The organism is Luteibacter jiangsuensis (assembly GCF_011742555.1).
GTDB classification, from domain to species: Bacteria; Pseudomonadota; Gammaproteobacteria; order Xanthomonadales; family Rhodanobacteraceae; genus Luteibacter; species Luteibacter jiangsuensis.
In genome coordinates this window covers 112,695-224,070 of record NZ_JAAQQR010000002.1, presented here as the reverse complement: position 1 = coordinate 224,070, position 111,376 = coordinate 112,695, and the positions used below count along the sequence as shown (strand labels likewise).

Genomic DNA, 111,376 nt, shown 5'->3' with positions numbered 1-111,376 from the left:
CCTTGAGGCCGATGCCGTAGGTCTGCGGATCGCTGTTCGCGTCGAGGTCGAACTTCTTGACGAGCGCCTTGCTGATATGGCCGCGGCAGCCTTCGGAGAGCACGGTGACCTTCGCCCGGATGTCGATGCCTTCCGTGTAGCCGGGCTTGTGCGAGCCGTCGCGAGCGATGCCCATGTCGCCGATGCGCACGCCGGCCACCGCGCCGTTGTCGTCGATCAGCGCCTCGGCGGCGGCGTAGCCCGGGAACACGTCCACGCCCAGCGCCTCGGCCTGGGGTGCCAGCCAGGCGCACAGGGCACCGAGGCTCACGATGAAGTTGCCGTGGTTGTTCATCTGCGGCGGGGTGACGGGACTCTTCGTGCCCGCCTCGGGGCCCGACAGGAACCAGAATTCGTCCTTGGTCACCGGCACGCACACCGGGGGCGGCGCCTTGCGCCATTCGGGCAGCAGACGGTCCAGCGGGCCCGGTTCGATCACCGCGCCGGAAAGGATCTGCGCACCGATCGTGGAGGCCTTCTCGATCACGCAGACCGACACGTCCGGGTTGAGCTGCTTCGTGCGGATGGCGAACGCGAGGCCGGCGGGGCCTGCCCCGACGACGACGAGGTCGTATTCCATGGTTTCGCGTTCGCTCATGGCTGGCTCACTCGGTTGGCTGGCTGCGGAATCAACCCGGTATTGTCCGGTTTCGCCGGTATTCGGGCAAATAAGCCGTTTCAAACGGCTGGGGTTGCATGATCTTCACATCTCGCGTTCATAATCCTCCCAAGCGCAAGGAGAGTTCATGAATACGATGCCGCCGGTCGCCGATAACGACATGCGCCGCGCCACCCTGTTGCAGATACTGCACTGGCTTGCCATAGGACGGGTCCAGCCCCAGGCTCTTTCCGACGTGTACCAGGACGCCATCGAGCGCCTGAACCCCCGCCTCAACGCGTATGTCGACTTCAGCGTCTCGCTGATCCAGGAGCAGGCCCTGGCGGCGGATCGTCGTCGGCGCGACGGGGTGATCGGTCGCCTGGATGGCCTGCCGCTCGCCATCAAGGACAATTTCGACGTGGCCGGTGTGCCGACGCGCGCGGGTATGCGCCGCCGCACGGTCGTGCCAGGCGAGGATGCGCACGCGGTGGCCCGCCTGCGGGCATCCGGCGCCGTGCTGCTGGGCAAGACGAACATGGACGAGGGCGCGCTCGGTCTCACGACCAACAACCCCTTCCATGGCGCAACGCACAATCCGCACCGTCTCGGCTATACAGCGGGCGGTTCGTCGGGCGGCGCGGCCGCAGCCGTGGCCGCCGGCATGGCAGTGGCCGCGATCGGGTCGGACACGCTGGGCTCGATCCGCGTCCCCGCCAGCTACTGCGGCGTTTACGCACTGAAGCCGACGCATGGCGAGATCTCCGCGCGTGGCCTCGTTCCCGCGGCGCGCCGGCTCGACGCCGTGGGCCTCCTCGCGCGTGGCGTCGACGATCTCACGGTGCTCTTGCAAACCCTGGCAGGCTATGACGCCGACGACGCGCGCTCGCGCCGCCGGCGTGTCGCCTTCTCGCCGCCCGATTGGGAGCCCGGCAACCTGCGCGCGGGGTTCCTGCCCGATCTCGCGGCGGTCGGTGTGGAGAAAGACGTCATCGACGTGTTCGAGGCCGCGCTGGCGAAGTTGCAGGGCGAACTGGGCGAACGGCGTACCGTGGACTTCTCCGACTGGGATTTCGCACGCACCCGCCGTGCCGGCCTTCTGCTCATGGAAGCGGAGATGCTCAACACCTTCGCCACCGAGCTTGCGGACGAGGCCTATCCCGTATCGGCGGGCTTCCGCGACATGGTGGACTTCGCGGCGAAGAAATCCGCGGCCGACTATGCCGCCGCCGACCTCGTGCTGGACGCGGCGACCCTGAAGATGCGGCGCCTCTTCGCGCAGGTGGATGTCCTGGTGCTGCCGACCACGCCGCAAGGGGCCTTTCCTCTGGACGGGCCCGTGCCGTCGTCGCAGGCGGACCTTTGCGGATTCGCCAGTCTCGCCGGATGCCCGGCGGTCAGTATTCCGATGGGCACGTTGCCCAACGGCATGCCGATCGGCTTGCAACTGGTCGGTGCGCGTGGCTCCGACCTTCGCCTGCTCGAACTTGCCGGGGTGTGCGCTTCGTCGCTGGACGCCGAACCGGCCTATCCCGTGGAGCCCGCCTGAACCTCGACGCGCGCCGGATCGACCTGCCCGGCGCCGACGTGACGTTCGCGCCGCATTGGCTGGCTCCCGTCGAGGCCGACCGCCTGTTGCTGGCGCTACAGGAGTCGCTGCCCTGGGAAGTGCATCGGATAAGGATGTTCGGCCGCGTGGTGGACTCGCCACGGTTGAGCGCCTGGATCGGCGACGCCGACGCCACTTACCGCTATTCCGGCACGCGTTTCGCTCCCCATACGTGGCCGCCGGTGTTGCAGGCGCTGCGTGAGCGCGCCTCGGACGCTTGCGGCGTCGCGTTCAACAGTGTGCTCGCCAACCTGTACAGGGACGGTAGCGACCGCATGGGCTGGCATAGCGACGACGAGCCGGAACTCGGCCCGGCGCCCGTGATCGCGTCGGTGAGCCTCGGTGCGGAGAGAACCTTCCGTTTCCGTGCGAAGTCGGGCGGCGAGCCGGTCGCCATCGAGCTGACGCACGGTAGCCTGCTGCGCATGGCCGGCGCCACGCAGCGTCTCTACAAGCATGAGTTGCCGGCGCGGAAGCGCGTCGTTGGCCCGCGCATCAACCTCACGTTTCGCTCGATAAAGAGCTGAAGGTCCGGCGCTGGCGCTTCTGTGGGAGCCGCTTCAGCGGCGATTGGGTGCTCGCGCCAGCGTGCCCGCTGCCGCGGGATCGCCGCTGAAGCGGCTCCCACAGGGTCGCGGTTTCATCACTTCGCCGGCGCAGTCTGCAAGGTCCAGTCCACAACCTCATGGGTCACCTTGTCCATGGCGCGTCCGAACGCTTCTACCACCTGCGGCACTTCCTTGCCGTCCACGGGTTCCCGAACCTCGAAGCGGCGACTGCCCAGGATGCGATGCTTGTGCGTGTCGGCCAGCACCGCGTCGAAGCGCACGACCACGTCGGGTTTACCGCCCGTGTACTCGGTCTGGAATGCGCCCAGCGACCCGCCGAGTTCGACATCGGCGGCGAGGTCGCTGTCGTCGGTGCTGAGCGCCGGCACCTTTCCGGTGTCGCGGAATCCGTCGGTCAGCCGATTGCGGAAGAGTTTCGGTACCGTGTCCGACCAGCGCGCCCCGGCATAGACGGTCACCGTATTGGCTTCCGGCACCACCGCGATGCGCGAGTTCTCCAGGACGCGGGGCGCGTTCGGCGAGGCGACGCGCAGCGCCCAGCTCACCGGCTGCGCCGCGGCCGGCCTGGCGCCCGGCGCCGACGGCAGCGTATAGATGCGCGGGGTCTCGGCCTTAGGCAGGATGGAGCACGCCGTGAGCCATGCGAATAGAAGCGGAACGGCGAGACGGGCACGGCTCATGGGGTGAACTCCTTGGTGTTCTCGCGACCGAACAGATAGCCGCTCGGATTCTCGTCGAGGCGCCGGGTGATGGAACGCAGCGAACCCAGCGTGTCGCGCAGTTCGTGCAGGGCGGGGCCGAGTTGTCCCAGGCTGGCGGCGCCGCCGTTGAGCGCATCGTTGTTGTCGTTGAGCAGGCGGTCGATCGTGGCCATCGAATGTTCCAGGGATGCCATGGCGCGCTGGGCGCTTTCCAGTGTGGCCTTGCCCTGGCCTTCCACGAGGCCGTTGGCGTTCTGCACCAGGGCGCGACTTTCGGCCAGCGTCGCATTGGCCTCTTTCGTCGCCGTGGCCAGCTGGCCGATCAGGGCCCGGATGTCCTCCCGCTCGTCGGCAATGACGCCCGTGGTCTTGTCGAGGTGGTCGAGCGTTCGTTCGATGGCGTGCACGTTCTCGTTGGACAGCAACTGGCTCGCTCGCGCCGCCGCCTGATTGATGTTGGTGATGAGGTCTTCGCCGTTCGAGAGAATGCGCGAGAGCGGGGAGGGGTCCGCCACGATGATCGGCACCTCGCCGTTGTGCCCCACGAGCAGCGGACTGCCCGGCGAGCCACCCGACAACTGGATGATCGCGACGCCGGTCACGCCCGTGAGGGCAAGCTTCGCATGCGTGTCCCGCCGCAGTGGCGTGTCGCCGGCGACACGGATGCGGGCCAGCACACGCCGTGGGTCTTCCGGGTCGAGGCGAAGCTGCATCACGTCGCCGAGATGAATGCCGTTGTACTGCACGGCACCGCCTCGCGAGAGGCCGGTCACGGCCTCGTTGAAGACTACGTCGTAGTAGTTCCATTCCTGGTCGGAATGCGCCTTGGCCAGCCATACGCCGAAGCCGAGACCGAAGAGCACGACGAGTACCGTGAACAGCCCGATCAGGATGTGGTGCGCGCGGGTTTCCATGTGAGAGTCCCTAGCCACCGCCCCGATGGGCGGCGAATGTGGCCGCGCGGCCGCGCGGTCCGTTGAAATACGCCTGCACCCATGCATCGTCGGTTTTCGCCACCTCGTCGATGGGGGCGGCGGCGAGCACGCGTCGCTGCGAAAGTACCGCGACGCGATCGCAGGTGGAGTACAGGGTGTCGAGGTCGTGGGTGACGAGGAAAACCGTAAGCCCCAGGGCGTCGCGCAAAGTGACGATGAGGCTGTCGAAGGCCGCGGCGCTGATCGGGTCCAGCCCCGCGGTCGGCTCGTCCAGGAACAGGATTTCCGGGTCAAGGGCGAGCGCCCGGGCGAGGGCCGCGCGTTTGATCATGCCCCCCGACAGCTGCGAGGGGTACTTGCGTCCGGCATCCACGGGAAGTCCCGCAAGCGCCAGTTTCACTCCGGCGAGGCGCTGTGCGTCCATGCGTGGAAGGCCCGCGTGCTCCACCAGAGGGAGCGCCACGTTCTCCGCCACCGTCAGCGAAGAGAACAATGCACCGCTCTGGAACAGCACGCCGAAGCGACGTTCCACCTGAGAGCGGCGGTCCTCGGGCAAGGCGAGCAGGTTCTCCCCGAACACGCGGACCTCGCCCGCGGTGGGGCGCACGAGTCCGACGATGGTTCGCAGCAACACCGACTTGCCGGTGCCCGACCCGCCCACGATGCCGATGATCTCGCCGCGGTAGACGTCGAGGTTCAGATCCTCGTGCACCGTCTGGGTACCGAAGCGGTTCACCAGCCCGCGCACCTCGATGACGGTTTCGGCGGTCACCAGTCCATCTCCATATAGAAGAGTGCCGCCACCGCGTCCAGGAGGATTACCACGAAGATCGACTGCACCACGGCGGACGTGGTGTGCTCGCCCACCGACTGCGCGCTACCGGCGACCTTGAAACCTTCCATGCAGCCGATCACGGCGATCATGAACGCGAACACCGGCGCCTTCGCCATGCCGACGAGGAACTGCGTGAGCGACATGTCCGCCTGGAACATGGTGAGGAACATCGACGGGGACATCTTCAGCACCGCCATGCAGACCACGGCGCCGCCGACGACACCGGACATCATCGCGATGAAGGTGAGCAGGGGCAGGGAGATCAGCAGGGCCAGCACCCGCGGAAGCACCAGCAGTTCCACCGGGTCGAGGCCGAGCGTTCGTATGGCATCGATTTCCTCCCGCGCTTTCATCGAGCCGATCTGCGCGGTGAAGGCGCTGGCCGTGCGGCCGGCGAGCAGAATGGCCGTGAGCAGCACCCCGAACTCGCGCAGGAAGGCGAACCCGATGAGGTCCACGGTGAAGACGGTGGCGCCGTAGCTGGCCAGGGCGGTGGACCCGAGGAAGGCCACCACGCAGCCCACCATGAACGAGAGCAGTGCGAGGATCGGCACGGCGTCGAGGCCGGTCTGTTCGATGTGCGACACCAGCGAGGTCACCCGCCAGCGATGCGGGCGCCAGACCGTGGTGAGAAAACCCTGCAGCGTCATGCCAATGAAGGCAAGGAGCTTGGCGGTCTGTCGCCAGAAGCCGTGCATGGCCCGGCCGATGCGCTCCAGCGTTACCACGAAACCGGCGTCGCGGCGGCGCTTCACTCCGGTGCAATAGGTGTCGATGGCGTCGCCGACGGTCTTCAGCAGCGCACGGCGCGCCGGAGGCAGCGCCTCGTCTTGTGCCAGCGCCTGGGTTCGAGCGCTGCCCAGCAACTCGGCGATGACGAGGGCCCCGGCGGTATCCAGGGCGCCCAGGCGAGAGATATCGAGCGCTACTGCCGCATCGATCGAGCCGGCCAGTTCGGTGGCGCGTTGCTGCAGCGCCGGGTAGTGGGGGAGGGTCCAGTCGCCCGCCAGGGCCAGCCGCGCGCCGCCCGCGTCGCGGGAAAGGGTTGCCGAGCCGGGTAAGGTTGCCGTCGCCATGGATGGCAAGGCTAGCAGGAGTCGGTGGCCCCCTGTCTTGGTCGCCATTGGCCTTTGGCGGGCCGCGGCCCGATAATGGGAGGCTGTTCCCGCCGTCCATTCCCTGCAAGGTACGCCGATGACCCAGAAGACCGAACTCAACGCCACCCATCGCGAGCTGGGCGCCCGCATGGTCGACTTCGGCGGCTGGGACATGCCCATCGCCTATGGCTCGCAGATCGAGGAGCACCATGCCGTGCGCAAGGACGCCGGCATGTTCGACGTGTCGCACATGACCGTGGTCGATCTCGGCGGCGACCGTACGCGCGAATTCCTCCGCAAGCTGGTGGCGAACAACGTCGACAAGCTGGCGAAGACGGGCAAGGCGCTCTACACGTGCATGCTCGACGAAAACGGCGGCGTCGTGGACGACCTGATCGTGTATTTCCTCCGCGAGGACTTCTTCCGCCTGGTGGTCAACGCAGCCACCCGGGACAAGGACCTCGCGTGGATCGAGAAACAGGCGGCCCCCTTCGGCGTCACGGTACGCGAGCGCCCCGAGTTCGGCATGATCGCCGTGCAGGGCCCGAACGCGCGCGAGAAGCTTATCGGCCTCCTGCCGGAGGAAGTGCGCGAGAAGGCGCGCAAGCTGGGCAAGTTCGCCGCCATCGAGGTCGAGGGGCCGAACGGCATGCCGCTGTTCCTCGCGCGCACCGGCTACACGGGTGAAGACGGCTTCGAAGTCGTCGTGCCCAATGCTCGGGTGGTCGAACTGTGGAACCTTCTGCGCGAAGCCGGCGTTGCGCCGGCCGGTCTCGGCGCGCGCGACACGTTGCGCCTCGAGGCCGGCATGAATCTCTACGGCCAGGACATGGACGAGTCGGTCACCCCGTGGGAAGCCGCGCTCGCGTGGACGATCTCCCTCGACGAGGGCCGCGACTTCATCGGGCGCGCCGCGCTCGAGAAGCAGAAGGCCGACGGCGTGCAGCGCACGATGGTCGGGCTGGTCATGGACGACAAGGGCGTGCTGCGCCACGGGCAGAAGGTGCTCACGGCGGCCGGCGAAGGCGAGATCCTGTCCGGCGGGTTCGCACCCACCCTGGGCAAGTCGGTGGCCTTCGCGCGCGTGCCGGTCGGCGAACTCGGTTCGGTCCGCGTGGACATCCGTGGCCGCGAAATACCGGTTCGGGTGGTGAAGTTCCCCTTCGTCCGCGACGGCCAGCCCATGCCGGGTATCGCCGGCTGAAAGAACCGGGTGGCGGAAAGGAAAGGGCGGCGCGGGCCGCCCTTTCGCGTTTCGATCAGAGGTCGTTCTTGCCCGGCTTTTCGGTTTCCGTGGATTTGTCCACGTATGCCTTCACTCCCGGCCCGACGATCACTCGCGGTGCCAACCCGATCTTTGCCCAACCACGTGCGCCGACTCTCGGACTGTTTCGGGTGTAGTGACTGCCACGCTCGAGCATATAGAAGGAGTCGATGTAATCCACCGAGTTCTCGAACCATTGGCCCGGCATCACATCGATGATCGTATTGGCGATCTTGGCCAGGCCGGCGGAAATGAGTGCATACGGTGCTCCCGGGGAGACCAGGAGCGACACGTCGCCGACCGCGGAGACCACCGCTTTGGTCAACTCCTTATAGTTGAAGTCGCCGTCGTCTTCGAAGAGCTGCACGTTCACGTAATTGGCGCCGAAATTCCGCCAGGTGATGAAATCCTGACCCGGCCTGTACCACTGCTTGTCGTGGTCCAGCCATGGCATGTCCACATTGATGATTTCCGCTTTGCCCTCGGGACTGACCCCGGAGATGATGGCGAAAACTTCAGCGTCGCCTGCCGCGTTGGGCTCCCGGTCATCGGTCAGGTAGATGTCGGTGAGCACGGAAACATCTTCCTGGGACGCGGCCAGGCTCCCTGTCCGCGAGGTGGCCCGTGGCGTTTCGGATTGCAGGTCACCTCGGCGCAGCGACTCGTTCATGATTCGCATGCCCGCGCTAAGGGCCGTCGCGTTGGTCGATTCGACGACGAGCATCGGCACGTCGGGCGCCGCGTCGACCGGATAGCGGCGCTCCGTGCCGCGGTCGTCGTAGGCGACCAGTTCCTTCTGCCGGGTGGCGGGGTTCTTCACGATGGTCGCGGTCCAGACACCACGGGTGTTCGCGAGTGGCTGACCGCCCGTGCCGGACACGTGCAAATCGAGCAGGCCTTGAACCGCCCCTTCCAGGCCGCGGTAACGAATAGCCTGTCGGTCCAGGTCGCGAAGCTCTTCCTTCGCAGCGTCGCCGCGGGTCACGTCCCTGGGCTCGTAGTCGCGCAGTACATCGGCAAGCATCGCCTGGTTCTTGTGCAACTGGCCCTGCAAGGCATCGTTGAAGGCGGCGTCGTTGATGAGCGTCGCGAGATGACGGGCCGCCTCCTGGCGGGCTTCACCAACGCTGGCGACCTCGGCCGCCATCAGCGGGGAGGAGAGAGACAGCGCCATGGCGGTGGCGATCAGGGTGGTCTTGAGGATCCGTTTCATGGGGAGCTCCGTGGTGGATGCTGCGATGGGTTCGCAGGGAGTGGATCGCCGCGGGAGGGGGAGGCGATCGGGATGCGGCATCAGGACCGAGCCGCGGCTACAAGGTAGCCCCGCGCGCCCACGGCATTCTGTCGGTGCATTCGCCGCTGGCTGTGAGGAAACATCCTTCAGGTCGGTAAGCCCGGGGCTGGGTGTGCGCCAGAAGCATGTCGGGTACGGCTTTCTCGCGGGCCACTTACCGGTACAATCGAGCGTCCCATTCCCGCACCCGTACCGAGACGAACGAGGCCCTATCCCATGAGCGAAATCCCCGGCGATCTGAAGTTTGCGAAGTCCCACGAGTGGGTCCGCGTCGAAAGCGACGGCAGCGTGACCGTCGGCATCTCCGACCATGCGCAGGAGTCGCTTGGCGACCTGGTCTACGTCGAACTCCCGGAAGTGGGCAGCTCGGTCGAGGCTGGCGCAGGCACGGCCGTGGTCGAATCCGTGAAGGCAGCTTCCGACATCTATGCGCCTGTGTCGGGCGAAGTCATCGCGGTGAATACGGCTCTCAGCGACAAGCCGGAAACGATCAACGAGGACGCCTACGGCGAGGGCTGGATCTTCAAACTGAAGATGAGCGACAAGTCGCAACTCGACGATCTGCTCACGCCGGACGAGTACGCCGAGGTCGCCGAAAGCGACGATCACTGATCCCCTTCGGTAACCCCGAATCGATGCCGGTCGTCCTCGACCGGCATTTTTTTTGTCCCGGAGGGGGTGCCGGGGAAATTTTTTTTTGCCCCCGATTTGCACTTCGTTCATCCCCGGAACGACGTCGGTTCGGAGTTGTTCGGGCGTCGCTCGTAATGGACACAAGCCGCTGCCGGAAACGCACGTCGTTTCTCACGACGAACGAAATATGCCTTTATTTATGATGTTTGCTGAACCGAATAAGCGCTCGCGTGTGTTTAGTGTTCTGCGTTCCGACAGCACGAAAGCCATCCTCGAAGCGACCGAACGAGCCTTCCCAGGTCACTCGATGTCGCTGCTATCCCGCCGCAAGGTCTTCAATTTAGTGCCAAAATTTATTGACAGCGGAAATGTTCAGGAATAGCTTTTGCGTCAATCGACGGGGAACCCGGAATGGAAACAGGAAAATTCATCAGGCCGTATGTGGAGCATGGTTCGAAAGCGGGGTCGGTTCGCAAGATCACAGTCTCGATTCCGCTGCATGTGCTCCGCCTGCTTTCCGATGAACGTACTCGCCGCCAGGTGAACAATTTGAGGCACGCTACGAACAGCGACCTGCTGGTCGAAGCGTTCCTCCACGCTTTTACTGGGCAACCACTGCCAACTGATGAGGAGCTGAGACGAACCATGGCCACTGCCAAGAAATCCACTGCCAAGAAATCGGCCGCCAAGAAGGCGACCAAGAAGTCGACCGTGAAGAAGACCGCCGCCCGCAAGTCGCCGGCGAAGAAGGCCTCGACCCGCAAGGTCGCGACCCGTAAGGCTGCTACCCGCAAGTCGCCGGCGAAGAAGGCCGCTGCGAAGAAGGGCGCTCGCAAGACGTCCACCCGTAAGGTCGCCGCCAAGAAGGCGGTGAAGAAGGCCGTACGTAAGGCCACCGCCAAGAAGGCCACGCGCAAGGCTTCGCCGCGCAAGGCTGCTTCGAAGAAGGTCGCCGCCGCCAAGGTGGTCCGCGCGACCAAGGCCGCCAAGGCCAAGTAAGCGTCACCTCCAATAAGAAAGTACGTTAGCGAATTAGCTCCCCGCGGTGCCCAGCGCGGGGAGTCACTTCGAAGACTTGACCCCGGCCCCGCCGGGGTCGTTCGTTTTCAGGCCCCGAAAAGCTCCTAGTCCGGCGAACTGGATTCACGCGGCCATTACGGTTACCTTGTCGCCACATCGCGCTGCGGAGGACGGGGGGTCTTCCGCGTCAAGCCATAGAGGGGCGCGCGTTAAGCGGAGTCCGTTCAGAACCGCCATGGATACCCGTCATCGCCTTTCCTCGCGCCGCCATGTACGCGGTGCCGTCAATCCTGTCACGCTCGCGGTCGTCGCCATCGTCGTGGCTCTCGCCATCGCAGCGTGGTTCCTGATCATCAAACCGTACCGCGACGCATCGGCCGGTGTGTCACCCGGGCCCACCGCGTCGCAGAAGACGACCGCGGCGCGCGAAGCCCCACCCGCCAACGTGGATGCGCTCAGCGTCGATCAGCTGCTGGCCGAAGCCCGCACCGCCATGAACGAGCAGCGGCTCGTCGCCCCGGCGGGTAACAACGCTTTCGAGTTCTATATGAAAGTGCTGCAAAAGCAGCCGGGTAATCCGGTGGCCGCCGACGCGTTGCGCGAGACCTTTTCCTACGGCGCCGCAGCGACCGAGCAGACGATCAACCAGCGCGACTTCACCGAAGCGCAGCGCGAGATCGATCTGCTCGCCAAGGCGGACCCCGAGAACTACACGCTGACGATCCTGCGGTCCAAGCTCGATGCCCAGCGCAAGACGCTCGACCGCGAACAGCAGCAGGCGCTGGATGCTCAGAAGGCTCAGCAGCTTGCCCAGCAGAACGCGGCGGCGGCAGCAAAGCAGCAGGCCGAACAGGCAGCGGAAGCTCAGCGCCTGGCTGCGGCACGCGAACAGGCGGCCCGTACCGCCCAGCAGCAGACCGCCGCACCCGCCAGTCGCCCTGCCGCCACGCCGACGCCGCGCCCGGCAGCGCCCGAAGCCGACGCGATCAGCGACGCGGTACTCGTGCGCCAGGTCACCCCGCGCTACCCGACCGCGGCGATGCGCGCGAACCAGGAGGGCTGGGTCGACGTCGAACTGACCGTGGGCACCGACGGTACGGTGGGTAACGTCACGGTGGTGGACTCGCAGCCCAAGCACGTGTTCGATCGCTCGGCGATCGACGCGGTCAGCCGTTGGGAATACAAGCCGGCCACACGCAACGGCGAACCGATGGCGGTAACACTCCGGCGACGGTTGCAGTTCAACCTCGGCCGGTAAGACGAAAGGCCCTCGCGACAAGCGGGGGCCTTTTTTTGCGTGAGTCAGGGCGGGGTGCCGCCAAAGGGAATCAGGGCTTCTTTTTTGCCGTCTTCTTCGCCGCGCTCTTTTTCGGGGATGTCTTCGCCTTGGCGTTGGCTTTCGCAGGGGTGGACTTCGCGGCCTTGGCGACCGGTGCGTCGCGTACCGGGCCGTCGACGCCCGCCCAATCGACATGCGGCAAGCCCAACAGGCTGTCGAACACCATGGGCATGAGCCCGCCCGGCACCGGGCCGGCGGCGTTCCACATCGTGACGACGCCTGCGTGGTACTTCGGGAAGAAGCCTATCATCGTGCGATAGCCCGATACCGCGCCTGCGTGGTACACGAGGTCTTCATTGGCGTACTTGAAGACGCGCCAGCCCAGTGCGTAATGCGCGTCGGTGACACGGGCGCGGCGCCACGGCTGCGAGCGCTCCTCGGAAGGCGTGGCGACCTCCGGTGCATGCAGCACGTCGAGCAACGGCGTGGGCAGGACGTCGGGCCGTGCGCCCATCTGGGCCATCAGCCATTGCTCCATGTCGCGCAGGCTGGCGTTCACGCCGGCGGCGGGAGCCACGCGGTAGTAGCTGTCGTTGGGTTCGTAAGGCGTCCAGTGGTGCGGCGTGCCGCGATGCGGACGGGCCCAGCTCTTGCTGGATTCCAGGGCGTCGCGGCCGTAGCTTGCGGTGGTCATGCCCAGCGGCGAGAAGATGCGCCGCTCCACCTGGCGGAAGAAATAGTCGCCGGTCTGGGCGAAGATCACGTCGCCGATCATGCTGAAGGCCACGTTCTGGTAGCCGTAACATGCGCCCACCTTGCAGGAGAGATCGACCTCGTCCAGCTTGCGCACCAGTTCCTCGTAGGGCGCGTCGGCTTCCAGCATCGCATCGTAGGTGTTGCGCGGCAGGCCCAGGCGCTGCCCAAGGATGTCGCGTACGGTCGCCTGCTGGGCCTCCTGCATGTCCTTGAGCTTGAAATAGGGAATCGTGTCGATCAGCCTGGTATCCCAGCTGAGGAACCCCGCGCGCACCAGTACGGCGGTGACGCCCGTCGCAAAAGCCTTCGAGAGCGAGGCCAGGCGGAACACGGTCTCCGGAGTGGCCGGTTCCCTCGTCTTCGCGTTGGCATAGCCCATGGCGCGCTCGTAGACGACCTTGTCGTCGACGATGACGGCCGTCACGACCGCGGGTGCCACGTCGCGCGCTTCCAGCGCATCGAGCCACCGTTTGTAATTCTCCACGGTTTCCTTGACCCTCTCCGGCGGCAGTTTCGCCGAGGCGGGATCCACGTGAACGACGGGTGGTTTTTGCGGAGTCGCGGCAAACGCGATGGACGCGGAGGCGGCGCAGGCGAGCGCGCAGGCGAGCAGGGACGCGGAACGAAACGACATGCTTTTCTCGCGGATCGAGGCACCGGCGGTGCCGCGGAATGGGAACACCGGATACCCCCGGCTCCTGGCATTGTCTTTTACTTCCCGCTCCGCGACAACGGATGGCCTCTTGACGACCCTGAACGAGCCACGTGGGCATGGTAGGCTTCCGACGCCGCTTTCACCGGACCGTGGGCCATCGTGAACCAGAGACCGAATGCCGCCCGCGGCGAGGCCAAGTCCCTCGCGCTATCGGTCATCTCCTTTTTCCTGATACTGACCTCCTACTACATCCTGCGCCCTGTGCGCGATCAGCTGGTGGGCGCGACGGGATCGTCGTCGTTACCCATGTTCTACGCCATCGTCTTCGTGGTGATGCTGGCGCTGACGCCGGTCTTCGGCTGGCTGGTGTCGCGCTTTCCGCGCCGGCGGGTGGTTCTGGGCAGTTACCTTTTCTTCGTCGCGTGTCTGATCGCCTTCGTGCCGGCCTTCGTGGCGCAGGACCGCATCGGGGCCGAGGCGTTGGGCCGGGTGTTCTTCGTCTGGCTTAGCGTCTTCAACCTTTTCGTGGTGTCGCTGTTCTGGAGCTTCATGGCGGACGTGTACCGGAGTCGGCAGGCGCGTCTCGTGTTCCCGTTCATCGCCTTTGGTGGCATGGCCGGTGCATTGGCCGGTCCGTTGCTCACCCGCCTCCTCGTCATGCGCCTGAATGTCCCCGCGATGCTCGTCGTGTCGGCTGTCGCGCTCCTGGCGGCTCTCGGTGCATTGCTTGCCCTCTCCACGCGAAACGGAGAGGACGATGCCGGCGACGGTACGCCGCTCGGAGGTTCATTCGTCGAAGGGGCGAAGGCGGCCGTGTCGCAGCCGTTCCTTCGCTACATGGCCCTGCTCATGTTGCTGAGCGACGGCATCGCCACCATGGCCTATGCCCTGATGGCCGACTACACGAAGGCTCATTTCACGGACAATGCCGTCCGCACCGCGTTTTACGCCGAACTGGATCTGTGGATCAACGGCCTTGGCGCGCTCCTTCAACTCACCCTTACGCCGCTGCTGATGCGCGGCCTCGGCACGGCATGGGCACTGGTGCTGCCGTCGGTCGTCAACTTCGGACTGCTCGCCTGGCTGGCCATGCACGGGGCGGGCAATGCGCTCCTGTTCGGTGTCGCCGTGCCCTTGATCGCCATCGTGCAGGTGGGAACGCGTGGCCTGACGTACGGGATGGCCAAACCCGCGGCGGACGCGCTCTACACGCGTGTGCCGCCCGAACTGCGCTACAAGGGCAAGAATTTCATCGAGACCACGGTATGGCGCCTTGGCGACCTGCTGGTCACCGGCGGCCTCCAGGGCCTTCACGCCATCGGCGTGGGTATCGCGGGCATCGGTGTCATCTGCGCCGGGCTTGCCGCCGTGGCGACGGAAGTGGCGAGGCGCGCCGCCACCTCGCCCGATCTCGAGCCGGAGTCGAGCGAGGCCACGAAGGCGGATCAGCCGACGATGTAGCTTTCCAGCTGGTTGATGGTTTCCCTCTGCTCGGAGATCGTCGCCTTCACCAGGTCGCCGATCGACACCATGCCCACGACACGGCCGCCGTCCAGCACCGGCAGGTGGCGCAGCCGGTTGTCGGTGCACAGCCGCATGCAGTCGTCCACGGAGGCATCGGGGCCGATGGTGACCACGCCCGGCGTCATGATTTCCGAGACCGGCGTTTCCCGCGACGAGCGATCCTTGAGAACGACCTTGCGTGCGTAATCGCGCTCGGAAATGATGCCCACCAGTTCGTCCCCCCGGATGACGGCGAGGGCGCCGACATTCTTGTCGGCCATCTGCTGGAGGGCGTCGTATACCGCGGCATCGGGTGCCACCGCGTAAACGGCGTTCCCCTTGGCTGCAAGAAGATGCTTGACCTGCTGCATGCTCGACTCCCGGGTTGGGCGCGGCCGCCGCCGCGGTACCCGCAGTTTACTCCCGACCCGCCTTGCCGGAGTCACCGCCACATGAAAGGCCGCCACGGCGCGATTCGATGTAGTAAAGCGGGCGGCGTTTAGCTTCGGCGTAGGTCCGTCCGATGTATTCGCCTATCACCCCCAGGGCGAGAAGCTGCGCCCCGCCGAGGAAGAGGATCACCACCATCAGTGTGGGATAGCCCCGCACAGGGTCGCCCCAGAGGAGCACCTTGAACATCACCCAGAGCCCGTACAGGAAGGCGAAGCCTGCGGCGGACACACCCAGCCAGGTGGCCATCCGCAGCGGCGCGGTGGAGAACGAGGTGATGCCCTCGATGGCCAGATTGGTCAGGCGCCAGTAGTTCCACTTGGTGTTGCCCGCGTGGCGGGCATCGCGATGGTAGGTGACCGACGTCTGCGGATAGCCGATCCAGGCGAACAGCCCCTTCATGAAGCGCTGCCGCTCGCGCAGACCTCGCATGGCCTCCACGGCGCGCCGCGAAAGCAGGCGGAAGTCGCCCGTGTCGCGGGGAAGGGGGGTGTCGGACAGCTTTTCCATCACCCGGTAGAACGCCGCGGACGTGAATTTTTTCGTGCGCGTCTCGCCGTCTCGTTCTCCGCGTGTGGCATACACCACGTCGTATCCGTCCAGCCACTGCGCGATCAGTTCGGGAATGAGCTCGGGAGGGTCCTGGAGGTCGGCGTCGATGACCACGACGGCATCGGCGTCGGCGGTATCCAGGCCCGCCGTCATGGCGGCCTCCTTGCCGAAATTGCGCGAGAGCCGCAGCGCCGCCACGCGCGGGTCTTCTTCGGCCAGCGCCACGACCATGGGCCAGGTTTCGTCGCTGCTGCCGTCATCCACGTAGATGACGCGGCATGCGGCATCGATGCCGTCGAGCACGCCAGCGAGCCGGGCGTGGAAAGTCCCGATGACCTGGGCTTCGTTGTAAGCGGGAACGACGACGGCGAGGGAAAACGACATAAGGGGTCTTCTCACCGGACACGCCCGGACACGGGCGCCGGTCGCGTGAGGTAAGCCGGGCCGCCAAGCTGCGCCGCCTGTCGCGCGATCCACTCCGCGCGGCGCTGCACGTAGGCACTGGGCGCATCGGCGTGGAAGCGGCGTGGATTGGGCAGCACCGCGGCAAGCCTTGCCGCCTGGGCCATGCCGAGCCGGTCGGGCGTGGTGTGGAAGAACGCTTCGCTGGCGGCGCCCACGCCGTAAACGCCGTCGCCGAGTTCCACGATGTTCATGTACACCTCGAGGATGCGTTGCTTCGGCCAGAAGGCCTCGATGAGCACGGTGAACCAGGCTTCCAGCCCCTTGCGCACGAAGCTGCGTCCGTTCCACAGGAACAGGTTCTTCGCCACCTGCTGGCTGATGGTGCTTGCCCCACGCAGGCGCTTGCCTTCGTCGGCGGCATCGATGGCGTCCTGGATCGCATCCACGTCGAACCCATGGTGGTAGGGGAATTTCTGATCCTCGCCAGCCACCATGGCAATGCCTACGTTTGGCGAGATGCGGTCCCACGGCACCCAGCGGTGGCGGAAGTGGAAATCCTCCTCGCCGTGCACGAGCGCCTCCGTTCGGCGTTCCATCATCATGGCGCTGGTCCAGGGAGGCACGAAGCGCAGCACGATGACGGCCAGGCAGGAGAGCACCACCCACGCGAGCAGCAGCAGGGCCAGCAGGCGGAGAATCCGGCGTATCGGCGAACGAGGCGTGGGACTCATAGCGGCGCTGTGACGAAGGATGGCGCAGTATAAGGGGCAAGTCCGCCGCAGGCTTGTCGGTGCCCGTGGGCGTCCCCATCTTCCGTCGGATCACCAGGAGACCGCCGTGACCGATTCCATCGTCGAAAACCTTGCCTCGGAAGACGTGCTGCACCGCTTCATGCTCGAGAAGGCGGGAGTGCGCGGCGTGCTGGTGCGACTGGGCGCCAGCTGGCACGAGATCGCCTCGCGCGCGGACTATCCCAGCGCGCTGCGCGACACGCTCGGCCAGGCGGTGGCCGCCAGCGCCCTGCTGACGGGAAATATCAAATTCGAGGGCGCGCTCTCGCTCGAATTCAAGAGCCAGGGCGCGTTGCGCCTGCTGTTCACCGAATGCACCGACAAGGGCCGCGTTCGCGGTCTGGCGCGATACGACGCCCAGGCACTGCCGCCGCAGGTCGAACTGGCCAGCCTGCCCGACGCCATGCTGGCCATCACCATCGGCCATGCGGAACGCGGCCGTTACCAGGGCGTGGTCAACCTCGAAGACACCGGCACGATCGGCGAGGCGCTCGAAAACTACTTCGAACGCTCCGAGCAGTTGCCGGCCCGTATCCTGCTGGCGGCCGACGGAAAGCACGCGGTCGGGCTCATGCTCCAGCCCGTGCCGGGCGAGGGCGGCCATGCGGCGGCGGAACAGGACGACGACGCCTGGGCCCGGGTCGGTCACCTCACCGCCACGTTGAGTGCCACCGAAATGCTTGCCACGCGTCCGGAGGAGCTGCTCTATCGCCTCTACCACGAAGAGACCGTGCGGCTGTACGAACCGAAGCCGCTGGCCTTCGGTTGCACCTGCTCGCAGGAGCGCGTGGAGGGCATGCTGCGTGCGCTCGGACGCGAGGAGGTGGAGGCCACGCTTCATGACAGGCAGGGCGAGATCGAAGTGATCTGCGAGTTCTGCGCCACTCGCTACATCTTCGATCGCGTGGACGCGGAGCGCCTGCTCACGCAGGTGGAAACCCCGCCCTCGCCCTCAACGCTCCAATAAGCGACATGTGGGAGCCGCTTCAGCGGCGAAAAGCCAACGAAGCGGCGTAGCGATAAGCCTCGTGCGCCTCCCCCTCGCCGCTGCAGCGACTCCTCAGGGACGGGATCACGCATCCAGCGACAGCGGCGAGCCGAGCCACTTGCTGGCCGGGGCCGGCTGGGCAAACAGGAAGCCCTGGCCGAATCGGCAACCGATGCGGCGCAGGACGCGCATCTGCGATTCGGTTTCGATGCCCTCGGCGATCACCTGCATGCGCAGCGAATCGGCCAGCGCCTGAATGGCGCGCACCACAGCCGTGCTGTGGGCCTCGTTGTCTTCGGACGGAAGCTCGGTCACGAAGGAGCGGTCGATCTTCAGTGTTTCAATCGGGTACTGGTGCAGGTAGCTGAGTGAGGAGTAGCCCGTGCCGAAGTCGTCCAGCGCGATGCCCACGCCATGGTTGCGCAGGTTTTCCAGGATGCGTTTGACCTGGGCGGGGTTCTCGAGCAGCGCGCGCTCCGTGACTTCCACGCGGATGGAGCGGGCCGGTACGTTGTGCTCCGCCAACAGGTCGAGCAGGCGCTGATCGAGGTCCGGGGAGCGGAAATGGCTGCCCGATACGTTGATGCTGAGGAAACCCTCGTCGCCCACCAGCGCACGCGCCTGCCGCGCCACCTGTTCGAAGATCTGCCAGTCGATGGCTTCGGAACAGCCCGTGTCTTCGGCCACGGCGAGGAATTCCCCCGGCGGCAGCAGGCCGCGCTCGGGATGGCGCCAGCGCAGCAGTGCCTCGTAACCGACGACGCGGCCGCTCTCCAGTTCCACGATGGGCTGGTAGAAGGGCACGAACTCGTTACGCGTGAGCGCCCGGCGCAGGTCGCCTTCCAGTTCGAGGAGGGAAAGCGCTTCGCGGCGCAGGCGATCGTCGAAGATGGCGGCGCGGTGGCGCCCCTCGTCCTTCGCGCGGTACATGGCCGAATCGGCGTCGCGGAGCAGTTCTTCCGGCCGTGTGTAATCGGGCGAGGGCAGCGCGATGCCGATGGATGCCGAGGTGAAGATTTCCTTCGCACCCAGCCGGAAGGGTGTCTGCAACTGGGCGATGATGCGTTCCGCGATGTGCGTGGCGGCCTGCGGGTCGACGATGCCCTCGACCAGTACGGCGAACTCGTCGCCGCCCAGGCGGGCGACCACGTCGCGCGTCTTCAGGCAGGCTCGGATACGGCCGCCGACCTGGAAGAGCAGGTCGTCTCCCACGAGGTGCCCCACGGAGTCGTTGATCACCTTGAAGCGGTCGAGATCGATGAAGAGCACGGCGAAGAGTTCGCCGGGATTCTCGCGGTAGTGGTTCAACGCCTGTTCGAGGCGCTGCAGCAGAAGGGTGCGATTCGGCAGGCCGGTGAGGGAATCGTGCAGGGTTTCGTACTTGAGGCGGCGCTCGACGCGCTCGCGCTCCGCAATCTGCTCGCGCAGGTCGCGATTGGCGAGTGCGAGTGCTCGCGTGCGCTCCGTGACGCGGCGCTCCAGGCTCGCGTAGGCCTGCTTCAGGGACTCGGTCGTGTACTTGCGCTGCAGCGCGTTCGCGATGTGATAACTGACGAAGGTCAGCAGTTCCTGATCGCGGGCGCTGTAGGTGTGTTCGGGCGTGTAGCTCTGCACCGCCAGCACGCCCATCGACTTCTCGTTCCAGATGAGCGGCACGCCAAGCCAGTGCAGCGAGCGGGCGCCGCTGGTGGAAAGCACCTGGTCGCGGTTGAGGCGGTCGATCTCGTCGCGGTCGGCCAGCAGGGCCTTGCCGTTGCGCAGCACGTACTCGGTGAGCCCGCGGCCGAGTTCGCGCGGCTCCCGCACGCCGTCGAGTTCGTCCACCGAATAGGGGAACGTGAGCTTGTTCTGGTCTTCCGACAACAGGGCGATATAGAAATTGCGCGCGTAGAGAAGACCGCCGATGACCCGGTGCACCGCTGCGTAGAAGTTCTCGATGCTGTCCGATGTGTTGGCCAGCTCCGCGATGCGGAAGAGCGCCGCCTGCAGGCGTTCGCCGCGCTGGCGCTGCAGAACCTGCTGGCGGAGCACGCGATTGGCCTCGCGCAGCGCGGCTGTGCGCGTGGTGACCCGGCGTTCCAGTTCCTCATGAGCCTGGCGCCGTTCCAGCGCCGTTTGCACGTGCTGCGCGACATAGGTGAGAAGATCGCGGTCGTTCTCCGTGTAGCGCGTATCGTCGCGGTAGCTCTGCACCACGAGCGCGCCCACGACGTCCTCGCCGCGCTTCATGGGCACGCCGAGCCAGTCGTCGCTGGGCGGGCCGATGTTCACCCGCGGACCCGGCAGGTTCTTTTCCAGATCGCTGCTGGCGCCCATCATGGAACGGCCACTGAGCAGCACGTGCCAGGTCAGCGTGTTCTCGATGGCCTCGATGGGACGTATGCCTTCCGGATCGGGAATGTCCTGATCCTCGGTGTCCACGAAATACGGGAAACGGACGGTGCGGTTCTGCGCGTCGTACAGAACGATGAAGAAGTTCTCAGCATACATGAGGCTGCCCACGATGCCGTGGAGCGCACTCATCATGTCCTTCATGTTGTGCTCGGCGCCCGCCTGCTCGGCAATGGCGTAGAGCGCGCGCTGCAGCCGCTCGGCGAGGGCGAGCCGGGAGATGGCCTCGTAGAGGTTCGCGGTTTCGGCGAGCTGTCGCAGGCGGGCGGACGAAAGGCGGCCGAGCCAGGACAGCATGTCGGCCCAGGCGGCCAGGTCCGCTTCCGGTGCCGCGATCTCCAGACTTCGCTCGTTCTGCGGATCGACCGCCAGTTCCAGCAGCCCCGGGCGGGTGGGAATCGCGTCGGCGTCCGCGCGCCAGTCCACTTGCGCCCCGGCAATGAGGCAGTGCACGAAGGCCTCGCATTCGGTGCGTACCGCTTCGGCGTCCGCGGCACGGAGCAGCCGCTCCAGGGCGTGCTGCAACGGCTCCATCTCGCCGAAACCAGGCGCCTGCATAGTCGGGCTTTGGGATGAAACGGAGGTCATCGCCTGGCGGGGTTCCGGTCGTGTTTCATTCAGTCTATATGCGTTGTCGCAACCGCGCGATGGGGCGGTCGTGGCCCTGTCGCCCGACCCTTGCCCCTAATCGGCGGACGGTTCCTTAATCGTGGTCAACGGCAGCCGATACGTTTCCTGAAGCCGGCCTCCCAGGGGTGTTAGTAAAAAGTAAAATGGGATACACTCGATCCCGTCCCCGGCCTGGCTGAAGCCGGGGCCTCGGGGAATTTCAGCCGCTGCCGACAGACTATCCATGCGCAGATCCTTACTCACCATGCTCCTGTTGATGCCGTTCGCCACGGCAGGACAGGCTGCGCCGGTGATTTCGGACGCGGCGCCGCCCCTCCTGGGCGCCAGCGCGGACGACCAGCAGGACGCTTCCGGCCTCGTGCCTGGGAGCGACGAGCAGGGGCGCGGGCTCAGCCTTTCGGCCAGCGACCGGCCGGATCAGGCCCGGCCGCTGGCGCTCAACCCGGTCGGGGCGGGCCCGTTTCTTTCCAGCGGCCTCCAGTACGACCTCGGCCCCCGCGTGCAGGCCCATGCCAACGTCAGTGGCCAGGGCTGGATCAATTCGTCCGAGTCGTGTGGCGCTTCGGCAGCAAAGACCGATCGCTGCAGCTCCCCCGGCGCGCCGCCCCGCATCGTCGGAAGTGAAGTCGGCGCCACCTACCGCGGCACAGGCTACAGCGTCGGCGTCGGTGTCGGTTCCAGCCGGCCGACCGGTACGGGCGCCGGGTTGCCTCGCGTGCTACCCGGTCTTGCCACGGCTTCCGGCCTTCCTTTCGGGGCGTTGTCGTCCAGTACCGAACTCAATGCGCATGGCCGTGTCGACCTCGGCGCGCGCAGCGGCATCGATCTCGGCGCGAGCATCGGTCGCATCCGGCTCCTGCCGGGTAATCTTCTCGGCATCGGTTCCGTGGACCAGAAGGCGCTGAGCTTCGGTGTCGATCGTGGCCCGCTTTCCGGCTCGATCACAGGCCGCACCATGCAGCCCGAAGCCACCGCTGTGAACGGCCTGAACCCGGATCGCCGTTGGAGCGCCATCGATCTCGGCGTCACCTGGCGCCTGCCGTGGCGGGGTGAGCTCTCGGTGGGCGCGCAGAACGTATGGTCGTCGGGCAATGCGCCCAGCAGCCCGGCCGGCCCCGAGCCCGACCAGTCGCGCACGCCGTACGTGCAGTATCACCAGGATTTGTAGCCCCCGGTGTGGGAGCCGGCTATGCCGGCGATCCCGCGGCAGCGGGCAAGCTAGCTGCGAGCACCATCGCCGCTGAAGCGGCTCCCACAGAGAAGCGCCCGCGCAGCCTCAGCGGCTCGTGTTGCGCACGCGCACGTCGCCGCTGAACGACTCGACGTGGATGTTGCCGGCGCCGCCGCCGATCGTCGTCTTCAGTTCCTTGCCCGGACCGTCTTCGCCTTTCGAGGGGCTGCCCCAGTCGCTGCGCAGATCGCCGCTGAAGGTGGAGGCTTCGAGGTGGGCGGACGTGCTTGGGGGCAACTGGATCTGCACGTCGCCGCTCATCGAGTCGACGTCGATCTTGCCGCCCTCGACCACGCTGCCGTTGATCTGCGTGTCGCCCGACACCGTGCTGAAGTTCGCCTCCTTCCAGGGGCCGCCGCCGATGGTCATGCGGCCGGACACCGTCTGTGCGTCGATCTTGTCGCTCACGTTCGGGGCCGTGATGTCACCGGAGACCGTCTGCAGGTCGGCGCGTCCCGCGCGGCCCGCGAGGTCGATCGTGCCGCTGACGGTCTGCATGCTGACCTCGGGAGAACGCAGGTTGGCGCGAATGCGTCCACTGACGGATTCCACGTCGATCTTGCCGCCGTCGAGGCCGTCGATGCTGACCGGCGCGCTGACCACGTTGATGTCCACTGCCACAGACCGGGGCACCCGCACATTGAGGATGGTGGGCTGCATGCTGGAGTCGTTGCCCCAACTGAACCACCGGCCCTTCTTCTCGTCGCCTTCGACACGGATGTCGACGTTGCGCTCGTCGCCTTCGATCTCCAGCGGCCGCGCACCGTCGCCCAGCGTGCCGGACACCTGCACCTGGTTCTTGTCCCAGGCGGTGACGGTGACCTCGCCCTTGACGTTTTCGATGCTGACGCGGGCGTTGGGGCGAATGTCTTTCGAGAGGTTGATCGGCGTCGAGGCAAAGACCTCGCCGATCGACAGCGCCAGCAGCAGGGGAGTGAAATAGAGCGTTTTCATGGGGAGTGTCCTGGCTGTTCGCGTTAGCTGGCTTGCTTGTCGAGATTACGAAGACGATTGCGCTGGCGCTCGGTGCGCAGCAACAGGCGTTGCAATGCGGCCGAATCCGGGGAGTCCTGCATGGCCTGGGTGAGTTCCATGCGTGCGGCGTCGAGTTCCACTGCCGCGCCGGTGAGACGCGGATCGGAAGGCTTCCATGGCGCCGCGCTGGCCACGGTATGCGACTCGGGCGCGACCAGGTGCAGGCCAAGCCCGCCGCCGAGTACCGCCACGCCGGCGATGGCCGCGGCCATCAACCAGGGCCGCGCACGATACTGGCGGCGAGGCGCCGCCCCGGCGTCGTCGAGCCGCGCCTCGATACCCGCCCACAGGTCGCGGTGCGGGACAACAGGGCGATTGATGGAGCGCATCTGGCGCAGGTAGTCGAGTTCGTTCATGGCTTGTCTCCCAGCGCGCGCCGAAGCAGGCCGCGCGCGCGATGCAACTGTGCTTTCGAGGAACCCACCGCCATCGACAGTTCGACGGCGATTTCCTCGTGTTTCCATCCTTCCACGTCGTGCAGCACGAGGACGGCCCGGGCGCGCGGCGGCAATGCCGCGATCGCCTGTTCCAGTTCCTCGCGCTCGAAGGCGCGAACGGGATTGTCGGTGTCCGTGATGTCCGGAAGCTGGTCGTCGGCCACAATGTTGACCGGGTCGGCGTTGCGGGCGCGTATGGACATGAGCGCCACGTTCACCGCGAGCCGGTACACCCAGGTGCCGAAGGCGCTTTCGAAGCGAAACCCCTCGAGCTTCTGCCAGGCGCGCACGAAGGCTTCCTGGGTGAGATCTTCGGCGCGGGCATGGTCGAACGCCGCGAGGCGCAGCACGGCGCCGTAAACGCGGTCGGCGTGCCGGCGATAGAGGGTTTCGAAGGCCTTGCGGTCGCCGGCCACGGCCGCGCGCACGATGTCGTCGTCCGACGATGCGGCGGGCAGCTCAGGCTGCATGAAGGACGTGGCGGCGAGGCATAGGGCGTTCATCTTGCCAGCTTGGATGCCGGCAGGGGACAAACGGTTTAAGCAAGGATTGCGCCCTCATCGCCGCTGGAGCGGCTCCCGCACAAAGCTGCAGGCCTGTGAAGAAACCTTTTTGCTTGGTGAGGACTCCTGTGGGAGCCGGCTAGGCCGGCGATCCCGCGGCAGCGGGCAAGCTTGCCGCGAGCACCCATCGCCGCTGAAGCGGCTCCCACAGTAGTTCGACGATCAGGCCACGCTGGCCTTTGGGCGGATCACGGCGGCGTCCAGGGCCTTGCTGACCTTCAGGCGTTCGGCTTTCAGCTTCTCCGGCATGCGCGTCCCGAAGCCGTCCAGGTACAGGGCGATGGCGCTCAGTTCTTCCTGCCAGCCTTCCACGTCCACGCGCAGCAACTCGTCCACGACGCCCGGCGAGATATCCAGGCCATCCAGGTTCAGTTCGTGCTTCGCGGGCAGGATGCCGATCGGCGTGTCGACGCCCTTGGCCGAACCCGTCACGCGCTGGATCATCCAGTCGAGGACGCGCAGGTTGTCGCCATAGCCCGGCCACATGAACTGACCGTCGCGGTCCTTGCGGAACCAGTTGACGTGGAAGATGCGGGGCAGCCTGGCGCCCGGCTTGTCGAACGACAGCCAGTGGGCGAAGTAGTCGGCGAAGTTGTAGCCGCAGAACGGCTTCATCGCCATTGAATCGCGACGGAGCACGCCCACGGCACCCGTGGCGGCGGCCGTCGTTTCCGAACCCATCGCGGCGCCGACGAGGACGCCGTGCGCCCAGTCCTTGGCCTCGAACACCAGCGGCACCAGCGACGGGCGGCGACCGCCGAAGACGATCGCGGAGATCGGCACACCGGTGGGCGCTTCGGACTCGGGAGCCCAGCTCGGGCACTGCTTCGCACTGACCGTGAAGCGCGCGTTCGGATGTGCGGCCGGGCCGTTGGCGGGATCGTACGGGCGGCCCTGCCAGTCGATGACCGGCTCGCCTTCGCCCAGGCCTTCCCACCATGCGGCGTTGTCGGCCGTCACGGCCACGTTGGTGAAGATCGCATCCTGGCCGAGCGTGGTGAGGGCCGAGGGATTGGTCTTGGCGCTGGTGCCCGGGGCGACGCCGAAATAACCGGCCTCCGGGTTGATCGCCCACAGGCGGCCGTCTTCGCCGGGTGTCATCCAGCAGATGTCGTCACCGACGGTCCAGACCTTCCATCCCGCCTTGCGATAGCCCTCGGTCGGAATGAGCATGGCGAGGTTGGTCTTGCCGCAGGCGGACGGGAAGGCGGCGGCGATGTAGTGCTTTTCGCCCTGCCGATTTTCGATGCCCACGATGAGCATGTGTTCCGCGAGCCAGCCTTCGCGACGGGCCTGGTGGCTTGCGATGCGCAGCGCATGGCACTTCTTGCCCAGGAGGGCGTTGCCGCCGTAGCCCGAACCGATCGACTTGATCGACAGTTCCTCGGGGAAATGCATGATGAAGCGGCGCTCCGGATCGAGGTCGCCTGTGGAATGCAGCCCCTTCACAAAGCTGCCGTCGCGTTCGATGCGGGCCAGGGCCGGCTGACCCATGCGGGTCATGATGCGCATGTTGGCCACCACATAGGGGCTGTCGGTGATCTCCACGCCGCACCGCGCGATCGGCGAGTCGATCGGGCCCATGCAGTAGGGAATGACATACATCGTGCGGCCGCGCATGGCGCCGGCGAACAGCGCGTCGATTTTCGCGTGGGCTTCCGCGGGCGCCATCCAGTGATTGTTGGGGCCGGCGTCTTCTTCTTCCGGCGTGCACACGAACGTGAGGTGTTCCACGCGCGCCACGTCGGAAGGATGCGAACGATGCAGGTAGCTACGCGGATGCTTCTCGGCATTCAGCGGAAGCAGGTCCCCGCTGGCCAGCATCGTGGTGACGAGTTCGGCGTACTCCGCGTCGGAGCCGTCGCACCAGTGGATGGCCGCGGGTTCCGTGAGCCGGGCGACGTCGTCGACCCATCGATTCAATGCTTCCAGTGAACTGCCGTGCGAACGCATCCTTGGTGGTCTCCAGTTAAACGCAAGCGGAGACAGTAGTTTGCGATTCCTGGTATTGGCAAGGTACGGCGCAGCAAAACGCCGTTGCCGTTCAGGATCAGTCGTTCGATTTCGCGGGCGTGAGCGTGGCGATCATGTGCTCGACGTAGGCGTCGAACTCGTCGTGCGAAATCCGCGGAAGGCCGAGCGTGAAGTTCAGCTGCAGGAAACCGACGTACGCGGCATAGGTGAGCCGGGCCCGATGAAGGGCCACCACCGGTTCCAGTCCGGCTTCCGTGTACATGCGGGTGAGGAAGTCGATACGCCGCTGGGACACGCGCGACATCACCGGAATGACCTGCGGATGATCGAGTGCCTTGAGCAGCGCGGCGTAGACGCGGTGGGGCTGCATCTCGTGGGCTACGCGGCGGAACAGTTCCGGCAGGCGCTTGCGCGGATCCGGGATGCGTTCGATCTCCGCCAGCACTTCGCGTTCGCCGTACTCTTCCCAGCGTTCCAGTGCGGCCTGTAGCAGCGCCTCGCGGGTTCGGAAGTGCCAGTAGAAGCTGCCCTTGGTGACGCCCAGACGCCGGGCCAGGGCCTCGACCGCGACCGCGCCGACGCCTTGCTCGGCGATGAGGGCCAGGGCACCGTCTTCCCAGTCTTCGGCGGAAAGGCGGACTCGTTCGTTCTTCGCACCATCGTTCATCGACGCATGGTAGCCGAGACTGCCGCGTTTGCAATCGGTCGCCGCCGGGCGATGTTGCATAAGACCTTGACTTGGCTGCCCTTACCTGACCGTACGCGGGCGTATTGACGCACCCTTTCGGTCGTTACATACTCGGCCGTATGGTTGTCGACTCCATTCATGTCTCCAGAGCCCGTGCGAGCCTCGTCTCGTTCGACGGCCTCGCCATCGCTACCGAACGCTGGCGCGGCGAACGCTCGCCGTCCCTGGTATTTGCGCACGGCTTCGGCCAGACCCGCCATGCATGGCAGGGCGCCGCCCGGGCACTGGCGGCCGATGGGTTCGATGCCACGACATTCGACGCGCGTGGCCACGGGGAAAGCGAGCGCATGCCGCGCGGCGATTACCACATGGAACAGTTCGTCGGCGACCTGCTGGCCGTGGCGCGCGAAGCGGCCTCGGCGGACGGCAGCCCTCCGGTACTCGTAGGCGCCTCCATGGGCGGTCTGCTTGGCCTGGTAGCCGCCGGCGAGACGGCCGAAGATGCCGTGCCGCCTTTTTCCGCATTGGTCCTGGTGGACATCACTCCCCGCTGGGAAACGGCGGGAGTGGAACGTATCCTCGGATTCATGCGCGCCCATCCGCGAGGCTTCGCAAGCTACGACGAGGCCGCCTCGGCCATCGAGGCGTACCTCCCGCATCGCCGTGAGCGCAAGACGGAATCCCAACTGAAGCCGCTGCTCCGCCAGGATGGCGACGGGCGGCTCCGCTGGCACTGGGACCCGGCCTTGCTCGACGGCGTGGTGCAGGAAAGCGAGCGCTACCAGCCGCGTCTGTTCGAGGCGGCCGCCCGGGTGAAGGTGCCGGTGCTGCTTCTCTCCGGTGCCCGTAGCGATGTGGTGTCCAGCCATACCGTCGAAGAATTCCTTCGCCTCGTGCCGCATGCGCGTCACGTGGTGCTGCCCGACGCCACCCACATGGTGGCCGGCGACGCGAACGACGCGTTCACGCGCGAAGTCGCGAGTTTCATGCATACCCTTAGCCATCCGACTGTGACGAGGTGATACCGATGTCTGCGATCCTGGTTGTACTGGCGGCGCTCATCGCCTCCGGTGCCTGTGCCTACCACCGCACGTCCCTGAAGACGTGGGCCATCGCGACGGCGGTGACGATCCTCGTCGTCGGCTTCCTCGCCGGTGCGCCGGTGACCACCGTCGTGCTCCTCGTTCTGCTGGGGCTCGTCGCGGTGCCCCTGCTGATGGTGGATTTCCGCCGCAAGAAGATCAGCGCCCCGCTGCTCTCGATGTTCGCGAAGGTCACGCCGAAGCTGTCCGATACCGAGCAGACCGCTCTCGAGGCGGGCACCGTCGGTTTCGAAGGCCAGCTTTTCTCGGGCAAGCCCGATTGGTCGCAGCTGCTTCGTCAGCCGAAGCCGGAGCTCTCGACCGAAGAGCAGGCCTTCCTCGACGGCCCCGTCGAAGAGCTCTGCGCCATGATCGACGACTGGCAGATCACGCACGAGCTGGCCGACCTGCCGCCGAACGTCTGGGAGTTCATCAAGAAGAACAAGTTCTTCGGCATGATTATTCCGAAGAGCTACGGCGGCCTCGGCTTTTCGGCGCTGGCGCATTCGGCGGTGCTGCAGAAGCTGTCCAGCATGTCGCAGACGCTGGCCTCCACCGTCGCCGTGCCGAACTCGCTTGGCCCAGGCGAGTTGCTGATGCACTACGGCAGCGAGGAACAGAAGAACCATTACCTGCCGCGGCTCGCCGACGGTCGCGAGATCCCGTGTTTCGCGTTGACGGGCCCGTATGCCGGTTCCGACGCCACGTCGATCCCGGATTTCGGCATCGTCACGAAGGGCATGTGGAACGGCGAGGAAACCGTCGGCATCCGCCTCACCTTCGACAAGCGCTACATCACCCTGGCGCCGGTGGCGACCATCGTCGGCCTCGCCTTCCGCATGTACGACCCGGACAAGCTGCTGGGCGACAAGGAAGACCTCGGCATCACGCTGGCGCTGCTGCCGCGCGAAACCCCGGGGATGGAGATCGGCCGCCGCCACTTCCCGCTGAACACGCCGTTCCAGAACGGCCCCGTCCACGCGAAGGACATGTTCGTTCCCCTGTCCGTGCTGATCGGCGGCCCGCACATGGCCGGCCAGGGCTGGCGCATGCTGGTCGAATGCCTCTCCGTGGGCCGTGCCATTTCGCTGCCGTCGAACGCCACCGGCGCCTCGCGCATGGCGGTGGCCGCCACCGGTGCGTATGCACGCATGCGCAAGCAGTTCGGCCTCGCCATCGGCCGCTTCGAGGGTGTGGAGGAAGCGCTGGCCCGCATCGGCGGACTCACCTATGCAACGCAGGCACTCTCGCGCGCCACGGCAGCCGCCGTGGATCGCGGCGAAAAGCCCGCGGTTCCCTCGGCGATCGCGAAGTACCACGCCACCGAATGGTGCCGCCAGATCGCGTCGGACGCCATGGACGTCCACGGCGGCAAGGGCGTGATCCTCGGCCCGAAGAACTACATGGGCCGCGGCTGGCAGAGCGTGCCCATCGCCATCACGGTGGAGGGCGCGAACATCATGACGCGCAGCCTCATGATCTTCGGGCAGGGCGCCATCCGTTGCCATCCTTATGTGCTGAAGGAAATGCAGGCGCTGAACATCGCGGACTATCGCGAGCGCCTGAAGACCTTCGACGACGCACTGTTCGGTCACATCGGTTTCGGTTTCTCCAACGCGGTGCGCAGCTTCGTGCTGGGCATCACCGCGGCGAAGATCGGCGACACGGCTGGCGATGCGTACACCCGCCGCTACTACCGCAAGCTCAACCGCTACTCGGCCGCGCTGGCGCTTTGCGCCGACGTGTCGATGGGTGTGCTCGGCGGCAAGCTGAAGTTCAAGGAGAAACTGTCGGCCCGTCTCGGCGACACGCTGTCGTATCTGTACATCGCCAGCGCCATGCTGAAGCGCTACGAAGACACCGGCCGTCCGGAAGCGGATCGTCCGCTGCTGGCCTGGGCGTTCCACGAATGCGTGTGGAAGATGCAGATGGCGCTGGACGGCGTCATCCGCAACTTCCCGGTGCGTCCGGTGGCCTGGCTGCTGCGCGCCCTGGTCTTCCCGTTCGGCCGCCGCGAGGTTCCGCCGTCGGATCGCCTGGGTCGTCGCGTCGCCGCGCTCATCACGGCACCGAGCGAAGCCCGCGATCGCCTCATCTCCTGGACTTACATGGCGCCCACCGCGAACAACACCGTGGGCCGCATGAACAAGATCCTCCCCGACGTGATCGCGGCGGAGCCCGTGGAGCGCAAGTTCCTCAAGGCGTTCAAGGGCGGCCAGCTGCGCTCGCACACGTACAACGAGCAGCTGGCGGAAGCCGAGAAGCTCGGTGCCATCACGGCCGCGGAGCGAGAGCTCCTGCAGCGCGTGCGCGACGGCGTGGCCGAGTTCATCTCGGTGGACGATTTCGACAGCGAGGAATTGCGGGCGAATGTCGTGCGCAACGCCGAAACGATGAAGTCGATCCGCGCAGCGTAATCAGCGGGGAAGTGAGAGAAAGGGCCGCGAGCAATCGCGGCCCTTTTTTTGTTCTTTGTGGGAGCCGGCTATGCCGGCGATCCCGCGGCAGCGGGCACTCTCGCGAGCACGTATCGCCGCTGAAGCGGCTCCCACAGCAGCCGTCGTCCTTGTCGGTATCGCTTGGGCAAACGACCTCGATATTCGGAAGACGTCAGGAACAGCCGTCCTGCTTCGCCACGACATCGAGCAGGCGTGCTTCCACTTCGTCCCGCGTGTGCGCGCGGAACAGGCGCGGCGCTGCGCGGCGGAGCGCCCCGCAGTCGAGCGAGGTGAGGCGGTCGCGCACCTGGAGCAACTGGCCGGGGTGCATGCTGAATTCCTCCAGGCCCATGGCAAGGAGGAGGGCGGTGAACTGGGTGTCGCCGGCGATTTCGCCGCAGAGGCTTACCGGCTTCTTCGCGCGGCGGGCGCTGGCGATCACGTGTGCGATGAGGCGCAGGAACGCGGGTTGCAGCGGATCGTAAATGCCGTCAAGCGCGTCGTTGTTGCGGTCCGCAGCCAGCACGTACTGCGCGAGATCGTTCGTGCCGATGGCGAGGAAGTCGGCCTTCGCGAGGATCGACGTGACGCCGATCGCCGCCGCCGGCACTTCGATCATGGCACCGATGTCCAGGCGCTCCGGGAGCTCTTGCCCCTGCCGTGAAAGATCCTCGCGAGCCCTCTTGATGAGAGTGCGCACGGCGGCGAGTTCGCCGAGGTGCGTGACCATCGGTACCAGGATGCGCACCGGGCCGTAGCAGGCCGCGCGCAGGATGGCGCGCAACTGCACGCTGAAGATGTCGGGGTAGCGAAGCGACAGGCGGATGCCCCGCACGCCCAGCGCGGGATTGTCTTCGCCGCGCAGCGCCAGCCCTGCGGCGTCCGCCTTGTCGGCGCCGAGGTCCAGGGTGCGGATGGTGACCGGCAGGCCGCCCATGCCCAGCACGACGTCGCGGTAGGCCGCGAATTGCTCGTCTTCGGAAGGCAGGCCGCGTTGGCGCAGGAACAGGAACTCGGAACGATAGAGACCGATGCCGTCGGCGCCTCGCGACCGGGCGAGGGTGACGTCGCCGGCCAGTTCCGCGTTCGCGTACAGGCGCACGTGCGCGCCGTCGCGCGTGAGCGTGGGCGCCGTGGCGAGCGCGGCCAGGCGCCGACCTTCCGCGGCGGCCTGTCGCTGCCATTGCCGGTAGCGCGCGAGGTCCTGCGCCGTGGGATGCACGATGACCTCGCCGTGCTCCGCGTCGATCAGTACGAGGTCGTCGTCGTTGATGGTGGCGAGCGCATCGCGCGTGCCCACGAGCATGGGGATGTTGAAACTGCGCGCGAGAATGGCGCTGTGCGAATAGATGCTGCCGGCGCTCGCAATGACGCCGAGCATGCCCTGGCCCGCCATGCCCGCCATGTCGGCCGGTGCGATGGTGTCGCTCACGACGATCTCGCCCACGCGGGCGGCAAGCTTGCGCTCCTCACGGCTGGACTGCTGGTTCAACGCCGACATGACGCGCCCGATGACCTGGTCGATGTCCTCGCCCCGGCTCTTCAGGTAGGGGTCGTTCATGGTGTCGAACACGGCCGCAAGGCGATCGCGCTGCATCTTCAGCGCGGCGCTGGCGGTGTAATGGCCCACGGAGACAAGATCGTCCAGGCCGCGCAGGAGTTCTTCGTCGTCGAGGAGGAGGCTGTGCGCGTCGATGAAGTCGCCCACTTCCCGGGCGAGCGCCCCGTGCAACTTGCCGCGCAGTTCGCGCAACTCGGTGCGTGCGGTATCGATGGCCTTGTGCAGGCGCTCGATTTCCGGGCCGACCTCGGCGTCTTCGAGCATCCGCATGTCGACCATGAGCAGGCTCGGCTGGACCAGACGGGCCCGTCCGAGGGCCATGCCCCTGGCGGCGGGTGTACCGGTCAGCACCAATCTCATAGAGGCTCCCTACACGGCAGGCGAGTCGGCATGGTCAGGCGCCTTCGTCGAACTTGCGGTCGAACAGATCGACGACGGCGGCGACGGCCTGCTCGGCGTCCTCACCTTCGGCGCGCACGGTGAGGGAGGTGCCCATGCCGGCAGCCAGCATCATGACGCCCATGATGCTCTGCGCATTGACCTCGCGTCCCTTGCTGACGAGCCAGACCGTCGACTTGAACCCCGCGACCAGCTGCACGAGCTTGGCCGATGCGCGTGCATGCAGGCCGAGCCGGTTCGATACCACGATGTCACGTTCAAGCATGGTCGATGAAGATCCCTCCGCGACCGCCGCTGGCCGCGATTTCGGCCAGTTCGGGAAGCGATTTTTCCGAATAGTTGAGTACGCGAAGCAGCATCGGCAGGTTGAGGCCGGACACGCAACGCAGGTGCACGCCGAGTTCGCTCAGCGAGAGGCCGATATTGCAGGGTGTGGCGCCGTAGAGGTCGGCGAGCACCAGCACGCCGTCGCCGTGGTCGAGTTCACGGGCATGCCGTGCGGTGAGCGTGCGCATGACGTCGGGATCCGCGCTGGGCGGCACCTCGACGGCGTCGACGTCCAGCGGCAGCTTCGGCATCACGTGGCGCGCGGCGGAAATCAGCGCCTTGCCCACGGCCTCGTGGGTCATGAGGAGCACCCCGACGGTCATGGCCCGGTGTCTCGCTGCGGCTGGTGGGATCCGTGGGTCATGTCACTCGAGTTCGCGATGGAAGGTAAGGACGTTGCCGCGTTCCGAGCGGAAATGCTGGGCCAGCTTCTCGACCAGGTAGACCGAGCGATGGCGTCCGCCGGTGCAGCCGATCGAGACGGTGACGTAGCTCCGGTCTTCACCGTCGAAGCGCGGCAGCCAGGTATCGAGCCACCGTGCGACGTCGTCATAGTACTCGCCCACGAGCGGGTTCGCGTCGAGGAACTCCCGCACCGGGAGGTCCTTGCCGGAGAACGGCCGCAGGCGGGGATCCCAGTGCGGATTGGGGAGGCAGCGCGCGTCGAAGACGAAGTCGGCGTCCGAGGGCAGGCCGCGGCGGTAGGCGAACGACTCGAACAGAAGTGTGGTGCCGTCGGACGCCGCGGCGTAACCGGTGGCGAAAAGACGGCGCAACTGGTGCACGTTCAGGTCGCTGGAATCGATGACCTTTTCCGCGATGGAAACCAGGGGCCGCAGCAGCTTCCGTTCCTGCGCGATCGAATCGGCCAGCGACAGCTTCTCGGCCGCGAGCGGGTGGCGGCGGCGCGTTTCCGAATAGCGCTTGATCAGCACGTCGTCGCGGCTGTCGAGGAAGATGAGGTGCACGTGCACGCCGGCCGTGGACAGCTCGGACAGCACATGCGGCATACGCGCCAGATCGATCCGGCGGTTGCGCACGTCCACGCCCACGGCGATGCGTCGGCGCGGACCGTGTTCGCCCTGGCTCACCGCAGCGACCAGTTGCGGGATGAGTTCCGCGGGCATGTTGTCCACGCAATAGAACTCGAGGTCTTCCAGGGCACGCAGGGCCACGGTCTTGCCGCCGCCGGACATGCCGGTAAGCACGACCAGGTGGATGGCGTCGGGCTCGACGATGGGGCTCATGACTTCGTCGATCACGGGGAGGTCACCATGGGGAGAAGCGGCGCATCTGGTGCGCCTGGCGGTCGATGAAGGTTTGCGCGGGGTCGATGCCCTTGCTCTTCAGCACATGGTTGCGCACGGCGGCCTCGACCAGCACGGCCAGGTTGCGGCCCGGCGCGACGGGAATGGTGATCTTGGGCACGTCCACGTCGAGCACGTTGCGCCGGCTGACATCGCCGGTAAGGCGGGTCATGGCGTCGCCTTCCTCGCCGATCTGCAGCGGCTTCAGGTGGACCACGAGGCGCAGGTACTTCGAAGGCTTCACCGCCGTGTGGCCGAACATCTCGCGGATGTTCAGCACGCCCAGGCCGCGCACTTCCAGCAGGTCCTGGAGGAGTTCCGGACAGGCACCGTCGATGACGTCCGGAGCGATGAGCGTGAATTCGGTGGCGTCGTCGGCCACCAGCCGATGGCCGCGGCTGATGAGTTCGAGGGCGAGTTCGCTCTTGCCCGAGCCCGGTTCGCCGGTAATCAGCACGCCGATGGAAAAAACCTCGAGGAACACCCCGTGCAGCGTGACCTGGGGCGCCAGCGTGCGGGCCAGGTGGTATTGCAGGTAGGTGAGAAGCTCGTGGCCGCGCTTCGTGCTCTGCCACAGCGGCGTATCGGTTTCCTCGGCCACCTCGCGCAGGTCGGGCGGGATGGACTGGTCCTTGGTGACGATCAGCGCGGCGGGCTGGTAGGCGGCAATCTTGTGGATGGCCTCCCAGCGCTGGCGCGAATCCAGGCCGTCGAGGTAGTTCAGCTCCTCGGTACCGATGATCTGCACCTTGTTCGGGTAGATCACGTTGAGGTAGCCGACGAGCGAAGGGCGCCGGCTCTGCTTCGCGTTGGGTTCGAGCACACGGGATTCCCCACGCATGCCCGCGGCCCAACGCAAGGCCATGCGCTCGTGTACTCCGTCGAAGAGTTGTCTGGCGGTCAGCCGTTCCATGAACAGGCTCTTGGTCCCTTGGGAAGGAAAGGCCGGCACGCGGGGCGTGCCGGCCTGGGTCCTATTGTGCCATCAAGGGCGGCTGGACTGCCTGGGTCAGCCGGGGACGCGGGACTCCCGGACCTCGCTGTTGTGGTGATCCTTGAGCTTTTCCTTGTGCTTCTTGAGCTGGCCGGCCAGCTTCTCGATCATTTCGTCGATCGCGGAATACATGGTGTCCTTCTTGTCGTCGTCCTCCAGCCGGGCAATGCCGTCCGCATGCAGCCGGGTGCCGGCGCAGTGCAGGGTGCCGCCCGCCTTGTGCTCCGCCTTGTCGACGGAGAGCACGACGTCGAGGCCCTTGATGTTGTCGAAAAGGCGTTCGAAGCGACCGATCTGTTGTTCCACACGCTCGCGCAGGGCGGGAGTGATCTGGATGTGCTGGCCGCTGATCTGGATTTGCATGACGCCTCCTTCTTGCTGAGGGTGCCGCCGTGGGGCGGCGAGATCGGAGCGACGGAGCGTCGCTCCCTTGTCTTGAACCGTTCGGACCGCGTGCCTCCGGTAGGGTTCCTTCGCGTCGTCAGTTCGCGCGAACGCGTTCGCTGGAACTCGGGATACGCATCGCTTCGCGGTACTTTGCCACGGTACGTCGGGCCACCTGAATGCCGCGTCGATGCAGTTCCTCCGCCAGGGCCTGGTCGGACAGGGGGCGCCGTGCGTCCTCGGACGTGATGAGCTTGCGAATCATGGCCTGGATGGCCGTGGCGGATGCACTGCCGCCGTCCTCCGTGGCCACGCCGCTGGAGAAGAAGTGCTTGAGCTCGAAGGTGCCGCGGGGCGTGTGCATGTACTTGCGCGTGGTGACGCGCGAAATGGTGGATTCGTGCATGCCCACTTCCTCCGCCACTTCACGCAGGACCAACGGATGCATCGCCTCCGGGCCGTAGTCGAGGAAGGCGCTCTGCCGCCGCACGATGACGTCGGCCACCTTCTGCAGGGTTTCCGCACGGGACTGCAGGCTCTTCAGAAGCCACCGGGCTTCCTGCAACTGGCCTTTCATCCAGGTGGCGTCTTCGCCGCGCGCGCGGGCGATCAGGTTGCAGTAATGCTGGTTAAGACCGAGCCGCGGCTGTGCGTCGGGGTTGAGACTGACCTGCCAGCGGCCGTTCTCGCGGCGCGCGTAGACGTCGGGCGCCACGTACTCCACGGGGGTGGCGTCGAGCGCCGCGCCCGGGCGCGGGTCGAGGCTGCGGATGAGCGCGGCGGCGGCCGTCACGTGTTCCTCCGCTGCCTTCAGGCGGCGGGCGATTTTCGCGATGTCGTTCCGGGCAAGCAGTTCGAGTTCCTCGTTCACGACGCGGATGGCGAGTTCGCGGTGCGGTGTGTCGAGGGAGAACTGGGAAAGCTGGCAGAACAGGCAGTCGCGGAGGTCGAGGCTGGCGACGCCGGTGGGATCGAAGCGCTGCACGCGCTGACGCACGGCGTCGATCTCGTCCGCGCTGGCCGCCATTTCGGCCGGAAGGGCCGCTTCCACGGCGGCGACGCCGTCGCGGAGGTAACCGTCTTCGTCCAGCGCGTGGATGATGGCCGTGGCGATGGCATGTTCGCGCGGAGAGAACTGGGACAGGTTGAGCTGCCATTCCAGATGCTGCTGGAGGCTTTCCGGAGCCGCGTTCTGCGGCTCGAAACCATCCTCGTCCGTGCCCCCCGTGCGGGAGGCGCTGCCACCGTATTCGCTCGGGTCGCCCTGGAAACGGTCGTCGTCCCACTCGGGCGCCAGTTCCTCGGACGGGGCGGCGGTGGATTCGTCGTCTTCCTTGGAAGACTTGGCGGGCGATTCCTCACGCGAAGGGAATTCGGGAGCCTCGAAGTCGTTTTCTTCGCTGACGTCGGTTTCGGCGTCCGATTCGGCATCTTCGGCGAACTCGAGCAACGGATTGCTTTCCGCGATCTGGCGGAGTTCGGCCTCGAGCTCGAGCTGCGACAGCTGCAACAGGCGGATGGCCTGCTGCAATTGCGGCGTCAGCGTGAGCTGCTGATGGAGGCGAAACTGGAGTCCGGGTTTCATGCCTTCGACGCTTGTGGTTCCCGAGCCATCCTACCCCCTGGGACTGGCCCAGGCCAGCGGTCGGTCGGCTATCCCGGCCGGCCGGAGGTCATATCCTGAATTCGCGACCCAGGTACACCTCGCGCACCTTTTCGTCCGCTAGGATGTGTTGCGGCGTGCCGCGCGAAAGCACCTCGCCGTCGTTCAGGATATAGGCGCGGTCGCAGATGCCGAGCGTCTCGCGAACGTTATGGTCGGTGATGAGCACGCCGATGCCGCGTTCCTTCAGGTGGCGGACGATGCGCTGGATCTCGCCGACGGAAATCGGATCGACGCCGGCGAACGGTTCGTCCAGCAGCATGTAGCGGGGGCGCGCGGCCAGGGCGCGGGCGATTTCGACGCGGCGTCGCTCGCCGCCGGAAAGGCTGATGCCTTTCTGCTCGGCGATGTGCGCGATCTTCAGTTCGTCCAGCAGGCTTTCCAGTTCGTCCTCGCGCTGCTTCTGCGTCATTCCGTCGCGCAGTTCCAGCACCGCGAGGATGTTGTCGGCCACGCTGAGACGGCGGAACACCGATGCTTCCTGTGGCAGGTAGCCGATGCCGAGCTTCGCACGCGCATGCATCGGCAGGCCTGTGATGTCCTGCTGGTCGAGCTTGATCGACCCGGCGTCGGCCTGGATGAGGCCCACCACCATGTAGAAGCAGGTGGTCTTGCCGGCGCCGTTGGGGCCGAGCAGGCCGACCACTTCTCCCTCGCGGATGGAGAAGGCGAAGTCGCGAACTACCTGGCGTGCGCGAAAGCGCTTTTGCAGGCCTTGGGCTGAAAGCATCGGATCAGGGCTTCTTGGTGTCGGTGGCCGGGGCGGCGTCCTTCGCCGGTGTCTCAGGGGACGCGGCGGGCGTGCCCGGGGCCTTGTTCTTCGGCTGGAAGGTCATGTGCACGGGGGCTCCGCCACTGCTCTCGCCGGTCATCGTGCTGTCGCTCGTGTTGTAGGTGAGCTTGTCGCCCTGAGCGCTACCCTTGGCCGGCTGGTTCACATAGGCGTTGCCGGTGAGAACCGCGAAGTCCTTGTCGATCTTGTAATCGATGTTGCTGGCCCGGCCGTCCATCGGCTGGTTCTGGTCGTCCAACTGGTGGATGGTGGCGGGAGAACCTTCCACGACCACGCGGGTCAGCGTGTTGTCGGCGTCCAGATAACCGGTGGCCTTGCTGCCGGTGATCTTCAGGGTGCCCTGGGTCAGAACGACGTTGGTGGTCCAGATGACCTTGCCCGGCTGCCCGTTCTGGGGCGCCTGGGTGCCGTCGAAGGACTTCGAGACGACGTCCGCGGGCTGATCGCGGTCGGCCTTCTTCGCGAACGCGGATGTGCTCGCCAGGAGCGCCATACCGAGCGTCGCCATGACGACCTTAGCGTTTGCGCGGCTGGTAGACAGTGTGAACTGCATCGAGGAGCTCCAGGTGCTTGGTATCGAGATTGGCGCGCATGCCAACGCCCTGCATTGTAGATGTTCCCTGCACGATCCGGGCCGCCTCTGCCGTTTCCAGGCGGTTTTCCTTGGGCCAGGCGGTGACTTCCGAGGTGTCGATGCTGGCCGGCTGGTTGTTCTGGAAAGCCACCCGGTCCATGTGGACCTTCCCCTGCAACTTGAGCAGGCTGCCGTCCTTGTTCACCCAGCCGTACTGCGAATGGCCGGTCCATGGCGGAACATTGGTTTCCTTGGTGGAGGGGAGCACAAAATCCGGCGCGTTGATGTACAGCGACTCGTCGCCCTCGCGACGCTCCAGGTGCGGCGCCACCAGCTTGAAGGCCGGTTTGCCCTCCTCGTTGTAGGAATCGAGGTCGAAGTTGGTGAGGACATACCCGGAGCGGGGCGGACCGACGAAGTCCTGCACTTTTTTCTCGGGCGCGGTCCAGTAATAGAGCAGCACGCTGGCACCAAGGACGGCCGCGAGGATGCCGGTCGTGCCGGCCACCCCGCGATCCCTGATGAGGTTGAACACGCTCATAGCCAGCGGTCCCTTTCGGCTTCCGCCTTGCCCTGGGCCGCCAGGATCATGTCGGCCACCTCGCGCGCCGCGCCGTAACCGCCGATGAGCCGGGTGCGCCAGTGGGCGCGCTCCGCGACCCAGGGGTGGGCATTCGCCGTGGCGACCGCCAGGCCGACGATGCCCATGGCGGGCAGGTCCGGCAGGTCGTCGCCCACGAACGCCGCTTCCTCCGGTGCGAGCCTGAGCGCGTCGAGCAGGCCGGTCAGGCATGCCCGCTTGTCTTTCTGGCCCTGGTACACGTGGGCGATGCCGAGTTCCTCGGCCCGCAGGGACACCGGGTGGCTGATGCGTGCGGTGATGATCCCGACCTTTACCCCGTTCCGTTGCAGGGCCTTGAGGCCCAGCCCGTCGTGCACGTGGAAAACCTTGGTCTCGCGGCCGTCCTCGCCGTACCACAGGCGGCCGTCGGTCAGCGTGCCGTCGACGTCGAAGACGACGAGGCGCACGCGTGCCGCGCGCTCGGCGACGTCGGCGGGGATCTCGGTGTAATGCGTGTAGGCCATGGTTTCGCTATATATGGGGATGGATCGGCGCCGGGGGAGGGCGCCGCAGTGCTCTCGTTCAGACGACGCGGGCACGGAGCAGGTCGTGGATGTTCAGCGCACCGACCACGCGGCCTTCCCCGTCCACGACGAGGAGGGCGTTGATCTGGTGCTTCTCCATGAGCTGCGCCGCCTCGACCGCCAGCTTGTCGGAGCCGATGGTCTTGGGGCCGCGCGTCATGAGCTGGGCGACGGAGGCGCTGCGGAGGTCCACGCCGTCGTCGTCGAGGGCACGGCGAAGGTCGCCGTCGGTGAACACGCCAAGGAGGCGGTCGTCGCCGTCGACGACCGCGGTCATGCCGAGGCGCTTGCGCGACATTTCCACCAGTGCCTCGCTGAGCGAGGCCTCCAGACGGACGCGGGGCACGTCGTCGCCGGCGTGCATGACGTCGGAAATATGCAGGAGCAGCCGGCGCCCGAGGCTGCCGGCGGGATGGGAGCGGGCGAAATCGTCCGAGGTGAAGCCACGCGCTTCCAGGAGCGCCACCGCCAGGGCGTCGCCCATGACCAGGGCGGCCGTGGTGCTGGCGGTGGGGGCCAGGCCATGCGGGCAGGCCTCGCAGGCCACGTTGGCGTCGAGATTGACGTCGGCCTGGGTGGCCAGCGACGAGGCCGGATTGCCCGTGATCGAGATGAGCGAAATGCCCTGGCGCTTGATCGCCGGGAGGATGTACAGCAATTCGTCCGTTTCGCCCGAATAGGAGATGCCCAGCACGATGTCGTCCGGCTGGATCATGCCGAGGTCGCCGTGGCTGGCCTCGCCCGGGTGCACGAAGAAGGAAGGCGTGCCGGTGGAAGCCAGGGTGGCGGCGACCTTTCGGCCGATATGGCCCGATTTGCCCATGCCGGAGACCACGACGCGGCCCTTGCAGTCGAGGATCATCTGGCAGGCCTGGACGAATGCCGCGTCGATCCTCGCCTCGAGGGCGCGGATGCCGGCCGCCTCGGTCTTGATGACGTTGCGCGCGCTGCGCACGACGGCGTCGGCGTCCACGAGTCGGTTGGCGGCTGGCGGTGCGGTGCGGGCGTTCATGCGACCTCGAGGTCCGGGTGGGCTCCCTGGTTACCCGGGATGTCCATTTCTGCGACACCGGATTTCCATTACCATTACATATTCTCATTTTATGGTTGCTGCCATCGACGGGTGGTTCAGGGTCCGTTTCGGAACCCTTGCTCACGCTGCGACCCCCTTTTACGGAGATTCCATGGACGCTGCGCGCATCCAGGCACTGATTGAAGCCGGACTGCCCGGCGCCCGGGTGGACGTCCAGGGCGACGACGGCGTTCATTTCGAGGCCGAAGTGATCTCGGAACAGTTCGCCGGCAAGCTGCCGCTGGCCCGCCACCGCCTCGTCTACGCCACGCTCGGCGACCTCATGGGCGGTGCCATCCACGCCCTCGGCCTCAAGACCCTCACTCCCGACGAAGCCGCCGGCCGCCGTTGACGCGCGCGCCGCGGCTTACGTCGCCAGATTTTTCTTTCAAGGCATCCCCTCCATGGCCAAGATCCTGATCAGCGGCGGCCAGCCGCTCCAAGGCGAGGTCGGCATTTCCGGCGCCAAGAACGCCGTGCTGCCCATCCTCGCTTCCTGCCTGCTCGCCGACGAGCCGGTCAGCATCGGCAACGTGCCGCACCTGCACGACGTCACCACGTTCATCGAGCTGCTGGGCCGCATGGGCGTGCGGGTCGTCCTCGACGACCGCATGAAGATGCATATCGACCCGCGTCCCGAGAACTCCTGCGTGGCCCCGTACGACCTGGTGCGGACCATGCGCGCGTCGATCCTCGTCCTGGGCCCGCTCGTCGCGCGGTACGGCAAGGCGGAGGTTTCGCTGCCCGGCGGCTGCGCCATCGGCTCCCGCCCGGTCGACCAGCACATCCGCGGCCTGCAGGCGCTGGGCGCCGATGTCAGCGTGGAGAACGGCTACATCAAGGCGCGCTCCGGCCGCCTGAAGGGCGCCCGCATCGTCATGGACATGGTGACCGTCACCGGCACCGAAAACATCCTGATGGCGGCCACCCTCGCCGAAGGCACCACCGTCATCGAGAACGCGGCGCAGGAGCCCGAGGTGGTCGACCTCGCGCACTGCCTTATCGCGATGGGCGCAAAGATCGACGGCATCGGTACGTCCACGCTCATCGTGCACGGCGTGGAACGCCTGCACGGCGCGCATTACGAAGTCCTGCCCGACCGTATCGAAACCGGCACCTTCCTGGTCGGTGCGGCGATGACCGGCGGCAAGGTGCGCGCGCGCGGCGCCCGTGCCGACACCATGGACGCCGTGCTGCAGAAGCTCGAGGAAGCCGGTGCGCATATCAACACCGGCAAGGATTGGATCGAACTCGACATGCAGGGCCGCCGTCCGAAGGCGGTGAACCTCACCACCGCACCATACCCTGCGTTCCCCACCGACATGCAGGCGCAGTTCACCGCGCTCAATTGCGTCGCCGAGGGCGTGGGCGTGATCACCGAGACGGTGTTCGAGAACCGCTTCATGCATGCGCTGGAATTGCAGCGTCTGGGCGCGGACATTCGCCTGGAAGGCAATACGGCCATCATCACCGGTGTGCCGAAGATGAGTGGCGCGCCGATCATGGCGACCGACCTGCGTGCGTCGGCGTGCCTCGTGCTGGCCGGCCTGGTCGCCGAAGGCGACACCACGGTCGACCGCGTGTACCACATCGACCGCGGCTACGAGAACATCGAGGAAAAGCTCGGCGTGCTGGGCGCGAAGATCCGGCGTCTGCCGGGTTGACTTCGGATATGCGGCTTCATGTGGAAGCCGCTTCAGCGGCGATGGATACTGCGACAAGCTTGCTCGCTGCCGCGAGATCGCCGGCCTAGCCGGCTCCCACATCAAGGCAGGTAGGCTCCCGCATCAAGGCAGGTGGGCTTTGTGTGGGAGCCGCTTAAGCGGCGATGGGTGCTCGCGCGATGCGTGCCTGCCCCCGCCGGGGACAGTCGGCCCCCACAGTGATTAGCGGCCTTCGAACTTCACCAGTTCCATCGTCATGTCGCCGCCGTCTTTCTGGGCCAGCTTCACGGGCACCGGATACTTCCCTGGCACGTACCATGCGTTGAACCCGCGGTCGGCGTCGGTGCGGTCGACGCGAACGGCCTCGAAGGAGCCGGCGGGAACGGTAACCTTCTCGGTGGCCGACACCTTGAACTTCTGGTTTTCCACTTCCTGTTTCACCGCCACCGGCAACGCCAGGTCCTTCTGGCCGGAGCGCAGTGCGACGCCCAGCGCGAGCGGCAGGGTGTTGCGTTCCACCATGCCCGGCACGGCAGAGTAGGTGTAGCTCTTCTTGTTGTCCTGCACCTGGACGGTGCCGTCCTGCACGGCGAGGTCACGGGTCTTCGACTTGATCGCCGCGTCGAGCTGGTAGTGATAGCTCACCGCCTGCGGGACCTGTCCGGCCCAGGTGAAGCGAGAGGTTTCCGACACATTCGCGCCGAGCATGGCAGCCAGGCCCGAGGTGCCCTTGGTCTGGTTCGAGTATTCGAACTGGCCACCGCCGGCGGGCTTCAGCGTGACCGTGGCTTCGCCGAGCGGATCGCCGCCCTTGGAAACCTGGTAGGTAGCGGTGAAAGACTGCGGCACGTCCGCGGCGAACGCGGCGGCAGGCAGGGCGAGGGCCAGCGCGAGGCCGGCGCGGAGGAGGGTGCGGGTCGTCATGTAGCGGATTGTAAGCCGCGAGGCTGAATGCCGGGCCACGCCCGAGCCGGGATCCCTATGTGGAAGCCGCAGCCTGGCTTTGTGTGGGAGCCGCTTCAGCGGCGATGGGTGCTCGCGGCAAGGTTGCCCGCTGCCGCGGGATCGCCGGCATAGCCGGCTCCCACAATCGCCGGTGTCTTACAGGTCGGCGAGGCTCAGGGGGCGCGTCAGCGGCGCGCCGTCGAACAGCGGGCCGCCTTGCCAGCGCAGCCGGCCACTGGCGATGGCGCCGACAACCGCCGGCAAGAGCTTGTGCTCCTCGACGAGCAGGCGCGCGGCGAGGTCGTCTTCCGTGTCGCCCGGATGGACGGGAATGCGTGCCTGGGCGACCACGGGGCCGCCATCCAGTTCCGCCGTGACGAAGTGCACGCTGGCGCCGTGTTCGCGGTCGCCGGCCTCCAGGCAGCGGCGGTGGGTGTGCAGGCCGCGGTACTTCGGCAGCAGGGAGGGGTGCACGTTGATCGCGCGGCCCTCCCATGGCGCCACCACTGCGGCGTCCACGATGCGCATGTAGCCGGCCAGCACGAGCAGATCGGCCCCGCTGTCGGCCACCCGGCCGAACAGGGCGCTGTCGAATTCGGCGCGCGTGGCGTAGTCCTTCGGGTTCAGTGCCACCGTCGGAATGCCTGCCGCGGCAGCGACCGCGAGGGCCCCGGCCAGCTTCTTGTCGCTGCCCACGAGGGTGAATTCGACGGGCAGGCGCCCGGCGTCACGCGCTGCGACGAGCGCGGCAAGATTGCTGCCACGCCCGGATGCGAGCGCGGCGACGCGAAGGGGGCGATCCATCGGCTCAGGCGATGTGGACGCGTTCGCCGCCTTCATGGGCGACCACCACGCCGATCGGCTGGCTGTCGAGGCCATGGCCGGCGAGCACGGCCTGCGCAGCCTCGACCTGGCTCTCGGCGAGCAGCACGGTAAAGCCGATGCCGCAGTTGAAGGTGCGCCACATTTCCTCGTCGGCGACGTTGCCTTCGCGCTGCAGCCACTGGAACACGGGCGGCAATTCCCACGCCGAGGCGTCGATGGACAGGGCCAGGCCGTCGGGAACCACGCGGATGATGTTTTCCTTCAGGCCGCCACCGGTGACGTGCGCCATGCCGTGCACGTCCACCTTGCCGATCAGGTCCAGCATGGGCTTCACGTATATGGTGGTGGGTGCCATCAGCGCGTCCACCAGCTTCACGCCGCCGACATCGGTCTCCAGCGGGGAGCCCGCGCGTTCGAGGATGCGGCGGATCAGCGAATAGCCGTTCGAGTGCGGGCCGGAGGAGGCCACGCCGAGGATGACGTCGCCCGCGACGATGGAGGAGCCGTCGTTCATGGCGGACTTTTCCACGGCGCCGACGGTAAAGCCGGCCAGGTCGTATTCGCCCGGCGGGTACATGTCGGGCATTTCGGCCGTCTCGCCGCCGATCAGCGCACAGCCGGCGAGCTCGCAGCCGCGGGCGATGCCGCCGACCACCGAGGCGGCCGTGTCGACATCGAGCTTGCCGGTGGCAAAGTAGTCGAGGAAGAACAGTGGTTCGGCACCCTGCACGAGCACGTCGTTGACGCACATGCCCACCAGGTCGATGCCGATGGTGTCGTGGCGGCCCAGCTGCTGGGCAAGCTTCAGCTTCGTGCCGACGCCGTCGGTGCCCGAAACGAGCACGGGCTCCTTGTAGCGGCCGGAAAGGTCGAACAGCCCGCCGAAACCGCCCAGTCCGCCCATCACCTCGGGGCGGAAGGTGCGCTTGACCATCGGCTTGATGCGCTCGACGAGGGCATTACCGGCGTCGATGTCCACGCCTGCGTCGCGGTAGGTGAGGGAGCCCTGGTCGGAGGACATAAGCGGTTCCGGCACTATTGGAAACCGCGCATTCTAACAGCAAGCGGGCCCGTGACCGGGCCCTGCACGGCTCCTGGATGGACGCCATGGCATGGTTTGGGCAGACTTCCTGCCTTCACAGAGCGATGCCCACACCATGCGCCTACTCCGGATCCTCGCGACATCGATGCTCTTCGCGGTCGCCTTTCTTGGCACGGCCGCGGGACAGACGTCCATCTACACGGTGACGGTGCCGGTGGCCGACACCAGCGCCGCGGTGCGTGACCAGGCCTTCGCGACGGGCCTTACCCAGGTGCTGGCCCGGGCCTCGAACGGGGCGGACCCTCGCGGCAAGGCCGGCTACGCCGACGCCATGAAGCAACCGGGCGGCCTCGTCCAGCAATACCAGTACGCCCGCACCGGCGGCGCCAACGGGGCCCCCCTCAGCCTGGAGATCGTGTTCGATCCGGGTGCGGTCCGGCGTGTGCTGGCCGTCGGCGACGCCGCAGCCGCGGCACCCAAGGCCCCCGTGCTCGTGATCGCGCGGGACGCCAGCGGCAGGCTCCTTGGCCAAGATGAGCTCGCCCCGCTGGCCCAGATGGCCGATACCCGCGGATATCAGATCGTCGTGCCGAAGGACGGTGCCATTCGCGACCCGGCCGCCCTCGCGGCGGGCGATCCCGCGGCCGTGGCCGGCGTGGCCCGGCAGTACAACACGGCGGTGGTGCTCGTCGGCAAGATCGGCGCCGACCAGACCGACTGGACCCTCGTTTCGGCCGGCCGCACGTCCAGTTGGAAAGACAGTGGCGAGGCCCGCGCGGCGTTGCTGACCAATGGCGCCAACGCCATGGCGGACAAGCTCGATCGCCAGTTCGCCGCCACCCAGGGCGGCAGCACCAGCGGCAAGGTCTGGGTGGCCGGGCTCCGTTCCGCCGCCGATTACGCCGGCCTTCTGTCCACGTTCCAGAACGACCCTGCGGTGAAATCCATCGTACCGGTGGCGGCCACGGCCGACGGCGTGCTCTTCGACGTATCGGCCAACGCACCGCTCGCGCGGCTGGTCGCGGGTTACTCCGCCGGGGGCCACGTGCTGGCCGGCGACGGGCATGACGGCGCCGACCTCGCCTTGCGCTGGGTCCCCTGACGGATGTCGATGAATCACGAAACGTCCCGCCGCTGGCAGCTGCTGGCGATCACCGCCGTCATCGTCTTCCTCATCTGGTTGCTGGCCCCGGTGCTCATGCCCTTCGCGCTCGCGGCGATGCTGGCTTACCTCGGCGACCCGCTGGCCGACCGCCTGCAACGCCTCGGCATGGGGCGCACCTGGGCGGTGAGCATCGTGTTCACGGTGATCTCGGTGGTCGTGGTGGGTGTGCTCCTGCTGCTGATCCCGCTGATCCAGCGCCAGTTCCAGAACCTCGCCGAGAACCTGCCGCACTACGTGGACTGGGTTCGCACGACGGCGTTGCCGTGGGTCCAGGCAAAGCTGCGGCTGGATCCGAATGTCTTCGATACGGACCGCCTGCTGGCCACCGTTCGCGAACACATCGGCTCGGTGGGGACCATTGCCGCCAAGGCCGTGGCGAAGGTCACACAATCCGGCATGGGCGTGGTCATGTGGCTGACCAACGCCGTGCTGATTCCCGTCGTGGCGTTCTACCTGCTGCGCGACTGGGACGCGATGATGGCGCAGATCCAGCGCATGCTTCCGCGCTCGATCGAGCCGACCGTGGTGCGTCTCGCCCGCGAATCCGACGAGGTGCTGGGTGCCTTCGTTCGCGGCCAGTTGCTCGTGATGCTGGCCCTCGGCGTCTTCTACGGCCTGGGGCTCACGCTGGTCGGCATTTCCATCGGTCCCCTGATCGGCATGGTCGCGGGCCTGCTCAGTTTCGTCCCGTACCTCGGCTTCATGATCGGCTTCGTTGCGGCGCTGATCGCGGCCCTGGTCCAGTATGGCGACTGGACGCACGTGATCCTCGTCGGCGTGGTGTTCACCGTCGGCCAGCTGCTCGAGGGCTACGTGCTGGTGCCGCGCCTCGTGGGCGGAAAGATCGGTCTGCATCCCGTGGCGGTCATCTTTGCCGTGTTGGCTGGCGGACACCTCTTCGGGTTTCTGGGCGTGCTGCTCGCGCTTCCCGCTGCGTCGGTAGTGGTCGTCCTGATGCGCTATGCGATCAGCCGCTACCGCGAAAGCGACCTCTACATGGAGCCGGCGACGGACGCTTCCGCGCAGTCGATCGAGGTCGAGGTCGAGGTCGACGTGGAAACGCGCAGGCCGCAACCCCCGGTGCCCGGCGACGGCGGGCCATGACCAGCCAGCTTCCCCTCGCATTGCGCTGGCCGCGGCGGCAGCGCTTCGAGCACTTCCATCCGGGCGAGAACGCGGCGGCCGTCGAAGCCTTGCGCGCGGCGGCCGTGAGCCCCGCGGCACCATGGGTGTTCGTCGCCGGTTCCATGGGCAGTGGCCGCACACACCTGCTTATTGCGTCCTGCCAGGCGGCGATCGACGCCGGCCGCAGCGCGCAGTACCTGCCGCTCGCCGCCCTGCGCGGATCGCGGGCGGCAGCCATCCGCGGCATGGCGGGCAGCGACCTGCTGGCCATCGACGACATCGATTCCGTCGCGGGTGAAAGCGAGGCGGAGCATGCGCTGTTCGATACCTTCAACCGCTACCGGGCCGAAGGATGCACGTTGCTGTTTTCCGCCAGTGGGGCGCCGGGCTCCATCGGCATCGCCTTGCCCGACCTGCGCTCGCGGCTGGGCTCGCTGACCCAGGCGGTGCTCAGGCCGCTGGGCGACGCCGAGCGCAGGGACGTGCTGCGCGAGCAGGCCGGCGCGCGCGGCATCGAACTGGACGACACCGTGCTCGACTGGCTGTTCGCGCACCATGCGCGCGACCTTGGCACCTTGCTCGACCTGCTCGACACCCTTGACCGGGCGTCACTCGCCGCGAAACGGCGAGTGACGGTGCCCTTCCTGCGAGACCTTCTGAGGGCGCCACCCCTCTAGCCGACTTTCGATAGTCCAGGCCGTCGCTAGGACTGCGGGATGTGCACCCGGCCAGCCAGGGTCTTCCGGTCGGGATCGTTATCGCTCACGCGGTAGACCCGCAGTTCGGATGCATCCGTGTCGTGTTCCACGATCAGGTAGGTGCGCCGCGATGCCGATCCGCTGAGGAATACGGGGACACCGCCAATGTCGCCGTACTGTCCTGCCCATGCGTGCAGGTGTCCCGCGAATATGGCCGCCACGTCGTTGCTTGCCACCATGCTGGCGAATTCGAAGTTGGCCCCGTCGGCGTCCGCGTTGTGCATGTGCACGATGGCGAAGTCGAAGGGCCGGTCCGACGGCTTTCCGTACGGCGGTACGGTGAGGTTCGTCTTGAGAAGGTTTTCCAGCCAGGGCACCGACGAGGTGATCCGGTAACGAGACTTCCGCAGGGCGGCGTAGCTGTCGAACGTCACCTCGTAGCTCGGGTAATTGTTGAGTTGCACGTTCAACACGCGATCCATGCCCGGTGCGCGCACGGCGTAGGCGAGGCTGCCTTCGTAATCGTCCCCGAACACGCCGGGCTGGGTGGCGAAATCGAACGCCACTTTCTCGCGCTTGCGGGTTACGTGCTGCACCAGGCCGTCGATGCTGTCGCGTGCGCATCCGTTGTTGTAGCAGCCGCCGCCGTCGGACGCCCTGATGTTGTTGGCGTAGTCGTGATTGCCGAGGCCGATGTGCACATTGTCGCCGAGGATCTGCAGCAGCTCGGCCATGACACTCCTTTGCCAGCCGTGGCCGTAGGCGGTGATGTCGCCATTGATGAATACGGGGATGTCCTGACCAGGGCGGGCAGCGCGGTAGGCGGCGATGCTTCGGTATTGTTCCTCGATGAGCGCGCGAGATCGCTCATCGCGGTCCGCCTCGCTTTCCGCTTCATCCGTGTCGGACGAGGGCGTCCACGGGTATTGCGGATCGGAGGTGACGATCATGGTGCGGATGTCGGCCTGGCTGGCCGGAGCGAATGCGGCGGTGGCGAAGGCCAGCGCGAGTGCGGCCGCGACGCGGCCGGGAACGATGTGGGGAGCCATGGATTTCCTTGTCCGTCGGGGATACGGTTCCGCGGACTTTCCGTCCGCGGATGGAAAGGTAATGGCCGAGCCCTGGACGGTATGTAGGAAAACCGGAAGTGCCGCCCGGGCGCTTTCCCCGGGCGACGTAGGATTACACCCCTAGCAGGCGGGGCGTGGCGTTGGCGCCGATGATTTCCGTCATGGCGGCGGCCACCTTGTGGTTGCCCGCGACAATGTTGCCGCTCTCGGGCAGGCCCTCGCGCCCGGCGAAATCGCCATAGACACCACCGGCCTCGCGCACGAGGAGCGCGCCCGCGGCCATGTCCCATACGCTGAGCCCGGGTTCGAAGTAGCCGTCCACGCGACCGGCGGCGACGTAGGCGAGGTCGAGCGCGGCGGAGCCCATGCGGCGGACGTCCTCGGCTTCCTTGAGCAGCGCGGCGGTAATGGCCAGCTGCGAGTCGAGGTGATTGCGCACGCGGTACGGGAAGCCCGTGGCGATCAGCGCGCCGGACAGGCCTTCGCGCTTTCCGACGCGGATGCGGCGATCGTTGAGGTAGGCGCCGTCGCCCTTGCTGGCAGTGAACAGTTCGTCGCGCAGCGGATCGAACACCACGCCGTAGACGGGCTCGCCCTTTTCCACGAGCGCGATGGACACGCTGAAGTGGGGAATGCCGCGCAGATAATTGTGCGTTCCGTCGAGCGGATCGATCACCCAGGTGAGCGGGCCCTTGCCCGTCTGGCCGGATTCCTCGCCCAGGATGGCGTGCGTGGGATACGCGCGGCGCAGTTCCTTGACGATTTCCGCCTCGGCGAGGCGGTCGACCTCGGAGGCGAAGTCCATCCGCTGCTTCTCGACGACCGCGAGGCCCTCGATGCGGTTCATGTAGCGCAGGATGATGTTTCCTGCGGAGCGCGCTGCGCGCGCCGCGACGTTGACGGCGGGTCTTGGCATGGGGATCGACTTGGCAAAAGAACGGGAGAGCGGTCGAAAGCCGCATCAGCCCGGAAGTTTACCACTGTGCCCCGCCTCGCCCAAGTCGTTGCCGTTGTAGACTTTCCGGTCCTCCCCAGCCGAAGCGCCAGCCATGGCCCTGCACGAACTCCACGATCTCTTCCGATTCGTCCTCGTTCGCACCTCGCACTCGGGGAACATCGGTTCGGCCGCGCGGGCCATCCGCACCATGGGATTCGACCGCCTGACGCTGGTGGCCCCGCACCGCTTCCCCGACCCTGAAGCGACGGCCCTCGCTGCGGGGGCGGACGACGTGCTGGGACAGGCCGCCATCCACGACGACCTGGTCGCCGGACTCGCGGGCACCACCTTCGCGCTGGGCCTGTCGGCCCGGCGCCGGGGCGTGAACCTGCCCGAACTCGACCCGCGCGAAGGTGCGGCCCAGGCCTTGGCAGCCGTGCGCCGGGGCGAGCACGTGGCGCTGGTGTTCGGCAACGAACGAACGGGCCTGGAGAACGACGAACTGTCGCGATGCCACGCGATGGTGCGCATTCCCAGCGTGGACGATTTCAGCTCGCTCAACCTTTCGCAGGCCGTGCAGGTGGTGGCGTACGAACTGCGCATGGCGATGCTCGCCGAGGAAGGGCGCGCGCCAGTGGCGGATATCGATCCGGACGAAGCGCCTGCCGATGCCGAACAGGTGGAGCGCTTCTTCACCCACCTCGCGGAAACGCTCGACGACATCGAATTCCACAAGGGCCGCTCGCCCACCACCATCATGCTCAAGCTGCGCAAGCTGTTCCTTCGCGCACGGCCGGAATTGCGCGAACTGCGCATCCTGCATGGCATCCTCGCCGATGCCCAGCGCATGGCGGAGCTGGCGCACAAGGGCAATCCTTGAGCGCGGGGGCTTCGCGCCCCTGCAGGTTCAGAAGAGGTCGCGGAAGAATCCCGCCAGCGCCTGGCTGAAGGTCGCGGATGCCACGACGATGGCGGCGGTCGTGGCCCAGACGGCCATGAGCAGCGCGCCGTCGCGTTCCACCAGCGCGAAGGCGAAGGCGATCAGCAGGCCGCCGAACACGTAGTTCGTGAACGGGATGGGCAGCGCAAGCAGGATGCCCACGAGGATCATGACCGCGCCCGACACGAAGGTGAAGGGCCGCCGCGTGAGGCGTTGCAGCCTCGGCTTGCAGATCCTCTCCAGGCGGCGCGTCATGGGCTCGATGCGGTCGAGGAACCGTAGCAACCCCTCGCGTGACATCGTGCGCCGGCGCAGGAATCCGGGGATCCACGGGTGCTCCAGGCCGATCAGCATTTCCAGGCCCAGCGCGATCACGAGCACGCCCATGATCCCGCCGATGCCGATCGGCACGGGGAGGAAATTGGGAATCGCCAGCAGCAGGAGAAGGAAGCCGAAGGCGCGCCGGCGCAGGGGTTCGAGAAGTTGCTCCACGGACACGCGCTCGCCGGGCGCGGACATGAGTGCCGCCCTCAGCAGGGCGGCGGTTTTGTCTTCGCGGGGTTCGCGTTCCCTGGTCATGGCACGACTGTCGCCGCCGGGCCTTGAACCCCCATTGAACCGGAGCGGCTATTCCTCGACGGGAGCGTCGTCGGTTTGCACGGTGCTCACCAACACCTTGTCGATGCGGGCGCCATCCATGTCCACGACTTCGAAACGGTGGCCCTGCCAGGTGAAGGATTCGCCCGCGCGGGGAATATGCCCGAACTGTGTCGTGACCATGCCGGCCACGGTGCGGAAGTCGTGCTCCTCCTCGTTCGGCAGGCGGTCCAGCAGGAGCAGCTCGCGAAGATCGTCGGCGGACAACGCGCCGTCCACGAGCCAGCTGCCGTCGTCGCGGCGGACGATGGGCCCGTCCCGGTCGATATCGTCGGAGGCCGGAGCAGTGGCGCCCACCACTGCCGTGAGCAGGTCGTTCAGCGTCACCAGGCCTTCGATGTCGCCGTATTCGTCCACGGCCAGCGCCAGCTGGGTGTCCGCGTCGCGGAAGGCCTCCAGGAGGTCCAGCGCGCGCGCCGTTGCGGGCACGAAGAGCGGGCGGGACACGTGCTCGAAGAGGTCGACATGCCCGCGTTCGAGCGACACGATGAGGGACTTCACCTCGACGGTACCGACCACCTCGCTTTCGTCGCGCCGGTAGACGGGGTAGCGCGAAAACTGGGTCTCGCGGAGCACGGCGAGGTTGTCCTCCTGCGTGGCCGCCACGTCGAGCCAGGCGATCTTCATGCGCGGGGTCATCACCGAGCCCACGCTGCGATCGCCCAGGCGGAGCACGCGGTTCACCATGTTGCGTTCGTCGCTGTCGAGGATGCCCTGCTCGGCACTTTCGGCCACGAGCAGGCGGATCTCTTCCTCGGTGGCCGCGTTCGCGCCCACCCGATGGAGGCGCAGCACCCGGAGGATGCCCGTCGAGAGGTGGTTGAGCAGCCACACCATCGGCAACGTGATGCGGGAGATCACGAGCATCGGCACCGCGATCTGGCATGCGATGCGCTCGGGGGCGGTGAGAGCGGCGCGCTTCGGCACCAGCTCGCCGATGACGATCTGGACCAGGGACATGAGAAGGAAGCCCAGCAGCCAGCCGACGATGCGGGCATACGGTTCCAGCCAGGCGGCGCCACCGCCATGGATAAGGGCGGTGAAGTGCTCGCCCAGCCGGTCGCCGGCCAATGCGCCGGTGACCAGGATGATCAGGGTCATGCCCACCTGTACGGTGGAGAGGAACCTCTCCGGCGCCTCGGCCAGTTGCAGGGCCACCCGCGCCCGGCGGCTGTCGCGGGCCATCTGCTTCAGGCGGCTCTTCCGTGACGCGACCACGGACATCTCGGACAGGGCGAAGAACCCGTTGCCGAGCGATAGGAGGAGGACCAGCAGGATTTCGGTGAGCATCGGGCGCTTATATAGCAGATGGTCCCGGCAAGAAGGCGTCCGGTGGGGCCGGGCGAGGTCGCGGCCACCTGTCCGGAGCACGCCCCGGGGCGCAAGCCACGGGCCAGTCCGGTAACATTGCGGTCACAAATCCCCCAGGTTCCCAGGCGACCCCATGTTTTCACTCCAGACGATGTTCGGTAAGGGCGACAAGTTCTACGGTTTGCTCGAGGCCAGCGCCGAAGCGGCCCGCGAGAGCGCCCGTGCCATGCACGAACTCGTGACCCAGACCGACCGCACCCCGGTCATGGCGGCCTTCAGCACGGCGCGCGCCCGCGAGAAAGCCCTGCACGGGCAGATCGGCGAGGAACTGGTGAATACCTTCGTCACCGCCCTGGACCGCGAGGACATCGAGGCGCTGAACTCGGCGCTGTACAAGATTCCGAAGACCATCGAGAAGTTCGCCGAGCGCTACGTGATCGTGGCCGAGCGTCTGCAGGGCATCGACTTCAGCCAGCGCGCGGCCCTGCTCGAACGCTCCGCGGACGTCGTCGTGGCCATGATCGGGCAGCTTCGCCACGGCCTGAAGATCGACCCGGTGAAAAAGCTGCGCGACCAGCTCCAGGCCTTGGAGTCCGAGGCTGACCGCCTGCTCCTCGATCCGTATCGCACCCTGTATGCGGAGGCCTCCGACCCGCTCCGCGCCATTCTCGCCAAGGACCTCTTCGAGCTGATCGAGAAGGCCGTCGACAAATGCCGCGACGTCGGCAACGTCGTCTACTCCATCGTGCTCAAGAACTCCTGACGGCCCGCACTCCATGAGCATGGTCATCGCGGTCGTCCTGATCGCCCTCGCTTTCACCTATATCAACGGCTTCCACGACACGGCGAATTCCATCGCGACCGTTGTCGCCACCAAGGTGCTCACGCCCGGGCAGGCGGTGCTCCTGGCGGCCGTCACCAATCTCGCCGGTGCCCTGTGGGGCACGGCGGTAGCCGCCACCATCGCCTCGGGGTTGATCGACACCGGCGTGGTCGAAGTCGGCTCGCAGCTCCTGATCAGTGCGCTGCTGGGCGCCACCATCTGGAACCTCATCACGTGGTGGCTGGGTCTGCCGTCCAGTTCCAGCCATGCCCTCGTCGGCGGCCTTTGCGGTGCCGCACTCGCCGCGGCGCACGACAATTTCCACTCGATCATCTGGTGGCAGGGCGGTGCGCACTGGTGGCTGGGCAAGGGCGTGATCCCCAAGGTGATCGTGCCGATGATCGTCTCGCCGTTCCTCGGCTTCGTGATCGGCTTCGCCATCATGGGCGGGCTTTACGCGCTGCTGGGTTTCTTCTCCAGCCGCAGGGGCACCCTGCGCCGGTTCGGCCGCACGCCCTTTGTGAACAGCTTTTTCGGCAAGGCGCAGATCGTCTCCGCCAGCGCCATGGGTCTGTCGCACGGCATGAACGACGCCCAGAAGAGCATGGGCATCATCGCCCTCGCGCTTGCCGGTGCCACGGCAGCGGGGCAGTTCGACCACCTGCCGGCGTTCCTGGAATTCCTGCGCATTCCGCACGATCCCGCTGCCGCGGGCGGCTTCCCGATTCCGGTGTGGGTCAAGGTCGTGTGCGCGCTGACCATGGCCGGCGGCACCGCGGGCGGTGGCTGGCGCATCATCAAGACGCTGGGCCACAAGATGGTGAAGCTGCATCCCATCAACGGCTTCGCCGCCGAAGGCAGTTCGGCCGCCGTCATTCTTACCGCGTCGATGCTCGGCGTGCCGGTGTCCACCACGCACAACGTGTCCGCGTCGATCATGGGTGTGGGCGCGGCCAAGCGCTTCAACGCCATCCGCTGGTCGGTGGTCGAGCGCATGGTGTGGGCGTGGATCCTCACCTTGCCCATCACCGCGGGTATCGGTTACGGGCTGGTGAAGCTGGGCAACCTGCTGTTCTGATGGAACCTACAAGGCGTCGGCTTCGCCGTTCACCACCTGCTCCAGCTGGTCGCCCGTGGCGCCCAGTTCCTCGATGATCCGGGCAAGTTCGCGCTCGTCCAGGTAGTCGTACGGGCGGTTCTCGCAAAGGTGCAGGTAGGGCGACCCGTCCAGGTCCGCTTCGGCGAGGTAGCCGGTGCGCTGTTCCCAGTTGAAGCGAAGGCAACGCCGGGCGTCCACGCCGGCCAGGGGGCCGATGGGCGTCGACAGCCGGAGATAGCGTTGCCCCTCGCCATCTTCCAGTTCGGCGAGGTAAATGCCCTGGTGGCGGCCGTCGGGCAGTTCCAAGTCGAAGCTGATGACGTAGGGCTCGTTCTGGCGGAGCTTGTGAATGCCGCCGACATGGGAGCGGATCGCTTCGAAGTGTCGCATGGCCGTGATCCACGGGTCCGTCGTGAGGAGATTCGGATGGTACCCTTAACGACGTCTCGGAACATGCAGGAAACGAGCATGCGCGATGAAATCGCCGGTGAAGACGCCAGACGCTTGCGGGCACGATGCATCATCGAGGCGGTCGCCGCCATTCCGAAGGGGCGCGTGGCCAGTTACGGCGCCATTGCGGCGCGCGCCGGTTACCCCGGGCGCGCCCGTCTCATCGGCAAGGTGTTGGGCGAGGCCCCCGACCGTGCCGAACTTCCCTGGCATCGCGTGCTGCGTGCCGACGGGCGCATCGGCATTCCCGCCGGCACGCGCGGGTTTCGCGAACAGTGCCGGCGGCTTAAGGCCGAGGGCGTCACCGTGAAAGACGGCCGCGTACCGATGAGCGCCTTCGGGCTCGATCACGACCTCGATCGGGCGATCTGGGGCCTGCCCGGCTGAGCTTCAGCGGTAGGTCACCTCCACCAGTTTCCAGGACCGCGACGGGTCTCGCCGCACGGCGTAATCGAGCAAGCGGGCATGGGCGGCCATGTCCAGTAACTGCCCGGTATCGGCGCGGCGGATGACGGCGTCCGCCGGGTGCCCTGCCGGGCAATCGAGCCGGTCCTGTCGCAACGGGCAGGAGGCCTCGACGATGTTCCCGGTAAAGACGATGCGGCCACTGGTGAAGCTCGATGCGGGGCCGGCAAGAAGGCTGCCGGCGAGTACGCTGGCGGTAACGAGCGCTCTGAGCATACACATCCCCCTTGAGGATGAAACGCCATGGGGCCGGGGTTCCGGTCCCGGCTTCATTAGCCGTCATCGCGCGTCGAAAGAAAACGAAGCCCGTCGCAAATCCGTGTGAGTAAACGTTCGTGCGAATGTCATCCGGCGGGGGAGTGCCGCGCCGGTTTGCTAGCATGGGCGGATGCAGTCCCAGGCACTCGACCTCCTTCACTCCGTTTTCGGTTATCCCGGTTTCCGCGGCCAGCAACAAGACATCGTCGAGACGGTGGCGGCGGGCCAGGATGCCCTCGTGCTCATGCCCACCGGCGGCGGCAAGTCGCTGTGCTTCCAGATACCCGCCCTCATGCGAGCGGGTACGGGCATCGTGGTGTCGCCGCTCATCGCCCTCATGCAAGACCAGGTGGACGCACTCGGCGAAGCGGGCGTACGGGCGCGCTACCTCAATTCCAGTCTGGATGCCGCGACCCAGCGCGAGGTCGAAGACCAACTTCTCTCGGGCGAACTGGACATGCTGTACGTTGCGCCCGAGCGCTTGCTGACGGGGCGTTGCCTCGGGCTCCTCGACCGCATCCCCATCGCCCTGTTCGCCATCGACGAAGCCCATTGCGTGTCGCAGTGGGGACACGACTTCCGCCCGGAATACCGCGAGCTCGCGATCCTGCACGAACGCTTTCCCGAGGTGCCGCGCATCGCGCTCACCGCCACCGCGGACGAGCGCACGCGCGAGGAAATCATCGAGCGGCTGAATCTGCACGACGCACGTCGCTTCGTATCGAGCTTCGACCGCCCCAACATCCGTTACCGCGTGGCTCCCCGGCAGAATGCACGCAGGCAGCTGCTCGACTTCCTCGACGCCCATCGCGGTGAGGCCGGCATCGTCTATTGCCTCAGCCGGCGCAAGGTGGACGAAACAGCGGCATGGTTGTCGGAAGCCGGCGTGGAAGCCCTGCCATACCACGCGGGGCTGGATGCGGAAACACGCATGCGGCACCAGCAGCGCTTCCTGCGCGAGGACGGCATCGTCATGGTGGCCACCGTCGCCTTCGGCATGGGCATCGACAAACCCGACGTCCGCTTCGTGGCGCACCTCGACCTTCCACGCAGCATGGAAGGCTATTACCAGGAGACCGGCCGCGCCGGCCGCGATGGTCTGCCCGCCGAGGCATGGATGGTCTACGGCCTCGGCGACGTGGTCACCATGAGCCAGATGATTTCCCAGTCGGAGGCCGGCGACGACCGCAAGCGCATCGAGCGGCTGAAACTCGATTCGTTGCTCGGTTACGCGGAAGCCACCCGTTGTCGCAGACAACTTTTGCTCGAGGCGTTCGCCGAAACCTATCCTGAGCCATGCGGCAACTGCGACAACTGCCTGCAGCCGCCGAAGACATGGGACGCCACCATCGCCGCCCAGAAGGCCATGTCGTGCATCTATCGCAGCGGGCAGCGCTACGGCGCCGGGCACCTCATCGACGTTCTTCGCGGCGAAGCGTCCGAGCGCGTGCGCGATCTGGGCCACGACAAGCTCACCGTGTTCGGCATCGGAGCCGACATGGACGCCACGCAGTGGCGTTCGGTGTTCCGCCAGTTGCTGGCAGCGGGCCTGATCGAGGCCGACCCCGAAGGCTTCGGCACGCTGCGCCTTTCCGGCCAGAGCGGTCCGGTGCTGAAGGGCGAGCGTAAAGTGTGGCTGCGCGAGGACGCCCGCCCGGCCCGGGGGCGCCGCGGCACGCGCTCGTCTCCCGCGGCGGCCGGTACGTCGCTCGGCATCGAGGAGATCGAGCAGCCGCTCTGGAACGAACTGCGCCGGGTTCGGGCGGAACTCGCGAGGCAGCACGGCGTGCCCGCCTATGTCATCTTCCACGACGCCACGTTGCTGGCGATGTTGCGCGCGCTGCCATCCAACGAGGACGAACTGGCCTCCATCAGCGGCGTTGGTGAGAATAAACTCAAGCGCTATGGCAAGGACTTTCTCGCGGTGCTGACTGCCGCCGGGTGATAGCATCCCCACGGATGCCGCCGCGGATTCCGCGGCATCCGAACAGGAGAACCCGTGCACGACGCCACGCCACTTATCGCCACCGTCGTCGGTGGCCTCGTCCTCGCCTTCTTCTTCGGCGCGCTGGCACTCCGGCTGCGCCTTCCCGTCCTGGCGGGATATCTCGTCGCCGGCGTTGTCGCCGGGCCATTCACTCCCGGCTATGTCGCCGACGCTCACATCGCGCAGGAGTTGGCCGATCTCGGCGTCATCCTGTTGATGTTCGGTGTGGGCCTGCACTTCTCGTTGAAGGACCTCCTGGCGGTCAAGGCGATATCGATCCCGGGTGCCGCGGGGCAGATGGGCGTGGCCACGGGCCTCGGCATGTTGCTGGGCTGGGCCCTTGGATGGCCGCTGGCGCAGGGTTTCGTATTCGGTCTCGCGCTTTCGGTGGCGAGCACGGTGGTGCTCCTTCGCGCGATGGAGGAACGACGCCTCCTCGACAGCGATCGCGGGCGCATCGCGGTCGGCTGGCTGATCGTGGAAGACCTGGCGATGGTGCTGGCGCTCGTGCTACTGCCGGCGATCGGCGGTTTCCTCGGTGCGGGACACGACGGTCCTGCCCCAAGCGTGGGCGCGCTGATCGAAACCGTGGCATGGACGATCGGCAAGGTGGTGGTGTTTGTCGCGCTGATGCTCATCGTGGGCAAGCGGGCCATCCCGTGGATACTCCAGACGGTCTCGGCCAGTGGCTCGCGCGAACTGTTCCGCCTCGCGGTGCTGGCCATCGCGCTCGGCGTGGCGTTCGGTGCGGCCCACCTGTTCGACGTGTCGTTCGAACTCGGTGCCTTCTTCGCCGGCATGATGATGGGCGAGTCGAAGCTGTCGCAGCGCGCGGCGGAAGAAACCTTGCCGCTGCGCGACGCGTTCGCCGTGCTCTTCTTCGTCTCCATCGGCATGCTGTTCAATCCGCAGATCCTGCTCGCGCGACCGTGGATCGTGCTGGCCGCGTGCCTCATCATCGTGGTGGGCAAGTCGCTGGCCGCCTTCCTCATCGTGCGGGCCTTCGGGCGGCCGCCGAAGACGGCGTTGACCATCGCCACCAGCCTGGCGCAGATCGGCGAGTTCTCCTTCATCCTCGCGGGGCTCGGTGTCTCCCTCGGTCTGCTCAGCACCGAAGCGCGCGACATCCTGCTGGCCGCGGCCATCGTTTCCATCCTGATCAACCCGCTCCTGTTCGTGGCGCTCGATCGCTGGGTTGCGCGGCACGACGCCGATACGCCGGACGATCATCCCGACATGGCGGGGCATACCGTGCTGGTCGGCTATGGCCGCGTCGGGCGACGCGTGCTCGCGGAACTCCAGGCGAGCGGTGCACGCACGCTCCTGATCGAGTCCGACGAGGATGCCGTGCGCGACCTGCGCGAGCAGCGGGAGGCAGGCAGCGTGGAAGTGGTGATCGGCAACGCCGCGGCCGCACCCGTCCTCGCCGAAGCCAACCTTTTGGGCGCCCGCGCACTGATCGTTGCCGTATCGGATCCGTTCGAAGGCGGGCAGATCGTGCGTGCCGCGCGGGCACTGCGGCCCGACCTGCCGATCGTTGCGAGGGCGCATACGCCGGAATGCGTGGGGCACCTTGGCGGCCTCGGCGCCAGCGAGGTCGTGTACGGGGAGCAGGAACTTGCGCGAAGCATGTTCGAGGCGGCGCAGCCCCGGAGGGCCGCCGGCCACTGAAGCCAGGCGCGCGCCAGCGTGCCCGTACAATCTTTCCCGGATACGCAGCGATAACAATCGGCCCGCTACGGTAAGAGAAATCGCGGCTATCAAGAGGACAGCATGGCTTCCCGCATCGAGGATTACGCGATGCTCGGCAATTGCCGGAGCGCGGCGTTGGTGGCGAAGGACGGTTCGGTGGACTGGTTGTGCCTGCCACGCTTCGATTCCGCCTCTTGTTTCGCGGCACTTGTCGGCACGCCCGATAACGGACGCTGGCGCATCGCGCCGTCCGATCCGGATGCCACCTGCGAGCGCGCCTATATCGACGGCAGTCTGGTGCTGCAAACCGAGTGGCGTACGGCGACGGGCCGCGCGCGCGTCATCGATTTCATGCCTTTCGACGGCGATCACTCGGGGGTAACCCGGATCGTCGAGGGCCTGGAAGGGCGCGTGGACTTCGAAGCGGTCCTCACCATCCGCTTCGACTACGGCACCGCCATTCCGTGGGTAACACGCATCGACGACACCACCCTGACGGCCGTGGCAGGGCCGGACCTGCTCGTGGTGCGCAGCCCCGTCGCGGTGGAAGGCGAGGGCATGCACAGCGTGGCCCGCTTCAAGGTGGGCGCGGGCGATTCCATTCCGTTCGTGCTGGCCTGGGGGCCATCGCACCTGCCGGCCCCCGAGGCGATCGATCCCCATGCCGCCCTGCGCGATGCGCTTGCCTTCTGGGAGGGGTGGTCCGACCGTTGCAACGGTGCCGGCGAGTGGTCGGAAATCGTCCGCCGCTCGTTGGTGGTGTTGAAGGGCCTGAGTTATCTGCCTACCGGCGGCATCGTCGCGGCACCCACCACGTCGCTGCCGGAGCAACTGGGCGGCGAACGCAACTGGGACTATCGCTTCTGCTGGGCGCGGGACGCCACGTTCGTGCTTTCCGCGCTGGTCAACGCCGGATATCACGACGAAGCGAGTGCCTGGCGCGACTGGGTGCGCCGTGCCGTCGCCGGGTCGCCGGAACAGCTGCAGGTGCTCTATGGACTGGCCGGCGAGCGCCGCCTGGAAGAATTCGAGGTGCCCGAGCTGGCCGGATACGAAGGGTCCCGGCCGGTCCGGATCGGCAACGCCGCGTCCACCCAGTTCCAGCTCGACATCTACGGCGAACTGGTGGGCGCGTTCGCCCACGCCGTTCGTCACGGCGTGGTATGGCAACCCACCGCGGACAGCGTGCAGTCGGTATTCCTGGAACATCTGGCCAGCATCTGGCGTCATCCGGACAACGGGATATGGGAGATCCGCGGTGAGCCGCGGCACTTCGTTCATTCGAAGGTGATGGCATGGCTGGCCTTCCAGCGCGCCTCCGAGCAGGAGCGCGAGGGGGCCGATGTGGCGTTCACCCGCCGCTGGCGCGACATGGCTGACGAGATCAAGGCGGACATCCTCGCCAAGGGCGTGGACCCGGAGCGGGGCTGCCTCACCCAGTCCTATGGCTCGAAGGAAATCGACGCCAGCCTGTTGCTGGTGACGCTCACGGACTTCCTGCCGCCGGACGACCCCCGCATCGAGGCGACGGTGAGGGCCGTGGAGGAAGACCTGCTCGTGGAGGGCTTCGTGCTCCGTTATCACACGAGTACAGGTGTCGATGGCCTGCCGCCGGGCGAAGGCCAGTTCCTGCCCTGCAGCTTCTGGCTGGTGGAGAATTATGTGCTGCTCGGGCGGCTCGACGAAGCCCGTGAGTTGTTCGCGCGCCTGATCGGGCTCACGAACGACCTCGGATTGATCTCGGAGGAGTACGATCCACGCTCGAAGCGGCTGCTCGGCAATTTCCCCCAGGCCTTCTCGCACGTCGCCCTGATCAACGCCGCGTTCAGCCTCGCCAGGGGCTACAGCGCCACGGCCGATGTCCACGCCACACCTGACGCACTCGATACCGAAGGAGCCCATGCATGAGTCCAGCCCAACCGAAGCGCGCGACCTCGCGGGCTCATCCTGCCGATCCTTGCACCGTCGTGATCTTCGGCGCCGCCGGTGACCTTACCAGCCGGCTCGTCGTGCCGTCGCTCTACAACATGCGGCGCACGGGGCTGCTCTCCGACAACTTCTCGGTCATCGGTTTCAATCACGGAAAGATGACCGACAACGCGTGGAAGAAGAGCCTGCGCACCGCGCTCGAGCGGTTCGTCGGCAACTCCGGCGGCAAACTCGACGAGGACGACTGGGAATGGCTGAGCGCGCAGATGAGCTACCACGCCGGCGACTTCGACGACCTGGCGGCCTTCCATAGCCTCGCCGTGCGTCTGCGAGAGATCGAGCGCAAGCGAGGCACGAAGGGCAACGTGCTCTTCTATCTCGCCACGCCCGAGCGTTTCTTCGGCGACGTGATCGAGAAACTGCGCGATGCCGGGCTGGTGGACGACGGCGGCCCCAACGGCGAATTCTGGCGCAGGGTGATTATCGAGAAGCCGTTCGGCCACGATCTCGCCTCGGCGCGTGCGCTCAACGAGCGCATCCTGAAAGTGCTGCGCGAGGATCAGATCTTCCGCATCGATCACTTCCTCGGGAAGGAAACGGTGCAGAACATCATGGCCTTCCGTTTCGCGAACGGCCTGTTCGAGCCGATCTGGAACCGCGATCGCATCGACCACGTGCAGATCACCGTGGCCGAGACGGTCGGCGTCGAGCGTCGCGGCTCGTTTTACGAGCAGACCGGCGCGCTGCGCGACATGGTGCCCAACCACCTGTTCCAGCTGCTGGCCATGGTGGCCATGGAGCCTCCGAGTTCGTTCGATGCGGAAGCGGTGCGCACGCGCAAGGCGGAAACCATCGAAGCCATCCGTCCGGTGCAGCCGGAGGACGCGGTGCGCGGCCAATACGGCCCCGGTGCGGTGAACGGACAGCTTGCCAGTTCGTACCGCGACGAACCCGATGTCGCCCCCGATTCGGTGACCGAGACCTTCGTCGCCATGAAGCTGTCGATCGACACGTGGCGCTGGTCGGGCGTGCCTTTCTACCTGCGCACGGGCAAGCACATGGGCCGGCGCACCACCGAGATCGCCATCCGCTTCAAGTCGGCACCGTTCGCGCCCTTCCGCGGCACGGGCATGGACGCGTTCGGGCCCGACTGGCTGGTGTTGCAGATCCAGCCGGACGAAGGCATCTCGCTCCAGTTCGACGTGAAACGGCCGGGGCCGCGCGTGGAACTCGCTCCGGTGCGCATGGACTTCAAGTACGCGGACTGGTTCCGTTCCGAACCCAACGTGGGCTATGAAACCCTTCTGTACGACTGCATGACGGGCGACGCCACGTTGTTCCAGCGCGCGGACATGGTCGAGGCGTGCTGGCGCGCCGTGCAGCCCATCCTCGACGACTGGGCGCAGCGTACGCCCGCCGACTTCCCCAATTACGCGTCCGGAAGCGCCGGTCCTGCGTCGGCGGACACGCTCCTGGCCATGGGTGGCCGGTCGTGGCGTCCGCTGAACACGGCGGCGGAACTCAACACGAGGCGCACCGCAAGGCCCAAGGCCGAGGCACCCGCTGCCGAAAAATCGCCCGAGTCGCGTGCCACGAAGAAACGCGCGACGGCCAAGAAGGCGCCACGCGCCGCTTCGCCTGGGAAGACGGTGGCGGCGCGCAAGTCGGCGCCGGCGAAGCGGACGTCATCGCCCGCTAAACGTCCGCGCAAGAGATAAGGCTCCTCGGACGCCGCGCCGTGCTTATAGCGCGGTCCCCCGAGCCGTCATCCCTGCGAAAGCAGGGACCCAGAGCGTCGGTCTGCGATCGAGCGACGAGACCCTGGGTTCCTGCTTTCGCGGGAACGACGTGAGTGCGGGCAGTCAGTCGTCTACTGCGGCGAGCAGGGTGCCGACCACGGCGGCGAGAGCGGCATACAGCTCCGGCGGCACGTCGTCGCGCAGGCGCACTGCCGCCAGCAGGGCCGCGATCTGCGGATCCAGCTGGGGCGCCAGCCCGAGGGCTTGTGCACGTTCCAGCATGGCCTTGACGCCTTCGGCGTCGATTCGCTGGGGGCTGCCGCTGCTGGTAGGCGAAGCGAGGCGGAGCGTGACGCTCCGCCGGGGCGAGGGAAGCGACGGATTCATGCGCGCGCTTCCAGGAGCACGGCGCTATACGCGGTGGTGGGCACGGGCAGCCCATGCACGCAAACGAACTGATCGAGCACCAGACCGCTCTTCTCGAGCAGGCGGCGCAAGGAAACGAACTCCGTTTCCAGGCGCGTGACGGTGGCCGCGTGCTGGGCCCAGAGGCGCACGGACACGCGCGGCACGCGAAGTTGGATCTCGCCCTGCACCGCGCCCAGCGAGGGCGGATCGATGGCGAAGCCGACCGTCCACGGGCCGTCCTGTTCGCCGGGGCCAGGCTTGCCTTCCTCGATGCGCAACTGAAGCACGTCGTAACCGCCGGTGCCTGCCAGCGGAATTTCCACCATCCACAGGCCAGCCTGCGGTTGCGATTCGAGTTGCGCGATCTCCACCCTCGACAAGGCCGCGCGGGTGTCGGCCCGCAACTGGCCGACGAGGCCATCGACGTCGTCTTCCGTCGCTACCACTTCAGGCGCGCGTGCCTGGGCCACCAGGGGCCGCTGGGCAAGGGGCGGCGGGGTGTCGAACGTGGGGCGGGGAACGGTCGCGGCGCCGGGACGCGTTGCCGGCAGGTCGGCGAGCGTGCGGCGCAGGGCCAGCAGTGCCGCCTTGAAGTCGTCCGCCGCCGGGGCGGCCTGTTTCGGTTCCGCGAGGTGCGCTTCGAGGAAGGTGCCGCTGCGGGCGATCGCTTCCTTCATGCCCATGGGCGAACTGACTTCGGCGGGCTTGTTGATCGATGCCTCGAGCGTCGCCAGGGCGGCACGCAGGGGCGCGGGCAGCAGGCGGGCGACGGGCCGTCGTCCGAGCGCCGCGAGCACGCCGAGGAGCGGGGCATAGCCGTTCTGTTGAGGCAGGCGTTCGCGCAGCCCTTGCATGGCCACGCGCTCGTCGACACTGCCCGGCAGCACTTCCAGCTGCGGCTGCGCGCCCTGAGTGAGCACGCGTACCTGGAACTGCGGAGGCAGCTGGGTACCGGACGCGTCGGCTTCGACCGTGAGGCCGCCGATCTCCAGCAAGAGCTTGCCGAGGTCGTTCTGGCCCATGACCCGGGCCGTGAGCAGGGTGCCGACCCGCCAGCTCTCCGCCGCGGCCGTGGTGCCCGCGGCCGCGCCGGCCCACAACTGGGCAGCGAGACTGGTCGGCTGGATGATCAAGGGGGATGCCCTCCCACGGCGCCGCGGGCCCGCGAATGGGCACGCTCCTGTGAGTTAGGGAATCGGCGGAAACTTGCGAAACTTTAGTTCCGTCAGTCGGCCCGTTGGGCCTGTAAGTCGCCGCCTGCAGCGGCTGTGAACCGTGAGCTGCCGCCCGCGACTGGCAACTTACGGTTCACAGGCCGCGCAGCGGCCGACTCGCAGGCCCAACGGGCCGACTCACGCCGGTAGAATACCGGTATGACCCAGCTTCCCTTCGACCTCCTCGCCACCGACGGCGCGGCGCGGCGCGGCCGCCTTCGTTTTGGCCGCGGTACCGTGGAAACGCCCGCTTTCATGCCCGTGGGCACCTATGGCTCGGTGAAGGCCATGACCCCGCGCGACGTGCTCGACATCGGCGCGGAAATCATCCTCGGCAACACCTTCCACCTGTTCCTGCGGCCCGGTCTCGACATTATCGGCGAGTTCGGCGGCCTGCACCGGTTCATCGGCTGGGACAAGCCGATCCTTACCGATTCGGGCGGGTTCCAGGTGTTCTCGCTCGCCCACAAGCGGAAGATCACCGAGGAAGGAGTCACGTTCGCCTCCCCGGTGGACGGCTCGAAGGTGTTCCTGTCGCCCGAGGAATCGATGCGAATCCAGAAAGTGCTGGATTCGGACATCGCGATGATCTTCGACGAATGCACGCCCTATCCGGCTACCGACAAGGTGGCTTCCGACTCCATGGAGTTGAGCCTGCGCTGGGCCGAGCGCTCCCGCAGGGCGTTCGACGACCTGCGCGACCCGAACGCGCTTTTCGGCATCGTCCAGGGCAGCACCTTCGAACACCTGCGCCGCCGCTCCGCCGAGCGGCTGGTCGACATCGGATTCGACGGGTATGCGGTGGGCGGGCTGGCGGTCGGCGAGCCGGAGGCCGAGCGGAACCACACGCTGGACTTCACCCTGCCGATGCTGCCGAAGGACCGGCCGCGCTACCTCATGGGCGTCGGGCGGCCCGAAGACATCGTGGAGGCCGTGCGCCGCGGCGTCGACATGTTCGACTGCGTCATGCCCACCCGGAACGCCAGGAACGGCTTCCTGTTCACCGCCGAGGGCACCCTGCGCATCCGCAACGCGAAATTCGCCATGGATACCCGGGTGATCGAAGAGGGCTGCGACTGCTACGCCTGCGCCAACGGGTTCTCCCGTGCCTACCTGCGCCACCTCGACCGCTGCAACGAGATCCTCGGCAGCCAACTGGCCACGATGCACAACCTGCGCCACTACCAGCGCCTGATGGCCGGCCTGCGCGGGGCGATCGAGGCGGGCGGGCTGGAGGATTTCGTGGCCGCTTTCTACGCGGCGCGTCGCAAGGCGGAAGTCGACGGTTGAGGGACGAAAACCCCGTGTGGGAGCCGCTTCAGCGGCGATGGGTGCCTGCGGCAAGTTTGCCCGCTGCCGCGGGATCGCCGGCATAGCCGGCTCCCACAGGGGGCTCCCCACATGGATGAGTGCCGGGACGCGTGGCATAATCCACGATCTTTTTCCGTGAACGGTCGCTTTTCCTTGCCGTTCCATGACTTGCGAGAACTCCGATGAGCCTTACGACATTCGCCGCCGTTGCACAGGCCGCCGCCCCCGCCGCTGGTGCCGCCCCGCAGGGCGCTTTCGGCTTTTCGCCGCTGATCATGATGGTTGTGCTGTTCGGCATCTTCTATTTCATGATGATCCGCCCGCAGATGAAGCGGCAGAAGGAGCACCGCGCCCTGCTGGCCGCTCTCGCCAAGGGCGACGAAGTGGTCATGAGCGGCGGCATGGCCGGCCGCATCGAGGACGTCGGCGAGTCGTTCGTTCGCGTCGAGATCGCCCCGGGCACGGTCGTACAGGTGCAGAAGGGCTCGATCACCCAGGTGCTGCCCAAGGGCACCCTCAAGAAGTCGTAAGGCTTCTACCCGACAATGCGTCAGCCGCGGCCGGCGCACGGCCGCTCCCATGGAATGTAAGGCATGAGTGATTTTCCACGCTGGAAGTACGCGCTGGTCGTGATCGTGTTGCTGTTCGGCATCGTGTATGCGCTGCCGAACGTCTTCCCGCCGCAGCCGGCGGTGCAGATCTCGGGCAACCGCGGTGCCGCGGTCGACACGGCCCTCAAGAGCCGGGTCGAAGGCCTGCTGGCGTCGGCCAAGGTTCCCGCTTCGTCGATCGAACTCGACGAGAAGGGCACGCGGCTGCTCGCCCGCTTCGGTAACGTCGATGCACAGGCCAAGGCCTCCGACGTGCTGCGCGCCGACCTTGGCGACAACTACACGGTGGCCCTGAACCTGGCGACCACCGTGCCGTCCTGGCTGCGGGCCATCCACGCGAACTCGATGCCGCTGGGCCTCGACCTGCAGGGCGGTGTGCACTTCCTGATGGAAGTGGATCAGAACGCCGTCATCGACGCGCAGGAAACCCGCTACGCCGACGACATCCGCGCGCTCCTGCGCGACAAGAACGTGTCGTACGACGCCGTCAATCGCAACGCCCGCGGCAAGGGCGTCAGCGTGGTGCTTCGCTCGGATGCCGACCGCCAGCAGGCGGCGACACTCATCGGCACGGACTACCCCGACCTCGTCGTCAGCGACGGTCCCAGCACGGGCAACCGCTTCGTGCTGAACGCCACGGTGAAGCCCGACAAGCTGCGCGAACTGGCCCAGAGCACGATCAGCCAGAACGTCACCACGCTGCGCCAGCGCGTGAACGCCCTGGGTGTGTCCGAGCCGCTGATCCAGCAGCAGGGCCCGAACCAGATCATCGTCGAACTGGCGGGCGTGCAGGACACGGCCGAGGCGAAGAAGATCATCGGCGCCACCGCCACCCTCGAATACCGCGCGGGCCTCTACACGCCGCAGCAGGCGGTCGACGCCGCCCGTTCAGGCAGCGTGCCGCCCGATGCGAAGCTCTACTACGGCCGCGACGGCCGGCCTTACCTGCTCAGCAAGAAGGTCATCGCCAAGGGCGACGAGCTCACCAGCGCCATTTCCGGCCGCGACCAGCAGAACGGCACGCCGAACGTCAGCGTCACGCTGAACAGCGCGGGTGCCCGCAAGATGCAGGAGTTCACCAACGACAACGTCGGCAAGCCGATGGCGGTGCTCTACATCACGCGCACCGTCGAAACCAAGATGGTCGACGGCAAGGAAGTGAAGACGCCGAAGATCACGGAAGAAGTCATCAACTACGCCAACATCAGTTCGCCCTTCGGCAAGCAGTTCTCCACGAACGGCCTGCCCAGCGATGCGGAAGCATCGGAACTGGCCCTGCTGCTGCGCGGCGGTTCGCTGGCTGCGCCGGTGGATATCGTGGGCGAAAGCGTGATCGGTCCCAGCCTCGGCGCGGACAACATCGACAAGGGCTTCAAGGCGGTGATGCTCGGCCTCGGGCTCGTGCTGGTGGCCGCGGCCATCTACTACAAGCTCTTCGGGCTCGTGGCGGACGTCGCGCTCTTCTTCAACCTGGTGCTCCTCGTCGCCGTCATGTCGATGATCGGCGTGACCCTCACCATGCCGGGTATCGCGGGTATCGTGCTCACCCTGGGCATGGCGATCGACGCCAACGTGCTGATCTGCGAACGCATCCGCGAGGAACTGCGCAACGGCTCCTCGCCGCTCGCTGCCATCCGCACCGGCTACGACAAGGCGTGGGCCACCATTCTCGACGCCAACGTGACCCACCTGCTCGCGGCGCTCGGCCTCATGACCATGGGCTCGGGTCCAATCAAGGGCTTCGGCGTCACGCTGTTCATCGGTATCCTCACGTCGATGTTCACGTCGGTGACGGTCACCCATGCCATCACGGCGCTGATCCACGGCGGCCGCAAGCTCAAGACCCTGTCGGTCTGACGGGAGGGACGCCATGGAAATCTTCAACCACAATTCGAACTTCAACTTCCTCGGCCTGCGCAAGTTCAGCATCGGCCTTGCCGTTCTGCTGATGATCGGCTCCATCGCGCTGATCATGACCCGTGGCTTCAACTACGGGCAGGACTTCCTCGGCGGCGTGGCCGTGCAGGTGGAATACAAGACGCCCGTCGATCCGAGCGAGGTGCGCGGTGCCCTTGAGAAGGCGCACCTGGAGAACCCGCTGGTGCAGGCGGTCGGCGGCACCCGCGAGTTCACCATTCGCCTGCAGCCGAAGGGCGACGTCGCCGCGGCCGGCAACATGACGAACGACGAGGCGGCCACCAAGGTGTCGAACGACATCATGGCGGCGCTGAAGGCGTCACGCCCCGACGTGGCGATGAAGAGCAAGTCCTTCGTCGGCCCGCAGGTGGGCGAGGAACTGCGCAGCGACGGTATCGTCGCGGTCATCTTCGTCATCGTCGGCATCATGGGTTACCTGTGGATCCGCTTCGAGAAGCGCTTCGCCATCGCGGCCCTGGCCACGGAAATCCACGACGTGCTGGTCACGCTCGGTATCTTCGCCATCACCCAGCGCGAGTTCGACCTGACCGTGCTGGCCTCGGTGCTGGCGGTGGTCGGCTACTCGATCAACGACAAAGTGGTGGTGTTCGACCGCGTGCGCGAACTTTTCCGCTCCAGCCGTAACGCCACGCCGGAAGAAGTGCTGAACCGCTCGATCAACAGCACGCTGTCGCGAACGATCATCACCTCGCTGTTCACCGGCATCACCATGGCCGCGCTGTACTTCATCGGCGGCCCCGTGGTGCACGGCTTCTCGATCACGATGCTCATCGGCATCCTGGTCGGCACGCTGTCCTCGATCTTCGTCGCCAGCCCGATCCTCCTGTGGCTGGGCGTATCGAAGCAGGACCTCATGCCGAAGTCGAAGGAAGACCCGGAGCTGGCCCGCAGGCCTTAAGCTGCCGGTATCGCCGACCAAAAAACCGCCGTTCTTCGGCGGTTTTTTTTGGGGTTCTTCACGGATTACCGGGGGCAGCAGAGTTTCGAGTCGACACCTGTGGTCTCTGCGGGCTCGTCCCGGCGTCCACGAGCATCGAGTCGCCAAAGCGCTATGCACCGTAGCGCTTCGCATGGGCCCTTGGTGCCCACCCTCGCTGCTCAGACAGGTCCTCCGCGTTCGTACCGGAAGGCCGCTGCCGCGGCCCATGTACCTATCGGCCTGCGGCCGCTCACTTGTGCGGAACTCGCCTCGAGGGTGGACACCAAGGACCCTCCCGGGCGGTGCTATTGCGTGATGGGAGAGCGGCGGGCGTTCGAGACGGTGGCCTGCACGCGCAATGCTTCAGGCGAAAGATGCCCGACAAGAGGCAGCCCGGCGTCACGAAAGGCCTTACCGGCGCTACCGGATCGAGGCGATGCGATGCTGTCACATGACCAGCGGCTGCCGGCTTGTGCGGTGCTGCTCTCCCGACACGCCACCTCATGTATCGGGAGAGTCTTCGGTGTCCCCCCTCGAGGCGAGTTCCGCACAAGAGAGCGGCCGAAGGCCAGATAGATAAAAGGGCTGCGCCAGCGGCCCCACCTTTCCGAACGCGGAGGACCTGTCTGAGCAGCGAGGGGGGGCACCGAAGGCTCTGGCCCTACCGTCCGAGCAACGGCGGCGCCAGCCGCTGGCTACATGCATTCGCCTTGGCGAATGAACCTTTGCATGCGGCGTGCGTCCCTGGACTTCGGCGAAGAACCCAAAAAAAACCCGCCGGTTTCCCCGCGGGTTTTTCTTCGTCTACATCCCATCCCTGGACGTCAGAAATCCTCGCTGTCCTCGCTGGCGCCTTCGGCGTCGTTGGCCAGAGTGACCACAACGTAGGCGGAGCCGACGAGAGAAGCGCATAGCCAGGCATAGACCATCTGGATCGCCGTCTTCGGAATGGCGGCGGCCACACGGGGTGCGAGTGCCAGGCCGACGATGCCGGCGAGCGCGAGCACGGTGGCGACGGTCCACGCGAGGCGCCGTGACGGCGACGCGGTGGTGATGAGATTCATGTTGCTGCTGCCCCTGTTTCCCCTGGATTGCGACCTTCGTGAAGGGAGTGTGAGGTCGCTTGCGTGTAGGAAATACCCTACAAAGCGGGGGCAAGCAAGTGCCGACCGGTTCACATTTTTCAACGATCATAAGGGCTTTTCTGCAACAGCCTCGGCAAGCCCCCGGCTGGGTTAGACTTTCCCCTTCCTTCGAGATCCGGTCCATGGCAGAGCGCGAATTCCCCGGCTTCACCTTGCGCAGCAGCGCCACCCGCGAGGGCTCGCGGTATACCGCGCTGCTGTCGGCGCACCCCGCCGACGGAAGCTACCCCAGCTACTTCGCCGTCTACGAGAATCGCAGCTTCCGCGACGAGGCCAGCGCGGCCGCAGCGGCGGAAAAGGCGCTGGGGCTGGTTCTGGGGGTGGAAGAAGACGGTGCGCCCGTCTTTGCCGAAGACGAAAACGGTTTCGACGACGAAGACTGACCTTGCTCAACGCCCCTGCATGAAGACGGCTTGACAGCACGCCTTGCCACGGCGCGTCATAGCGTCACATCGGGCGTGACAAAGGGATGGCGGCGGCCATGAGCGAGGGGGATGGGAGGTACCGGCAGTTCGTCGAGGCTTCCTCCGACTGCATGAAGGAACTCGATCGCGACGGCACCATCCGCTTCGTCGCGGGCCTGGGCTGCGTTGCGTTGGCGCCGGAAGGGGTGGACTGTCTGATCGGAACGCCATGGCTGGATCTCTGGCCGCCGGAGGCGCAGGCCATGGTGAAGCGTGTCCTGGAGCGTGCCGCCCTGGGAGAGCGCGTCGACTTCGTGGGTCCCAGGCGTCTGGGCCATGGCCTGACGCGCTGGTGGGAGGTGACGGTCGCCCCTGTTGTGGCGGACGACGCCCTCGACCACTTCGTCGTCATCAGCCGCGACGTCACAGAGCGCGTCGAACTGCAGGCCTCCCTGGAGGCCATCATCGAGCTCCTGCAGGATCGCCTGAACGAGACGGTCGCACGCTCCGCGTCGGCCAGCACACGCTACGGCACGCTGATGGAGCGCCTCGAATCGGAGCACGGCGCCCGGTGCGACGCGGAAAATCGCCTCGCCGGTGTCAGCGAGCAACTGGACATGGCGAACCGGGCTCGCGAACTGGCGGAGGCCGCAGCGCGCCAGGCCCAGAAACAACAGGCGATCGGCCAGCTCGTGAGCGGCATCGCCCACGATTTCAACAACATGCTCCAGACCGTGATCGTCAGTCTTTCGGGGCTGCAGGACGATGCGGAGGAACTGTCACCGCGCCATCGGCGGATGATCGATTACGCCGTCGAGGGGGCCCGCCACGCCACCGCGCTGACGCGCCGGCTCCTGGCCTTCGCACGCAACCAGTATGCCCAGCCCGAAGCGGTCGACCTTGGCGACGTCGTCGTCGCGTTTTCCGACTTCGCGCGGCATGCGCTCGGCGGACGAATCGGGCTGGAAGTGGTGCGCCAGCCCGTGTCGCTGCCGGTGTGGCTCGACCGGCACGGCGTGGAGCAGGCGCTGATGAACGTGTGCCTCAATGCGCGCGACGCCATGGACGGCGGTGGCAGCATCGTCGTGGAGGTGGCCGAGAGGACCGGGGGTGGTACCCATCCCGGTTTCTCCCACGACGCCGGCGGCTACCGCCAGGTGGTCGTCAGCGTGACGGACTCCGGGGGCGGCATGTCCGAGGAAGTGCGCCAGCGGCTGTTCGAACCCTACTTCACCACGAAGGAGGGTGGTTCCGGGCTGGGTCTGGCGCAGGTATACGGCATGGTCGCGCAGGCGGGCGGTGCCATCGAGATCGAGAGCGAGGCCGGCATCGGAACACGCTTCCGGCTGGTTTTCCCGCGGTACCACGGACCACACGAACAAGTGGCGTAAACGTTCAGAAAGCGTGACGAAGTTCCTCAATTTTCCTCCTGTCGCGCCGATAAGGAGGTGGACTGGAGGAAGTACGGCATGTTGGTCATCATCGGTTCGATCGTCGTCCTGGTATCCGTACTGGGCGGCTACATCCTTTCCCACGGCGAACTCGGTGCGCTCTGGCAACCTTACGAGCTGCTCATCATCTTCGGTGCGGCGCTGGGCGCGTTCGTCAGCAGCAATTCCATGGAGGTCGTGAAGGGGGCCGGGCGCGACGTGGTGGCCCTGTTCAAGGGCCCCAAGTACCGCAAGCAAGACTACGTGGACCTGCTGTCGCTGCTTTACGACATCTTCGTGAAGATGCGCAAGGAAGGTCAGCTCGGCATGGAGGCGCACATCGAGGACCCGGCGAACAGCACGCTGTTCTCGGCCTACCCCCGGCTGGTCGCCGAACACCACCTCATCGACTTCATCACGGATTGCCTGCGCCTCATCGTGGGCGGAGCCATGGATCCCCACGAACTCGAGCAACTGCTCGACGTGGAACTGGAGACGCACCACCACGAGGCCATGGTGCCCGCACTGGCCGTTCAGAAAATGGCGGACGCGCTGCCCGGTTTCGGCATCGTCGCGGCCGTGCTCGGCATCGTCATCACCATGAAGTCGATCGACGGCGACGCCGCGGTGATCGGCGAGCACATCGCGGGGGCGCTGGTCGGCACGTTCCTCGGCATCCTCCTTTCCTATGGTTTCGTCGGTCCGCTGGCGGCGGCGATGGAAGCGCGCGTCGGCACCGACGGCAAGGCCTTCGAATGCGTGAAGGTGGCCCTGCTTGCCAACCTTCGCGGCTACAACCCCATGGTGGCCGTGGAGTTCGCTCGCAAGTCGCTGCAAGCATCGTCGCGTCCGTCGTTCCAGGATCTCGAAGCCCACCTGAAGGCTGTCAGGTAGCCCGCCATGAGCGATCTGAAGCAGGTCATCATCGTCAGGAAGCGGCGAAAGGCGGCCCATGCCCACCATGGCGGCGTCTGGAAGGTGGCCTATGCCGACTTCGTGACGGCCATGATGGCGTTCTTCCTTGTCATGTGGCTGGTGGGTGCCGGCACCAAGCAGCAGCGCGCGGCCATCTCGGAGTACTTCAAGAATCCGAGCATGACGCCGGGGCAATCCACCATGGCCCCGTCGGGCAAGATGGGGCCCGGTGGCGCCAGTACCAGCATGATCAAGCTTGGCGGCGCGCTCGATCTTCCCAAGGGGCCGGGCGACCAGCAGGCATTCGCCAAGCCGAATTCGTCCGACGTCGAGAAGCTCGCGCGCGAGCAGGAAAAACGGCGCCTCGAGCAACTCATGAAGGATCTCAAGGAGGCCATCTCCAAGAGCCAGGCCATGGCGCCTTACAAGGACCAGCTCCTGCTCGACATCACCTCGGAAGGCTTGCGCATCCAGATCGTCGACAAGCAGAACCGCCCCATGTTCGACACCGGCAGCGGTGTCATGAAGCCGTACACCGTGCAGATCCTCCATGAACTGGCGGGCTTCGTGAACCAGGTGCCCAATTCGATCAGCATTTCGGGACATACCGACAGCGCACCGTATGTGCGTGCCGACAGTGCTTATGGCAACTGGGAGCTCTCGGCCGATCGTGCGAACGCCGCCCGGCGCACGCTGGTCGAAGGTGGCATGCAGCCTTCCAAGGTCGCTCGCATCGTAGGGTTGGCGGCATCGGTGCCGTTCGACAAGACCGATCCGGCCGCGGCGATCAACAGGCGCATCAGCATCGTGGTGATGACCAGGGAGGCGGCGCGCGCCGCGCTCTCTCCCGAAGTGGCCAACGAGCCGGACGTGCCTGCCGCACCGACGACCCTGCATTCGGCGGAGCAGGAACATGTGGGCGGCGGCGCGCCCGATATGCCGTCCGCTTCCCCCGCCAACGATGTGGGTAGTGCCGTCACCGTGCCGCGAAACGTCCGCCGGAGCTGAGTATCCAGCCTGTCACGGGAGTCACTTGCAACGGTCACCCCAGCCCGGCAGTATCGGGACGACAGGGGAGGGAAGGCGTAGTGGAAAATCACAGCAAGTACAGGGTCGTCGCGAAAGCGGTCAAGCATCACGGCGCTGCCGGCGAACAGGTCTACCGCGCGAGTTACCGCATCCTCGACCACATTGGCGAGGAGATCGAAGCAAACACCGGTACCAACGATTTCCAGGACATCACGAGCGCGTTCAACGAAGCCTTTGCGCTCGGACACGAGCGATTGCGCGAGATGGGCGTCGACACGGTGCAGTAAACGCTCAGGCGCGCCGGGACAGCTCCGCGCGCAGTTCGTCGAGTTGCGCCGGCGTGCCCACGTTGCGCCAGAAGCCGTCGTAGCGTTCGCCGGTCAATTGGCCATCCGCGATGGCTTGCCGATACATCGGTAGCAGCTTGAAGCGTCCCGGTGCCTCGTGCGCCACGATGTCGCGGCGATACACGCCCACGTTCCCGAAGGTGAGGCGTTCGGCTGCCGCCGGGGCATCCGCGTCGTACAGCTTTCCATCGGCAAGCGCGAAATCGCCCAAGGGGTGGAACCCGGGGTTTGCAACCATGACCAGGTGCGCCAGGCCTTCGGGCTCGCGCGGCAGCGCCGCGTAATCGATGTCGCTCCAGATGTCCGCGCTCACGACCACGAATGGGTCCGGGCCCAGCAAGGGCAGCGCGGCGAGCATGCCGCCGCCGGTCTCCAGCGGCGTCGGCCCTTCATAGGAATAACGCAGGCGCACGCCCCATCGCGAACCGTCTCCGAGCGCCTCGGGAAACTGTTCCGCAAGGTGCGAGGTATTGATCACGATGTAGCGAATGTCCGCCGCAGCCAGTTTTTCGATGTGGTGGACGATGAGCGGTTTACCGTTCACCTCGAGCAGCGGTTTGGGTGTGTGCGTGGTGAGCGGGCGCATGCGCTCGCCAAGACCTGCAGCCAGGATGAGCGCGTGTCTCATGCCTGGACGGCCGCTCGGATATCCCGGTTGCCTATCTTCGCCTCGAGGTAGTCCGCAAGGGGCGCCACGTCGGCGTGCCTGTGCGCGGTGTCGAGCACATAGCGCAGCACGCGCGGAAGATCAGCGAGATACCCGGGTTTGCCGTCGCGGTAACAGAGGCGGCAGAACAGGCCGAGAATCTTCATGTGCCGTTGCAGTCCCGTCAGATCGAACCAGCGGAGGAATCGGTCGGCATCCACGCTTTCGTCCAGCAGCCGCGCGTCGAGCAGGCGCAGCCGATACGCCTCCACCCAGCCCCGCACTCGTTCTTCGTCCCACGTGATGTACGCGTCGCGCAGCAACGATGCAAGATCGTAGGTGATGGGCCCCGACATAGCGCCCTGGAAATCGATGATGCCCGGGGAGCGTTCAGCGGTAACCAGCAAATTGCGGCTGTGATAGTCGCGATGCATGAACGCGCGCGGCTGCTCCGCGATCGTGTGCATGATCGTCGTGAATGCGTTCTCGATGATGTCCCATTCTTCGCAAGCCACCGTCACGCCGAGGTGCTTCTGCAGCAGCCAGGTCGGCATGATCTCCAGCTCCATGGTCTGCCATGCGTGGTCGAAGGCGGGCAGGCCGGCCGTGTCTACCCGCGACTGCATGCGCAGAAGGGCGTCCAGGGCGTCGCCGTAAAGCGCATCGGCCGTCTCGTCGGTCAACTCCGGAAGGTAGGTGCGCGTGCCGAGGTCTTCGATCAGCAGGAAGCCCAGGGTGACGTCCGCAACCATCACCTTGGGCACATGCAACCCGGCGTCGGCTAGGCGTTGGCCGATGTCGATCCACGGCGCCGGGTCTTCGCGTTCCGGAGGCGAGTCCATAACGATGACGGGCTGGCCGTCGACATATCCCCGCCAGTAGCTGCGGAAGCTGGCATCCGCGGACGCGGGTGCCAGCTCGAGGGAGGGAAGGCCCGTGACTTGGCGGGCCCAGGCGAGGCGGGCCTCGGAACGGTCGGTAGCGGTCATGCGGTTCTATGGCGAGGCATTTTCGTCAGCTTAGAGCCTTTGCCGTGGACTGTCATGGCGCTCCGGAGACGTTGTCCGGTTGCGACGATGGATGAGGGCCCGCGAACGGCCGAAGCGGAGGAAGCGGCGTGACAGGGAACGACTCCAGCCACAGGTTGTGAGCGCGACCTGCGGGCGAGTCCGCGGCGATCCATCGGGAGCCGACATGGCGCACCTGGCCGAGGTCGAGTTCCCAGGGCTCGCCGGGCGTGCGTGGCGTGCCCGCATGCCATTCGGGATCATTGCCCGGCCAGCGGATTTCGCGATGTCCGTGGATGTCGGTATGGCTGGTTCGCACGACTTGCGAATGACCGTAGAGGTCTCTCAGGCGCACGTAGTGGCGCCCTCCGGCAGACCAGTCGTCGCCCCATCCACGCATGTTTGCCGCCGCCTCCATGGCGGGATCCTTCACCACGAGGAAATCCAGTTCGCCGGGTAGGAGCCCGCTTCGCGTCTGGATCAGGTGCTGCAAGGCTGCTGCGACGGCATCGGTGTGCGGCCTGTCGGTGCCGGCCCAGGACATCTGCCGATAGTCGCGAGTCTCGGGGGTTTCATGCGGGTCGGTGAGCCGCAGGCGCAGATGCGAGAGTTCGAGAAGGCCTGCCCTGTCCGGCATATCCGCCGGTATCCACTCCCTTTCGGTGCGCTTCAGTTCGGGCATGCGCGAACGGCTCTCCAGTTCGCTCGCCATGGCCTCGCGCAGGGCGGGTTCCAAAGCCTCGGCGGAAGAGGACCGGGTCTGCGCTCCCCACGCTACCGCCCTCATGACGCCGGCGAAGTCTTTGGCGAAACCGGTGTCGTCCGCCACATGGTACCTGCCCTCCCGCAGGGTCAAACGCAGGGCGTTATCCGGAGGGCGGCTCACCTGTCCCTCCGCGGCATCCACGAGGCGACCGTCGTGCCACGCCGTGTATCGCAGGAATGGGCCTTCGTACAGCGCGATCGGGCGGTTCACGGCTTTGGCCAGAACGGGAGCGATGATCCTCGCCTCCCACCCCGTCCAGGACCTCGCGTGGGGGTTGCGAAGGCGCCGCGGCAGGTTCTCGATGAAGGCATGCACGATCGCGAGCGCGGCAACGGGTGAGTCCATGGCCTCCGTCGCTGGCAGCCGCGACAGTTCCGCTTCGGGCATGCCCAGTTGCTCCATGATCTCCGCGGCCCGGTTCAGGGTCTGCGGGTCGTCGGTCAAGAACCTGTCGCCCACCTTGCCGGTATCGCCACGTCCCCTGGGCGTGTGCCGGAGGAATCTGAAGCGGCCGAGAACCGATCCCTTCACGTCGTTCTCGGGAACGTCGGCAATATCCCAGGTGCCATCCGGCAGGCGGTTGATCAAAGGGCCGGCCTTCTCATACGGCGGACCTTCGGGCGACACCACGGCAAGGCGCGTTCCATCCTCGCCCAGGGATACCTTGACGACCGACGGACGTTCCGTTGTCGCGTACTTCCAGCGGACATAGGTATCGCTGCCCCGTCGGAACAGGCCGTCGGGCCCTTCCTGCATGTCCGCACTCAAGGTGACCTGCACGCCGGTATCGCCGTTGATCCAACGATCCACCGTTCCGTCCCGCTGCACATAGAGCCGCTCTTCCGGAAGCCTTGGTGGCCGGCGTGGACCGAGCAGGTAGCCCAGTTGTCCGTTCACCTCGCGTGGCGGGACGAAGCTGGCCGTGGGCTTGGCCGCGGCGGCGTTGTCGTCCAGATAGTCGGCGGCATATTCCTCGCGGAAACCGGCGAACGAGGGCGCCGCGATCGGTGCGGTCAACGCGACCGTGGCGGCCTGCTCCAGCCCCTGTTTCCTTTGCTCCTCCGTGCGGCCGTCGATCGCGAGTTCCACTCCGGTACCCGCCTGGGTCACCGCCGTGCCGAGCTGGACCGGAATGGCAAGGGCGGGCACGTAGCCGAGCGGTCCGAGCAGCACCGCCGTGCGATTGATCACGTCGCGCCAGCCCTCCCACGCCGTGCCGCTCTGTATACGGGCGTCGTCCCGCATGCGCTTCTCGGTCTGCACCTGCATGTCCTGGAATACGTCGCCATCGATAGCGGCGTTCCGGCGGTCGATGGCATCTCCGTTCGGCTTCCACTGGCCGCTGCCGATCTTTTCGAGGCCGTGCCTGACGCCCGTCCAGAACAAGGTGTCCTGTGCGTTCGCCAGGGAGAAATGGGATATCAGCCGGCTGAACTTCCCCGGGTCCCGGGATTGATCGAACACCCATCGCCAGAGGTCTTCCTCGTCGCGGACCACGACGAAGGAGGGGTATCCACCGGGGATGTAAACGACTTCGCGCTTGTCGTCGAGTACAAAACGAACGATATCGCTTGCCGGATAGCCGTTGATGTCGAGCCGTCGTACGCCAGGACCTGCCGGCGACACCTGACGAAGTTGCGCCATCGTCACCGGGCCATCCAGCGGAATCCCCGCTGCCGCCGCGGACATGATCTGCCTGTACTGGTCGTGGTTCAGTACGCATTGCGTGCCAGCGCAATCGTCGCGTGCCCTCCGGGCCTCCCGTACGAAGTGATAGCGTGCGAGCACGTGCCATTCGTTGCCGCGCTCGGCCCAGTACTTCCGCACCTCGTTGTCGAGCCTCGTCACGTAGGGAAGCTCCGCGAATGTCGTGGGAGCGGCGAAGGCGTCGACGATCTGGGACAACGTAAGCCGGGCCAGGTGCGCCGACGTGTATCCACCGCGGCGAAACACGCCGAATGCCTCATCGAGATGCCGGTGGTCTTCGCGCACGGTGTCGACCACGTTGCCCGTGGCGATGAACGTGTTGTAGATGTAGCCGGGACCGGTGCGGCTCCACAGATAAGCCCCCGCCTTGCGGAAGAAGTCGCGTGGGCTGTCGCTGGCAAAGATGCCTTGCGCGCCGGAGATGATGCCCGGACTGGCCTTCCCTCCCGCGGTAACGCCTCCCACCGCATCGGCCGCTTCGGCGAAGAAGGTGTGACGGGAGTGCTCGGGGAAAGCCTCCATCAATGCCTCGGTCAGCGAGGTCGTGTGGTCCGGCTCGCCGCGTTCGCGGCTCCGTGCGTCGGCGAAATGCGCGACTACATACGCATCGCTATCGAGACCCAGCCGTTCCGCCACGAACTGCTTGGCCACGGCGCGAGCGTCCGGTGCGGGAAGCGCATAAGCCGCCATGAGCATCTCGCGCAGGGCATGGGCATCCTCCGCTGACGCAATAAGCGGGTCATTTTTTCTGGTGGGGGCAATCGATGCGGCTTCGGGCCCGGCGAGCGCTGTCGCCGCGGTCCAGAGGGGTGTGGCGATGAAAAGCGCCGTGGCAACGGCGAGTCGCGTCCTTACGTGTACGGGAGGCATGTATCGTCCTTCGGTCGTCGGAGGGACGGTGTGCCTGGATCGAGCATCGTCGGCGCACCGTTCGAGGCGACTGCCACGACGGCAGTCGAACCCCGAACGGTACGGCCTGGCCGCATCGCGGACTGTCCCTCCTGCTCCCCGCTTCACGTGAGCGGAAGGACAGCTTTCGCGACGGCGATGCGCCGTTCGTTGCCTCAGGACAAGTTGTAACCGCGCTCTTCGTGCAACGCGAGGTCGAGGCCGATTTCTTCCTGCTCCTCGTCCACGCGCAGTCCCATCGTCACGGCGATGACCTTGAAGATGCCGTAGCTCAGCACCCCGCTATACACCACAGTAAAGGCCACACCCTCGAACTGTATCCATAGCTGTTCGAGCGGTCGCGATACGTCTGCGTAACCACCCAGCGCCGGCGACGCCAGCGGGCCGGTGAGCAAGGCGCCCAGGATGCCCGCGACGGCATGCACGCCGAAGACGTCCAGCGAATCGTCATAGCCGAGGCGGCGCTTCAGTCGCGTGGCACAGAAGAAGCAGACCACGCCCGCGCAAAGGCCGAGAACCAGCGCGCCGCCGGGGCCACACGAACCGGCTGCTGGCGTGATGGCCACCAGGCCGGCGACCGCACCCGACGCGATGCCCAGCACGCTCGGGCGGCGGTGGACGATCCATTCGACCGCGGTCCAGCCGATGGCCGCGGCCGCGGTCGCCACCTGGGTCACGAGCATCGCCATCGCCGCACTGCCGTTCGCCGCGAGCGCGGAACCGGCGTTGAAGCCGAACCAGCCCAGCCAGAGCATGCTCGCGCCGATGAGCGTATAGCCCAGGTTGTGCGGCGGCATGGGCGTATGCGGATAGCCGCGGCGCTTCCCGATGACCAGGCATCCGACGAGGCCCGCGATGCCCGCGTTGATGTGCACGACGGTGCCGCCGGCGAAATCGATGACGCCCAGATCGCCCAGGAACGATCCTGGGCCACCCCACACCATGTGCGCCAGTGGGAGATAGACCACGGTGAGCCACAACAGCGTGAACACCAACAGCGCGGAGAACTTCATGCGTTCGGCAAGCGCGCCGACGATGAGGGCAGGCGTGATGATGGCGAACGTCATCTGGAACATCACGAACAGCGCCTCGGGAATCGTGCCGTGCATCGTGGCCGGCGCGAGCCCGGCGAGCATGGCATGCCCGAGCCCACCCACGAACGAATGCAGCCCCGTGCTTCCCGTGGCCATCCCGGCATCGTCGAAGGCGACCGAGTAGCCGTAGACGATCCACGCCACCGTGACCACCGCGGTGATCGCGAAGCACTGCATCAGCACCGACAGGAGGTTCTTGGCGCGAACCATGCCGCCGTAGAAAAGCGCCAGCCCGGGGATGGTCATCATGAGCACGAGCGCCGTCGCGGCGAGCATCCAGGCCGTATCGCCGGAATCGGGCGTCGTGGGCGCCGCCGTCTGGGCAAACGCCGTGCAGGGGAGGAGGAGGGCGCAGCCCGCCATGGTTCGGGTAAGGTCAAAGCGCATCGTCGTCGACCTCCTGCGTGCGGATACGGATGGCCTGCTCGAGATCGAGCACGAAAATCTTGCCGTCGCCCACCTTGCCGGTCCGGGCGGCGTGACTTATCGCCTCGATGGCGCGCTCCAGTTGCTCGTCGGTCACCGCCACTTCCAGCTTGAGCTTGGGCAGGAAATCCACGACGTACTCCGCGCCGCGGTAAAGCTCGGTATGCCCGTGCTGCCGGCCGAATCCCTTGACCTCGGTGACCGTCATCCCCTGGATGCCCACCTCGGCCAGCGCCTCGCGCACATCGTCCAGCGTGAACGGCTTGATGACCGCGTTTATCCACTTCATGGCATGCCCCTTCGTTGGCCCGTGAGGTGTCAGCAGGTTTCGTGCCACGCCGCAGGCCGCATGGCGCCGTGCTGGTGTCGCAAGAAAGCACCATATTGGAGCGTCGGATGGGCCAAGTGGGGGCATGGCTTCCGCGTGGAGCCCCCTTGCAGCAGATGGGGTGTGGCCGCCTTCGCGTCGACGTAAGTGGCGCGGCAGCTGTCGCAACCTTGCCTTTCGCGGGCCAAATCAGTACCATTTTGGTCCGATATTGACGATCGCCCTTCCCCCATGCTCCGTGTCAGCCGACTGACCGACTACGCGACGGTGGTGATGACCTGCATCGCCGCCCATCCTGCCGACGTTCTGAGCACCGCCCAGATCGCGGAAGAGGCGCGCCTGGAGTTGCCCACGGTGTCGAAGCTCCTGAAGCTGCTCGGCCATGCGAGGCTGGTGGAATCGTTCCGCGGCGTCAACGGCGGCTACCGCCTGGCGCGGCCGGCGGAGTCGATCAGCCTCGCCGAGATCGTCGAGGCGATGGAAGGTCCCATCGGCCTTACCGAATGCAGCATGGCCCAGGGTCATTGCGAGCGGCAGTCCAGTTGCGGCGTCAGCGGCAGCTGGCGCTCCGTTTCCGGAACCATCGACGGCGTGCTGCGCGCCATGACCCTGGCACAGATGCTGGCTGCGCGCCCCGCGGCGCCGGCCGTACAGGCAAACGCATGAACGAGAGCGAGAACATGACACGCGAAGTGGCAGCGCCGGTCCGCGACAACGCCGAAGTCGAGGCGGCCCTCAACCGCCGCTACGAGGCGGGCTTCGTCACCGACATCGAATCCACCACGCTTCCGCCGGGCCTGAACGAGGACACCGTGCGCCAGTTGTCGGCGATCAAGGGCGAGCCCGAGTGGATGACCGAGTGGCGCCTCGCCGCCTATCGTCATTGGCTCACCATGCCGGAGCCGGATTGGGCGAAGCTCGACATCGCACCGATCGATTACCAGGCGGTCAGCTATTACTCCGCGCCCAAGGCCGGTCCGAAGTCGCTGGACGAGGTCGATCCCAAGCTCCTGGAAACGTACGAGAAGCTGGGCGTGCCGTTGCACGAGCGCGCGCGGCTTGCCGGCGTGGCCGTGGACGCGGTGTTCGATTCCGTGTCCGTGGGCACCACGTTCCGCAAGGAACTGGCCGAGGCCGGCGTCATCTTCTGTTCCATGTCCGAGGCCATCCGCGACCACGGCGACCTCGTTCGCCAGTACCTCGGCAGCGTGGTGCCGGCGGGCGACAACTATTTCGCCGCCCTGAACTCGGCGGTGTTCTCCGACGGCAGTTTCGTGTTCATCCCGAAGGGCGTGCGTTGCCCGATGGAACTGTCCACGTATTTCCGCATCAACGCGATGAACACGGGGCAGTTCGAGCGCACGCTCATCGTGGCCGAAGACGACGCCTACGTGTCCTACCTGGAAGGCTGCACCGCGCCCATGCGCGACGAGAACCAGCTGCATGCGGCCGTGGTGGAACTGGTCGCGCTGGAGCGCGCGCAAATCAAGTATTCCACCGTGCAGAACTGGTACCCCGGCGATGAGAACGGCGTCGGCGGCATCTACAATTTCGTGACCAAGCGCGGCGACTGCCGCGGCGCGGACTCGAAGATCTCCTGGACGCAGGTGGAAACCGGTTCGGCCATCACCTGGAAGTACCCCAGCTGCGTGCTGCGCGGCGACCGCTCGGTGGGCGAGTTCTACTCCGTGGCGCTCACGCACCACCGCCAGCAAGCCGATACCGGCACCAAGATGATCCACATCGGCAAGGGCACGAAGTCGAAGATCGTGTCCAAGGGCATCAGCGCCGGCCGCAGCTCGAACAGCTATCGCGGGCTGGTGAAGATCGAGAAGGGTGCCGAAGGCGCGCGCAACTACACGCAGTGCGATTCGCTGCTCATCGGCAAGAAATGCGGCGCGCATACCTTCCCGTACATGGAAGTGAAGAATCCCAGCGCCATCGTCGAGCACGAGGCCACCACCTCGAAGATCTCCGACGACCAGCTCTTCTACTGCCTTTCGCGCGGCATCGGCGAGGAAGACGCGGTGTCGATGATCGTGGACGGTTTCTGCAAGCAGGTCTTCCGCGAGCTGCCGATGGAATTCGCCGTGGAGGCGAAGAAGCTGCTCGAGGTGTCCCTCGAAGGCGCGGTGGGCTGATGGGCATCGCCGGCTCCGCACCGGGTCTGACCGATCTGCGTGCCTTGCTCGCCGCGCTCGATCCCGAGATCGATCCGGTGCCGAAGCGTTTCCTGCACGTCTCGCACGAGAAGGCGCGCGAGCGGATGGCCGACGCCTTGATGATGTTCCGCGAGGCCGAGGGCACCACGCTCATCGTCGACGTGGATCACGACGACATCGCCGGCAGCGAGCGCCTGCTGTGGGCGCGGATCACGCTGCGCGTGCAGTCCAGCCTTACCGCCGTCGGCATGATGGCCGCCGTTTCCGCCGCGCTGGCCAGGCGCGGCATTCCCTGCAACCCCGTTTCCGCGTTCCTGCACGATCACATCTTCGTGCCCTGGGAACGCCGCGACGATGCGCTCGACGCGCTCTCGCACCTCACGCCCTGATTGGACAGCGCCATGCACATGCTCAAGATCGACAACCTCCACGCCCGCGTCGAAGGCAAGGAGATCCTCAAAGGCCTCTCGCTCACGGTGAAGCCGGGCGAGGTGCACGCCATCATGGGCCCGAACGGTGCCGGCAAGTCCACGCTCGGCAACGTGCTGGCGGGCCGCGACGGTTACGAGGTTACCCAGGGCACGGTGGACTTCGCCGGTCGCGACCTGCTCGCGCTGGAGCCGGAAGAGCGCGCCGCCGTGGGCGTGTTCCTCGCCTTCCAGTATCCGGTGGAGATTCCCGGGGTGAACAACACCTACTTCCTGCGTGCCGCGCTCAACGCGCAGCGGAAGTTCCGTGGCGAGGACGAACTGGACTCCATGCGCTTCCTGAAGCTGGTGCGCGAGAAGCTGAAAGTGATGCAGATCTCCGACGAGCTGCTGCACCGCGCGGTGAACGAAGGATTCTCCGGCGGCGAGAAGAAGCGCAACGAGATCTTCCAGATGGCCGTGCTCGAGCCGAAGCTGGCGATCCTCGACGAGACCGATTCCGGTCTGGACATCGACGCGCTGAAGCAGGTGGCCGAGGGCGTGAACGCACTCCGCTCGCCGGACCGTTCCTTCGTCATCGTCACCCATTACCAGCGCCTGCTCGACTACATCCAGCCCGACTACGTCCACGTGCTGGCCGGTGGCCGCATCGTCGAAAGCGGCGACAAGGATCTGGCACTGAAGCTGGAAGAGCAGGGCTACGCCTGGCTGGCCGAGACCCATCCGGAACTGCGCAAGGCCGACCTTGCCGGAGCGCCGGCATGAACCCGCTGCCGTCCCCGTTCGTGCGGGCGGCCCTGGATGCCGCCGGCGGTCTGCCCGACAGCGGCATCGCGTGGCTCGACGCCGCCCGCCGCGAGAACCTGCAGGCATTCGCCGAAAGCGGCTTGCCAGAGGGGCGCAACGAGGCCTGGAAATACACGCCGCTGCGCGCGCTGTCGCAACGCGCCTTCGCGCTGGCCGACCGGACGGCCGCGAGCGGCTTGGCTATCGATCCTGCGCTGTTCGCGCTTCCCGGCCTCGACGGTGCGCGCATCGTCTTCGTGGACGGCACGTTCCGTGCCGACCTCTCTTCCCTCGATGCCGACGGGATCGAACTGGCACCGCTGTCGGCCGCGCTGTCTTCGCAGGCGGAGCCGCTGCGCTTCGCGCTCGCCAATCGCTATCGCCGCGGCGCCACCGATGCGTTCGTGCATCTCAATGCGGCGCTGGCTACCGATGGTTTCGTTCTGCGCATTGCCGAGGGTGCGACGGTAAGCCGCCCGGTGCACGTCGTGCACGTATCCAGCGGCAGCCAGGCGGACACCGCGTGGCATGTCCGTCTGCTGGTGGAAGTGGGCAAGGGTGCCGCGGCGGACATCGTCGAACATTTCGTCTCCGCCGGCGACGCCACCCAACTCGGCACCGTCGTTTCCGATGTCGTGCTGCGTGAGGGGGCCCGCCTCGGCGTGGTGCTGCTGCAGGACGCTTCGCCGGCGACGACACTGGTGCGACGCGGCCATGTGCGGATCGACGCAGGCGCCCAGGCGACGCTCCATGCCCTGGAACTGGGGGGTGGTCTGGTTCGTCACGAATTGCACGCGGACCTGGATGGCGACGGCGCACGTTTCGATTCGCGCGGTGTCTTCGCGCTCGCGGGGCGGCAGCACGTCGACACGCAGCTCGAGATCCGCCACAAGGCACGCGACACCGCCTCCGACGCGTTGTGGCGCGGTATCGCCGACGGGCGGTCTCGCGGCGTGTTCCGGGGTGCGATCCTGGTTGCCGAGGGTGCCGACGGTGCCGACGCCGCGCTCAGCAACAAGAACCTTCTGCTGTCCGGCATGGCCGAGATCGACACAAAGCCGGAACTGGAAATCTACGCCGACGAAGTGAAGGCTGCGCACGGCGCGACCATCGGCCAGCTCGACGAGCGCTCGCTGTTCTACCTGCGCTCGCGCGGCATTCCGCTGGCCGAGGCACGCAGTCTGCTCACGCTCGCTTTCTGCCGCGCGGCGCTCGAGTCCCTGCAGAACGACACCCTGCGCGAATACCTCGGGGAACGGCTGGTCGCCCACCTGCCGACCGGCCCTGCCGAATAAACGATTTCGGAGTTACGCCATGAACGCCAAGCCCGCGTCAGCCCTGCCGCCGCTGGATGTCGAGCGCATTCGCGCCGACTTCCCCCTGCTGTCGCGCACGGTGCACGGCAAGCCGCTCATCTATTTCGACAACGCCAATACCGGGCAGAAGCCGGTGTCGGTCATCGAGGCGGTCGACCGCCACTACAGACTGCACAACGCGAACGTGGCGCGTGCGGTGCACCAGTTGGGCGAGGAGGCCACGTCGGCCTATGAAGGGGCCCGCGACGCGATGGCCCGTTTCATCCACGCGCCGTCACGCGACGAGGTGATCCTCACGTCCGGCACCACGCAGTCGATCAACCTCGTTGCCTACAGCTACGCCTTGCCGAGGCTCAGGCAGGGCGATGCCATCCTCACCACGGTGATGGAGCACCACGCCAATATCGTGCCGTGGCAACTCGTGGCCGAACGCAGCGGCGCGACGGTGAAGGCCGCTCCGATCGACGAGAACGGCGAACTGATCCTCGAAAAATACATAGAGATGCTCACGCCAGACGTGAAGCTCGCCTGTGTTACCCACGTATCGAATGTGCTCGGTACCGTGAACCCCGTGCGCGAGATCGCGCGCGAATGCCGCAAGCGCGGCATTCCGTTGCTTGTCGACGGCTCCCAGGCGGCCCCGCATCGCGCGATCGACGTCCAGGCGCTGGGATGCGACTTTTATGCCGTCACCGGGCACAAGATGCTCGGCCCCACCGGCACCGGCGTGCTCTGGGCGAAACGCGAACACCTGATGGCCATGCCGCCGTTCTTCGGCGGTGGCGAGATGATCCGCGAGGTGCGCTTCGACGGCACAGTGTTTGCCGATCCGCCGCACCGTTTCGAAGCCGGCACGCCGAACATCGCGGGCTTTGCGGGACTCACGGCCGCCATCGAATACATCGAAGGCATCGGTTTCGAGCGGATCCACGCTTATGAGCAAGAGCTGCTCGCCTATGCCATGGACGCATTGGAGAGTGTGCCCGGCATGCGCATCTTCGGGCGCGCGAAGGAACGCGAACCGGTGGTGTCGTTCCTCATCGAAGGTGCCCATGCCAACGACATGGCCACGCTGCTGGATCTACAGGGCGTCGCCGTGCGGTCCGGTCACCACTGCGCCCATCCGCTGATGCACTTCTTCGGTGTCCCGGCCACGCTTCGTGCCTCGCTGGCCTTCTACAACACGAAGGCCGAGGTGGACAGTTTCATCGAGGCGATCGCGAAGGTCCGCAAGCTCCTTGTCTAAGGCTCATTGGTTTGTGTGGGAGCCGCTTCAGCGGCGATGTGGGCCTGCCGCGAGCACCCATCGCCGCTGAAGCGGCTCCCACAGTAAGATTCGGTCGCATGACTCCCAAGCACACCTTCCGCACAGCCACCCCCGCCGACGCTCCCGTCATTGCGGCCCTGGTCGAATCCGCCTACCGTGGCGACGCTAGCCGGGCGGGGTGGACCACAGAGGCCGACTTCCTGCACGGCCGTCGTACCGACGTCGCCGAAATCGAGGAACTGCTCGCCGGTGAGGGCGGGCGCTTCGTGCTCTTCGAGCGCGACGGCGCGGTGGCCGCCTCGTGCTATATCGAGCGGCAGGGCCCCGTGTGCTACTTCGGCATGTTCTCGGTGCATCCTCCGTTCCAGGGCGCCGGCATCGGACGCCTCATGATCGGCGAGGTGGAGCGCATCGCCAGGGAAGAATGGGCCTGCGAGCGGGTCGAGATGACGGTGATCGATATCCGCGACGAACTGATCGCCTGGTACGAGCGCCGGGGCTACGCCCGCACCGGGCGTACCAAGCCGTTTCCCTATGGCGACGAGCGGTTCGGCATCCCCCAGCGCGACGACCTCCGCTTCGAATACCTGGTCAAGGAGCTGCGCGCATGAACGGCTGGACAAAGGTCGGTACGCGTAGCGAGCTGTTGCCCGGCGAATACAGGGTGGTTTGGGACGGCGATACCGCCATCGCGGTCTACAACATCGACGGCGACCTCTACGCCATCGAAGACGTGTGCACCCACGATGGCGGCGAGCTGGCCGGTGGCCCCGTCACCGGCTTCGAAGTGGAGTGCGTGCGTCACGGGGCGCGTTTCGACCTGCGCACGGGCGAGGTCACTTGTCCCCCCGCCTACGAGCCCGTCACCGTCTTCCCCGTGCGCGAAGAGGACGGCTTCATCTGGACGCGGGACGACCGTTGAAAGCGTAAGCGCGAACATAGGCGAAAATTCTATGGCGCGCGCCGGGGCCCGGCCCTAAGCTTGCCGGACGCCATCGTACCTGCCGGGACCTCCATGTTTCAGGATCACCGTCGGCGTGCCGCGATCGCCTTCGCTCTCCTGTTCATCCTGTACCAGGCCGCGGAGGGCGTGGGTGCACGCCTGCTCGACAACTTCGCGGTGCAAGCTGCCTTCATGGTGGCCATGGTCGCCGTCGCGTGGCCCCTGGGCCGTTGGCTGGGCTTCCGCGGTTACGACGCTTACGCATTGGGTTGGCAGCGGTCCGCGCCGCTGCTGTTGGCTGGCGGACTGGCGCTGGCCTTGCTGGTGAAATATGTCGCCGTCTGCGTCGGCATGGCGTTCAACGTGTACCTGGCGCGCGCGCCGGTTGCGTCGCCGGTCGCCGCCGTGTCCTTCCTTTCGTCCATTCCATGGGCGCTGGTCGCGACCTTCGTGCCTTCCCTGGCCGAGGACATCCTCACCCGCGGCTTCCTCTATCGCGCCATCCGCGTGCGATGGCTGCCGTGGACCTTCGTGCTCACAAGCAGCGTGGTGTACCTGCTCAATCACGTCTACCGTCTCGGCGCCGGCCCGGCGGAATGGACGATGCTGTTCTGCTTCGGCCTCGCCTACGCGGCCGCCGTGGTCCGCACCGGTTCGCTGTGGCTGGCGGTCGGGCTGCACTGGGGATGGAACCTCGCCAATGTGCTGATCGACGATATCCTGCCTTACCAGGTCGTGTCGGCCACCTGGTCGGCGATGATCTCCGCTGCGGCGCACCTGACGATGCTTGCGCTTCTTTTCGCCTTGCCCCCGCAGCACGACCGCGAAAGCCTTCACCCCGACCCGGTCTGAACCGGGCAGGCGCTCACCAGCGTCCGATGACGTGCTGCACCAGCAGACTGGTCAGCGCCACCGCCGCCCACACGCCCAGGCCAAGCAGGATCGGGCGGTGCCCGGTGGAGGCCATGCGGCGCAGATCCGCGGACAGGCCGATGGCGGTGAGCGCGACGATGATCAGACACTCCGCGATGAAGTGGATCACCGGCAGCGCCGGCGCCGGAACGATGCCGGTCGTGCGGATGACGGACGCGACGAGGAACCACAGGATGAACCAGGGGAAGATTTTCGCGAGGCTGAAGTCGGTGGCGCCGCCGCGCTTGTGCCGCCACGCCACGACGAACGCGATGGCGAGGCTGATGGGGATGATGAGCGTCGCGCGGGTCAGCTTCACGATGGTGGCGTAGTCGCCGGCGGCATGGCTGTATGTGTAACCGGCGGCGACCACCGAGGACGTGTCGTTGATCGCCGTGCCCGCCCAGAGGCCGAAGCCGAGATCCGACAGGCCCAGCCAGTGTCCGAGGGGCGGAAACAGCAGCACGGCGACCAGGTTGAAGAGGAAAATCGTGGAGATCGCGAAAGCCGTATCGTGCTCGTCGGGCTTCACGATCGGCACGATGGCGGCAATGGCGGAGCCCCCGCAGATCGCGGTGCCCACGCCGATCAGGAGCTTGAGCGCGCCGTCGACACGGAGCAGCTTGCCGAGCCCCCACGCCGCCAACCCGGCCGCGGCCACCGTCGCGAGCGTGACGGAAAGCGACTCCAGTCCCGTGTGCGCCACCTGGGTAATGCTGAGGCCGAAACCGAGCGCGACGATGGACCACTGCAGCACCTGCTTCGCCGCGAAGCGGATGCCCGGCAGGAACCGCGCACCCGGCGGCGCGAACTGGCGCACAAGGATACCGAGCACGATGCCGCAGACGGCGCCGCCCACCAGCGGCATGAGGCGGCCCAGCCCGTAGGCCACGGCGGCGATGGCGAAGGCCAGGAGCACGCCGGGAAGGCGTGACGGTGCGGAAGGAGCGGCGGCAATCGAGGACACGGGCGGATTCCCTTTGGAAGCTGTGCCTATTGTCCGCGCGGACGAATCATAAGCATATTGAAAATGCTTTATGCTAGGTATAAATAGTACTTATGAATTCGTTCAGCCCCCGCCAGATCGAGGTCTTTGTGGCCGTTGCCACGTCCGGCAGCGTGCGTGCCGCCAGCGAGCGGCTGTTCATGAGCCAGCCTGCGGCCAGCATGGCGTTGGCCGAACTGGAGCGGCAGATCGGCTCTCCGGTGTTTTCGCGCGAACGCGGCCGTCTGCGCCTCAACGATCGCGGCCGCCAGCTTCTTCCACTGGCTCGCGAACTGATCGAGCGCCATGCCGAATTCGCGCGCATGGCCCAGGGCTCGGTGACCGGGCTGGCCGGCGAGATCGGCGTGGGCGCGAGCAATACGATCGGCAACTACCTCGTGGGCGACCTGCTGGGCCCCTACGCCACCGCGCATCCAGGTGTGTCGTTGCGGTTGGGCGTGGCCAACACCGCGCGCATCGCGCAGGGCGTACTCGATCACGACTTCGACGTCGGTTGCGTCGAAGGGCCCGTGACGCACCCTGCGCTGGAAGTGCGTCCCTGGCGGGAGGACCGTCTGGTGGTTTGCGCCCGGCCCGATCATGGGCTGGCAGCGAAGAAGCGGCTGCGCCGTGAGGATTTCGCCGGGCAACGCTGGGTGCTTCGCGAGCGCGGGTCGGCTACCCGTGCCTTGAGCGAGCGCGCCCTGGCCGAGCTGCCCGAAGGAACCACGGTGCTGGAACTCGACCAGTCGGAGGCCATCAAGCAGGCGGTTATCGCGGGCCTCGGCATTGCCTGCCTGCCGGAAGTAGCCGTCGGCGACGCGGTGCAGGCGGGGCACCTCGTTGTGCTCCCCACGCCGTTCCTCGACCTGCGACGGACCCTGTCGGTGCTGCTGCACCGGCAGCGCTACCGCGGGGCCTTGCTGGAGACGTTCCTGGAGAGTCTTTGAAGCCTTTTGCTTCATTCCCCCGGGTCCGGTCAAACCGCCTGTGGGAGCCGGCTACGCCGGCGATCCCGCGGCAGCGGGCATTCCCGCAGTAGGTATCGCCGCCGAAGCGGCTCCCAGAGGGAGAGCGCTCGGTGCCAGTCAGCCAAGCACGCAGCGGTTTTTTCCGCCACGCTTGGCGACGTACATCGCCACGTCCGCCGCGATGACCACGTCGTCGTAGTCCGCGCCTCGCTCGAACAGTGTGACGCCAATGCTGGCGCCGATCCGGGCGGGGATCCGCTGTTCGCCGACATGGAGCGTATAGGGTTCGCTGATGGCGTCGCACAGCACCTGACAACGGGCGAGGGCGGTGGCCCCGTCAGGCGTATCGTGCAACAGCACGGCGAACTCGTCGCCGCCCAGGCGCGCCACGGTGTCGGTGGCGCGGGTACGCGCATCGATGCGCCCCGCGATGGCTTTCAGCAGTTCGTCGCCCGCGGCATGTCCCTGCTCGTCGTTCACGGCCTTGAACCCGTCGATGTCGAGGTAGGCGAGGGCGTAGCGGGTGTCGCCGGTATCGTTCGCGATCGCCTCCTCCATGCGTTCGCGGAACAACATGCGGTTCGGCAGCCCCGTGAGCGCATCGTGGGTGGCCTGGTGTCGCACGAGTTGTTCCATGCGGATGCGCTCGGCCACCTCATTCGTGAGCTGGGCGTTGCGCAACGACAGCTCGTCCAGCGCCTGCTGCAGTAGTGCCCGGGCGCGGTACAGCTCCAGGAAGACCCTTACCTTCGACTGGAGGATCACGTCGTCGATCGGCTTGGCGATGTAATCGACTGCACCGGAACGGTACCCCTTGATCCGGTTGATGTCGTCCGCATAGGCAGCCGTGACGAAGATGATCGGCGTTTCGCGCAGGTGGTCCGCTTCCGAGATGAGTTCGGCCACCTCGAAACCATCCATCTCCGGCATGTTCACGTCCAGCAGCACCAGGGCGAATTGGTGATCCAGGCATAGTGCCAGCGCTTCGTTGCCGCTGGACGCTTCGAAGATGTCGGCATCGGCGCGCGCGAGGAGGCGGCGCATCGCGACGAGGTTGCCGGGCGTGTCGTCGACGACGAGGATCTTGGGGCGGATCGGATTCATGGTCGGGGTTCAATGTTCACGTCAGTCGCGCGGCGACAGCCATGCGCGGATCATCGAGAGCAGGCGACTCACGTCGATGGGCTTGGACAGGTAGTCGTTGGCGCCCGCTTCCAGGCACCGTTCGCGATCGCCCCGCATGGCCTTTGCCGTCAGCGCGATGATGGGAACATGGGCCACCGCAGGCCGCGCGCGGATCTCGCGCATGGTTTCGTAACCGTCCATGCCGGGCATCATTACATCCATCAGCACCAGCTCCAGGTCGGGGCGCTTGTCCAGCATGTCCAGCGCCTTCCGGCCGTCCTGGGCCATGGCCACGTCGATGCCTTTGCTGCGGAGCACTTTCGACAACGCGAAAAGGTTGCGCATGTCGTCGTCCACGAGGAGCACGCGGCGTCCCTGCAAGGTGGCCTCGCCGCCGCCGGACGTGGCTTGGCCGGTCCCGGCAGTGGGAGACGCGTCCTGGCGGATCGAGTGCAGGAACAGACTCACTTCGTCGAGCAGGCGGTCCGGGGAACGGCCGCCCTTCATTACGATGCTGTCGGTGTGCCGGCGAATGCGCATGCTGTCCTCGCGCGAGAGGTCACGGCCGGAATAGACCACCACCGGCGGCGCATTCCCGCGCTGCGACAACTGTTCCATGAAGTCGAATCCAGACATGCCCGGCAACCCGAGATCGAGCACGATGCAGTCGTAGGTCTTGCCGGCCGTCATCGTCAGCGCGTCTTCTCCGGTGCCGGCTTCGTCGACGGTGACTTCGTCGTCTTTCAGCAGCGTGCGCACGGCAGCGCGGGCGCCCGCGTCGTCGTCCACCACCAGGACCTGTCGCGTGCGACCCTCCGAAAAATGCACGAGGCGATCGAAGGCCGCGATGATGGATTCCCGGCTTACCGGTTTGGTGAGGAAGCCGACCGCGCCGAGTTCCAACCCGCGCGTTGCGTCGTCCGTGGCAGAAATGAAATGCACCGGTATGTGCCGGGTGGCCGGGTCGCCCTTGAGGCGCTCGATCACCGTCCAGCCGTCCATGCCCGGGAGCATCACATCCAGCAGGATGCCCGTGGGGCGATGGCGGCGTGCGAGCGCAAGGCCCGACTCGCCGTCCGTCGTTGCCAGCACGCGGTAGCCCTTGCGCCGGATCATGTCGGCCAGGATACGGGCGAAGGCGGGATCGTCCTCGACGACGAGGATCACCGTGTCGCCCGGTTCTATGTTCGCGCGGTCGTCGTCGACGCCCTCCGGAAGCAGTGCCGGCGACACGGGGAGTGTGGCCTCCGCGGCGGCGCGCTGCGCCGGGATAGCCTCCGGGTGGCTGTCCGGCTCGGGAGTGTCCTCGGGAATGTAGACCGTGAAGGTGCTGCCGTCACCGGGTTCGCTGCGCAGCCCTATGTCGCCACCGAGCAGCGCGGCGATGCGCCGCGAGATGGCCAGGCCCAGCCCCGTGCCGCCGAATTGGCGGCTGGTGCTCGCATCCACCTGCTCGAACGCATGGAACACCCGCTGGAACTTGTCGGCGGGGATGCCGATGCCCGAATCCTTGACGGCGATGGCGATGCTCCGAGCGGGATCCAGTCCTGCCGGCAACGGGGCATTCCTGGCGGGCCGTGCGATGTCGACGTCGACGCCGCCCCGCGAGGTGAACTTGAAGGCGTTGCTCAGGAGGTTGTTGACGACTTGTTCCAGCTTGCCGCCGTCGGTGCGGATGGTGGCAGGAAGCTCCGGCGAGAGCCGGATATCGAAGCTCAGCTTCTTGTCGCGCGCCACGTGGTTGAACGTGCGGCCGAGTGTGCGCACCAGGTCGGCGAGGGAAACGGTGTCGATGGCCAGTTCCATCTTGCCCGCCTCGACTTTCGACAGGTCGAGGATGTCGTTGATCAGGCGGAGCAGACTGGAGCCTGCATCGTGGATGATTCGGGCGGATTCGACCTGCTCCCCGGTGAGATTTTCCTCGTCGTTGTCCGCCAGACTGCGCGACAGGATGAGCAGGCTGTTGAGTGGCGTGCGCAGTTCGTGCGACATGTTCGCGAGGAACTCGGACTTGTACTGGCTCGCCCTGGCCAGTTCCTCGGCCTTCTCCTGCGTTTCCCGCTGGAGTGCCTCCAGTGCGTCGTTCTGCCGGTTGAGCGTGTTCCCTTTTTCGCGAAGTTCCTCGTTGGAAACGTGTAGCTCCTCGGCCTGCACGCGCAACTCTTCTTCCGAGGCCATCAATCGCTGCGACTGCTCCTGCAGTTCCGCCGTGCGGCGCAGGTTCTCCAGCGACAGGGCGACAATCGGCATCAGTTCGTCGAGCAATTCCCGCTGCATGTCGGTCAGGGGAGTGAAGCTGGCGACTTCGATGACGCCGAGCACGTCCTCCCGCGAAATCACCGGCAGCAGCAAGACGCTTCGTGGCGGTGCCCCACCCGTGGCGGAGTGGATGCTTGCGTAATGGTCGGGAACGTCGTTCAACACGATCGCGTGGCGTTCGAGTGCCGCCTGTCCCACCAGCCCCTCGCCGGATTCGATCATCCGCGGCGCCTGCTGCTGCGCCTTGTATCCGTAGCTGCCCAGCAACTCGAACTTCCTCGACTCCGGCCGCCTCGCATAGAAGGCGCAGAGGCCGGCGCCAAGGCGAGGCGCCAGTTCGGACATGAGCGTCCCAGCGAACGTGCCGAAGGTGGTGGCCTCCTGCAGCTTGTTGGAGATGGAGGCCACCGACGACTTCAGCCAGGTCCGGCCGTCCGATTCGATGGCCATCTCCTTGAAGACCTGCAAGGCACGGGCCATCTCGCCGATCTCGTCGCCACGGGTCAGCTGGCGTACCTCGATCGTATGGTCGTGGCCGGCGAGCCGCGTCATCAGGCCTGTCATCTTCACGATCGGTCGCGTGACCAGAAGGGCCGTCATGCGAATCACGAACAGGCCGAAGGCGAGGCAGGCAAGCAGGGAGCCCAGATCGATCCAGCGGATGAATCGCAGTTGACGCTCCACCTCGGCATTGCGCGCATCGAGCAGGCCCCGCTCGGTGGATGACATGGTGTCGATGACTTTGCGCATGTCCTCCGTCGTCAGGCTGTGTTCCGCGAAATAGCGCGCCCGGATTGCCTCGCGCGCTGAGGCGGCCTCGGGTGTGGCAGCGCCGCTGGCGGCACGCATCGGACGCAGCGCGTGGGTGATGGCCTCCTCGCGTCGGCGGTCAAGGAGATCCTGCAGGCGATCGAGGCGCGACTGCTGCAGCGGATTGTCGGCGGTCAGCTGGCGAAGCGTCGCCAGGTGGCTCGAAAGCGCTGCATCTGCGGCTTCGAAGTCGGCGTATTCCCCTTCGTCGCGGCTCAGCAGGTAACCGCGCACCGCGACCTGGCGTGCTCGCGCCGCATCGCTCACGTCCGCCAGGGTGAGCAGCACCACGTACGTGTGCGATGACCAGCCGCGGGTTTCGGCCTCGCGGCCGATCGAAGCCAGGTTCGTGAGGTTGGTGGCGACGAACAGGGCCAGCAGCGCGCCGATGGCGAGTAGGATCTTGCGTTGCAACGGCTGGTCGGCCAGCCAGGTGTTCCGCGTGGTGGAAGTGGGCATGCTTGGATCGCTGGTTCCGGCAGACGACGATGCTTCGCCTACGTTGGTACACCCAACGGACGTTTTCATCCGTGGGACAGGGCTCAGAATGTGACGTCGGTCACGCGACGGCCACGCGCTTCCGTCGCCAAGACGGCGCCAGCAGGCTGCCACGGCGCACGGCGATCGCCAGGCAGGCGGCAGTCGCCACGGAGCACAGGCCCAGCGCGACCACCGATGCCTCCGCCCCGAAGGCCCCGCCGGTCAGCCAGTCGGGCCCCTGCATGTGCGAAGCCAGAAGGCCGCGCTGCTCGAAACCCGACACGGGAATGCCATAGAAAGGGCCCTGCGCCACGTTCCATGCGGCATGCGCACCCATGCAGACCCAGAGCGAGCGGGTCACGTGGTAGAGCAGGCCGAACAGCAGCCCGGCTTCCAGCGCGATGGCCAGCGCGCTCCAGGCCGTGGCGTTCGGATTCCAGATGTGCAGGCCGCCGAACACCGCGGCGGAGAGCAGCAACGCCGCCCAGGTGCCCAGTCCTTCCTCGACGATGCGGAAAATCACGCCGCGGCTGATGATTTCCTCGCCGACTCCGGCCCCCACGCCCATGACCAGGATGGGGCCGAGCCAGTGCACGTCGCGGTTAACACTGTCGACCACGTAGGCGCCCAGCGCCCATAGGCTGCCGACCACCAGCGAGAACACGACGGCGCCGCCGGCGATGCCCAGCAGGAGATGCGGGACGGCTTTCCGCGCCGCCAGCTCGTCCACCCGGCGATTCTCGATGGTGCGCACGAGCAGCCAGTAAGCGAGGACGACCGGTGCCAGGCGCAGCGCCTCGATCAACGGTGTGACCTGATCGAAGGAAAGGTCGGAGCGGGGCAGGCCCAGGCCGTGGTACACGCGTCCGGCGATGAAGCGGAGCGCGATCATCGTGATGAAGAAGCCGACGATGCGGCCCAGGGGCGAACGCAGGAGTCGCAGGGGCAGTGATGGGGTCGGCGACGGCGGCGTCGCTTCGGTGGGTTGAACGGACATGGGGCTCTCGGTCGATGGGCTTGCAGCCGCAGTCTACGCAGGCATGATGGTGTTCCGATACAAGCCGCCCCGCTCCGGTTCCGCTAAGGTCCCTGGGCCGAGTCACTACCCGCGTTCCCGGATCGATACCGATGGCCATTCCGCCCGACAACGACCCGTCCAGCCCGCAGAACCGGCGCGAGCAGACGTTCCCGAGGCTCAACGACGAGATGGCCGCGCGTCTCGTCAAATACGGTGTCGAGGAGACGGTGCCCGCGGGCACCGTGCTCTTCCGTCGGGGCGACCGGCGCATCGATTACTTTTTCGTGATCGAGGGCTGCATCGAGATCTACGACCTCGACAAGGACGGGCAGCCGAACATATTCACCGTGCACGGGCCCAGCCAGTTCACGGGCGAGGTCGACCTGTTCAGCGAAAGGCAGGTCATGGTGAACGGCCGTACCGGTGCGGATACGCGGCTCGTCCGCGTGGACCCGGTCGGGTTCCGCAAGCTCGTCTCCGGGGAACCGGACATCGGCGAAATCATCATGCGCGCCTTCATCCTGCGTCGCGTCGGCTTGATCCAGAGCGGGCAGGGTGGCGTGATTCTCGTCGGTTCCTCGCACGCCGCCGACACGATACGCCTGCGCAGCTTCCTCATCCGCAACGGTTACCCGTACCGGCTGCTCGATGTCGACGTCGACGAGGACGCCGTGCATATGCTGGACTGCCTGGGTGTCCGCCCGCCGGAGTGTCCCGTGGTGGTCATGCCGGATCGGCGCGTGCTTCGTTGTCCCAGCACGTCGCAGCTGGCGGACGAACTAGGCATCACCATCCTGCTCGACAGCGATCACGTGCACGACCTGGCCGTGATCGGCGCGGGCCCGGCGGGGTTGGCTGCCGCCGTGTACGCCGCCTCCGAAGGCCTGGACACGCTGGTGCTCGAGGCCCTGGCGCCGGGTGGGCAGGCGGGTACGAGTTCGAAGATCGAGAACTACCTCGGCTTTCCCACCGGCATCTCGGGCCAGGCACTCGCTGGGCGTGCGCAGGTGCAGGCGATGAAGTTCGGTGCGCACATGGCCATCGCCCGCTCGGTGCAGGGCATGGATTGCGCGAAACATCCCTATCGTCTCCTGCTCGACGACGGCACATCGGTCAGTGCCCGCGCGGTGGTGGTCGCCACCGGGGCGCGTTATCGCAAGCTGGATCACGTCGATTACGAGCGTTTCGAAGGCCAGGGTATCCACTACGCCGCCACTGCGATGGAAGCCACGCTGTGCGCCGGCGAGGAAGTGGTGGTGGTCGGCGGCGGCAACAGTGCCGGGCAGGCGGCGGTGTTCCTCGCCCGTACCGCCGCGCACGTGCACATCCTGGTGCGCAGCGATGGGTTGGCCTCTACGATGTCCGATTATCTGGTGCAGCGGATCGCGCAATCGCCGCGAATCACGCTGCATACCCGCTGTCAGGTGGATCATCTGGACGGCGATGCGTACTTGCGCGAGGTGGGTTGGCGATGCGCGGACGGCGCGCAGAAGCGGATCAAGGCGGGTAGCTTGTTCGTCATGATCGGCGCCGAACCCAACACCGCCTGGCTGGACGGCTGCCTCGACCTCGACCGGAAAGGGTTCGTGTTGACCGGGCGGGACGCGGACGGCTACGCCACGCCCTCACCCTTTGCCACCACGCTCCGTGGCGTGTTCGCCGTGGGCGACGTGCGCTCGGGTTCGATCAAGCGCGTGGCATCCAGTGTGGGGGAGGGATCGGTGGTGGTGCAGGCCATCCACCGCTTCCTCAATCCATCGCCGATGTAGCCGGCCTCAGACCTCGACCGAGGCTGCGTGTTCGCGCGTGGCCGAGAAGCGCACCGTCGGCCAGCGTTCCTGCGCGAGCTGCAGGTTGACGCGGGTGGGTGCCAGGTAGACCAGTTCGCCGGCGGCATCGATGGCGAGGTTGCCGGCGTTCTTCTCGCGGAACTCTTCCAGCTTCTTTGCGTCGTCGCAGTGGATCCAGCGTGCCGTGGCCACGCCCACCTGCTCGAACGTGGCGTCCACGTTGTATTCGTCCTTGAGACGGTAGGCCACCACGTCGAACTGCAGCACGCCGACCGCGCCGAGGATCAGGTCGTTCGACATCAGCGGCCGGAAGAATTGCGTGGCGCCTTCCTCCGACAACTGTGCCAGGCCCTTCTGCAGGGCCTTCATCTTCATGGGGTCGCGCAGGCGCGCACGCCGGAAGAGCTCGGGTGCGAAGTTGGGAATGCCGGTGAAGGAAAGCGCTTCGCCCTCGGTGAACGTGTCGCCGATGGTGATGGTGCCATGGTTGTGCAGGCCGATGACGTCGCCCGGATAGGCACGCTCGACGATCTCGCGGTCGGAGGCCATGAAGGTGAGCGCGTTGGCGATGCGCACTTCCTTGCCGGTGCGCGTCTGCAGCATTTTCATGCCGGCGGTGTAGGTGCCAGAGCACACGCGCATGAAGGCCACGCGGTCGCGGTGGGCGGGGTCCATGTTCGCCTGGATCTTGAAGACGAAGCCGGTCAGTTTTTCCTCCTCCGGCTTCACCTCGCGCGTGAGAGTGTCGCGCGGGCGAGGCGAGGGCGCGTGCTCCACGAAGAAATCGAGAAGCAGCTGCACGCCGAAGTTGTTCACGGCGGAGCCGAAGAACACCGGAGTCTGCTTGCCGGCCAGGTACGCCTCCACGTCGAATGGGTTCGAGGCGCCGAGCACGAGTTCCAGTTCCTCGCGCAGTTCGTCGAGGGCCGCCTGGCCGATCTTCGCGGCGAGGTCCGGATGGTCCAGACCCTTGAAGATGGTGGAGTCCTGGCGGGTGAAGTTCTTGCCGGGCTCGAAGACGTGCACTTCGTCCAGCAGAACGTGGTACACGCCCTTCAGGCGGGAACCCATGCCGATGGGCCACGTCACCGGGGCACAGGCGATACCGAGCACCGACTCCACTTCGTCGAGCAGTTCGATCGGCGAGCGGCCCTCGCGGTCGAGCTTGTTGATGAAGGTCATGATCGGCGTGTCGCGCAGGCGGCAGACCTCCATGAGCTTGATGGTGCGTTCCTCCACGCCCTTGGCGCAGTCGATGACCATGAGCGCCGAGTCGACCGCCGTGAGCACGCGATAGGTGTCTTCCGAGAAGTCCGCGTGACCCGGGGTGTCGAGCAGGTTCACGATGGCCTGGTTGTACGGGAACTGCATGACCGAGGACGTGACCGAAATGCCGCGCTCCTTTTCCAGGGCCATCCAGTCCGAGGTGGCATGCCGTGCCGCCTTGCGGCTCTTCACCGAGCCGGCCATCTGGATCGCGCCCCCGAACAGGAGGAGCTTCTCGGTCAGGGTGGTCTTGCCCGCGTCGGGGTGGCTGACGATGGCGAAGCTGCGCCGACGGCGGGTTTCGGTGAGGTGTGCGGACATCGGTCTGGGGTCGCTGATTCTGGCTAACCCCCTATTCTAGCAGGAATTTGCGGGCAGGACGGGTCGCGTACAACGAGGATTGCAGACCGCCACGATACGAACGCTCTGTGTGGGAGCCGCTTCAGCGGCGATGGGTGCTCGCGGCAAGCGTGCCCGCTGTCGCGGGATCGCCGGCAGAGCCGGCTCCCACAGGGTACGGCCCTTGTGGATAGTGATTGGACATCTGGACGTCTAAACGTCTGTTGACATGGCGGGCATCCGTGCGTATCGTCGGTTCCACTCATCGAGACCGGCTGAGGGACAGGCCCTTTGAAGCCGGGGCAACCTGCGGATTTCCGCGACGGTGCCAACTCCTGCGGGGCGTGTGTCACGCCAGCCGATAGATGGGAATGTCCGTTCGGGGCACGCGTTCGCGTACCCGTGGCGCAGGCAGACCTACCGGTTCCGCAGGGGCTCGATCCCGACAGGAACCGGACATGCCAGCAGAGCCCGCCACCGTGATCTCCCTCTCCCCCGTGGCCGCACCCGCCACATCGCGTCGTGCCTCCGACCTTACCGAGCAGCGCGGGACCCGGCGCGTCGTCATTTCCCCGAAGTACGGCAGCGATCCTGTCGGGGTGGACGTGCGCTACCTGTGGTGCGGTGCGCCGGACGCCCCTACGGTCATCGTGCAGGGCGGCATCTCCGCCGATCGCGACGTATGCGCCGGCCGCGAGCGCGCCACGGGCTGGTGGGACGCTATGGTGGCGGAGGGTGCCGCCATCGACCTGGCCGCCTGCCGCGTCCTTTCCATCGACTGGTTGGTGCCTGCCGACATCGGCGGCGTGGCGTCGGTGTCGAGCGAAGACCAGGCGGCCGCGCTCGCCGCGCTGGTGGACGAGCTGGGCCTGGGCCGCGTGCAAGCCTTCGTCGGATCCTCCTATGGCGCCATGGTGGGCCTCGCCTTCGGTGCCCTGTATCCCGGCAAGGTCAAATCCCTGGTTCTCCTGGCAGGAGCGCATCGCCCTCACCCGCTCGCCACGGCGCAGCGCTCGGTGCAGCGCGGCATCGTACGGCTCGGACTCGCCTCGGGCCGCACCGGCGAGGCCCTCGCGCTCGCGCGCCAACTCGCCATGACCACCTACCGCGGCAGCGAGGAATTCTCGCGCCGTTTCGCCGCCGGCCCCGAGCTTCGCGACGGCCGTTTCCACTTTCCCGTGGAGGACTATCTCGAACACGCCGGTCGCCGTTTCGTCGAGAGGTTCGACCCCGAGCGCTTTCTCGCGCTGTCCGAATCGATCGATCTGCACGATGTCGCACCGGAGCAGGTCACGGCGCCCGCCACGCTGGTCGGGTTCCCGTCCGACCGGCTCGTGCCGCTGGCCGATCTGTGCGAACTGCAGCGTCGTCTCGGGGGCACCGCCACCCTCGAAGTGCTGGATTCGCCCTTCGGGCACGACGCCTTCCTCAAAGAAACCGTGCAGCTCGCGCCCGTGCTGCGTCAGGCACTCAACGACTGTTGCGGAGACCACTGAGCCATGACCGATTCCCGTCGTCCCTCGACCCGCGCCGTGCGCGCCGGCATCGAATGCGATACGCAGCATGGCGCGGTTGTGCCGCCACTGCACCTGTCCACGAATTACACGTTCGAAGGCTTCGGCCGCAAGCGCGCCTACGACTATTCGCGCAGCGGCAACCCCACGCGCGATCTTCTCGCCGAAGCGCTTTCCGAGCTCGAAGAGGGGGCGGGTGCGGTCGTCACCGGCACCGGCATGTCGGCGGTGGCGCTGGCGCTGGAACTCGTGCCGGCCGGCGCCCTCGTGCTCGCCGCCCATGATTGCTACGGCGGCACCTGGCGCCTGCTCGACGCGTGGGCGCGCAAGGGGCGCTTCCAGGTGCGCTTCGTCGACTTCACGGATCCTGCGGCGCTTGCCGAGGGCCTGTCCGCGCGGCCCGCGCTGGTCTGGATTGAAACGCCCTCGAATCCGCTGTTGCGTATCACCGACGTGCGCCATGTCGCGCAGGCCGCGCGTGCCGCCGGCGCGCTGACCGTGGTGGACAACACCTTCCTTTCGCCGGCATTGCAGCAGCCCTTGAAGCTGGGTGCCGACGTCGTCGTGCATTCCACGACGAAGTACATCAACGGCCACAGTGATGTGGTGGGCGGCGCCGTCGTCGCCGCCGATCCGGCGGTGGCCGAACAGCTGAAGTGGTGGGGCAACTGCAATGGCGTTACCGGCTCGCCGTTCGACAGCTACCTCACACTGCGAGGCGTGCGCACGCTGTCCGTGCGCCTGCGGGCACACGAAGAGAACGCGCGCCGCATCGCCAGCGTGCTGGACGGCCACGATGCCGTCGAGCGGGTCTACTACCCCGGTCTCGCCTCGCATCCCGGCCACACGCTGGCCCAGCGCCAGCAGTATGGGTTCGGTGCGATGCTGAGCTTCGAGGTTGCCGGCGGCACCGATGCCATCGAAGCGTTCGTCGATGGCCTGCGCTACTTCTCGCTCGCGGAATCGCTGGGCGGGGTGGAAAGCCTCGTGGCGCATCCGGCCACGATGACGCACGCGGCCATGGCGCCGGAGGCGCGCCGGGTGGCCGGCATTGCCGACAACCTGTTGCGCCTGTCGGTCGGCATCGAGGACGGCGACGACCTCATCGAAGACATCGAGGCAGGGCTCGCGCGCGCGGCCGCGGTCGCCTCGGCGGTCTCGAAACGCAAGGTCGGCGCATGAGCGCGGTCGCCATCGCTCCCGCCACGGAGGCTCCCTGTACGGCCGTGGTATTGCTCGGCACCGGCGTCGTGGGCCGCGCATTGCTCACGTTGCTGGGCACACCGGCGGCGCGCTCCCTGCGCCTGGTAGGGGCGGCCAACTCGAAACGCCAGCATGTGCTCGCCGAGGGCGTTTCGCCCACGGAAGTCTCGGAAAGGCTGGCGCGCGGTCGGGAAGAGCGCGACGACGCGCCGTTGCTGGCGGCCCTGGATGCGGCCGGCGCCGCTCGCAAGGTGGTCATCGACGCCACCGCCTGCTCGGTCGAGGCCAGCCGGCATCCCGAATGGCTGGCGGCCGGTTATCACGTCGTCACGGCGAACAAGGCGCTGGCCGGTGGCCCCTTGCCCGGCTGGCGCGCACTGCAAAAGGCGGCCGCAGATGGCATGGTCTACGGCGATGCCGCCACCGTGGGGGCCGGCCTGCCGGTGCTCTCCACGCTGCGGCGTCTGCGCAGCTGCGGCGACAGCCTGCTCACTCTCGAAGGCGTTTTCTCCGGTTCCTTGTCCTGGCTGTTCAACCAGTACGACGGCAGCCGTCCATTCTCCGAGCTCCTGCGCGACGCGCGGCGCCTCGGTTTCACCGAGCCCGATCCTCGCTCGGATCTTTCCGGGGAAGACGTGGCGCGGAAGTTGTTGATCATCGCGCGCAACGCGGGCTTCGCACTGGGCAGCGACGAAGTGGAAGTGGAAAGCCTGGTACCCGCCGCGCTGCGCGATGTGGGCACCGGCGAATTCCTCGACCGGCTCGACGAACTGGATGAACCCCTGCGCGTCCGGCACGCCGAGGCGAAGGCCAATGGCAAGGTGCTCCGCTATCTCGCCCGCCTCAATCAGCGTGGGCGCGCACGCGTGGGATTGGTGGAAGTCGCCCCCGATCACCCGGCGGCGCGGCTCAGCGGCACGGACAACCAGTTCGCCCTCACCACCACGCGTTACCACGCCACGCCGCTGGTCATCCAGGGGCCGGGCGCGGGTCCGGAAATCACGGCGCAGGCCCTGTTGGGCGACGTGCTCGCCCTGTGACCGACGTGCTGGCGCTGCCGTGGCGAACTGTCGGCTTTGTGTGGGAGCCGCTTCAGCGGCGATGGTGCTCGCGGCAAGCCGGCCCGCTGCCGCGGGATCGCCGGCATAGCCGGCTCCCACACAGGCAACCCAGCCTCCATGCGGTGCGCTGCCGTCGGTAGGCATCGCACAAAAAAAACCGCCCCGAAGGGCGGTTTCTTTTTAACGGTGGCCGGTGATCTTCTCGGCTTCGTCCGCGCTGGGCGGAAGGTCCGGTTCGCCGGGCTCCAGCTCGTCGTGGTGGAAGCGCGCGGCCTCCACCATCGGCGTGCGCCAGCCGGTGGCGATGCCCCAGAAGTAGAAGATGGCGCCAATCACGGCAACCAACGCGAGGTCGTAGCCATAGGGAATGTAGTCGCGGCCGCCGAACGTCTTGCTGCCGGCCCACGACACGAACGCGATGACGGGCAGGTAGACGATGAGCCACCAGGCGCCCTTCATGTGTTTACCGAACTCTTCCCAGCCGCTCTTGGCGGTGTAATAGAAGTACAGCGGCAGCGCCACGACCATCAGCAGGATGATCTCGCCGGTCAGCGGCCACTTCGCCCAATAAAGCAGTTCGGTGGCGAAGATGAAGGCCAGCGCGGCGAGCACCGGCAGCCCCGGAATGCGCAGCGGGCGCTTCAGTTCCGGCGCGGTGCGGCGAAGCGTCATGACGCTCACGGGGCCGGTGAGGTACGAGATGATGGTCGACACCGAGATCACCGCCGCCAGCGTGCCCCAGCCGCGGAAGAAGAACAGGAAGATGAAGCTGACCACGAGGTTCAGCCACATCGCCGGGCGCGGGATACCGAAACGCGGATGGATGTGGCCGAAGATCTTCGGCAGGTGGCCGTTGCGTTCCATCGCATAGATCATGCGCGCGGTGGTCGCCGTGTAGGTGGCGCCGGTTCCGCTCGGGCTCACGAACGCATCCGCGTAGAGCAGGATGGCCATCCAGTTGATCATCAGCGCCGTGGCGAGCTGCGCGAAGGGCGACGCGTATTCGAGGCCGGCCCAGCCGTTGCCGAGCTGATCCGGCGGCACGGCGCCGATGAACGCGACCTGCAGCAGCACGTAGACCACCGTGGCAAGCAGGATCGAGCCGATGACCGCGAGCGGCACGCTGCGGCCCGGGTTGCGCGCTTCGCCCGCGAGGTTCACCGGGCTCTGGAAGCCGTTGAAGCTGAAGACGATGCCCGAAATGGCAACGGCGGTGAGGATCGACGAGATGTCGATCGCGTGCGAGCCACCGTGTGCGCCGATGTGGAAGTTGCCCGGGTTGTAGCTGGTGGCGATCAGCGCGATGCCGGTGGCGGCGGGGACGACGAGCTTGAAGACGGTAATCGCCGTGTTGCTCTTGGCGAACAGTTTCACGCTCCAGAAGTTCAGGAAGAAGTAGACGAACACCAGCACCACGGCGATGGCCAGGCCGGGCGGTGTGAGTTCGCCGTGGCCGTTGGTCACCACGTAGAGGTCTTTAGTCCAGGCGGCCCATTCCCACGGCCAGGAGGCCATGTACTGGACCGAGGCCTCCGCCTCGACGGGGATCACCGAGACGATGGCGATCCAGTTCGCCCAGCCGGCGATAAAGCCGACGAGGGAGCCATGGGAATAGTGTCCATAGCGCACCATGCCGCCCGACTCGGGGAACATCGCGCCCAATTCCGCATACGTGAGGGCGATGAAGAGGATGATGACGGCGCCGATGATCCAGGCATAGATGGCGCCGGGGCCGGCGAGCTGGGCGGCGTGCCAGGCACCGAACAGCCAGCCTGAGCCGATGATCGAGCCCAGGCCGGTAAGCATGAGGGCAAAGGCGCCGACGTCGCGGCGGATAGCGCTATGAGACATGGTGACTCCGGTCGAACGGGCAGGGCGGAAGCCCGGCCCAGGGCGGCACAAGAGCCGGATGATGACAGCCCTGGCCCGCCATGTCAGCCGGCGGCTGCCGTCCCCAACCGTCGTCGCGTCGATATACACTGACCGACGCGGTAGGGACGAAGGGGTTCGGATGCATTCGAGGTGGATGGCCATTGGCACGTTGCTTGTTGCCTCGGCGGTATGCGGCGCCGCCGCAGCCGCGGAGCAATGGAGCGATAAAGGCCGTCTGATCGATTCGGAGTCATACGACCGTACCGCCAAGGGTTTCTACTTCACGCTGTACCCCGGCGAGGACCCCGTGGAAGCCGTGCGGCGGTGCGCCATAGCCATGCGGGAAATGGGCCACCTGGCATCGGTGTCGTGCTTCGCCTATACGAGCAAGCAGCGTTTCGAAACCCGCCGCGGGAAGTTGCGGGTGTGCTACACGGCCGTCGCCAATTGGTGGGGCGAGGACGAACCGGTGCGGGTGGAGACCGTGGATCGGCTGCCGAGGCTCTGCCCGGCGCGCTAGCGTGGACTTCAGCCGGGGACTTCTGTGGGAGCCGCTTCAGCGGCGATCCCGCGACAGCGGGCAAGCTTGCCGCAAGCAGCCATCGCCGCTGAAGCGGCTCCCACACAAAGCACTCAGCACTCGATCACATTCACCGCCAGGCCGCCGCGCGAGGTTTCCTTGTACTTGTCCTTCATGTCGCGGCCGGTGTCGCGCATGGTGGCGATGACCTTGTCGAGCGAGACGTGGTGTTTGCCGTCGCTCTTGAGTGCCATGCGGCTTGCGTTGATCGCCTTCACCGCGCCCATGGCATTGCGTTCGATGCACGGAATCTGCACCAGGCCGCCGATAGGGTCGCAGGTGAGGCCGAGGTTGTGTTCCATGCCGATCTCCGCGGCGTTCTCCACCTGGGTGACGGAACCGCCCAAGGCCGCCGCAAGACCGCCCGCAGCCATCGAACATGCCACGCCCACCTCGCCCTGGCAGCCGACCTCGGCGCCGGAAATCGAGGCGTTTTCCTTGTAGAGGATGCCGATGGCACCGGCCGTGAGCAGGAACTCGACCACGCCCTGTTCCGAGGCACTCGGGCAGAAGTGCCGGTAGTAGTGGAGTACCGCGGGCACGATGCCGGCGGCGCCGTTGGTCGGCGCCGTGACGACACTGCCGCCGGCGGCGTTTTCCTCGTTCACGGCGAGCGCGTAGAGGTTCACCCAGTCCAGGATGGTGAGCGGATCGCGCAGCGACGCTTCCGGCTGGGCGCGCAGCTCCGCGGCCATGGCGGGCGCGCGGCGGTTCACCTTCAGACCCCCGGGCAGGACGCCGGGAGAGCGCAGGCCGCGTGCCACGCAGTCCTGCATGGCCTTCCATATCCTGAGGAGGCCGGCGCGGGTGTCGGCTTCCGGGCGCCAGATGCTCTCGTTGCGCATCATCAGCTGCGCGATGGTGAGGCCGTGCTCCCTGCACAGCGACATGAGCTCGTCGCCGGTGGAGAACGGGTAGGGCTGTTCGCTCGTATCGGCCACGATGCGGTCTTCCGCCGCCTCGTCGGGATTGACCACGAAACCACCGCCCACCGAATAGTAGTCGCGGGTAGCCAGCTCGTTGCCTTCCGCGTCATAGGCGGAAAAGCGCATGCCGTTCGTGTGGAACGGAAGCTTCTGGCGCTTGTTGAAGACCAGGTCGCCCTTCTCGTCGAACGGGATCTCGTGGCGTCCCAGGATGCGGATGCGCTTGCTCGAGCGAATGCGTTCGAGCGTGGCGGGAATCGTGTCCGGGTCGACGCGGTCGGGCCATTCGCCCTCGAAACCGAGCAGAACGGCCTTGTCTGTGCCGTGGCCGCGGCCGGTCATGGCGAGCGAGCCGAAAAGTTCGCAGCGCACGCGCGCCACGCGTTCGAGCACGCCTTTTTCCTCCAGCCAGTGTTCTGCGAAGCGCGCGCCGGCACGCATCGGGCCCACGGTATGGGACGAGGACGGGCCGATGCCGATCTTGAAGAGGTCGAAAACGCTGACTGCCATGGGCTTGGGGAGACGTTGGCTGTGGGAGGTGACCGGTTATTCTACGCCCCCGCGTCCCGCGACCCCATACACACGCGAATGTCCCGTTTCGTCCTTTTCCAGCGCGACGACTGCCATCTTTGCGATCAGGCCCTGGCCCTGCTGGCGGAAGCCGGTTTTCCCGATTTCGATTCGGCCTGGATCGACGACGACGAGGCGCTGGAGGCGCGTTACGGTACACGCGTGCCGGTGCTCCGGCGAAACGACGGCGCGGAACTGGATTGGCCGTTCGACGTGGCGGCGCTTCGCGGTTTCGCGAGCGGTGGCGAGCCCTTGTAGGAGCCGCCATGGCGGCGAGGATCAACCGGCTGTGGGCGCCGCCATAGCGGCGAGAAGCCAACGAAGCGGTGTAGCCATGAGGTGACCCCCTCGCCGCCATGGCGGCTCCTACGGCGGGCTGCGACGATCGCCCGTTTTCAGCCGCCGCAGGATCTCCTCGCGCGCCTCGCGGAGGATCGAATCGCGATCGAGGGCCGCCACGACGCCCGCCACGGCGCGCTTCGCACCGTGTTCGCCCCAGGACTTGCCCGATATCAGGTAATGCTCCGCGGCGCGGCCGATCAGGACGGTGGCATACCATCCCAGCGCACCCTGGGCCGCGGCGGTGACCACGACGGACAAGCCGCCGCTTAGGCCCTTCAGGGCCGAGGCCACGAGTTGCACGCCCCATACCGCGCCCATCAGCGCAGCCAGCTGCGTGGTGATGACGGCTACGAGGCGGCCCGATTCGCTGCGGGTGAGGGGCAGGCCATAAACACGGCCGAGCTGGACCACCATCGCGGCGTCCAATCCGCCCGCCAGGAGCAGGTCCGCGACGGGGACGGGATTGAGCGCGACGGCCATCGCCTTGGCGATGCAGTACTGGCGGATGACGCGGCTGGCCACGTCGCGCCGCGCGGCGGCGATGCGCTCGCTCACCTGATCCGTGAGCCGTCCCGCGAAAAGCCCGGCGTTGATCGCGGACAGCGCCTTGCCCTCGCGTTTCGCGATGGCAAGCAGGCGGTCCTTCAGGGCCGCGACGTCGGGAGGCCGGGGCATGCTGCTTCGCCGCTCGTGTCCTTCGGCGTCCACCTCGACGACGTCGCGCGGCGCGGGTCGCGCCGCCACGGCCATCACGTCCTCGGGCGCGATCAGCCCGGCGGCGTGCTCGCGCAGGCGCGACAGCAAGCCCTCCCGCTCGTCTTCGCCGTAACGGTCGGACTTGTTGAGCACGAGCAGGAGCGGTCGCTTCGTTGTCGACAGCGCGCGCAGCGCGTCGCGTTCTTCGCGGGTGAGATCGCCGTCGGCGACGAACACGACGAGGTCGCAGACTTCGGCGACCTCGAAGGCCAGTTTTTCGCGCGCCTCGCCGCCGAGTTCGTTGATGCCGGGCGTGTCGATCAGCGTCAGCCCCGCGGCGGCGGCTTCGTCCAGCCGCGCCGCATCGGCGTCTGTGGTGGTGCCATGCAGCACGCCAACGGCAAAGGCGTCGCGTCCGAGGAGCGCGTTGCCCAGGGCGGATTTGCCGGCGGATACGCGGCCGAACACAGCCACGTGCAGTTCCTCGTTCTCCAGCCGGTCGAGCATGCGTTCGACGCGCTGGAAATCCGTCGCCATCGCCTCGCGAACGTCGGCGGGGATCGAGGGATCGGCAAGCAGATCGCGCAGGCTGGCTGCCACCGCGCCGCCCCGCTCGTCGGACGCGGGCACGGCATCGCCACCGCGCCGGAAGCGCGAGGCGATGCCACGCAGGCGTTCGCGCCAGTCCACCGTGCGCCGCTTACTTGGGCAGCAGGTTCAACGTGCCGTTGACGAGGACTTCGTCGGCGATGGTGGACGTGTCCTTGTAATCGCCGCTACCGACGCCGTAATCGAGGCGCTTGAGGGTGCCGGTGACCGACAGGCGGGCGCCGCCCGCATTCGGATTGAATACCACCTTCAATGCAAGCGGTTTCGTGACCCCGTGCAGCGTGAGGTTGCCGTTCGCGACGACGTCGCCCTTCGCATCCTTGCTGAAGCCGGTGGTGACGTAGTGCGCCTTGGGAAACTTCGACGTGTCGAAGAAATCGGACGTGGGCAGGGCCTTGTCGCGGTCGCTGTCGCCGGTTTTCGCGGTGGCGAGGTCCACCGTCACGTCGAATTTCGACGTGGAAAGATTGGCCGGGTCGTAGCTGATGGCCGCGTCGAACTTGCCGAAGATGCCATCGAACTGCTGGCCCTGGAACTTGCCGCTGAAACCGAGCGTGCTGCCCGGCCCCACCTGGTAGTCCGCCGCGGTGGCGGCGAGGGGCAGGGCCAGTGCAAGGCCGAGCACGGACAGACGGCGGATCGTCGGGTTCATGGGGTTTCTCCGGGAGGGGCGGATGTGCTCCGCTTCGCGCGGCCGAAAGGCAGCATGCGGCGGAGGGTGTCGTCGCGGTCGACGACATGGTGCTTCAAGGCCCCGCCGATGTGCGCGACGAGCACGAGGAGCAGGAACCAGAACAGATAAACGTGCACGTTTTCCAGGATTTCCGACCAGGCTTCGTTCTTCTCGACCAGCGCGGGCAGGTTGAACAGCTTGAAGTACTGCAGCGGGTAGCCGTGCGCCGAATTGAAGGCCCAGCCGCTGAGCGGAATGGCCACGATCAGCAGGTAAAGGAAGCCATGCACGACATGCGCGGCCACCCGCTGCCAGCCCGGTGCTGGCTCGTCCGGCGGACGGCGATCGATCGCCCGCCACAGCAGACGCAGGAAGAACAGTGCGAGCACCGTGAGGCCGATCGACTTGTGCAAGGCGAACATGTTGATCTTGTGCA

104 protein-coding genes and 1 riboswitch (2 of these 105 only partly in view) are annotated in these 111,376 nt (G+C 66.6%); of the genes, 49 read left to right on the top strand and 55 right to left on the bottom strand.

Going from position 1 to position 111,376, the window contains the following annotated elements; genetic code table 11:
* Positions 1-637: the start of an electron transfer flavoprotein-ubiquinone oxidoreductase gene (locus HBF26_RS04650; RefSeq protein WP_167123574.1), read on the bottom strand. The gene continues 971 nt to the left of window position 1, outside the view; only the first 637 of its 1,608 coding nucleotides appear in the window; its start codon is at positions 635-637; the stop codon falls past the left edge of the window.
* 148 nt (positions 638-785) lie between these two features.
* Here HBF26_RS04650 and HBF26_RS04645 point away from each other — a divergent pair, with 148 nt between their 5' ends.
* Complete coding sequence (locus tag HBF26_RS04645) at positions 786-2,186, top strand: amidase (RefSeq protein ID WP_167123572.1); 1,401 nt, start codon at positions 786-788, stop codon at positions 2,184-2,186.
* Between the two features lie 38 nt (positions 2,187-2,224).
* Positions 2,225-2,773 (top strand): alpha-ketoglutarate-dependent dioxygenase AlkB family protein, encoded by a 549-nt coding sequence (locus tag HBF26_RS04640; protein WP_338039628.1) that lies wholly within the window; start codon positions 2,225-2,227, stop codon positions 2,771-2,773.
* A gap of 116 nt (positions 2,774-2,889) precedes the next feature.
* On the opposite strand, the gene HBF26_RS04635 is transcribed toward HBF26_RS04640, so the two are convergent.
* Genes HBF26_RS04635 through HBF26_RS04620 form a run of 4 tightly spaced genes read right to left on the bottom strand, consistent with a single transcriptional unit; the run spans position 2,890 to position 6,362 of the window.
* Positions 2,890-3,495 (bottom strand): ABC-type transport auxiliary lipoprotein family protein, encoded by a 606-nt coding sequence (locus HBF26_RS04635; protein ID WP_167123570.1) that lies wholly within the window; start codon positions 3,493-3,495, stop codon positions 2,890-2,892.
* On the bottom strand, positions 3,492-4,430 hold the full coding sequence (locus HBF26_RS04630) for an MlaD family protein (RefSeq protein ID WP_167123568.1): 939 nt from the start codon (positions 4,428-4,430) through the stop codon (positions 3,492-3,494). The genes HBF26_RS04635 and HBF26_RS04630 overlap by 4 nt, the downstream gene beginning before the upstream one ends.
* Positions 4,431-4,440: 10 nt before the next feature.
* Entirely contained in the window at positions 4,441-5,223 is a 783-nt protein-coding gene (locus HBF26_RS04625) for an ATP-binding cassette domain-containing protein (RefSeq protein ID WP_167123565.1), read from the bottom strand.
* Entirely contained in the window at positions 5,220-6,362 is a 1,143-nt protein-coding gene (locus HBF26_RS04620) for an MlaE family ABC transporter permease (RefSeq protein WP_167123563.1), read from the bottom strand. Before HBF26_RS04620 ends, HBF26_RS04625 begins: the two co-directional genes overlap by 4 nt.
* Positions 6,363-6,480: 118 nt before the next feature.
* Here HBF26_RS04620 and gcvT point away from each other — a divergent pair, with 118 nt between their 5' ends.
* A complete protein-coding gene (gene gcvT, locus HBF26_RS04615) occupies positions 6,481-7,587 on the top strand; it encodes a glycine cleavage system aminomethyltransferase GcvT (protein WP_167123561.1) in 1,107 nt (368 codons plus the stop codon).
* Between the two features lie 55 nt (positions 7,588-7,642).
* Here the strand turns inward: gcvT and HBF26_RS04610 are convergent, their stop codons facing one another.
* Positions 7,643-8,860: a DUF3103 family protein gene (locus HBF26_RS04610; protein WP_167123559.1), complete on the bottom strand. Its 1,218-nt coding sequence runs from the start codon at positions 8,858-8,860 to the stop codon at positions 7,643-7,645.
* 297 nt (positions 8,861-9,157) lie between these two features.
* Between HBF26_RS04610 and gcvH the strand changes: the two genes are divergently transcribed.
* The 3 genes from gcvH to HBF26_RS04595 all read left to right on the top strand — a co-directional run bounded on the left by gcvH (position 9,158) and on the right by HBF26_RS04595 (position 11,852).
* Positions 9,158-9,553: a glycine cleavage system protein GcvH gene (gene gcvH, locus HBF26_RS04605; RefSeq protein ID WP_167123557.1), complete on the top strand. Its 396-nt coding sequence runs from the start codon at positions 9,158-9,160 to the stop codon at positions 9,551-9,553.
* A gap of 432 nt (positions 9,554-9,985) precedes the next feature.
* Positions 9,986-10,573 carry a met regulon transcriptional regulator MetJ gene (metJ, locus tag HBF26_RS19940; RefSeq protein ID WP_167123555.1) on the top strand — a complete coding sequence of 196 codons (588 nt, stop codon included), beginning with the start codon at positions 9,986-9,988 and terminating at the stop codon, positions 10,571-10,573.
* Positions 10,574-10,829: 256 nt separating this feature from the next.
* Complete coding sequence (locus tag HBF26_RS04595; protein ID WP_167124355.1) at positions 10,830-11,852, top strand: energy transducer TonB; 1,023 nt, start codon at positions 10,830-10,832, stop codon at positions 11,850-11,852.
* Positions 11,853-11,922: 70 nt separating this feature from the next.
* On the opposite strand, the gene HBF26_RS04590 is transcribed toward HBF26_RS04595, so the two are convergent.
* Positions 11,923-13,263 (bottom strand): serine hydrolase domain-containing protein, encoded by a 1,341-nt coding sequence (locus HBF26_RS04590; protein WP_240151214.1) that lies wholly within the window; start codon positions 13,261-13,263, stop codon positions 11,923-11,925.
* A 180-nt stretch (positions 13,264-13,443) separates the two neighbouring features.
* On the opposite strand from HBF26_RS04590, the gene HBF26_RS04585 reads away from it, so the two are divergent.
* On the top strand, positions 13,444-14,745 hold the full coding sequence (locus HBF26_RS04585) for a translocase (protein WP_167123553.1): 1,302 nt from the start codon (positions 13,444-13,446) through the stop codon (positions 14,743-14,745).
* On the opposite strand, the gene HBF26_RS04580 is transcribed toward HBF26_RS04585, so the two are convergent.
* From HBF26_RS04580 to mtgA, 3 genes are read right to left on the bottom strand one after another with little or no spacing between them, the layout of a single operon-like run.
* Positions 14,730-15,158, bottom strand: a complete 429-nt coding sequence (locus tag HBF26_RS04580) for a CBS domain-containing protein (RefSeq protein WP_167123551.1) — start codon at positions 15,156-15,158, stop codon at positions 14,730-14,732. The two genes, HBF26_RS04585 and HBF26_RS04580, sit on opposite strands and share 16 nt — an antisense overlap.
* A 46-nt stretch (positions 15,159-15,204) precedes the next feature.
* A complete protein-coding gene (locus tag HBF26_RS04575) occupies positions 15,205-16,173 on the bottom strand; it encodes a glycosyltransferase family 2 protein (protein ID WP_167123549.1) in 969 nt (322 codons plus the stop codon).
* A gap of 11 nt (positions 16,174-16,184) precedes the next feature.
* Positions 16,185-16,925: a monofunctional biosynthetic peptidoglycan transglycosylase gene (mtgA, locus tag HBF26_RS04570; RefSeq protein ID WP_167123547.1), complete on the bottom strand. Its 741-nt coding sequence runs from the start codon at positions 16,923-16,925 to the stop codon at positions 16,185-16,187.
* A 106-nt stretch (positions 16,926-17,031) separates the two neighbouring features.
* Between mtgA and hslO the strand changes: the two genes are divergently transcribed.
* The gene (hslO, locus tag HBF26_RS04565) at positions 17,032-17,952 is read left to right on the top strand and encodes an Hsp33 family molecular chaperone HslO (protein WP_338039627.1); all 921 of its coding nucleotides are present in this window, start codon (positions 17,032-17,034) and stop codon (positions 17,950-17,952) included.
* Between the two features lie 105 nt (positions 17,953-18,057).
* Here hslO and HBF26_RS04560 read toward each other — a convergent pair whose 3' ends face one another.
* Positions 18,058-20,922: an EAL domain-containing protein gene (locus tag HBF26_RS04560; RefSeq protein WP_240151213.1), complete on the bottom strand. Its 2,865-nt coding sequence runs from the start codon at positions 20,920-20,922 to the stop codon at positions 18,058-18,060.
* 295 nt (positions 20,923-21,217) lie between these two features.
* Between HBF26_RS04560 and HBF26_RS04555 the strand changes: the two genes are divergently transcribed.
* Positions 21,218-22,162, top strand: a complete 945-nt coding sequence (locus HBF26_RS04555) for a hypothetical protein (protein WP_167123541.1) — start codon at positions 21,218-21,220, stop codon at positions 22,160-22,162.
* Positions 22,163-22,270: 108 nt separating this feature from the next.
* On the opposite strand, the gene HBF26_RS04550 is transcribed toward HBF26_RS04555, so the two are convergent.
* From HBF26_RS04550 to HBF26_RS04530, 5 genes are all read right to left on the bottom strand, one after another.
* Positions 22,271-23,179: a DUF4097 family beta strand repeat-containing protein gene (locus tag HBF26_RS04550; RefSeq protein ID WP_167123540.1), complete on the bottom strand. Its 909-nt coding sequence runs from the start codon at positions 23,177-23,179 to the stop codon at positions 22,271-22,273.
* Between the two features lie 23 nt (positions 23,180-23,202).
* Positions 23,203-23,616 carry a hypothetical protein gene (locus HBF26_RS04545; RefSeq protein WP_167123538.1) on the bottom strand — a complete coding sequence of 138 codons (414 nt, stop codon included), beginning with the start codon at positions 23,614-23,616 and terminating at the stop codon, positions 23,203-23,205.
* The gene (locus HBF26_RS04540) at positions 23,613-24,200 is read right to left on the bottom strand and encodes an RNA polymerase sigma factor (RefSeq protein ID WP_425482965.1); all 588 of its coding nucleotides are present in this window, start codon (positions 24,198-24,200) and stop codon (positions 23,613-23,615) included. The genes HBF26_RS04545 and HBF26_RS04540 overlap by 4 nt, the downstream gene beginning before the upstream one ends.
* Before the next feature lie 222 nt (positions 24,201-24,422).
* On the bottom strand, positions 24,423-26,213 hold the full coding sequence (locus HBF26_RS04535) for a phosphoenolpyruvate carboxykinase (GTP) (protein ID WP_167123535.1): 1,791 nt from the start codon (positions 26,211-26,213) through the stop codon (positions 24,423-24,425).
* Between the two features lie 97 nt (positions 26,214-26,310).
* Positions 26,311-26,901, bottom strand: coding sequence for a TetR/AcrR family transcriptional regulator (locus HBF26_RS04530; RefSeq protein WP_167032374.1), 591 nt, complete (start codon positions 26,899-26,901; stop codon positions 26,311-26,313).
* A 140-nt stretch (positions 26,902-27,041) separates the two neighbouring features.
* Between HBF26_RS04530 and HBF26_RS04525 the strand changes: the two genes are divergently transcribed.
* Both HBF26_RS04525 and HBF26_RS04520 read left to right on the top strand, forming a co-directional pair.
* Positions 27,042-27,944, top strand: coding sequence for an alpha/beta hydrolase (locus HBF26_RS04525; protein WP_167123533.1), 903 nt, complete (start codon positions 27,042-27,044; stop codon positions 27,942-27,944).
* Between the two features lie 5 nt (positions 27,945-27,949).
* Positions 27,950-30,421: an acyl-CoA dehydrogenase gene (locus HBF26_RS04520; protein ID WP_167123531.1), complete on the top strand. Its 2,472-nt coding sequence runs from the start codon at positions 27,950-27,952 to the stop codon at positions 30,419-30,421.
* A gap of 193 nt (positions 30,422-30,614) precedes the next feature.
* Here the strand turns inward: HBF26_RS04520 and ptsP are convergent, their stop codons facing one another.
* The 12 genes from ptsP to HBF26_RS04460 form a co-directional block, all read right to left on the bottom strand.
* On the bottom strand, positions 30,615-32,363 hold the full coding sequence (gene ptsP / locus HBF26_RS04515) for a phosphoenolpyruvate--protein phosphotransferase (protein ID WP_167123529.1): 1,749 nt from the start codon (positions 32,361-32,363) through the stop codon (positions 30,615-30,617).
* Positions 32,364-32,397: 34 nt separating this feature from the next.
* A complete protein-coding gene (locus HBF26_RS04510) occupies positions 32,398-32,667 on the bottom strand; it encodes an HPr family phosphocarrier protein (protein WP_167031980.1) in 270 nt (89 codons plus the stop codon).
* Positions 32,660-33,052 (bottom strand): PTS sugar transporter subunit IIA domain-containing protein, encoded by a 393-nt coding sequence (locus HBF26_RS04505; RefSeq protein WP_167123527.1) that lies wholly within the window; start codon positions 33,050-33,052, stop codon positions 32,660-32,662. Before HBF26_RS04505 ends, HBF26_RS04510 begins: the two co-directional genes overlap by 8 nt.
* Positions 33,053-33,094: 42 nt before the next feature.
* A complete protein-coding gene (gene rapZ, locus HBF26_RS04500; protein ID WP_167031986.1) occupies positions 33,095-33,976 on the bottom strand; it encodes an RNase adapter RapZ in 882 nt (293 codons plus the stop codon).
* Between the two features lie 22 nt (positions 33,977-33,998).
* Positions 33,999-34,949, bottom strand: coding sequence for an HPr(Ser) kinase/phosphatase (hprK, locus tag HBF26_RS04495; RefSeq protein WP_167031989.1), 951 nt, complete (start codon positions 34,947-34,949; stop codon positions 33,999-34,001).
* A 96-nt stretch (positions 34,950-35,045) separates the two neighbouring features.
* Positions 35,046-35,393, bottom strand: coding sequence for a ribosome hibernation-promoting factor, HPF/YfiA family (hpf, locus tag HBF26_RS04490; RefSeq protein WP_167123525.1), 348 nt, complete (start codon positions 35,391-35,393; stop codon positions 35,046-35,048).
* A 118-nt stretch (positions 35,394-35,511) separates the two neighbouring features.
* On the bottom strand, positions 35,512-36,999 hold the full coding sequence (locus HBF26_RS04485; protein WP_167123523.1) for an RNA polymerase factor sigma-54: 1,488 nt from the start codon (positions 36,997-36,999) through the stop codon (positions 35,512-35,514).
* 88 nt (positions 37,000-37,087) lie between these two features.
* Positions 37,088-37,807 (bottom strand): LPS export ABC transporter ATP-binding protein, encoded by a 720-nt coding sequence (gene lptB / locus HBF26_RS04480; protein ID WP_167123521.1) that lies wholly within the window; start codon positions 37,805-37,807, stop codon positions 37,088-37,090.
* A gap of 4 nt (positions 37,808-37,811) precedes the next feature.
* Positions 37,812-38,423, bottom strand: a complete 612-nt coding sequence (gene lptA, locus HBF26_RS04475; RefSeq protein WP_167123519.1) for a lipopolysaccharide transport periplasmic protein LptA — start codon at positions 38,421-38,423, stop codon at positions 37,812-37,814.
* Complete coding sequence (lptC, locus tag HBF26_RS04470; RefSeq protein ID WP_167123516.1) at positions 38,386-38,985, bottom strand: LPS export ABC transporter periplasmic protein LptC; 600 nt, start codon at positions 38,983-38,985, stop codon at positions 38,386-38,388. The genes lptA and lptC overlap by 38 nt, the downstream gene beginning before the upstream one ends.
* Positions 38,982-39,530: a KdsC family phosphatase gene (locus HBF26_RS04465; RefSeq protein ID WP_167032006.1), complete on the bottom strand. Its 549-nt coding sequence runs from the start codon at positions 39,528-39,530 to the stop codon at positions 38,982-38,984. Before HBF26_RS04465 ends, lptC begins: the two co-directional genes overlap by 4 nt.
* A gap of 58 nt (positions 39,531-39,588) precedes the next feature.
* The gene (locus tag HBF26_RS04460) at positions 39,589-40,602 is read right to left on the bottom strand and encodes a KpsF/GutQ family sugar-phosphate isomerase (protein ID WP_167123514.1); all 1,014 of its coding nucleotides are present in this window, start codon (positions 40,600-40,602) and stop codon (positions 39,589-39,591) included.
* Between the two features lie 172 nt (positions 40,603-40,774).
* On the opposite strand from HBF26_RS04460, the gene HBF26_RS04455 reads away from it, so the two are divergent.
* Both HBF26_RS04455 and murA read left to right on the top strand, forming a co-directional pair.
* On the top strand, positions 40,775-41,014 hold the full coding sequence (locus HBF26_RS04455; protein ID WP_167123512.1) for a BolA family protein: 240 nt from the start codon (positions 40,775-40,777) through the stop codon (positions 41,012-41,014).
* 52 nt (positions 41,015-41,066) lie between these two features.
* Positions 41,067-42,326, top strand: coding sequence for a UDP-N-acetylglucosamine 1-carboxyvinyltransferase (murA, locus tag HBF26_RS04450; protein WP_167123509.1), 1,260 nt, complete (start codon positions 41,067-41,069; stop codon positions 42,324-42,326).
* A gap of 222 nt (positions 42,327-42,548) precedes the next feature.
* Here murA and HBF26_RS04445 read toward each other — a convergent pair whose 3' ends face one another.
* From HBF26_RS04445 to purM, 3 genes are all read right to left on the bottom strand, one after another.
* Complete coding sequence (locus tag HBF26_RS04445; protein ID WP_167123507.1) at positions 42,549-43,250, bottom strand: DUF3108 domain-containing protein; 702 nt, start codon at positions 43,248-43,250, stop codon at positions 42,549-42,551.
* A 177-nt stretch (positions 43,251-43,427) separates the two neighbouring features.
* Entirely contained in the window at positions 43,428-44,075 is a 648-nt protein-coding gene (gene purN / locus HBF26_RS04440; protein ID WP_167123505.1) for a phosphoribosylglycinamide formyltransferase, read from the bottom strand.
* 4 nt (positions 44,076-44,079) lie between these two features.
* The gene (gene purM / locus HBF26_RS04435) at positions 44,080-45,117 is read right to left on the bottom strand and encodes a phosphoribosylformylglycinamidine cyclo-ligase (protein WP_167123503.1); all 1,038 of its coding nucleotides are present in this window, start codon (positions 45,115-45,117) and stop codon (positions 44,080-44,082) included.
* A gap of 136 nt (positions 45,118-45,253) precedes the next feature.
* On the opposite strand from purM, the gene HBF26_RS04430 reads away from it, so the two are divergent.
* Genes HBF26_RS04430 through hda form a run of 3 tightly spaced genes read left to right on the top strand, consistent with a single transcriptional unit; the run spans position 45,254 to position 48,105 of the window.
* Positions 45,254-46,240, top strand: a complete 987-nt coding sequence (locus tag HBF26_RS04430) for a DUF8605 domain-containing protein (protein WP_167123501.1) — start codon at positions 45,254-45,256, stop codon at positions 46,238-46,240.
* A 9-nt stretch (positions 46,241-46,249) separates the two neighbouring features.
* Positions 46,250-47,407, top strand: coding sequence for an AI-2E family transporter (locus HBF26_RS04425; RefSeq protein ID WP_167123499.1), 1,158 nt, complete (start codon positions 46,250-46,252; stop codon positions 47,405-47,407).
* Positions 47,404-48,105, top strand: coding sequence for a DnaA regulatory inactivator Hda (hda, locus tag HBF26_RS04420; protein WP_167123497.1), 702 nt, complete (start codon positions 47,404-47,406; stop codon positions 48,103-48,105). The genes HBF26_RS04425 and hda overlap by 4 nt, the downstream gene beginning before the upstream one ends.
* A gap of 26 nt (positions 48,106-48,131) precedes the next feature.
* On the opposite strand, the gene HBF26_RS04415 is transcribed toward hda, so the two are convergent.
* Both HBF26_RS04415 and HBF26_RS04410 read right to left on the bottom strand, forming a co-directional pair.
* Positions 48,132-49,175, bottom strand: a complete 1,044-nt coding sequence (locus HBF26_RS04415) for a metallophosphoesterase (RefSeq protein ID WP_167123495.1) — start codon at positions 49,173-49,175, stop codon at positions 48,132-48,134.
* A 133-nt stretch (positions 49,176-49,308) separates the two neighbouring features.
* Positions 49,309-50,112 (bottom strand): inositol monophosphatase family protein, encoded by an 804-nt coding sequence (locus tag HBF26_RS04410; RefSeq protein ID WP_167123493.1) that lies wholly within the window; start codon positions 50,110-50,112, stop codon positions 49,309-49,311.
* 133 nt (positions 50,113-50,245) lie between these two features.
* Between HBF26_RS04410 and HBF26_RS04405 the strand changes: the two genes are divergently transcribed.
* Positions 50,246-51,013, top strand: coding sequence for an RNA methyltransferase (locus HBF26_RS04405; RefSeq protein WP_167123491.1), 768 nt, complete (start codon positions 50,246-50,248; stop codon positions 51,011-51,013).
* Between the two features lie 27 nt (positions 51,014-51,040).
* Here the strand turns inward: HBF26_RS04405 and HBF26_RS04400 are convergent, their stop codons facing one another.
* The gene (locus HBF26_RS04400) at positions 51,041-51,652 is read right to left on the bottom strand and encodes an exopolysaccharide biosynthesis protein (RefSeq protein ID WP_167123489.1); all 612 of its coding nucleotides are present in this window, start codon (positions 51,650-51,652) and stop codon (positions 51,041-51,043) included.
* A 48-nt stretch (positions 51,653-51,700) separates the two neighbouring features.
* The gene (locus HBF26_RS04395; RefSeq protein WP_167123487.1) at positions 51,701-53,020 is read right to left on the bottom strand and encodes a hemolysin family protein; all 1,320 of its coding nucleotides are present in this window, start codon (positions 53,018-53,020) and stop codon (positions 51,701-51,703) included.
* A gap of 154 nt (positions 53,021-53,174) precedes the next feature.
* On the opposite strand from HBF26_RS04395, the gene HBF26_RS04390 reads away from it, so the two are divergent.
* Both HBF26_RS04390 and HBF26_RS04385 read left to right on the top strand, forming a co-directional pair.
* The gene (locus HBF26_RS04390; RefSeq protein ID WP_167032049.1) at positions 53,175-53,804 is read left to right on the top strand and encodes a DUF47 domain-containing protein; all 630 of its coding nucleotides are present in this window, start codon (positions 53,175-53,177) and stop codon (positions 53,802-53,804) included.
* A gap of 13 nt (positions 53,805-53,817) precedes the next feature.
* On the top strand, positions 53,818-54,942 hold the full coding sequence (locus HBF26_RS04385) for an inorganic phosphate transporter (RefSeq protein WP_167123485.1): 1,125 nt from the start codon (positions 53,818-53,820) through the stop codon (positions 54,940-54,942).
* 6 nt (positions 54,943-54,948) lie between these two features.
* Here HBF26_RS04385 and HBF26_RS04380 read toward each other — a convergent pair whose 3' ends face one another.
* Positions 54,949-55,353, bottom strand: a complete 405-nt coding sequence (locus tag HBF26_RS04380; protein ID WP_167123483.1) for a hypothetical protein — start codon at positions 55,351-55,353, stop codon at positions 54,949-54,951.
* A gap of 78 nt (positions 55,354-55,431) precedes the next feature.
* On the opposite strand from HBF26_RS04380, the gene HBF26_RS04375 reads away from it, so the two are divergent.
* A complete protein-coding gene (locus HBF26_RS04375; protein WP_240151211.1) occupies positions 55,432-55,800 on the top strand; it encodes an MGMT family protein in 369 nt (122 codons plus the stop codon).
* 3 nt (positions 55,801-55,803) lie between these two features.
* Here HBF26_RS04375 and HBF26_RS04370 read toward each other — a convergent pair whose 3' ends face one another.
* Entirely contained in the window at positions 55,804-56,094 is a 291-nt protein-coding gene (locus HBF26_RS04370) for a type 1 fimbrial protein (RefSeq protein ID WP_167123479.1), read from the bottom strand.
* Positions 56,095-56,266: 172 nt separating this feature from the next.
* On the opposite strand from HBF26_RS04370, the gene recQ reads away from it, so the two are divergent.
* The 4 genes from recQ (at position 56,267) to zwf (ending at position 63,462) form a co-directional block, all read left to right on the top strand.
* Complete coding sequence (gene recQ, locus HBF26_RS04365; RefSeq protein ID WP_167123477.1) at positions 56,267-58,081, top strand: DNA helicase RecQ; 1,815 nt, start codon at positions 56,267-56,269, stop codon at positions 58,079-58,081.
* Positions 58,082-58,135: 54 nt separating this feature from the next.
* The gene (locus HBF26_RS04360; protein ID WP_167123475.1) at positions 58,136-59,794 is read left to right on the top strand and encodes a cation:proton antiporter domain-containing protein; all 1,659 of its coding nucleotides are present in this window, start codon (positions 58,136-58,138) and stop codon (positions 59,792-59,794) included.
* 102 nt (positions 59,795-59,896) lie between these two features.
* Positions 59,897-61,723 (top strand): glycoside hydrolase family 15 protein, encoded by a 1,827-nt coding sequence (locus tag HBF26_RS04355; RefSeq protein ID WP_167123473.1) that lies wholly within the window; start codon positions 59,897-59,899, stop codon positions 61,721-61,723.
* Positions 61,720-63,462, top strand: a complete 1,743-nt coding sequence (zwf, locus tag HBF26_RS04350) for a glucose-6-phosphate dehydrogenase (RefSeq protein WP_167123470.1) — start codon at positions 61,720-61,722, stop codon at positions 63,460-63,462. The genes HBF26_RS04355 and zwf overlap by 4 nt, the downstream gene beginning before the upstream one ends.
* A gap of 144 nt (positions 63,463-63,606) precedes the next feature.
* Here zwf and HBF26_RS04345 read toward each other — a convergent pair whose 3' ends face one another.
* Both HBF26_RS04345 and fliK read right to left on the bottom strand, forming a co-directional pair.
* A complete protein-coding gene (locus HBF26_RS04345) occupies positions 63,607-63,870 on the bottom strand; it encodes a flagellar biosynthesis protein (RefSeq protein ID WP_167123468.1) in 264 nt (87 codons plus the stop codon).
* A complete protein-coding gene (gene fliK, locus HBF26_RS04340) occupies positions 63,867-65,024 on the bottom strand; it encodes a flagellar hook-length control protein FliK (protein WP_167123466.1) in 1,158 nt (385 codons plus the stop codon). Before fliK ends, HBF26_RS04345 begins: the two co-directional genes overlap by 4 nt.
* A 240-nt stretch (positions 65,025-65,264) precedes the next feature.
* On the opposite strand from fliK, the gene tgt reads away from it, so the two are divergent.
* The 4 genes from tgt (at position 65,265) to secF (ending at position 69,863) form a co-directional block, all read left to right on the top strand.
* Positions 65,265-66,395 carry a tRNA guanosine(34) transglycosylase Tgt gene (tgt, locus tag HBF26_RS04335; RefSeq protein ID WP_167123463.1) on the top strand — a complete coding sequence of 377 codons (1,131 nt, stop codon included), beginning with the start codon at positions 65,265-65,267 and terminating at the stop codon, positions 66,393-66,395.
* Positions 66,396-66,598: 203 nt separating this feature from the next.
* Positions 66,599-66,946: a preprotein translocase subunit YajC gene (gene yajC / locus HBF26_RS04330; protein WP_167123460.1), complete on the top strand. Its 348-nt coding sequence runs from the start codon at positions 66,599-66,601 to the stop codon at positions 66,944-66,946.
* Positions 66,947-67,009: 63 nt separating this feature from the next.
* Entirely contained in the window at positions 67,010-68,884 is a 1,875-nt protein-coding gene (gene secD, locus HBF26_RS04325; protein WP_167123458.1) for a protein translocase subunit SecD, read from the top strand.
* Positions 68,885-68,897: 13 nt separating this feature from the next.
* A complete protein-coding gene (gene secF, locus HBF26_RS04320; RefSeq protein WP_167123456.1) occupies positions 68,898-69,863 on the top strand; it encodes a protein translocase subunit SecF in 966 nt (321 codons plus the stop codon).
* 845 nt (positions 69,864-70,708) lie between these two features.
* Here the strand turns inward: secF and HBF26_RS04315 are convergent.
* Positions 70,709-70,948 carry a hypothetical protein gene (locus HBF26_RS04315; protein ID WP_167032094.1) on the bottom strand — a complete coding sequence of 80 codons (240 nt, stop codon included), beginning with the start codon at positions 70,946-70,948 and terminating at the stop codon, positions 70,709-70,711.
* 203 nt (positions 70,949-71,151) lie between these two features.
* Here HBF26_RS04315 and HBF26_RS04310 point away from each other — a divergent pair, with 203 nt between their 5' ends.
* The 5 genes from HBF26_RS04310 to HBF26_RS04290 all read left to right on the top strand — a co-directional run bounded on the left by HBF26_RS04310 (position 71,152) and on the right by HBF26_RS04290 (position 75,094).
* On the top strand, positions 71,152-71,412 hold the full coding sequence (locus HBF26_RS04310; protein ID WP_167032097.1) for a hypothetical protein: 261 nt from the start codon (positions 71,152-71,154) through the stop codon (positions 71,410-71,412).
* 98 nt (positions 71,413-71,510) lie between these two features.
* The gene (locus HBF26_RS04305; protein ID WP_167123454.1) at positions 71,511-72,824 is read left to right on the top strand and encodes a two-component system sensor histidine kinase NtrB; all 1,314 of its coding nucleotides are present in this window, start codon (positions 71,511-71,513) and stop codon (positions 72,822-72,824) included.
* Between the two features lie 78 nt (positions 72,825-72,902).
* Entirely contained in the window at positions 72,903-73,757 is an 855-nt protein-coding gene (gene motA, locus HBF26_RS04300) for a flagellar motor stator protein MotA (protein ID WP_167123452.1), read from the top strand.
* Between the two features lie 6 nt (positions 73,758-73,763).
* Complete coding sequence (gene motB, locus HBF26_RS04295) at positions 73,764-74,786, top strand: flagellar motor protein MotB (protein WP_167123450.1); 1,023 nt, start codon at positions 73,764-73,766, stop codon at positions 74,784-74,786.
* A gap of 80 nt (positions 74,787-74,866) precedes the next feature.
* Positions 74,867-75,094: a hypothetical protein gene (locus HBF26_RS04290; RefSeq protein ID WP_167123448.1), complete on the top strand. Its 228-nt coding sequence runs from the start codon at positions 74,867-74,869 to the stop codon at positions 75,092-75,094.
* Between the two features lie 4 nt (positions 75,095-75,098).
* Here the strand turns inward: HBF26_RS04290 and murU are convergent, their stop codons facing one another.
* From murU to HBF26_RS04265, 5 genes are all read right to left on the bottom strand, one after another.
* Positions 75,099-75,782: an N-acetylmuramate alpha-1-phosphate uridylyltransferase MurU gene (gene murU / locus HBF26_RS04285; RefSeq protein ID WP_167123445.1), complete on the bottom strand. Its 684-nt coding sequence runs from the start codon at positions 75,780-75,782 to the stop codon at positions 75,099-75,101.
* Positions 75,779-76,789 carry an aminoglycoside phosphotransferase family protein gene (locus tag HBF26_RS04280; RefSeq protein ID WP_167123443.1) on the bottom strand — a complete coding sequence of 337 codons (1,011 nt, stop codon included), beginning with the start codon at positions 76,787-76,789 and terminating at the stop codon, positions 75,779-75,781. The genes murU and HBF26_RS04280 overlap by 4 nt, the downstream gene beginning before the upstream one ends.
* Before the next feature lie 52 nt (positions 76,790-76,841).
* A complete protein-coding gene (locus HBF26_RS04275; protein WP_167123441.1) occupies positions 76,842-80,150 on the bottom strand; it encodes a dermonecrotic toxin domain-containing protein in 3,309 nt (1,102 codons plus the stop codon).
* A gap of 194 nt (positions 80,151-80,344) precedes the next feature.
* On the bottom strand, positions 80,345-81,670 hold the full coding sequence (locus HBF26_RS04270) for an ammonium transporter (protein ID WP_167123439.1): 1,326 nt from the start codon (positions 81,668-81,670) through the stop codon (positions 80,345-80,347).
* Positions 81,660-81,998 carry a P-II family nitrogen regulator gene (locus tag HBF26_RS04265; protein WP_167123437.1) on the bottom strand — a complete coding sequence of 113 codons (339 nt, stop codon included), beginning with the start codon at positions 81,996-81,998 and terminating at the stop codon, positions 81,660-81,662. Before HBF26_RS04265 ends, HBF26_RS04270 begins: the two co-directional genes overlap by 11 nt.
* 270 nt (positions 81,999-82,268) lie before the next feature.
* On the opposite strand from HBF26_RS04265, the gene HBF26_RS04260 reads away from it, so the two are divergent.
* The 9 genes from HBF26_RS04260 to HBF26_RS04220 all read left to right on the top strand — a co-directional run bounded on the left by HBF26_RS04260 (position 82,269) and on the right by HBF26_RS04220 (position 89,791).
* Positions 82,269-82,703 (top strand): SUF system Fe-S cluster assembly regulator, encoded by a 435-nt coding sequence (locus HBF26_RS04260; protein ID WP_167123435.1) that lies wholly within the window; start codon positions 82,269-82,271, stop codon positions 82,701-82,703.
* Positions 82,704-82,717: 14 nt separating this feature from the next.
* On the top strand, positions 82,718-84,178 hold the full coding sequence (sufB, locus tag HBF26_RS04255; RefSeq protein WP_167124350.1) for a Fe-S cluster assembly protein SufB: 1,461 nt from the start codon (positions 82,718-82,720) through the stop codon (positions 84,176-84,178).
* The gene (locus HBF26_RS04250) at positions 84,178-84,588 is read left to right on the top strand and encodes an ACT domain-containing protein (RefSeq protein WP_167123433.1); all 411 of its coding nucleotides are present in this window, start codon (positions 84,178-84,180) and stop codon (positions 84,586-84,588) included. The genes sufB and HBF26_RS04250 overlap by 1 nt, the downstream gene beginning before the upstream one ends.
* 18 nt (positions 84,589-84,606) lie before the next feature.
* Positions 84,607-85,392 (top strand): Fe-S cluster assembly ATPase SufC, encoded by a 786-nt coding sequence (gene sufC / locus HBF26_RS04245; protein ID WP_167124348.1) that lies wholly within the window; start codon positions 84,607-84,609, stop codon positions 85,390-85,392.
* Positions 85,389-86,708, top strand: a complete 1,320-nt coding sequence (sufD, locus tag HBF26_RS04240) for a Fe-S cluster assembly protein SufD (RefSeq protein WP_167123431.1) — start codon at positions 85,389-85,391, stop codon at positions 86,706-86,708. Before sufC ends, sufD begins: the two co-directional genes overlap by 4 nt.
* Positions 86,709-86,727: 19 nt before the next feature.
* A complete protein-coding gene (locus HBF26_RS04235; protein WP_167123429.1) occupies positions 86,728-87,975 on the top strand; it encodes an aminotransferase class V-fold PLP-dependent enzyme in 1,248 nt (415 codons plus the stop codon).
* A gap of 98 nt (positions 87,976-88,073) precedes the next feature.
* Entirely contained in the window at positions 88,074-88,607 is a 534-nt protein-coding gene (locus HBF26_RS04230; protein ID WP_167123427.1) for a GNAT family N-acetyltransferase, read from the top strand.
* Positions 88,604-88,918: a non-heme iron oxygenase ferredoxin subunit gene (locus tag HBF26_RS04225; RefSeq protein WP_167123425.1), complete on the top strand. Its 315-nt coding sequence runs from the start codon at positions 88,604-88,606 to the stop codon at positions 88,916-88,918. Before HBF26_RS04230 ends, HBF26_RS04225 begins: the two co-directional genes overlap by 4 nt.
* Before the next feature lie 93 nt (positions 88,919-89,011).
* On the top strand, positions 89,012-89,791 hold the full coding sequence (locus tag HBF26_RS04220; RefSeq protein WP_167123423.1) for a CPBP family intramembrane glutamic endopeptidase: 780 nt from the start codon (positions 89,012-89,014) through the stop codon (positions 89,789-89,791).
* A 13-nt stretch (positions 89,792-89,804) separates the two neighbouring features.
* Here HBF26_RS04220 and HBF26_RS04215 read toward each other — a convergent pair whose 3' ends face one another.
* Positions 89,805-90,818 carry a putative sulfate exporter family transporter gene (locus HBF26_RS04215; RefSeq protein ID WP_167123421.1) on the bottom strand — a complete coding sequence of 338 codons (1,014 nt, stop codon included), beginning with the start codon at positions 90,816-90,818 and terminating at the stop codon, positions 89,805-89,807.
* Between the two features lie 92 nt (positions 90,819-90,910).
* Here HBF26_RS04215 and HBF26_RS04210 point away from each other — a divergent pair, with 92 nt between their 5' ends.
* Positions 90,911-91,786, top strand: coding sequence for a LysR substrate-binding domain-containing protein (locus HBF26_RS04210; RefSeq protein WP_167123419.1), 876 nt, complete (start codon positions 90,911-90,913; stop codon positions 91,784-91,786).
* 138 nt (positions 91,787-91,924) lie between these two features.
* On the opposite strand, the gene HBF26_RS04205 is transcribed toward HBF26_RS04210, so the two are convergent.
* From HBF26_RS04205 to HBF26_RS04195, 3 genes are all read right to left on the bottom strand, one after another.
* Positions 91,925-92,911, bottom strand: a complete 987-nt coding sequence (locus tag HBF26_RS04205) for a diguanylate cyclase domain-containing protein (RefSeq protein ID WP_193569776.1) — start codon at positions 92,909-92,911, stop codon at positions 91,925-91,927.
* Between the two features lie 21 nt (positions 92,912-92,932).
* Complete coding sequence (locus tag HBF26_RS04200; protein ID WP_167123417.1) at positions 92,933-96,460, bottom strand: response regulator; 3,528 nt, start codon at positions 96,458-96,460, stop codon at positions 92,933-92,935.
* A 100-nt stretch (positions 96,461-96,560) separates the two neighbouring features.
* Positions 96,561-97,478: a CPBP family intramembrane glutamic endopeptidase gene (locus tag HBF26_RS04195; protein WP_167123415.1), complete on the bottom strand. Its 918-nt coding sequence runs from the start codon at positions 97,476-97,478 to the stop codon at positions 96,561-96,563.
* 131 nt (positions 97,479-97,609) lie between these two features.
* On the opposite strand from HBF26_RS04195, the gene HBF26_RS04190 reads away from it, so the two are divergent.
* A complete protein-coding gene (locus HBF26_RS04190; RefSeq protein WP_167123413.1) occupies positions 97,610-99,268 on the top strand; it encodes an FAD-dependent oxidoreductase in 1,659 nt (552 codons plus the stop codon).
* A 6-nt stretch (positions 99,269-99,274) separates the two neighbouring features.
* On the opposite strand, the gene HBF26_RS04185 is transcribed toward HBF26_RS04190, so the two are convergent.
* Positions 99,275-100,876, bottom strand: a complete 1,602-nt coding sequence (locus HBF26_RS04185) for a peptide chain release factor 3 (RefSeq protein WP_167123410.1) — start codon at positions 100,874-100,876, stop codon at positions 99,275-99,277.
* 277 nt (positions 100,877-101,153) lie between these two features.
* Positions 101,154-101,266: riboswitch (SAM riboswitch) on the top strand.
* Positions 101,267-101,352: 86 nt separating this feature from the next.
* Here HBF26_RS04185 and metX point away from each other — a divergent pair.
* The 3 genes from metX to HBF26_RS04170 are packed head-to-tail and all read left to right on the top strand — an operon-like array spanning position 101,353 to position 104,651.
* Positions 101,353-102,390, top strand: coding sequence for a homoserine O-succinyltransferase MetX (gene metX, locus HBF26_RS04180; protein ID WP_167123408.1), 1,038 nt, complete (start codon positions 101,353-101,355; stop codon positions 102,388-102,390).
* Between the two features lie 3 nt (positions 102,391-102,393).
* On the top strand, positions 102,394-103,590 hold the full coding sequence (gene metB / locus HBF26_RS04175; protein ID WP_167123406.1) for a cystathionine gamma-synthase: 1,197 nt from the start codon (positions 102,394-102,396) through the stop codon (positions 103,588-103,590).
* Positions 103,587-104,651, top strand: coding sequence for a homoserine dehydrogenase family protein (locus HBF26_RS04170; RefSeq protein WP_167123404.1), 1,065 nt, complete (start codon positions 103,587-103,589; stop codon positions 104,649-104,651). The genes metB and HBF26_RS04170 overlap by 4 nt, the downstream gene beginning before the upstream one ends.
* A 201-nt stretch (positions 104,652-104,852) precedes the next feature.
* Here HBF26_RS04170 and HBF26_RS04165 read toward each other — a convergent pair whose 3' ends face one another.
* Complete coding sequence (locus HBF26_RS04165) at positions 104,853-106,523, bottom strand: APC family permease (RefSeq protein ID WP_167123402.1); 1,671 nt, start codon at positions 106,521-106,523, stop codon at positions 104,853-104,855.
* A 160-nt stretch (positions 106,524-106,683) separates the two neighbouring features.
* On the opposite strand from HBF26_RS04165, the gene HBF26_RS04160 reads away from it, so the two are divergent.
* A complete protein-coding gene (locus tag HBF26_RS04160; RefSeq protein WP_167123400.1) occupies positions 106,684-107,064 on the top strand; it encodes a hypothetical protein in 381 nt (126 codons plus the stop codon).
* Positions 107,065-107,177: 113 nt separating this feature from the next.
* Here the strand turns inward: HBF26_RS04160 and HBF26_RS04155 are convergent, their stop codons facing one another.
* On the bottom strand, positions 107,178-108,560 hold the full coding sequence (locus tag HBF26_RS04155; RefSeq protein WP_167123398.1) for an L-serine ammonia-lyase: 1,383 nt from the start codon (positions 108,558-108,560) through the stop codon (positions 107,178-107,180).
* A gap of 78 nt (positions 108,561-108,638) precedes the next feature.
* Here HBF26_RS04155 and HBF26_RS04150 point away from each other — a divergent pair, with 78 nt between their 5' ends.
* The gene (locus HBF26_RS04150) at positions 108,639-108,878 is read left to right on the top strand and encodes a glutaredoxin family protein (protein WP_167123379.1); all 240 of its coding nucleotides are present in this window, start codon (positions 108,639-108,641) and stop codon (positions 108,876-108,878) included.
* A 108-nt stretch (positions 108,879-108,986) separates the two neighbouring features.
* On the opposite strand, the gene HBF26_RS04145 is transcribed toward HBF26_RS04150, so the two are convergent.
* The 3 genes in view from HBF26_RS04145 to HBF26_RS04135 are tightly spaced (at most 10 nt apart) and all read right to left on the bottom strand, a layout consistent with a single transcriptional unit that may run on beyond the window.
* Positions 108,987-110,348 carry a DUF697 domain-containing protein gene (locus HBF26_RS04145; protein WP_425482964.1) on the bottom strand — a complete coding sequence of 454 codons (1,362 nt, stop codon included), beginning with the start codon at positions 110,346-110,348 and terminating at the stop codon, positions 108,987-108,989.
* 10 nt (positions 110,349-110,358) lie between these two features.
* Positions 110,359-110,919 carry a YceI family protein gene (locus HBF26_RS04140; RefSeq protein WP_193569775.1) on the bottom strand — a complete coding sequence of 187 codons (561 nt, stop codon included), beginning with the start codon at positions 110,917-110,919 and terminating at the stop codon, positions 110,359-110,361.
* Positions 110,916-111,376, bottom strand: the 3' portion of a protein-coding gene (locus tag HBF26_RS04135) for a cytochrome b (RefSeq protein WP_167123377.1). It continues 124 nt past the right edge of the window; the window shows 461 of its 585 coding nt (coding positions 125-585); its start codon lies beyond the right edge, outside the window; it ends in the stop codon at positions 110,916-110,918. The genes HBF26_RS04140 and HBF26_RS04135 overlap by 4 nt, the downstream gene beginning before the upstream one ends.

What these genes read in the sequence shown, in the direction of transcription:
- murA (WP_167123509.1), top strand. Translation starts at nt 41,067, where the DNA reads ATGGCCAAGATCCTGATCAGCGGCGGCCAGCCGCTCCAAGGCGAGGTC.
- HBF26_RS04530 (WP_167032374.1), bottom strand. Translation starts at nt 26,901, where the DNA reads ATGAACGATGGTGCGAAGAACGAACGAGTCCGCCTTTCCGCCGAAGAC.
- HBF26_RS04385 (WP_167123485.1), top strand. Translation starts at nt 53,818, where the DNA reads ATGAGCATGGTCATCGCGGTCGTCCTGATCGCCCTCGCTTTCACCTAT.
- gcvT (WP_167123561.1), top strand. Translation starts at nt 6,481, where the DNA reads ATGACCCAGAAGACCGAACTCAACGCCACCCATCGCGAGCTGGGCGCC.
- HBF26_RS04460 (WP_167123514.1), bottom strand. Translation starts at nt 40,602, where the DNA reads ATGAACGCCCGCACCGCACCGCCAGCCGCCAACCGACTCGTGGACGCC.
- HBF26_RS04265 (WP_167123437.1), bottom strand. Translation starts at nt 81,998, where the DNA reads ATGAAGTGGATAAACGCGGTCATCAAGCCGTTCACGCTGGACGATGTG.
- HBF26_RS04200 (WP_167123417.1), bottom strand. Translation starts at nt 96,460, where the DNA reads ATGCCCACTTCCACCACGCGGAACACCTGGCTGGCCGACCAGCCGTTG.
- HBF26_RS04645 (WP_167123572.1), top strand. Translation starts at nt 786, where the DNA reads ATGAATACGATGCCGCCGGTCGCCGATAACGACATGCGCCGCGCCACC.
- sufB (WP_167124350.1), top strand. Translation starts at nt 82,718, where the DNA reads ATGACACGCGAAGTGGCAGCGCCGGTCCGCGACAACGCCGAAGTCGAG.
- HBF26_RS04280 (WP_167123443.1), bottom strand. Translation starts at nt 76,789, where the DNA reads ATGACCGCTACCGACCGTTCCGAGGCCCGCCTCGCCTGGGCCCGCCAA.
- HBF26_RS04465 (WP_167032006.1), bottom strand. Translation starts at nt 39,530, where the DNA reads ATGGCCTACACGCATTACACCGAGATCCCCGCCGACGTCGCCGAGCGC.
- purN (WP_167123505.1), bottom strand. Translation starts at nt 44,075, where the DNA reads ATGGATCGCCCCCTTCGCGTCGCCGCGCTCGCATCCGGGCGTGGCAGC.
- HBF26_RS04590 (WP_240151214.1), bottom strand. Translation starts at nt 13,263, where the DNA reads ATGTCGTTTCGTTCCGCGTCCCTGCTCGCCTGCGCGCTCGCCTGCGCC.
- HBF26_RS04525 (WP_167123533.1), top strand. Translation starts at nt 27,042, where the DNA reads ATGGTTGTCGACTCCATTCATGTCTCCAGAGCCCGTGCGAGCCTCGTC.
- HBF26_RS04205 (WP_193569776.1), bottom strand. Translation starts at nt 92,911, where the DNA reads ATGAATCCGATCCGCCCCAAGATCCTCGTCGTCGACGACACGCCCGGC.
- HBF26_RS04220 (WP_167123423.1), top strand. Translation starts at nt 89,012, where the DNA reads ATGTTTCAGGATCACCGTCGGCGTGCCGCGATCGCCTTCGCTCTCCTG.
- secD (WP_167123458.1), top strand. Translation starts at nt 67,010, where the DNA reads ATGAGTGATTTTCCACGCTGGAAGTACGCGCTGGTCGTGATCGTGTTG.
- HBF26_RS04410 (WP_167123493.1), bottom strand. Translation starts at nt 50,112, where the DNA reads ATGCCAAGACCCGCCGTCAACGTCGCGGCGCGCGCAGCGCGCTCCGCA.
- HBF26_RS04485 (WP_167123523.1), bottom strand. Translation starts at nt 36,999, where the DNA reads ATGAAACCCGGACTCCAGTTTCGCCTCCATCAGCAGCTCACGCTGACG.
- HBF26_RS04620 (WP_167123563.1), bottom strand. Translation starts at nt 6,362, where the DNA reads ATGGCGACGGCAACCTTACCCGGCTCGGCAACCCTTTCCCGCGACGCG.
- HBF26_RS04380 (WP_167123483.1), bottom strand. Translation starts at nt 55,353, where the DNA reads ATGCGACACTTCGAAGCGATCCGCTCCCATGTCGGCGGCATTCACAAG.
- HBF26_RS04390 (WP_167032049.1), top strand. Translation starts at nt 53,175, where the DNA reads ATGTTTTCACTCCAGACGATGTTCGGTAAGGGCGACAAGTTCTACGGT.
- HBF26_RS04510 (WP_167031980.1), bottom strand. Translation starts at nt 32,667, where the DNA reads ATGCTTGAACGTGACATCGTGGTATCGAACCGGCTCGGCCTGCATGCA.
- HBF26_RS04225 (WP_167123425.1), top strand. Translation starts at nt 88,604, where the DNA reads ATGAACGGCTGGACAAAGGTCGGTACGCGTAGCGAGCTGTTGCCCGGC.
- HBF26_RS04230 (WP_167123427.1), top strand. Translation starts at nt 88,074, where the DNA reads ATGACTCCCAAGCACACCTTCCGCACAGCCACCCCCGCCGACGCTCCC.
- HBF26_RS04160 (WP_167123400.1), top strand. Translation starts at nt 106,684, where the DNA reads ATGCATTCGAGGTGGATGGCCATTGGCACGTTGCTTGTTGCCTCGGCG.
- HBF26_RS04190 (WP_167123413.1), top strand. Translation starts at nt 97,610, where the DNA reads ATGGCCATTCCGCCCGACAACGACCCGTCCAGCCCGCAGAACCGGCGC.
- HBF26_RS04170 (WP_167123404.1), top strand. Translation starts at nt 103,587, where the DNA reads ATGAGCGCGGTCGCCATCGCTCCCGCCACGGAGGCTCCCTGTACGGCC.
- HBF26_RS04555 (WP_167123541.1), top strand. Translation starts at nt 21,218, where the DNA reads ATGCGCAGATCCTTACTCACCATGCTCCTGTTGATGCCGTTCGCCACG.
- HBF26_RS04185 (WP_167123410.1), bottom strand. Translation starts at nt 100,876, where the DNA reads ATGTCCGCACACCTCACCGAAACCCGCCGTCGGCGCAGCTTCGCCATC.
- metJ (WP_167123555.1), top strand. Translation starts at nt 9,986, where the DNA reads ATGGAAACAGGAAAATTCATCAGGCCGTATGTGGAGCATGGTTCGAAA.
- HBF26_RS04630 (WP_167123568.1), bottom strand. Translation starts at nt 4,430, where the DNA reads ATGGAAACCCGCGCGCACCACATCCTGATCGGGCTGTTCACGGTACTC.
- HBF26_RS04260 (WP_167123435.1), top strand. Translation starts at nt 82,269, where the DNA reads ATGCTCCGTGTCAGCCGACTGACCGACTACGCGACGGTGGTGATGACC.
- secF (WP_167123456.1), top strand. Translation starts at nt 68,898, where the DNA reads ATGGAAATCTTCAACCACAATTCGAACTTCAACTTCCTCGGCCTGCGC.
- HBF26_RS04505 (WP_167123527.1), bottom strand. Translation starts at nt 33,052, where the DNA reads ATGACCGTCGGGGTGCTCCTCATGACCCACGAGGCCGTGGGCAAGGCG.
- HBF26_RS04195 (WP_167123415.1), bottom strand. Translation starts at nt 97,478, where the DNA reads ATGTCCGTTCAACCCACCGAAGCGACGCCGCCGTCGCCGACCCCATCA.
- HBF26_RS04210 (WP_167123419.1), top strand. Translation starts at nt 90,911, where the DNA reads ATGAATTCGTTCAGCCCCCGCCAGATCGAGGTCTTTGTGGCCGTTGCC.
- HBF26_RS04345 (WP_167123468.1), bottom strand. Translation starts at nt 63,870, where the DNA reads ATGAATCCGTCGCTTCCCTCGCCCCGGCGGAGCGTCACGCTCCGCCTC.
- hpf (WP_167123525.1), bottom strand. Translation starts at nt 35,393, where the DNA reads ATGCAAATCCAGATCAGCGGCCAGCACATCCAGATCACTCCCGCCCTG.
- HBF26_RS04275 (WP_167123441.1), bottom strand. Translation starts at nt 80,150, where the DNA reads ATGCCTCCCGTACACGTAAGGACGCGACTCGCCGTTGCCACGGCGCTT.
- HBF26_RS04425 (WP_167123499.1), top strand. Translation starts at nt 46,250, where the DNA reads ATGAATCACGAAACGTCCCGCCGCTGGCAGCTGCTGGCGATCACCGCC.
- HBF26_RS04305 (WP_167123454.1), top strand. Translation starts at nt 71,511, where the DNA reads ATGAGCGAGGGGGATGGGAGGTACCGGCAGTTCGTCGAGGCTTCCTCC.
- rapZ (WP_167031986.1), bottom strand. Translation starts at nt 33,976, where the DNA reads ATGAGCCCCATCGTCGAGCCCGACGCCATCCACCTGGTCGTGCTTACC.
- HBF26_RS04580 (WP_167123551.1), bottom strand. Translation starts at nt 15,158, where the DNA reads ATGCAGCAGGTCAAGCATCTTCTTGCAGCCAAGGGGAACGCCGTTTAC.
- HBF26_RS04550 (WP_167123540.1), bottom strand. Translation starts at nt 23,179, where the DNA reads ATGAAAACGCTCTATTTCACTCCCCTGCTGCTGGCGCTGTCGATCGGC.
- hda (WP_167123497.1), top strand. Translation starts at nt 47,404, where the DNA reads ATGACCAGCCAGCTTCCCCTCGCATTGCGCTGGCCGCGGCGGCAGCGC.
- HBF26_RS04355 (WP_167123473.1), top strand. Translation starts at nt 59,897, where the DNA reads ATGGCTTCCCGCATCGAGGATTACGCGATGCTCGGCAATTGCCGGAGC.
- gcvH (WP_167123557.1), top strand. Translation starts at nt 9,158, where the DNA reads ATGAGCGAAATCCCCGGCGATCTGAAGTTTGCGAAGTCCCACGAGTGG.
- HBF26_RS04235 (WP_167123429.1), top strand. Translation starts at nt 86,728, where the DNA reads ATGAACGCCAAGCCCGCGTCAGCCCTGCCGCCGCTGGATGTCGAGCGC.
- HBF26_RS04545 (WP_167123538.1), bottom strand. Translation starts at nt 23,616, where the DNA reads ATGAACGAACTCGACTACCTGCGCCAGATGCGCTCCATCAATCGCCCT.
- HBF26_RS04445 (WP_167123507.1), bottom strand. Translation starts at nt 43,250, where the DNA reads ATGACGACCCGCACCCTCCTCCGCGCCGGCCTCGCGCTGGCCCTCGCC.
- HBF26_RS04540 (WP_425482965.1), bottom strand. Translation starts at nt 24,200, where the DNA reads ATGAACGCCCTATGCCTCGCCGCCACGTCCTTCATGCAGCCTGAGCTG.
- HBF26_RS04415 (WP_167123495.1), bottom strand. Translation starts at nt 49,175, where the DNA reads ATGGCTCCCCACATCGTTCCCGGCCGCGTCGCGGCCGCACTCGCGCTG.
- HBF26_RS04375 (WP_240151211.1), top strand. Translation starts at nt 55,432, where the DNA reads ATGCGCGATGAAATCGCCGGTGAAGACGCCAGACGCTTGCGGGCACGA.
- HBF26_RS04140 (WP_193569775.1), bottom strand. Translation starts at nt 110,919, where the DNA reads ATGAACCCGACGATCCGCCGTCTGTCCGTGCTCGGCCTTGCACTGGCC.
- zwf (WP_167123470.1), top strand. Translation starts at nt 61,720, where the DNA reads ATGAGTCCAGCCCAACCGAAGCGCGCGACCTCGCGGGCTCATCCTGCC.
- lptC (WP_167123516.1), bottom strand. Translation starts at nt 38,985, where the DNA reads ATGAGCGTGTTCAACCTCATCAGGGATCGCGGGGTGGCCGGCACGACC.
- HBF26_RS04520 (WP_167123531.1), top strand. Translation starts at nt 27,950, where the DNA reads ATGTCTGCGATCCTGGTTGTACTGGCGGCGCTCATCGCCTCCGGTGCC.
- HBF26_RS04610 (WP_167123559.1), bottom strand. Translation starts at nt 8,860, where the DNA reads ATGAAACGGATCCTCAAGACCACCCTGATCGCCACCGCCATGGCGCTG.
- purM (WP_167123503.1), bottom strand. Translation starts at nt 45,117, where the DNA reads ATGTCCTCCGACCAGGGCTCCCTCACCTACCGCGACGCAGGCGTGGAC.
- HBF26_RS04155 (WP_167123398.1), bottom strand. Translation starts at nt 108,560, where the DNA reads ATGGCAGTCAGCGTTTTCGACCTCTTCAAGATCGGCATCGGCCCGTCC.
- murU (WP_167123445.1), bottom strand. Translation starts at nt 75,782, where the DNA reads ATGAGACACGCGCTCATCCTGGCTGCAGGTCTTGGCGAGCGCATGCGC.
- recQ (WP_167123477.1), top strand. Translation starts at nt 56,267, where the DNA reads ATGCAGTCCCAGGCACTCGACCTCCTTCACTCCGTTTTCGGTTATCCC.
- hprK (WP_167031989.1), bottom strand. Translation starts at nt 34,949, where the DNA reads ATGGAACGGCTGACCGCCAGACAACTCTTCGACGGAGTACACGAGCGC.
- motB (WP_167123450.1), top strand. Translation starts at nt 73,764, where the DNA reads ATGAGCGATCTGAAGCAGGTCATCATCGTCAGGAAGCGGCGAAAGGCG.
- HBF26_RS04535 (WP_167123535.1), bottom strand. Translation starts at nt 26,213, where the DNA reads ATGCGTTCGCACGGCAGTTCACTGGAAGCATTGAATCGATGGGTCGAC.
- HBF26_RS04455 (WP_167123512.1), top strand. Translation starts at nt 40,775, where the DNA reads ATGGACGCTGCGCGCATCCAGGCACTGATTGAAGCCGGACTGCCCGGC.
- HBF26_RS04575 (WP_167123549.1), bottom strand. Translation starts at nt 16,173, where the DNA reads ATGTCGTTTTCCCTCGCCGTCGTCGTTCCCGCTTACAACGAAGCCCAG.
- HBF26_RS04315 (WP_167032094.1), bottom strand. Translation starts at nt 70,948, where the DNA reads ATGAATCTCATCACCACCGCGTCGCCGTCACGGCGCCTCGCGTGGACC.
- metX (WP_167123408.1), top strand. Translation starts at nt 101,353, where the DNA reads ATGCCAGCAGAGCCCGCCACCGTGATCTCCCTCTCCCCCGTGGCCGCA.
- HBF26_RS04165 (WP_167123402.1), bottom strand. Translation starts at nt 106,523, where the DNA reads ATGTCTCATAGCGCTATCCGCCGCGACGTCGGCGCCTTTGCCCTCATG.
- HBF26_RS04595 (WP_167124355.1), top strand. Translation starts at nt 10,830, where the DNA reads ATGGATACCCGTCATCGCCTTTCCTCGCGCCGCCATGTACGCGGTGCC.
- metB (WP_167123406.1), top strand. Translation starts at nt 102,394, where the DNA reads ATGACCGATTCCCGTCGTCCCTCGACCCGCGCCGTGCGCGCCGGCATC.
- tgt (WP_167123463.1), top strand. Translation starts at nt 65,265, where the DNA reads ATGACCCAGCTTCCCTTCGACCTCCTCGCCACCGACGGCGCGGCGCGG.
- HBF26_RS04430 (WP_167123501.1), top strand. Translation starts at nt 45,254, where the DNA reads ATGCGCCTACTCCGGATCCTCGCGACATCGATGCTCTTCGCGGTCGCC.
- HBF26_RS04400 (WP_167123489.1), bottom strand. Translation starts at nt 51,652, where the DNA reads ATGACCAGGGAACGCGAACCCCGCGAAGACAAAACCGCCGCCCTGCTG.
- sufC (WP_167124348.1), top strand. Translation starts at nt 84,607, where the DNA reads ATGCTCAAGATCGACAACCTCCACGCCCGCGTCGAAGGCAAGGAGATC.
- HBF26_RS04395 (WP_167123487.1), bottom strand. Translation starts at nt 53,020, where the DNA reads ATGCTCACCGAAATCCTGCTGGTCCTCCTCCTATCGCTCGGCAACGGG.
- HBF26_RS04150 (WP_167123379.1), top strand. Translation starts at nt 108,639, where the DNA reads ATGTCCCGTTTCGTCCTTTTCCAGCGCGACGACTGCCATCTTTGCGAT.
- HBF26_RS04405 (WP_167123491.1), top strand. Translation starts at nt 50,246, where the DNA reads ATGGCCCTGCACGAACTCCACGATCTCTTCCGATTCGTCCTCGTTCGC.
- sufD (WP_167123431.1), top strand. Translation starts at nt 85,389, where the DNA reads ATGAACCCGCTGCCGTCCCCGTTCGTGCGGGCGGCCCTGGATGCCGCC.
- yajC (WP_167123460.1), top strand. Translation starts at nt 66,599, where the DNA reads ATGAGCCTTACGACATTCGCCGCCGTTGCACAGGCCGCCGCCCCCGCC.
- mtgA (WP_167123547.1), bottom strand. Translation starts at nt 16,925, where the DNA reads ATGAGTCCCACGCCTCGTTCGCCGATACGCCGGATTCTCCGCCTGCTG.
- HBF26_RS04370 (WP_167123479.1), bottom strand. Translation starts at nt 56,094, where the DNA reads ATGCTCAGAGCGCTCGTTACCGCCAGCGTACTCGCCGGCAGCCTTCTT.
- lptA (WP_167123519.1), bottom strand. Translation starts at nt 38,423, where the DNA reads ATGCAGTTCACACTGTCTACCAGCCGCGCAAACGCTAAGGTCGTCATG.
- motA (WP_167123452.1), top strand. Translation starts at nt 72,903, where the DNA reads ATGTTGGTCATCATCGGTTCGATCGTCGTCCTGGTATCCGTACTGGGC.
- HBF26_RS04270 (WP_167123439.1), bottom strand. Translation starts at nt 81,670, where the DNA reads ATGCGCTTTGACCTTACCCGAACCATGGCGGGCTGCGCCCTCCTCCTC.
- ptsP (WP_167123529.1), bottom strand. Translation starts at nt 32,363, where the DNA reads ATGAGATTGGTGCTGACCGGTACACCCGCCGCCAGGGGCATGGCCCTC.
- HBF26_RS04560 (WP_240151213.1), bottom strand. Translation starts at nt 20,922, where the DNA reads ATGCAGGCGCCTGGTTTCGGCGAGATGGAGCCGTTGCAGCACGCCCTG.
- HBF26_RS04635 (WP_167123570.1), bottom strand. Translation starts at nt 3,495, where the DNA reads ATGAGCCGTGCCCGTCTCGCCGTTCCGCTTCTATTCGCATGGCTCACG.
- HBF26_RS04250 (WP_167123433.1), top strand. Translation starts at nt 84,178, where the DNA reads ATGGGCATCGCCGGCTCCGCACCGGGTCTGACCGATCTGCGTGCCTTG.
- lptB (WP_167123521.1), bottom strand. Translation starts at nt 37,807, where the DNA reads ATGCTTTCAGCCCAAGGCCTGCAAAAGCGCTTTCGCGCACGCCAGGTA.
- HBF26_RS04310 (WP_167032097.1), top strand. Translation starts at nt 71,152, where the DNA reads ATGGCAGAGCGCGAATTCCCCGGCTTCACCTTGCGCAGCAGCGCCACC.